Source organism: Streptomyces sp. NPDC028314, from assembly GCF_055565795.1.
In genome coordinates this window covers 57,672-171,311 of the sequence record NZ_JBVHTP010000005.1, presented here as the reverse complement: position 1 = coordinate 171,311, position 113,640 = coordinate 57,672, and the positions used below count along the sequence as shown (strand labels likewise).

Below are 113,640 nucleotides of genomic sequence, written 5' to 3'. Positions count from 1 at the left end.
CGTCGAGGAGGGCCTCGCCGTACTCGGAGGCCGCCTGGACGATGCGGGCGGTCTTCTCGGCGTCCTTGGCCTCGTTCCAGCTGTCGACCGAGCCCTTCACCTGGAAGCCGCCCATGACCAGTCCGACGAGGGCGGGTACGAGGAGGATGGCGTTCAGCTTGGTCGGCACGCGCCAGTTGCGGGGCGCGAACTTACTGGTACTGCCTCCGCTGGCGGGTGGGTCAGCGGGCACGTCGACGGGCGACGCGGCCGCTCGCGGCGGCGGGGTGAAGTTGCCGCGCGCGGGTTCATCCGCGGGGCTCGAGTTGCTTCGCCTCACTCGACCAACAACCTCTCGGCGGTGCTACTAGCTAGTTCGTTGAATTCCAGCACGGTTAACGGCCGTGTTCCAAACAGTTGGAACCAGCCATTCCAAGAACCTTATGTCCCACATAAATCGGACATAAAGAGCGAGCTGCGGCAAATGCGGGGCCAGTTGTGAGCGCAGCGGCACCGGGCGAACGCACCCTGTGTCCAACTGGCTTCAATTCTCTGTCGAAACGTTATGAACGAGAAGGGCGGGCCGTGTCCTATGACACAGCCCGCCCCTCCCTGACGCAATGGATTCCGTGTTACTTGAGCCGCGCCATCAGCGCGTGCTCGACGAGCGTGATGAGCGCGCTCTTGGCGTCCGCGCGGTGGCGGGCGTCGGTGGTGATGATCGGGGCGTCCGGGCCGATCTGCAGGGCCTCGCGGACTTCCTCCGGGGTGTACGGCTGGTGCCCCTCGAAGCCGTTGAGCGCCACGACGAACGGCAGGCCGCTGTTCTCGAAGTAGTCCACGGCCGGGAAGCAGTCCGCGAGACGGCGGGTGTCGACCAGGACGATCGCACCGATCGCGCCGCGCACCAGGTCGTCCCACATGAACCAGAAGCGGTCCTGACCGGGCGTACCGAACAGGTACAGGATCAGGTCCTGGTCGAGCGTGATGCGGCCGAAGTCCATGGCGACCGTGGTGGTCGTCTTGTCCCCGGTGTGGGTCAGGTCGTCGATGCCCGCACTCGCGGACGTCATCACGGCCTCGGTGCGCAGCGGGTTGATCTCGGAGACCGCGCCGACGAACGTGGTCTTGCCCACGCCGAAGCCGCCCGCCACCACGATCTTCGCGGAGGTGGTGGAGCGAGGAGCCGCTCCGCCGTCAGAGCTTGCGAAGTCCACTGAGAACCCTCTCGAGCAGCGTTACATCCGGCGTTCCGCCGGCCTCTCCATTGCCCGGCTGGTGGATGGCCACCATTCCGGCCTCGGCCAGGTCGGCGACGAGGATCCGGGCGACACCGAGCGGCATCGACAGCAGTGCGGAGACCTCCGCGACCGACTTGACCTCACGGCACAGCGTGCAGATGCGCTGGTGCTCCGGCAGCAGGCCGGAGAGGTGCATCGGGTCGGCCGTGGTGCTGACCAGCGCCTCGATGGCGAGCTGGTAGCGCGGACGGGTCCGGCCACCGGTCATCGCGTAAGGACGTACCAGCGGCTGGTCGCCTTCCGAGTACGAATCTCCGTACGCATCGGGATAGGCGGGGGGCGGGGTCATTGTTCCTCCGGGCTGGACAGCAGTGGTCAGCGTGCCGTCTGACAGGGCGGCCGGTGGGGGGAAGTGATGACGGCCTGTCGGGGGTACTGGATTCCGGGGCGCGGGCCCCGGGCTCCCGGCCGGAAGTACCGTCCGGCCGGGAGACTGGCAGTCAGATGAGCAGGCTTCCCTGCAGCTCCGCGCGCAGGTCCGGGGTGAGGACGCTGCCGGCGCGGTCCACGAGGAGGGCCATTTCGTAGCCCACGAGGCCGATGTCGCACTCGGGGTGCGCGAGAACGGCCAGCGAGGATCCGTCGGAGACCGACATGAGGAAGAGGAATCCCCGGTCCATCTCGACCACCGTCTGGTTGACGGCGCCGCCCTCGAAGATGCGGGAGGCGCCGGCGGTCAGCGACGTCAGACCGGAGGCCACGGCCGCCAGCTGATCGGCGCGGTCACGCGGGAAACCTTCCGACATCGCCAGAAGGAGTCCGTCGGCGGAGACCACCACGGTGTGGGACACCCCAGGGGTGTTGTCCACGAAGTTGGTGATCAACCAGTTCAGGTTCTGTGCCGCCTGGCTCATCGAACTCAACTATCGCTCCTGCTGGTAAGTGGGGTCGATGTGGTAACTGCCGGTCGCGGGGCCGGTGGTGCCGGCCTGGCGCCCCTGCTGGATACCGCGTCGGAGGTTGGTGAGACGGCCGCGGACGTCGTCCGGGGCACGCGATACCTGCGGGCCGGGCTGGGCGTCGGCCTGCTGCTGCGCGGTGCCGGCCACGAGGTTCGCTCGCGGTACCCGGCGCGGCAGCCCCGAGGTGGTGATGCCGCCCGCGGCGGGCTGGCGCACACGCTCGGCCTGGCGCATCAGCTCGTCGTTGGGCGAGGAGCGCCAGCTGACGGTCGGCGCGCTGCCGGTCGCCGCGGGCTCCGCCGCCGCCTCCTGGCCGCGCTGCGGCAGCTGGGGCTGCGGGCGCTGCGGGGCCGGGGCCGCCTGCTGGTGCTGCTGAGGCTGCTGGGGTGCGGCCGGTGCCTGGCCGGCGGGCTGCTCGCCCTCCTGGCGGAACCAGTTCGACTCCAGCGTGTCGAAGATCGGGCTGCGGGCCTCGCCGGGGCTCTGGGCCGGCGGCAGCGCCTCCGGCTGGTGGGCCTGCGGCAGGCTCGGGGCCTCGGCGCGCGGGGCCGGCGAGGGCGAGGGCGCGGCCGGGTAGCCGGCACCGGGCTGCGGAGCCTGGTGCTGCCGGCTGTAGCCGCCCACACCGGGGCCGCCGGTCCGCGGCGCCTGGAAGTCCGGGCGGGCGAACTGGCCGGTGGTGGACGCCGGGCCGCCGAGGCCGCCGGTGCCCGCGGGGCCGCGCAGCTCCGGGCGCTCGAACTGCCCGGTGGCGGAGGGGTCCTGGGAGCCGCGCACGTCGGGACGCTCGAACTGGCCGGTGGTGCTGTTGGCGGGGTTGCCGCCGGTGGCCTGCGGGCGCGGGGCGTTGAAGTCCGGCCGGGCGAACTCGGCGGTGGACCCGGGGCCGGACAGCTCGTCGTGGCCGCGCGGGACCTCCTGGCCGCCCTGTGCGGCGCCCCAGCTGGTGGTCTGCGGGATCCCGGCGGGCGAACCCGCACCCGGGAGCTCCGGACGCGGGGCACCACCGCGCGGCGGCAGCTGCGGCCGCTGGCGCTGGGCCGGGGCGGCGGGCTGCTGCTGCGGAGCCTGCTGGGGCTGCGGGGCCTGCGGCTGCGGAGCCTGCTGGGGCTGCGGGGCCTGCGGCTGCTGGCCCTGCGGCTGCTGCGGCCGCTCGAAGCCGTTGCCCTGCGGGAAGGCGGCCGGAGCCGGAGCCGGACGGCCCTGCGGGGCACCGGTCGCGGCGCCGGTCGTGGCACCGGGGGTACGGCCCGGCAGCGGAGCACCGCCGCCGAAGGGGCCCTGACCCTGGCCCTGGCCCTGCGGGGCACCGGAACCCGCCTGCGGACGCGCCGCGGGCCCGCCCTGCTGCGGCCGGCCGCCGAGGCTGCCCTGCTGGTTCTGGCCCTGCGGACCGGGACCCTGCTGGCGCTGCTGCGGAGCCTGCCCGGCGGAACCCTCGCGGCCCGGGAGCGCCGCACGCTGCGCGCCGCCCGCGACCTGGCCCCGCTGATGGCCGGCGCCCACGGGGGGACGCGCGGGGCCACCGGGTACGGAACCCTGCTGCCCGGGACCGCCCTGCGGACCGCCCTGGGCGCCGGAGCCCCCGGGGCCGCCCTGGCCCGGCATCGGAGCCGGCTTCTTGCCGCCCTGGGCGACGTCGACCGGCAGCATGACGAGGGCCGTCGTACCGCCCGAGTCGGACGGACGCAGCTGGATGCGGATGCCGTGTCGCAGGGACAGGCGGCCGACCACGAACAGGCCCATGCGGCGGGAGACCGAGACGTCCACGGTCGGCGGCGACGCGAGCCGCTCGTTGATCGCGGCGAGGTCCTCGGGGGAGAGGCCGATACCGGTGTCGTGGATCTCGACCAGCACGCGGCCGTCGGGCAGCGCGTGACCGGTGACCTTGACCTTGGTCTGCGGGGAGGAGAACGAGGTCGCGTTCTCCAGCAGCTCCGCGAGCAGGTGCACGAGGTCGTTGACGACGCGGCCGGCGACGTCGGTGCCGGGCACCGACGAGAGTTCGATGCGCTCGTACTGCTCCACCTCGGACGCCGCGGCGCGGAGCACGTCGACGAGCGGGACGGGGCGGGTCCACCGGCGGCCCGGCTCCTCGCCCGCGAGGACGAGGAGGTTTTCGCCGTTACGGCGCATACGGGTCGCGAGGTGGTCGAGCTTGAAGAGCGAGGACAGCTGGTCCGGGTCGGCCTCGCGGGACTCCAGCTCGGAGATGAGCGAGAGCTGGCGCTGGATGAGGCCCTGCGAACGGCGCGAGAGGTTGGTGAACATCGCGTTGACGTTGCCTCGCAGGAGGGCCTGCTCGGCGGCGAGGCGGACGGCCTCGCGGTGCACGTCGTCGAAGGCCGCGGCCACCTGGCCGATCTCGTCGCGGGTGTGCAGACCGACCGACTCCACGGACGTGTCCACGTCCTGCGGGTCGGACTCGGAGAGCTGCTTGACGAGCTCGGGCAGTCGGTCCTGGGCCACCCGGGTCGCCGTGTCCTGCAGGCGGCGCAGCGAGCGGATCATGGACCGGGCCATGACGAAGGCGCCGACGAGGGAGACACCGAGGACGAGGAGGATCAGCGCACCGTTGATGATGGCGTCCTGCTGCGCGGAGTTCTTGAGCTCGCGCGCCTTCTGCTCCATGTCCTCGAGCAGCGTCAGCTCGATGACCTTCATCGCCTGGAGCTTGGTGCCGTCCGCGTCGTACCAGTCCATCCAGGAGCGGTACTGCTGCTCCTTGCCGAACTGTCCCTGGGTGGACAGCACACGGCGGGTGTAGTGGTCCGCCTTGCTGATCTCCGGGTTTCCGTCGCCGAGCGAGGCGGTGAGCTCCTCGGACTTGCCCTGGTAGACGAGTTCGAAGGTCTTCTTCGACTGGCTCTCACCGCGGAGCGCGGAGAGCGCGTACAGGCGGTCGTTCTCCTGGAGCGTGCCGGCCTTGTCGCCGCTCTCGGGGAGCGAGGCGGCGATGATCGCGCGCTGGATCGACGCGTACTCCTTGGCGGAGGAGAACGCCGCCAGGGCGCGGGTGCGCTTGATCATCTCGGGGTTCGAGGTGGCCTGGGCCATGTCCTGCGAGAGGGAGAGCAGCGAGACGATCAGCGCGTTGTACTCGGTGACGGTCTGCTGGGCACCGTTCTGGTACGCCTTCTTGCGGATGTCCTCGATGCCGGTGAGCTGGCGCCCGATCTGCAGGATGTTGTTGCGGATCGACTTGAGGGTCTCGTCCTTGTCCTCCGTGCTGTCGACCTTGTCGGTCGCGGCGGCGAAGGCCTTGGCTGCGGAGTCGGTCTGGTCGCGGACGCCCTCGACGAGCGAGTTGGGCCTGCCCGACTTGTCGACCGACAGCGGACCCGCCGACTTGTCCCGCTCCTCCTGGAGCATGGCGGCCAGGTTGGTGGCCTGCCGGGTCATCGTCGTGAGCAGCTGCATGTGGTCGAGCTGCGCGATGTCGTTGAGCGAGTCGTTGATGCGGAAGCCACCGAGCGTGGTGGCGGCGACGACGGGCAGGGTCAGCAGCGACACCAGTCGCGTGCTGATGCGCCAGTTCTGCATGGCGAGACGTGAACCGGGCCCGCTGGGGGCCTTCGGTATCGCCACGTCCTGCCCTGCGGCGGACTCGCTCTTGCCCTTGGCCTTGGCGAGGCCCTTGGGCTTGGCCCGGCCCTTCGCCTTCACCGTGGCGGAGGAGCCGGAGCCCGCCCCGTCGACAGCCGGCCCGCGGTTCTGGGCGTGCTGGGGCGAGGAGCCACGGTCGGTCCCGCCGCGCGGCTCCTGCTCCGCCGCAGCGCTGCCATCCCTCTTGAATCGTCCCTGCACTAGCGTCGCAACCTCTGGACCAGGCGTCCCGCCGGGCGACCGGTGGGACGGTGTCGAGTCGTGGGGCACTGACGGCCCCATGGTGGTCGTCGGTGACCGGCGCGTCTCCCTCTCTGTTGCCGCCGCGCTCGGCGCTGAGTCGCGCCACCTGCGCGCCGGCTGATTCCCGCGGCGGTCCCGCGAATTCCAGCACAGTGGGGGATCTCCAACAAGGTGCGCGTGTCCCCCCGGCGAGGCGGTCACGGTTCGTGACAGGAGGGCTACCCCATGTGGACACGGTATGGGGATGAACCGGACTTACACCGACCAAACACCGTGGCTGGCAAGGTGTCCCAGTCGAGATGATCAGGAGCGGAATGGCGCATTCAGTGGCGCAATGTCCGTTTCTGGGTGCGGAATTGACTGCCCATTATGCCCGGAATGCCAGGTCATGGGTGAGCAAACTCACATAGCCATGGCCATTACTTCCCGGTTCAGCCGGGGATTCAGATGTTTAGCCTTGCCCTTTGCAGGGTTGGCGCCAGGGTTGGCGCATCCGACAACCATCACCCGACGAGCGAGCCGAGGCCCCGAACTCCGATGAAGACGACGATGCTGATCCGCAACATAGCCAACCCCCGCCGCACCACCCTCGCGCACCTGAAGGACGCCGAGGAGCTGCAGGCGCCGCTGGCTCCGGAGCACGCCGTCGAGCTGCCGGCCCAGACCGCGAACCCGCGCCGCACGATCCTGATGGACGCGCCGGTCGCCGCCGCGCAGTAGTCCTCGGCAAAGAAGCGAAGCGTCGCTGCCTGCCGCGTTAGCCTGGAGCCCGCAGACTCCCACCGGCGGAAATACAGAGGGGCAGACGCAGCACGTGCGCATCGCCAGGTTCTCGATCGACGGAAATGTCGCGTTCGGCGCGGTCGAGGGCAGCACCGCCCCCGGCGACGAAGCGACCCTCGTCCTCGACATCATCAAGGGCATCCCGTTCGCGGACTTCGAGCTCTCCGGGACCAAGGTCCCGCTCAGCAAGGTCCGACTGCTGCCGCCCGTGCTCCCGAACAAGGTCGTGGCCATCGGCCGCAACTACGCGGAGCACGCGGCGGAGCTCGGCAACACGATCGTGGACAGTGAGGGCCGGCCCGAGGCCCCGATCACCTTCTTCAAGCCCTCCACCTCGGTGGTCGGCCCCGGGGACCCGATCACGTACCCCTCCTTCTCCCAGGACGTCCACCACGAGGCGGAGCTCGCCGTGGTGATCGGCCGGATGTGCCGCGAGGTCCCCAAGGAGCGCGTCAAGGACGTGATCCTCGGCTACACCTGCGCCAACGACGTCACCGCGCGCGACGTCCAGCGCCGCGAGAAGCAGTGGGCCCGGGCCAAGGGCTTCGACAGCGCCTGCCCCCTCGGCCCCTGGATCGAGACCGACCTGGACCCGGGCGACCTCACCATCCAGTGCACCGTGAACGGCGAACAGCGCCAGCTCGGCCGCACCAGCGACATGGTCCGCTCGATCGAGGACCTGATCGTGCACATCACCGAGGCCATGACGCTGCTCCCGGGCGACGTCATCCTCACGGGGACCCCGGCCGGAGTCGGCCCCCTCAACGTCGGCGACGAGGTCGCCGTCACCATCGAAGGCATCGGCACTCTCACCAACAAGGTGATCAAGCGTGGTTAACGGACCCGTCCGCGTACGTTTCTGTCCCTCTCCGACCGGCAACCCCCACGTGGGCCTGGTCCGGACCGCCCTCTTCAACTGGGCGTTCGCCCGCCACCACGGCGGTACGTTCGTCTTCCGCATCGAGGACACCGACGCGGCCCGCGACTCCGAGGAGTCGTACGACCAGCTGCTCGACTCGCTGCGCTGGCTCGGCTTCACCTGGGACGAGGGTCCCGAGGTGGGCGGCCCGCACGCCCCGTACCGCCAGTCCCAGCGCATGGACATCTACGCGGACGTCGCCAGGAAGCTCAAGGACGGCGGCTACGCGTACGACTGCTACTGCACCACCGAGGAGCTGGACGCGCGCCGCGCCGCGGCCCGCGCCGCCGGCAAGCCCTCCGGCTACGACGGCCACTGCCGCGAGCTGACCACCGTGCAGCTGGAGGCGTACCAGGGCGAGCACCGCTCCTCGATCGTCCGCTTCCGGATGCCCGACGAGCCGATCACCTTCACCGACCTGGTCCGCGGCGAGCTGACCTTCACCCCGGAGAACGTGCCGGACTTCGGCATCCTGCGGGCCAACGGCGCCCCGCTGTACACCCTGGTCAACCCGGTCGACGACGCGCTGATGGAGATCACGCACGTCCTGCGCGGCGAGGACCTGCTGTCCTCCACCCCGCGCCAGATCGCGCTCTACAAGGCGCTCATCGAGCTGGGCGTCGCCAAGGCCGTCCCGGAGTTCGGCCACCTGCCGTACGTCATGGGCGAGGGCAACAAGAAGCTCTCCAAGCGCGACCCCGAGTCCTCGCTCAACCTGTACCGCGAGCGCGGCTTCCTCCCCGAGGGCCTGCTGAACTACCTCTCGCTCCTCGGCTGGTCCTTCTCCAAGGACCAGGACATCTTCTCGATCGAGGAGATGGTGGCGAAGTTCGACATCCCGGACGTCAACGCCAACCCGGCGCGCTTCGACCTCAAGAAGGCCGAGGCGATCAACGCCGACCACATCCGGCTGCTGGACCCGAAGGCCTTCGCGGACGCCTGCACCCCGTGGCTGCGGGCCCCGCACGCCAACTGGGCTCCGGAGGAGTTCGACGCCGCCGCCTGGGAGCGCATCGCGCCGTACGCCCAGACCCGGGTGACCGTCCTGTCGGACATCACGGCCAACGTCGACTTCCTGTTCCGCGCCGAGCCGGTGGAGGACCAGGCGTCCTGGGACAAGGCGATGAAGGGCGAGCCCGCGGCCCTGCTGACGACCGCCCGCGCCAACCTGGAGACCGCCGACTGGAGCGACCCCGAGTCCCTCAAGCAGGCCGTCCTGACCGCCGGCGAGGCCCACGGCCTCAAGCTCGGCAAGGCCCAGGCCCCGGTCCGCGTCGCCGTCACCGGCCGCACGGTCGGCCTGCCGCTCTTCGAGTCGCTGGAGATCCTGGGCAAGGAGAAGTCCCTCGCCCGCATCGACGCGGCCCTGGCGAAGCTCGCCGCGTAACGCGCAAGGCCGCGCAAGCACCACCCGTACGTCCCGCAGGGGGCGGCAGCCGGAATCCGGCCGCCGCCCCCTGCGGCACGTGCCGGTGCCGTAACGTCGAGGCATGCCGATCAGTGCAGTGCTGTGGGACATCGACGACACCCTCTTCGACTACACCGGTGCCGACACGGCCGGACTCGCCGCCCACCTCGCCGACGAGGGCCTTCAGGCGCGCTACGGATCCCCGGCCGAAGCCCTGGCCCTGTGGCGCCGCCTCACGGACCGGCACTGGGCCCGCTTCGCCGCCGGGGAGGTCACCTTCCAGGAGCAGCGCCGCGAGCGGGTACGGGACTTCCTGGAGGCGCCCGGCCTGAGCGGGGCCGAGACCGACGACTGGTTCGGCCGGTACGTCGCCCACTACCAGGCCGCCTGGACGGTGTTCCCCGACGTGGTGCCCGTACTGGACGCCCTCGCCGGCGGCTACCGGCACGGGGTCCTCTCCAACTCCTCCCTGGCCAACCAGGACCCCAAACTGCGCCGGCTCGGGCTGCGCGAGCGCTTCGAGGTGCTGCTCTGTGCCGCCGAGCTGGGTGTCAGCAAGCCGGACGCGGCTGCCTTCCTGCACGCCTGCGAGGCGCTCGGACTGCCGCCGGGCGAGGTGGTGTACGTCGGGGACCAGCCGGAGATCGACGCACGTGGGGCCAGGGACGCCGGCCTCACGGCCGTGTGGCTCGACCGGAGCGGCGCAGGGGGCGCCGGCCCCGAGGGCGTGCACCGGATCGCCGGACTCGCGCAGCTCCCCGCGCTGCTGGCTGCGGATACCCGTTTTGGAGCACGGTCAGGCATCCGGTAATGTTCTTTCTGCGCCGCCCGAGCGGGCCGAAAGGCCGGGACGGAGGCGCTAACCAAACGAAAGTCCCGCAAGGGCTTGTGTTTTGGTGGGCTATAGTGTAATTGGCAACACGAGGGTTTCTGGTTCCCTTATTCTAGGTTCGAGTCCTGGTAGCCCAGCGCAGTGCAGTAGTAACGCAGTGCTTGCCCCCGTTGTGTAGCGGCCTAGCACGCCGCCCTCTCAAGGCGGTAGCGCCGGTTCGAATCCGGTCGGGGGTACAGATCCTTCCCGCGAGATGTCCAGGGTCGCACCCGGACGTGTTGATGCAGGATCGCTAGGGCCCCCGTTGTGTAGCGGCCTAGCACGCCGCCCTCTCAAGGCGGTAGCGCCGGTTCGAATCCGGTCGGGGGTACTGCGTCTAGCTTGGTCTAGACCACTATGGGCTATAGTGTAATTGGCAACACGAGGGTTTCTGGTTCCCTTATTCTAGGTTCGAGTCCTGGTAGCCCAGCGCAACACCAGCTAGCCCCCGTTGTGTAGCGGCCTAGCACGCCGCCCTCTCAAGGCGGTAGCGCCGGTTCGAATCCGGTCGGGGGTACGCATCGAAGAGGCCCTCCGCGATCATCGCGGAGGGCCTCTTCGTCGTTTCCGGGGGGACGCGTAAGTACGGGCCCGGAGGCGCGCGTTAGGACGTGTGCGGCGTCGTGCGCGCCCCCGGAGCCCGGAGGGTGGTGGGAGGTCGGAAAGTCAGCCGGAGCGGCGCAGGGCCTCCGTCAGACGGGCGGCCGCGTCGATGACGGCCTGGGCGTGCATCCGCCCGGGGTGCCGGGTCAGCCGCTCGATCGGCCCGGAGACCGATACGGACGCGACCACCCGGTTCGAGGGCCCGCGCACCGGTGCCGAGACGGAGGCCACGCCGGGCTCCCGCTCGCCGATCGACTGCGCCCAGCCCCGGCGCCGTACGCCCGAGAGCGCCGTCGCCGTGAAACGCGCGCCCTGCAGCCCGCGGTGGAGCCGCTCGGGCTCCTCCCAGGCCATCAGGATCTGCGCGGCCGAACCGGCCTTCATCGGGAGCGTGGAGCCCACCGGGACGGTGTCCCGCAGGCCCGACAGCCGCTCGGCGGCCGCCACGCAGATGCGCATGTCGCCCTGACGCCGGTAGAGCTGCGCGCTCTCGCCCGTCACGTCACGGAGGTGCGTGAGCACCGGTCCGGCCGTGGCCAGCAGGCGGTCCTCGCCGGCCGCGGCGGCAAGCTCTGCCAGCCGCGGACCGAGGATGAACCGGCCCTGCATGTCCCTCGCCACCATCCGGTGGTGTTCCAGTGCCACGGCAAGGCGATGTGCCGTGGGTCGTGCGAGCCCTGTCGCCGCGACCAGCCCGGCGAGGGTGGCCGGACCGGACTCCAGTGCGCTCAATACCAGAGCTGCCTTGTCGAGAACGCCGACGCCGCTAGAGTTGTCCATGAAACGATATTCGCGTCTCACACTGTGAAACGCAAGTTCAATTTTTCCAAGAACCAGCGAGTCTGTATGTGCGGGTCCACGAACCACTGGGTCCGAGCCGCCGTTCCGCGCGTGGGGTAGCGGGCGGTCAGGCGCACCACATCTCTAATAAGCGCCGGCACAACCGGCCGGCCGGAGGGAAAGCGATGGGTAGGACACTCGCGGAGAAGGTCTGGGACGACCACGTCGTCCGGCGCGCCGAGGGCGAGCCCGATCTCCTCTTCATCGATCTTCACCTGCTGCACGAGGTGACCAGCCCGCAGGCCTTCGAGGGCCTGCGCCAGGCCGGCCGCAAGGTCCGACGCCTCGACCTCACCATCGCGACCGAGGACCACAACACCCCCACCATCGACATCGACAAGCCGATCGCGGACCCGGTCTCCCGGGCCCAGCTGGAGACGCTGAGGGCGAACTGCGCCGAGTTCGGCGTACGCCTGCACTCGCTGGGCGACGTCGAGCAGGGCGTCGTCCACGTCGTGGGACCGCAGCTGGGCCTGACCCAGCCGGGCACCACCGTGGTCTGCGGCGACTCGCACACCTCCACGCACGGCGCCTTCGGCGCGCTGGCCTTCGGCATCGGCACCAGCCAGGTCGAGCACGTGCTGGCCACCCAGACGCTGCCGCTGGCCCGCCCCAAGACGATGGCGATCACCGTCACCGGCGAGCTGGCCGAGGGCGTCACCGCGAAGGACCTGATCCTGGCGATCATCGCCAAGATCGGCACCGGCGGCGGCCAGGGCTACATCCTGGAGTACCGCGGCGAGGCCGTCGAGAAACTGTCGATGGAAGCCCGCATGACCATCTGCAACATGTCGATCGAGGCCGGCGCCCGCGCGGGCATGATCGCCCCCGACCGGACCACCTTCGACTACCTCCAGGGGCGTGACCACGCCCCCGCGGGCGAGGACTGGGACGCGGCGGTCGCCTACTGGAAGACGCTGCGCACCGACGACGACGCCGTCTTCGACGCCGAGGTCGTCATCGACGGCGCCACGCTGTCCCCGTTCGTCACCTGGGGCACCAACCCGGGCCAGGGCGCGCCGCTGTCGGCCAACGTCCCCGACCCTGCTTCGTACGAGGACGCTTCGGAGCGCCACGCCGCCGAAAAGGCCCTGGAATACATGGGGTTGACCGCCGGGCAGCCGCTGCGCGACATCAAGGTCGACACCGTCTTCGTAGGTTCCTGCACCAACGGCCGCATCGAGGACCTGCGCGCCGTCGCCGGGATCGTCGAGGGCCGCAAAGTCGCCGACGGCGTACGGATGCTGGTCGTCCCGGGCTCCGTCCGGGTCGCCCTGCAGGCCGTGGAAGAGGGCCTGGACAAGGTCTTCAAGGAGGCCGGCGCCGAATGGCGGCACGCGGGCTGCTCGATGTGTCTGGGCATGAACCCCGACCAACTGGCGCCCGGTGAGCGCTCCGCGTCCACCTCCAACCGCAACTTCGAGGGCCGGCAGGGCAAGGGCGGGCGCACGCACCTGGTCTCCCCGCAGGTGGCCGCCGCCACCGCGGTACTGGGCCATCTGGCCTCGCCCGCCGACCTGTCCGAAGCCCCCGCGACCGCCGGAGTCTGAGAACCATGGAAGCCTTCACCACCCACACCGGCCGGGCCGTCCCGCTGCGCCGCAGCAACGTCGACACCGACCAGATCATCCCCGCCCACTGGCTGAAGAAGATCACCCGCGACGGGTTCGAGGACGGGCTCTTCGAGGCCTGGCGCAAGGACCCGGAGTTCGTCACGAACCGCCCGGAGCGCGCCGGGGCGACCGTCCTGGTCGCCGGCCCCGACTTCGGTACCGGCTCCTCGCGCGAGCACGCCGTCTGGGCGCTGCAGAACTTCGGCTTCAAGACGGTCATCTCCTCCCGCTTCGCCGACATCTTCCGCGGCAACTCGCTGAAGAACGGGCTGCTGACCGTGGTCCTGCCCCAGGAGGCGGTCGAGCGGCTCTGGAAGCTGACCGAGGCCGACCCCACCGCCGAGATCACCGTCGACCTGGTCGACCGGCAGGTCCGAGCGGAGGGCATCGAGGCGGAGTTCGAGCTGGACGACAACGCCCGCTGGCGTCTGCTGGAGGGGCTGGACGACATCTCGCTCACCCTTCAGAACGAAGCGGACATCGCCACGTACGAAAGCACCCGGCCGGGCTTCAAGCCCCGCACGATTCAGGCCTGATTCCTGCCTGATCAGCGCTTATTCGCTCTCGGGTGATCACATAGGCAACACTGTGCCCCCCGCCTTCCGGCGGGGGGCACAGCCGTGTGTTGAGGCCCCGTGAGGCGACAACTCGCCCCAGATGGCACAATCTGTGCATGGAACGCGACAGTCAACTTGAGCTCTACGAACTGCTCGCGGACCGATTGAAAGAAGCACACACAAGGGTGCGCACGCTGCAAGTCCCGGAGGGCGTAAGGATGGCGCTGTCCCGGAAGCTGTTGGTCGTCACGGCCGCGGCGAAGCATGATCTCGCCGATGCGGCAAGGCGCCTGGACAGGTTGATGAAGGACCTCGACGAGGGTCGATTCCCTGAAGGCGACTGATGCGAAGGAACTCCGTAACGGCCTACATCGTTGCGGCACTAGGGTGATTAGCCCGTTTCGTGTTTGATTTGCGGTATATATCCGCCTAACGTGCGAAATAAGCTTGAACACATTCGTTCTGGCGAAGTCTCCGAAGGGGAAGACGTGAACAAGGCGCAGCTCGTAGAAGCGATTGCCGACAAGCTGGGCGGCCGTCAGCAGGCCGCGGACGCTGTCGACGCGGTACTGGACGCGATGGTCCGCGCTGTGGTCGCGGGCGACCGGGTCTCGGTCACGGGCTTCGGCTCGTTCGAGAAGGTCGACCGCCCCGCCCGTTACGCTCGCAACCCGCAGACGGGTGAGCGCGTCCGGGTCAAGAAGACCTCGGTTCCCCGATTCCGTGCGGGCCAGGGCTTCAAGGACCTGGTCAGCGGCACCAAGAAGCTCCCCAAGGGCGACGAGGTGGCCGTGAAGAAGGCCCCCAAGGGCAGCCTTTCCGGCGGCGCTTCCGCCACGGTCAAGAAGGCCGCGGCCAAGAAGGCGACCACCGCCAAGAAGGCCGCCGCGAAGACCGCGGTCGCAAAGAAGGTCACCGCGAAGAAGGTCGCGGCCAAGAAGGCCACGACCGTCAAGAAGGCGGCCGCGAAGACCACGGTCACGAAGAAGGCCGCCTCGGCGGCCAAGAAGACGACCACGGCCAAGAAGGCCACGGCGACGGCCAAGAAGACCACCGCCACCGCCAAGAAGACCGCTCCGGCGGCCAAGAAGGCCACCGCGACGAAGGCGCCCGCCAAGAAGACGACGACGCGCAAGGTCACCGCGAAGAAGACGACCGCCCGCAAGAAGTAGGGCGCGAAGTCACACACGCCGGGCCGGCTTCCCCTGCCGTGGGGAAGCCGGCCCGCGGTGCTCTAGGGGCGAGAAAGGCCAGGTCAGAAGGTCTGCAAGGTGATCAGGGTGATGCGCAGGGCCGGGCCCTCGCCGTCCGTCTCGATCCGGACCCGCTGCCCGGGGCGCAGCAGCCGCAGGCCGCCCGCGTCGAAGGCCGGGGCCTCGAAGGGCACCGGGGTGCCGTCGTCCAGCAGCACGCTGCCGCTGCGGGTCTCGGAGTCGTACGTGTACGCGGTCGCCTGCATACCGGCACTGTATCGGGCCGTGTGCCGCCCCACACCGAGAGCGAGGGCCGTCCTCAGGTCCGCCCCCGTGTCCACGTCCCGGCGCACGCTGTCGACGTCCGACAGGGAGATCTCCACCGCCCCCGAGGCCGAATGGCGGGCCCGCGACGGACCGCCGAACGAGGGTGCCAATTCCACGTCCGGAGCAGCCGAAAGCAAGGTCGTCCCGATTCCCGCCGCATCCGCCAGAAATGCCCGGGGAAAATTCGAGGCGTTATCGAGCACGCGTAGCAATTCCGGCGGCCGCAGGGCGGGCAGGTCCGCGTTCATCGCGGCCACCGCCGACCCCGGCCGCCCCCGGCGTATCGCCCGCTCCCCGTGGGCCAGTGCCGCGTTGAGCCCGGCGGCCGGGGCGTCGGGGACGATCCGCGCCCCCAGCCTCGCCAGTTCCGGACCCGCCACCGGGTCGTCCGTGACGACCACCACATCCGCGACCGCCGCGCAGGCCAGCGCCCCCGCGACGGTGTCCTGCGCGAAGGCCAGCGCGAGCCCCGGACGGGAGGCGCCGACGGCCGCCGCGAGGCGGCTCTTGGCAAGCGCCAGCGGCTTCAGCGGGACCACCAGGCTCCAGACGGCGTTCGTGACGGACCCCTTCCCTCCGGTGCGCTCCCGCACGCGCTCGGGCCATCGTCAGGTCATGGCCAGGTCATTAGTCGGCCCATTGTCGCCTCCGCCGGGGCAGAGGGGAGGTTCGGCGCCTTGAGCGGGGCGTACGGTGTTCTCGACAGAGACCGGACCTGGGGCGACACTTGTCCGGCCGACGAGGTGCCCAAGCCGCGCACCGGTCCTAGAGGAAGGTGTCCGAGTGTCCCGCCGCAGAATCGGCTTCTGGTACCGCCTGGCGGCGGTCATCGCAAAACCGCCGCTGGTAGTGCTCTTCAAGCGGGACTGGCGGGGAATGGAGCACATTCCGGCCGACGGCGGATTTATCACCGCCGTCAATCACAACTCGTATCTGGACCCGCTCTCCTACGCGCACTTCCAGTACAACACCGGCCGGGTGCCCCGATTGCTCGCGAAGGCCGGCCTCTTCAGGGTTCCCTTTGTCGGCATGATCCTCCGCGGTTCCGGGCAGATCCCCGTCTACCGGGAGACCACCAACGCCCTGGACGCATTCCGGGCGGCCGTGGCGGCCATCGAGAGCGGCGAATGCGTGGCCTTTTACCCGGAAGGCACCCTCACCCGCGATCCCGAGATGTGGCCGATGGCCGGCAAGACCGGCGCCGCCCGCGTGGCGCTGGTCACCAAGGTCCCCGTCATTCCGGTGGCCCAGTGGGGCGCGAATCTCGTGATGCCGCCCTACGCGAAGAAGGACAAGGTCCAGCTGTTCCCGCGCAAGACCCTCCAGGTCCTCGCCGGACCGCCCGTGGACCTCTCGGCCTTCTACGACCGCGAGCCCACCCCGGAGGTCCTCAGGGAGGCCACCGAGGTCATCATGGCGGCCATCACCGCGCTGCTGGAGGAACTGCGCGGCGAGAGCGCGCCCGAGCAGCCGTACGACCATCGCAAGGCCAGGGCGCAGCAGCGGCGCAAAGCCGCGGGGGAGGGCAAGAAGTGACACGTCCCGTGAAGGCAGCCGTATACGGAACCGGCTCCTGGGGCACCGCCTTCGGCATGGTGCTCGCCGACGCCGGCTGCGAGGTGACCCTGTGGGGCCGCCGCCAGGAGCTGGTCGACGCCGTCAACACCGGCCGGACCAACCCGGACTACCTGCCCGGCGTCGAACTCCCCGAGAACATCAGGGCCACCACCGACGCGGCCGAGGCCGCCCGGGGCGCCGACTTCGCCGTCCTCGCGGTCCCCTCCCAGACCTTGCGCGGCAACCTGGCCGAATGGGCCCCGCTGCTGCCGGCCGACGCCGTGCTCGTCTCCCTGATGAAGGGCATCGAACTCGGCACCGCCAAGCGGATGAGCGAGGTCATCGAAGAGGTGGCCAAGGTCCCCGCCGAGCGCGTCGCCGTCGTCACCGGCCCCAACCTGGCCCGCGAGATCGCCGCCCGGCAGCCCGCCGCCTCCGTGGTCGCCTGCGTGGACGAGGCCGTGGCCAGGCGCCTCCAGGCCGCCTGCCACACCCCGTACTTCCGCCCGTACACCAACACCGACGTGGTCGGCTGCGAGCTCGGCGGCGCCGTCAAGAACGTCATCGGCCTCGCCGTCGGCATCGCGGACGGCATGGGCCTGGGCGACAACACCAAGGGCTCGCTCATCACCCGGGGCCTGGCCGAAACGACCCGGCTGGGCCTGGCGATGGGCGCCGACCCGCTCACCTTCTCCGGCCTCGCGGGCCTGGGCGACCTGGTCGCCACCTGCTCCTCGCCGCTCTCCCGGAACCACACCTTCGGCACCAACCTGGGCCGCGGGATGACCCTGGAGGAGACCATCGCGGTCACCAAGCAGACCGCTGAAGGGGTCAAGTCCTGCCAGTCGGTGGCAGATCTGGCACGCCGGTACGGAGTGGACATGCCGATCACCGACACCGTGGTCGATATCGTCCACCACGGGAAGCCCACGCTGGTCGCGCTGAAGGAACTCATGGGACGCAGCGCCAAACCGGAACGCCGCTGACTCCGATCCGGACGTCTGAGCGGGTACTCTCGTGGCGATATGAGCAGCGAGAACCTCCCCCAGACCCCTGAGCAGCAGGGCCGCAAGCCCCGCGTGGCCGTCGTGTTCGGCGGCCGCAGCTCGGAACACGCCATCTCGGTCGTCACGGCGGGCGCCGTGCTGCGCTCCATCGACCGGTCCAAGTACGAGGTGCTGCCCATCGGCATCACCACGGACGGCCGATGGGCGCTGACCGCCGACGAGCCCTCCCGGATGGCCATCGCCGACCGGGTGCTCCCGAGCGTCGACGACCTCGCCGAGTCCGAGGACGGCGCCGTCGTGCTCCCGGTCGACCCCGCCAGCCGCGAGGTCGTCTACACCGAGCCGGGCGCCGTTCCCAAGGCCCTGGGCGAGGTCGACGTCGTCTTCCCCGTGCTGCACGGCCCGTACGGCGAGGACGGCACCCTGCAGGGCCTGCTGGAGCTCTCCGGCATCCCGTACGTCGGCTCGGGCGTCCTCGCCTCGGCCGTCGGCCAGGACAAGGACTACATGAAGCGGGTGTTCACGTCCTTCGGGCTGAACGTCGGCCCGTACATCACCGTCCGCCCCCGCGAGTGGAGCGCCGACCGGGACGCCGCCCGCGGCAGGATCCTGGACTTCGCCGCCGAGCACGGCTGGCCGCTGTTCATCAAGCCCGCCCGGGCCGGCTCCTCCATCGGCATCACCAAGGTCGACGACGCCTCCGGCCTGGACGCCGCGGTGCGCGAGGCCCAGAAGCACGACCCGAAGATCATCGTGGAGGCGCTGCTGCGCGGCCGCGAGATCGAGTGCGGCGTGCTGGAGTTCGAGGACGGCCCGCGCGCGAGCGCCCCGGCCGAGATCCCGCCGGTCTCCAGCCACGACTTCTACGACTTCGAGGCGAAGTACATCGACTCCGCCTCCGGGATCGTGCCCGCCCCGCTCACCCCGGAACAGACCGCCGAGGTGCAGCGGCTCGCGATCGAGGCCTTCGACGCCGCGTCCTGCGAGGGCCTGGTGCGCGCCGACTTCTTCCTCACCGAGGACGGCACCTTCGTCATCAACGAGATCAACACGATGCCGGGCTTCACCCCGATCTCGATGTACCCGCGCATGTGGCAGGAGTCGGGCATCGAGTACCCGGAGCTGGTGGACCGCCTGATCCAGGCGGCCCTGCGCCGCTCCACGGGGCTGCGCTAGCCCCGTACGACCTCAGGAACGCACAAGGACCGCCCGCCGGGAACCCGGCGGGCGGTCCTTGTGGGAACCGTAGGAGACCTCCCGCGAGGACTCGTACGGGCACGGTCCCAAGGCCCCTCAGTACGACGAGATGCCCACGGGGACGGTCTTGGCCACGGCCTCGGACAGACCGACCAGCATGCTGGCGTCCGTGGCATGCTCCTTGTCGACCCGGACCTCCGTGTACGCCAGCCGCGTCCCAGTGGTGAACCGGAGACCGCCGTCGGGCTTCTCCACGAGCCAGCCGACACCGTTGACCTCGATGCCGTCCTGCTTCGGCTCAGCCATCTTGGGGGGCTTGGGGATACCGCACCGCAGTACGATCGCCGAGCCGCCCCACGAAGCGGTCAGATCCGACTCCGGAACGGTCTCGGTCCGGGCCAGGCCGGACACCGTGTCCGGGAGCTCCTCGTGCAGGGCCGCACAGAGCCCCGCGACATCGGCGGGCGGCGCGGGCGGCGGATCCACCCGGGCCTGCGAAGCGCCCGCCGTGCAGCCCGCGAGGGCCAGTACGACCGCGAGAGCGGGCAGAACCAGCAGACGGCGGGACCGGCGGTGGAGTGACATCACCGGTCAAGAGTAGACGGGGGCTACAGATGGACCACCGGGCAGGTCAAGGTGCGGGTGATGCCCTCCACCTGCTGGACCTTGGCGACCACCATGCGGCCGAGATCGTCGACGGTGTCGGCCTGGGCGCGCACGATCACGTCGTACGGGCCCGTCACGTCCTCGGCCTGGATCACCCCCGGGATCTGGCCGATGGACTCGGCGACGAACGACGCCTTGCCCACCTCGGTCTGGATAAGGATGTACGCCTGTACCACGGAACCTCCAGGGCGGCCACGAGGATCATTTCCCCTAATCTTCGGGTGGGCCCGGGGAGATCGGGTGGGCCCGGGGAAGAAGGGACGCCACGGTACCGCGTCGCCGAGCGCCGCGGGGAGACCCGCGAGCCCGGCTCCACGCACAGCGGGGCGCACGCAGAGCAGAAGTTGACGTATCTGTTGACGGTACCCAGAGCTGTGACGGCTCGCGACCGCAAGCGGACTGGCCAAGAAGGGGCACAGCGATGAAGGGCACTGTGGGCGAGCTGGGGGAGTTCGGGCTCATTCGGGAGCTCACCTCACGGCTCACCACCACCCCGGCGGTCCGGCTCGGACCCGGCGACGACGCCGCGGTGGTGTCGGCCCCCGACCGGCGGGTCGTGGCGAGCACCGACATCCTGCTGGAGGGCAGGCACTTCCGGCGCGACTGGTCCACGGCCTACGACGTGGGCCGCAAGGCCGCCGCGCAGAACCTCGCCGACATCGCCGCCATGGGCGCGGTGCCGACCGCACTGCTCCTCGGCCTCGTCGTCCCGGCGGAACTGCCGGTCACCTGGCCCACCGAGCTCATGGACGGCATCCGCGACGAATGCCAGGTCGCCGGAGCCGCCGTGGTCGGCGGAGACGTCGTACGGGGCGACACCATCACCGTCGCCATCACCGCCCTCGGCGACCTGCGCAACCACGAGCCCGTGCTGCGCTCCGGCGCGCAGCCCGGCGACGTGGTCGCGGTCACCGGCTGGCTGGGCTGGTCCGCGGCCGGATTCGCCGTCCTCTCGCGGGGCTTCCGCTCCCCGCGGGCCTTCGTCGAGGCGCACCGCCGCCCCGAGCCGCCGTACCACGCGGGCCCCGCGGCCGCCGGACTCGGCGCCACCGCCATGACCGACGTCAGCGACGGCCTGGTCGCGGACCTCGGGCACATCGCGGAGGCCAGCAAGGTACGGATCGACCTGCGCTCGGCGGCCGTCGACATCCCGAGCCAGATGCACGACATCGGCCAGGCCGTCGGCGTGGACCCGCTCCAGTGGGTCCTCACCGGCGGCGAGGACCACGCCATCGTGGCCACCTTCCCGCCCGACGTGAAGCTGCCGGCCCGCTGGAAGGTCATCGGGGAGGTCCAGAACCGCTCCGCCCTGCCCCAGGTGACCGTGGACGGTGCCCCCTGGACCAGCACCGGCGGCTGGGACCACTTCGGCGCCGACCCGGCCGCCGAGGAGCCCACGCGTTGAACCGCCCGCCGCTGTGCCTGACCGTCGCCGGATCCGACTCCGGCGGCGGCGCCGGGATCCAGGCCGACCTCAAGACGATGACGGCGCTCGGCGTGCACGGGATGAGCGTGCTGACCGCTGTGACCGCCCAGAACTCGCTCGGCGTGCACGGGGCCTGGGAGCTGCCCGCCGAGGCCGTCACGGCCCAGTACCGGGCCGTCGTGGATGACATCGGCGTGCACGCCGTGAAGACCGGGATGCTCTCCTCCGCCGTACTCGTGGAGACCGTGGCCGAGCTGCTGGCCGGCACACGGGCCCCGGCGGTCGTCGACCCCGTCGGAGTCTCCAAGCACGGGGACGCGCTGCTCGCCGCCTCGGCGCTGGACGCCGTACGCAAGGAACTCCTGCCGCGGGCCACGGTGGCGACACCGAACCTGGACGAAGTGGCGCAGCTCACCGGCCTGGAGGTGGAGAGCGAGGACGACATGCGGCGGGCCGCCGACGCGATCCTCGGCTACGGCCCCAGGTGGGCGCTCATCAAGGGCGGGCACCTGAAGGCACACGGCGACGAGGCCGTGGACCTGCTGACCGACGGCGCCGACGAGCGCTGGCTGCGGGCCCCCCGGCACGACAACCGGCACACGCACGGAACCGGCTGCACCCTCGCAAGCGCCGTCGCGGCGGGACTGGCGAAGGGCCTGGACGTCCCCGAGGCCGTCACCGCGGCCAAGCAGTACGTCACCGGGGCCATCGCGGCCGGCTTCGCGCTCGGCGGGGGCATCGGACCGGTGGACCACGCCTGGCAGTGGCGGAGCTGAGAACACGACGAGAGAGCTCCCGGCCCCCTCACCAGGGGGACCGGGAGCTCTCTCGTTCGCGTCGACGTCCTGCTGGGACGTCCCGCTCAGGCGCCGCGTCCGGGCAGTCCCGCCCGGGCAAGGCAAAAGGCCGGTCCACGAGGTGGACCGGCCTTCTTGGCAACCGGAAAGGGCTGCGCTACGACGTGAGGCGTCAGCGCGAGACCTTGCCGGCCTTGATGCACGAGGTGCAGGCGTTGAGGCGCTTCGGCGTCCCATTGACCACGGCACGGACGCGCTGGATGTTCGGGTTCCAGCGACGCGAGGTGCGGCGGTGCGAGTGGGAGATGTTGTTGCCGAAGCTCGGCCCCTTGGCGCAAACGTCGCAGTTGGCAGCCACAGGTCACTCCAAAGACTTCAGATGCACTTACAGTGAAAACCGGCGCACCGGAATCAGGGATCTGAAGTGGTTTGCCGGGGGAATGGCCCGACTTTCATCGGGCAACCGGAGCAGCATACAACGACTGCGTCCGTCCAAGAAAACTACCACGGCCCCCGCCGACCCCGCCCCGCGGTCCCCGGACAGCAGCCGTCCTTCGTTACCCTGCGGTGAACCCTGGCCCGCACGAGGAGGAACGCCCGGTGCCGCACGAGCCGCAGCCGCAGCCCGCCGACGAGCTCGACGCCGAAGCGGTGCGCACCTGGAGCTCGCTGGCCCTGAGCGCCCTGGGCCGGGCCCGCGAGGACATCGACGCGATCAACGTCTACCCGGTCGCCGACGCCGACACCGGCACCAACCTCTACCTGACCGCCGAATCCGCCGACCGAGAGCTGGAATCCGCCTTCGCCGCGAGCTCCGGGAACGTGACCGACGGCACGGACCGGCCCGCCCTCTCGCTGTCCGAGGCCGTACGGGCCTACGCGCACGGCGCCCTCATAGGCGCCCGGGGCAACTCCGGGACGATCCTCGCCCAGCTGCTGCGCGGAGTGGCCGACGTGCTCGGCGCCGAACCCGAGGGGCGCGGCCCCGGCCGTCTGCTGGCGCAGGCCCTGGCCCGGGCCGCCGAGGAGGCCTACGAGGCCGTCGCGCACCCGGTGGAGGGGACCATGCTCACCGTGGCCACCGCGGCGGCGCGCGGCGGCCGGGCCGCCGGGGACGCCGCCGGAACCGCCGCGGACGTGGCCCGCGCCGCCTACGACGGGGCCCGCGCCGCCCTCGCCGAGACCCCCGGGCAGCTCGCCGCGCTCGGCCGCGCCGGAGTGGTCGACGCCGGGGGCTGCGGGCTGGTCGCCGTACTCGGGGCCCTGTGGCAGGCGCTGTCCGGCCAGACCCCCGCCCCCGAGCCGGTGCGCGGCCGGGCCGTGCCCGTACCGCAGCCGCCGGAGCCCTGCACGGAGGAGCGGGGCGGGCCCGCGTACGAGGTGATCTACCTGCTGGAGGCCGGCGAGGCCGCCGTCGGGGAGCTGCGCACGCGGCTCGACGGGCTCGGTGACTCCCTCGTGGTGGTCGGCGGCGACGGGCTCTGGAACGTCCACGTCCACGTCGACGACCCCGGCGCCGCGGTCGAGGCCGGGGTCGTGGCGGGGAGGCCCTACCGGATCCGGATCACCCACTTCGGCGACGAACGGCGCCGCGCCCGCGCCCCGCGCGTCCAGCGGGCGGTGGTCGCCGTGGTCCCGGGCGAGGGGCTGGCCGGGCTGTGCGGGGAGGCCGGCGCCACCACCGTGCTGGCCCGGCCGGGTGCGGCTCCGGCCGCGGCCGAGCTGGTCGACGCCATCCGCCGGGCCCACGCCCGCGAGGTGGTGCTGCTGCCCGGCGGCGCCGAGTGGCGGGCGGCGGCGGGCTCCGCCGCCGAACAGGCCCGCGCCGACGGCGTACGGGTGGCCGTGATCCCCACCCGGTCCGCCGTCCAGGGCCTGGCCGCACTCGCCGTGCACGACCCGGACGGCAGCTTCGACGAGGACGTGGTCGCCATGACCGCGGCGGCCGGCGCCACCCGCTACGGGGAGCTCGCCGTCGCCGAACGCCAGTCCTTCACCTCCGCCGGCATCTGCCAGGCCGGGGACGTGCTCGGGCTCATCGACGGCGACGTGGCCGTGATCGGCCCCGGCCTGCCCGAGACCGCCGAAGCCGTCCTGGACCGGATGCTCGGCTCCGGCGGCGAACTCGTCACCCTGGTCCTGGGCCCGGACGTACCGGACGCCCTCGCCGCGCGCCTGGAGGCGTACGTCCAGCAGGGGCACCTGGCCGTCGACACCGTCACCTACCGGGGCGGGCGCTACTCGGCGCCCCTGCTCATCGGGGTCGAATAGGGGTCGAAGGGCGGGCTTGTCAGCGGCATGGTGTGCAATGGAACACGTGCCCGCGCTCGACGAAGACCTCAAGAAGACGCTCGGCCCCGCCACCGCCAAGGTGCTGGCCGAGCAGCTCGGCCTGCACACGGCCCTGGACCTGCTCCACCACTACCCCCGGCGGTACGCGGAGCGCGGTGAGCTGACCCCGCTGGCCGAGCTGGCCGACCAGATCGACGAGCACGTGACGGTCGTCGCCCAGGTGGCCGACGCCCGGATCCTGACCTTCAACGGCGGCCGCGGCAAACGCCTGGAGGTCACCATCACCGACGGCAGCGGCCGCCTCCAGCTCGTCTTCTTCGGCGCGGGCGTCCACAAGCCGCACAAGGACCTGCTGCCCGGCACCCGCGCCATGTTCGCCGGCAAGGTCGGCATGTTCAACCGCAAGCTCCAGCTCTCCCACCCCGCCTACGAGCCGCTCGGCGCCGACGCCTCCGACCGGGACGCGGCCACCGCCTTCGCCAACCAGCTCATCCCGATCTACCCGGCCTGCGCCAAGCTGGAGTCCTGGAAGATCGCCAAGTGCGTGGACGCCGTACTGCCCGGCGTCCAGGACGTCGTGGAGCCGCTGCCCGCCGCGCTGCGCGAGGGCCGCGCCCTGGTCCCCCTCACCGAAGCCCTGCTGAAGATCCACCGGCCCGCGACCAAGGCCGACATCGAGGACGCCCGCCAGCGCCTCAAGTGGGACGAGGCCTTCGTCCTCCAGGTCGCCCTGGCCCGCCGCCGGCACGCCGACTCCCAGCTCCCCGCCGTCCCGCGCCGCCCCGCCCCGGGCGGACTGCTCGACTCCTTCGACGCGAAGCTGCCCTTCACCCTCACCGAGGGCCAGCAGACCGTCTCGAAGGAGATCTTCGACGACCTCGCCACCGACCACCCCATGCACCGCCTCCTCCAGGGCGAGGTCGGAAGCGGGAAGACGATGGTCGCCCTGCGGGCGATGCTCGCCGTCGTGGACTGCGGCGGGCAGGCCGCGATGCTCGCGCCCACCGAGGTGCTCGCCCAGCAGCACCACCGCTCCATCACCGAGATGATGGGCGAGCTGGCCGAGGGCGGCATGCTCGGCGGCAGCGACCAGGGCACCAAGGTGGTGCTGCTGACCGGCTCCATGGGGATGCCCGCGCGGCGCCGGGCGCTGCTCGACCTGGTCACGGGCGAGGCCGGGATCGTCATCGGCACCCACGCCCTGATCGAGGACAAGGTGCAGTTCCAGGACCTCGGCCTGGTCGTGGTCGACGAGCAGCACCGCTTCGGCGTGGAACAGCGCGACGCCCTGCGCTCCAAGGGCAAACAGCCCCCGCACCTGCTGGTGATGACCGCCACCCCCATCCCGCGCACCGTGGCCATGACCGTCTTCGGCGACCTGGAGACCTCCGTCCTCGACCAGTTGCCCGCCGGCCGCTCCCCGATCGCCACCCACGTCGTGCCCGCCAAGGACAAACCGCACTTCCTCACCCGGGCCTGGGAGCGGGTCCGCGAGGAGGTCGAGAACGGCCACCAGGCGTATGTGGTCTGCCCGCGGATCGGCGACGGCGAGGACGAGCCGAAGAAGAAGAAGGCCGCCGAGGAGGACGGGGACAAGCGGCCTCCGCTCGCCGTCCTGGAGATCGCCGAACAGCTCGCCCGCGGCCCGCTCGCCGGGCTCGCCGTCGAGGTGCTCCACGGGCGGATGGACCCCGCCGACAAGGACGACGTCATGCGCCGCTTCGCCGCGGGCGAGGTCAAGGTCCTGGTCGCCACGACCGTCATCGAGGTCGGGGTGAACGTCCCCAACTCCACGGTCATGGTGATCATGGACGCGGACCGGTTCGGGGTCTCCCAGCTCCACCAGCTGCGCGGCCGCGTCGGCCGGGGCTCGGCGCCCGGACTGTGCCTGCTGGTCAGCGAGATGCACGAGGCGAGCCCCGCCCGGGCCCGGCTCGCCGCCGTCGCCGCCACCCTCGACGGGTTCGAGCTCTCCCGGATCGACCTGGAACAGCGGCGCGAGGGCGACGTACTGGGCCAGGCCCAGTCCGGCGTCCGCTCCTCGCTGCGGATGCTCGCCGTCATCGAGGACGAGGAGGTCATCGCCCAGGCCCGGGAGGAGGCCACCCGCGTGGTCGCGGAGGATCCCGAGCTGGCGCACCTGCCCGGCCTGCGGACCGCCCTCGACGCCCTGCTGGACACCGAGCGCGAGCAGTACCTGGAGAAGGGCTGAGCGGTACGACCTATCGTTGAACCCCTGAACGTTTCTCCGCCACGTCTCTCCGCCCTCCCCACCGAAGGACCCCAGATGACCCGCGTGATCGCCGGCAGCGCCGGCGGGCGACGGCTGACCGTGCCGCCCGGCACCGGCACCCGCCCGACCTCGGACCGGATGCGCGAAGGGCTCTTCTCCACCTGGGAGTCCCTGCACGGCGTGGAGGGCGCCCGCGTGCTCGACCTCTACGCCGGCTCCGGCGCGGTCGGCCTGGAGGCCCTCTCCCGCGGCGCCGACCGGGCCCTGCTGGTCGAGCCCGACGCGAAGGCCGCCAAGGCCATCCGGGACAACATCAAATCGGTGGGCCTGCCCGGCGCCGAATTCCGGGCGGGCAAGGCCGAGCAGATCGTGGCGGTACCGGCGCAGGGGGAGCCGTACGACATCGTCTTCCTGGACCCGCCGTACGCCGTGGAGCACGAGGAGCTGTGCGAGATCCTCCTCACACTCCGGTCCAATGGCTGGCTCACGGACGATGCACTGGCCACCGTGGAACGCAGCACCAGGAGCGGCGCCTTCCCGTGGCCCGAGGGGTTCGAGCCGCTCCGGTCGCGGAAGTACGGCGAAGGCACCCTTTGGTACGGTCGCGCCGCCAACGCCAGCGAAGAATCATGAAGCCCGCACCGGGGAGCGAGGGAGTTCAGTTGCGCCGCGCCGTCTGTCCGGGGTCGTTCGACCCCATCACCAACGGACACCTCGACATCATCGGCCGGGCCTCCCGGCTCTACGACGTGGTCCACGTCGCCGTGATGATCAACCAGTCCAAGCAGGGACTGTTCACCGTCGAGGAGCGGATCGAGCTGATCCGCGAGGCGACGGCCGACTACGGGAACGTCGAGGTCGAGTCCTTCCACGGACTGCTCGTCGACTTCTGCAAGCAGCGGGACATCCCGGCCATCGTCAAGGGCCTGCGCGCCGTCAGCGACTTCGACTACGAGCTTCAGATGGCCCAGATGAACATGGGTCTCTCGGGCGTCGAAACGCTGTTCGTGCCGACCAACCCCACCTACAGCTTCCTGTCCTCCTCCCTGGTCAAGGAGGTCGCGGCATGGGGCGGCGACGTCGCCCACCTGCTGCCGGCGCACGTGCACACGGCACTCATGGAGCGGCTCCGCGACCGCTGACCGCCTGACGGGGCGTCAGTCCGTGCCGGACGTCCACCCGGTGGCCTTACAGTCGTCCCGTCCGACTCGGGAACCGCCCGAGGCCGAGAGAGTGCGAGCCCCCATGGACGTGCAGAAGAAGCTCGACGAGATCGTCGCGGCCGTCGGCAGCGCCCGGTCCATGCCCATGTCGGCCTCCTGCGTGATCAACCGCGCGGAGCTGCTGGAGAGCCTCGAAGCGGTGCGCCAAGCCCTGCCCGGCTCCCTCGCGCAGGCGCAGGAGCTCATCGGCGGGCGGGAGCAGGTGGTCGAGGAGGCGCGCCGGGAGGCGGACCGGATCATCGAGTCGGCGCACGCCCAGCGCGGTTCGCTGATCTCCGACACCGAGGTCGCCCGGCGCTCGCAGGCCGAGGCGGACCGGATCCTGGCGGACGCCCGCCGGGAGGCCGAGGAGATCCGGGCCGAGGCGGACGACTACGTCGACAGCAAGCTCGCGAACTTCGAGGTCGTGCTGAGCAAGACCATCGGCTCGGTGGACCGGGGCCGCGAGAAGCTGCTGGGGCGCGGCCCGGGCCCGGACGGCCAGGGCTACGGGTTCCCCGAGGAGGACGACGCCCCCGAGCGCAGCCACGATCCGCAGACCCAGCGCGAGCAGGCCGACGCGTACGTGGACAGCAAGCTCGCCACCTTCGAAGCGGTGCTCTCCAAGACCCTGGAGGCCGTCGGCCGCGGCCGCCAGAAGCTGCTCGGCCGGGTGCCCACGGACGACCTCGGCGCGCACATGGCCGCCCAGGACGCGGCGGGCTCCCAGCAGTCCCGCTCGGCGAGCGACGCGGACTTCCTGGCGGGCCTGGCCGAGCCGTCGGCCCCGGTGATCCCGGCGCAGGCCCAGGCGCCCCAGGAGCCCGCGTACGACGGCTACGGCTACCAGCAGCCCCAGCAGGACGCATACTCCGCCTCCGCGTACCAGGACCCGTACGGCTACCAGCAGCAGGTCCAGCAGCCGGACCCCTACTCCGGGGCGGCCTACCCCGCGCCCTACGCCGACGCGCAGCAGCCCGACCCGTACGCGGCCTACCAGCAGCCGCACGCGCAGCAGCAGGCCCAGCAGCCGGCGCTCGACGAGACCAGCTTCTTCGACACGAGCATGATCAACCTGGACCAGCTGCGGCAGTACGAGCAGGGGCGCTAGCCGCCGACGGCCCGGATTGGGCGCTGGGCGCGGCTGCGGGTATCCTGGCTGTTCGGTCGCGCGTATGCACCGCGATCCATGCTGCCCTCAAGTGGCAGAAACTTTGATCTTCAGCGATCTGTGAAAGCAGGAACGGCCCTGAATACCCGCCTCGACCACCGCAACCCCCTCGTGTTCGACACGCACGAGCTGGGTCGGCGTCCTGGTGCCATGCAGCGGCTGTCCCGTGAGATCGCGACACCGGCGGACTTCGGTCTCGTCGGCGTCATCGGGGTACCGGAAGGCGCCCCGCTGAAGCTCACCCTCCGCCTGGAGTCGGTCATGGAAGGGGTGCTTGTCACAGGCACCGCCCGTGCATCGGCCGTGGGGGAGTGCGTAAGGTGTCTGGAGTCCGTGGAGCGCGAGCTCAAGGCGGACTTCCAGGAGATGTTCTCGTACCCTGACGCCGACGACCGGACCCGCTCGAAGGCGGAGCCGGCCGACGACGCCGAGGACGACGAGGACACGCTCTTCCTCGAGGACGGCTTGTTCGACCTCGAACCCGTGCTGCGTGACGTGGTAGTGCTCGCACTGCCCATGCAGCCGGTGTGCCGGGAGGACTGTCTCGGACTGTGCCCCGATTGCGGGCTCAGCCTGAACGACGACCCGGACCACCACCACGACGCCGTCGACATCCGTTGGGCGGCACTGCAGGGACTCGTCGTGACCGATCAGGACGACGAGAAGGACAACATGAGCGGCACTGCCTCTGACGGAGTTCAGGGCGCCGCCGAGAAGCAGGAGAAGTAGCCGTGGCTGTTCCGAAGCGGAAGATGTCGCGCAGCAACACGCGCCACCGCCGGTCGCAGTGGAAGGCTGCGGTCCCCAACCTGGTTTCGTGCGAGCGCTGCCAGGAGCCGAAGCTCCAGCACATTGCGTGCCCGAGCTGCGGCACCTACAACAAGCGCCAGGTCCTCGAGGTCTGAGCGGCTGGTGAGAGGCGCAATGTCTGAGCTGTCCAACGCTGAGAAGCAGGCAGACAGTAACAACGCGGCCTCGTCCCACGTGCTTCTGGAAGGGCGGCTCGGGTATCAACTCGAGACCGCCCTTCTGGTGCGTGCACTGACCCACCGCTCGTACGCGTACGAGAACGGCGGTCTGCCCACCAACGAACGGCTGGAGTTCCTCGGGGACTCCGTGCTGGGCCTGGTGGTCACGGACACGCTGTACACGACCCACCCCGATCTGCCGGAAGGCCAGCTGGCCAAACTGCGGGCCGCGGTGGTCAACTCACGCGCACTGGCGGAGGTCGGGCGCGGCCTCGAACTCGGCTCCTTCATCCGGCTCGGCCGGGGCGAAGAGGGCACGGGCGGCCGGGACAAGGCGTCCATCCTCGCCGACACCCTTGAAGCGGTGATCGGCGCGGTCTACCTCGATCAGGGCCTCGACGCGGCCTCGGAGCTGGTCCACCGGCTCTTCGACCCGCTCATCGAGAAGTCCTCCAACCTCGGGGCCGGCCTGGACTGGAAGACCAGTCTCCAGGAGCTCACGGCGGCCGAAGGCCTTGGTGTACCGGAATACCTGGTCACCGAGACCGGACCGGACCACGAGAAGACCTTCACTGCTGCCGCCCGCGTCGGTGGTGTCTCGTACGGCACCGGCACCGGCCGCAGCAAGAAGGAAGCGGAACAGCAGGCGGCGGAGTCCGCGTGGCGCGGGATCCGTGCCGCGGCGGACGAGCGGATCGCGGCGCAAGCCGCTGCCGCAGCCGCTCCGGCAGAAGTCACGGCTCCGGCCGTGACCGAGGACGGCGGGGCGCCGACGCCCGCCGAACCGGCGCCGAACGCCTGACCCTTCCTTCGGGACGTTTCCCGCCCCGCACCCTCCCCGGAGGGTGCGGGGCGGTCCTGTTCCAGGGCGCCCCGGGGGCGGCCGGTAGGCTCGCCGGGAGCGTCCAGACCCGTACCCCTCCCGGAGGAACACCGTGCCCGAGCTGCCCGAAGTCGAAGTGGTGCGGCGCGGCTTGGAGCGCTGGGTGGCCGGCCGGACCGTCGAGGCCGTCGAGGTCCTGCACCCCCGCGCCGTACGCCGGCACCCGGGCGGCGGGGCCGACTTCGCGGACCGGCTCACCGGCGAGACCATCGGGGTGCCGCAGCGGCGCGGGAAGTACCTGTGGCTGCCGCTGGCCGGGCGGGACCTGTCCGTGCTCGGGCACCTCGGGATGAGCGGGCAGCTGCTGGTGCAGCCGGCCGGCGCCCCCGACGAGAAGCACCTGCGGATCCGGGTGCGCTTCGCGGACGAGGCCGGGACCGAGCTGCGCTTCGTGGACCAGCGGACCTTCGGCGGGCTCTCGCTGCACGAGAACACCCCCGACGGGCTGCCCGACGTCATCGCGCACATCGCCCGCGACCCGCTCGACCCGCTCTTCGACGAGACGGTGTACCACCTCGCCCTGCGCGCCCGGCGGACCACAGTCAAGCGGGCGCTGCTGGACCAGTCGCTGATCAGCGGGGTCGGCAACATCTACGCCGACGAGGCCCTGTGGCGCGCGAAGCTGCACTACGAGCGCCCCACCAGCACACTCACGCGCCCCCGGAGCGCGGAACTCCTCGGCCATGTCCGGGACGTCATGAACGCCGCCCTCGCCGTGGGCGGGACCAGTTTCGACAGCCTGTACGTCAACGTGAACGGGGAATCCGGCTACTTCGACCGGTCGCTCGACGCGTACGGGCGCGAGGACGAGCCCTGCCGGCGCTGCGGCACCCCGATGCGCCGCCGGCCGTGGATGAACCGGTCGAGCTACTTCTGCCCGCGCTGTCAGCGGCCGCCGCGCGTGCCGTCGTAGGACTCCCGGGCGGTCAGCACCTGCTGCATGCTGCCCTCCAGGAAGTGGATCAGTGAGAGGAGCCGGTCGGCCACCTCGTGGCCCAGGGGGGTCAGCTCGTAGTCGACGCGGGGCGGGTTCGTGGGCTGCGCCTCGCGGTGGACTATGCCGTCGCGCTCCAGCGCGTGCAGGGTCTGGGACAGCATCTTCTCGCTGACGCCCTCGACCCGGCGGCGCAGTGCGTTGAAGCGGCACGGGCCGTCGCGCAGGGCGCCGACGGTGAGGCTGCCCCAGCGGCCGGTGACGTGCTCCAGGGTTTCCCGGGACGGGCAGGCGCGAGCGAAGACATCGAACGGTAGTTCCGATGCGGACGCTTCGGTGCGAACAGGGGTCTCCATACCGAAGAGCGTACCCCCGGGTAGCGCTAACTGTCTGCTTGCGCTTTCTAAAAGTTAGTGGTTCTCTTTCCTCGTCGCCGCCGTCACGCGGCGACGCGGCTCAGCTCGCACATCCTTGAGGGAGATCCACCATGTCCGGAATCACGCCCGCCCCCGTCGTCTCGGTCGCCTACCACTCCGGGTACGGCCACACCGCCGTCGTCGCCGAGGCCGTCCGCGCGGGTGCCGCCGAGGCCGGAGCGACCGTCCACCTCATCAAGGTCGACGAGATCGACGACGCGCAGTGGGAGCTGCTGGACGCGTCCGACGCGATCGTCTTCGGATCCCCGACCTACATGGGCACCGCCTCCGGCGCCTTCCACGTCTTCGCCGAGGCGACCTCGAAGCGCTGGTTCGGCAACGTCTGGCAGGACAAGGTCGCCGCGGGCTTCACGAACTCCGGCTCCAAGAGCGGCGACAAGCAGCACACGCTCCAGTACTTCCAGACCCTGGCCGCGCAGCACGCCATGAACTGGGTCAACCTCGGCCTGAAGCCCGGCTGGAACTCCAGCACCGGTTCCGAGTACGACCTGAACCGCCTCGGCTTCTTCTCCGGCGCGGCCGCCCAGACCAACGCCGACCAGGGCGCGGAGGCGGTCCACAAGTCCGACATCGCCACCGCCGAGCACCTCGGCCGCCGCGTCGCGGAGCACACCCGCGTGGTCCTGGCGGGACGCGCCGCCCTGGCGGCCGTCTAGGTCTAGAAGCCGAAGTCCTGGGTCCACCAGGGGCCGCCGGCGGCGAAGTGGGCGCCGACTCCCAGGGTGCGGAACTCGCAGTTGAGGATGTTCGCCTTGTGGCCCGGGCTGTTCATCCAGGCCTTCATCACGGCCTGGGCGTCACCCTGGCCGCGGGCGATGTTCTCGCCGCCGAGGCCGGAGATGCCGGCCTTGTCGGCCCGCTGCCACGGGGTGTTCCCGTCGGGGTCGGTGTGGTCGAAGAAGCCCCGTACGGCCATGTCCTTGCTGAACGCCCCGGCCAGCGCGGCCAGCGGCGGGTTCGCCCGGACCGGGACGCAGCCCGCCTGGGCGCGCTCCTGGTTCACCAGGGCGAGGACGGCCGCCTCCTCGGCGGAGTGGCCGTCCGAGGGCGCGGGGACGGAGGGCTTCGGAACCGGGAGCGGTGCCTTCGTCGGCTTCGGGGCGGGGGCGGGGGTCTTCTCCGGCTCCGGCTCCTTGGTGGAGGGCGCGGGAGAGGGGGTCTGGGACGGCGTGGGGGAAGCCGAAGGCGAGGGCGATGCCGAGGGGGACGGCGAAGCCGAGGTGGGCGCGGGGCTGTCGGCGCCCGGGCCGGGGGTGGCGGGCGCGCGGCCCGGCAGGCCGGCGAGGCCGCCCTGCGGCCGGGTTCCGCCCGCGGCCTCGTCGGCCTTGGCCTCCGTCTTGGAGGCGGACTGCGTGCCCACGTACGGGAAGGAGTCGCCGACCGGCACGACACCGGTCGTGACGGCCGCCGCCGTACCCAGGACCAGGGCCACCGGGATTCCGGCCAGGCCGATGCGCACGGCGGTACGGCGCTTGCCGACGCCGCGGCGCGGCGAAGCGTGGAGTCTGTGGCGTCCCATCCGCTGTCGTGCCTTCCTTGTGTGATCAGATATTTGCTCACTCAAACGAGTGAGCTCATTGGAGCGGGACTGTACGCCATGGGGCCAGGGGGGCGATGTGCCCCGAATCCGACTGCCCGGTTAGCGTTCACGCATGAACGAAGATGTCCGCCTGACGGCGTGGGTGCGCGGCCGTGTACAGGGAGTGGGCTTCCGCTGGTTCACCAGGGCCAATGCACTGGAGATCGGCGGCGTGGTCGGCTTCGCGCTCAACCTGGACGACGGCCGAGTACAGGTGGTGGCCGAAGGTCAACGTGAGAATTGCCACCGGCTGCTGGACTGGCTGTGCTCCGCCGACACGCCCGGGCGGGTGGACGGGGTGACAGAGATCTGGGGCACACCGCGCGGTGGCTACGACGGTTTCGCGATCCGGTGACCGATCGACTGATCATGCACTCATCAGATCTCTGGATGGTCCGCACCTGGTCGGATCTGCGCATTCACCGCTGACGCGTTGCCGACGGTCGCCATCCGTGGAAGGCTCGGAGGCGAGGAAGATCTCCACCTCCCCCGCGGGGACCGGGATGCCCGCCGATACGGGGCGTGATCGTGTTGACCGTCAAACTTTTTGGTGAGACGCTGGAAGCCCCGCGCACCTGAGCTGTTTGGCAGTGTTGGCAGTAGTAAGCGCAGTGACTGTCAGTCGCTGCCGGACATCCGCGGGTGCGATTCCCTCACGACCCACACCGCTCTCGGTCGGTCACTCAGTGTGGAGGACCATCCATCATGGCAAAGGCGCTTCTCGGTTACGTCGGCGGTTCCGACCCGCGACTCCTCGCCGAGATGCGACGGCTTCAGCAGCGCGTCCAGGACCTCGAGTCCGAGCTCGGACGAATCCAGTCCGAGAACGACGCACTGAACGCGGCCGCCGCTCAGCACGGAGACTCGCTGCTGGACAGCATCGACCTCGACGTACCCCAGGCGGAGCCTGCGCTCACCTGATCCGCGCTCTCTCGTCGCTCGATTCCAGCCCCGCATGATCTGCAAGGGACGCTCCGGCGTCCCTTCTTTCTTTCACCCGCTCTTTCCTTCACCCCGCCCTCACCGTCTTCCTCCACGCGTACGCGCGGCCTTCCTCGCGGGCTGTCACCCGCCGGCGGCCGGCCCGAGGACATTGGGCCAGGTGGGGGGGCTGATTCCTTTGACGTCTGATCTGCCCTGCACCTTCATGGGTGAAACCGAACGTGAAAGGTAGAGTCCGGCGGCGTGCACCTCAAGTCCCTGACCCTGCGTGGCTTCAAATCATTTGCTTCCGCCACCACCCTGCGCTTCGAGCCGGGGATCACCTGTGTCGTCGGCCCGAACGGCTCCGGCAAGTCCAATGTGGTGGACGCGCTGTCCTGGGTCATGGGCGAACAGGGGGCCAAGTCCCTGCGCGGCGGGAAGATGGAAGACGTCATCTTCGCGGGCACGACGGGCCGCCCGCCCCTGGGCCGCGCCGAGGTCTCCCTGACCATCGACAACTCCGACGGCGCGCTGCCGATCGAGTACGCCGAGGTCACCATCACGCGGATCATGTTCCGCGGGGGCAGCAGCGAGTACCAGATCAACGGTGACACCTGCCGCCTGCTCGACATCCAGGAGCTGCTCTCCGACTCCGGCATCGGCCGCGAGATGCACGTCATCGTCGGACAGGGCCAGCTGGACTCCGTACTGCACGCCGATCCGATGGGCCGCCGCGCCTTCATCGAAGAGGCGGCGGGCGTACTGAAGCACCGCAAACGGAAAGAGAAGGCGCTGCGGAAGCTGGACGCGATGCAGGCCAACCTCGCGCGCGTGCAGGACCTGAACGACGAGCTGCGCCGGCAGCTCAAGCCGCTCGGCCGGCAGGCGGCGGTGGCCCGGCGGGCGGCCGTCATCCAGGCGGACCTGCGCGACGCCCGGCTGCGGCTGCTCGCCGACGACCTCGTCACCCTGAAGGGGGCGCTGGACGCGGAGATCGCCGACGAGGCGGCCCTGAAGGAGCGCAAGGAGACGGCGGAACGGGAGCTCGCGGGAGCGCTGCGGCGCGAGGCCGAGCTGGAGGAAGCGGTGCGGGAACTCGCGCCCCGGCTGCAACGGGCCCAGCAGACCTGGTACGAGCTCTCGCAGTCGGCCGAACGGGTCCGGGGAACCGTTTCCCTGGCGCAGGCCCGGGTCAAGAGCGCGACGGCGGCGCCCGAGGAGGAGCGGCGCGGCCGCGACCCGGAGGAGATGGAGCGCGAGGCGGCCCGGATCCGCGAGCAGGAGGCGGAACTGACGGCTGCTCTGGAGGCGGCCTCGCGGGCACTGGAGGACACGGTCGAGCACCGGGCGGAGCTGGAGCGCTCGCTGGCCGAGGAGGAGCGGCGGCTGCGGGACGCCGCGCGGGCCATCGCCGACCGGCGCGAGGGGCTGGCCCGGCTGACCGGACGGCTGGGCGCCGCCCGCTCCCGGGCGGGCGCGGCGCAGGCGGAGATCGAACGGCTGGAGTCCGCGCGGGAGGGGGCGCAGGCCCGCGCGGCGGCGGCGCAGGCGGAGTACGAGGCGCTGGCCGAGGAGGTCGGAGGGCTCGACGACCCGTCGGTGGAGGGGGAGTACGAGGCCGCGCGGGCCCGGCTGACGGAGGCGGAGGCTGCCCTGTCCGCGGCCCGGGACGCGCTGAGCTCGGCGGAGCGGTCGCGGGCGGCGGTATCGGCGCGGCGGGACGCGCTGGCGCTGGGGCTGCGGCGCAAGGACGGTACGGGGGCGCTGCTCGCGGCCCGGGACCGGCTGAGCGGGCTGCTGGGGCCGGCGGCCGAACGGGTGTCGGTGGCGGCGGGGTTCGAGGTCGCGGTGGCCGCGGCGCTGGGGGCTGCCGCCGACGCGGTGGCCGTGGCGTCGGCGGCGTCGGCGGCCGAGGCGATCCGGCACCTGCGGGACGCGGACGCGGGACGGGCCACGCTGCTGATCGCCCCGCCCACCGCCGTGCTGCCGGGGCAGTCCCCGGGCCCCCAGGCCGGGCCCCACGGCCCGATCCCGGCACCCGCAACGCCCCCGGCCGACGCGCCCCTCGGGCTGGTACCCCAGGCCGCCCCCGCAACGCCGACCCCCTTCCCGCACCCGGCCCCTGCCGCGGACTCCGGCTCGGCTCGGGACTCCGGCCCGAGCGGGGAATCCGGCGTTTTCCGGGACTCCGCCCCGAGCGGGGACTTTGCCCCGGCCCGGGACTCCGGCTCGACCCGGGACTCCGTCCCGGAGCCCGTAGTCGTCGGTGGGGACCCCCGGCCCGGGGGTGGCGCGTGGCGGGGGCCGGCCGGTCCGCCGGCCGGGGAGGGGGCCGGAGCCGGTCGGGCGGGGGTGGCCGCCGGGCGGTTGGTCGAGGGCGATCCCGCCGTGGTGCGGGCCCTGGCGTGGGTGCTGCGGGAGTACGTCGTCGTCGGGACCCTGGACGAGGCCGAGGAGCTCGTCGCCGAGCGGGCCGACCTGATCGTGGTGACCGCCGAGGGGGACGTCCTCGGGGCGCACCTCGCGCACGGCGGTTCCGCCGGGGCGCCCAGCCTCATCGAGGTGCAGGCCGCCGTCGACGAGGCCGCGGCCGAGCTGGCGCGGCTGGAGGCGGAGTGCGCCGAGCTGGCCGCGGCCAAGGAGAGCGCCCAGAGCGGCCGGCAGGAGGCGGCGGCCCTCGTCGAGGAGCTGGCCGACCGCCGCCGCGCGGGGGAGCAGGCCCGGGCCGGAGTCGCACAGCAGCTCGGCCGGCTCGCCGGGCAGGCGAAGGGCGCCGCGGGCGAAGCCGAGCGCAGTGCCGCGGCCGAGGCCAGGGCTCAGGACGCGCTGGAACAGGCGCGCATCGACGTCGAGGAGTGCGCGCAGCGGCTCGCCGTCGCGGAGGAGCTGCCCGTGGAGGAGGAGCCCGACACCTCGGCGCGCGACCGCCTCGCCGCCGACGGGGCCAACGCCCGGCAGACGGAGATGGAGGCCCGGCTTCAGCTCAGGACCCACGAGGAGCGGGTCAAGGGGCTGGCCGGCCGGGCGGACTCGCTCGATCGAGGTGCCAGGGCGGAGCGGGAGGCCCGGGCCCGGGCCGAGCGGCGCAGGCGGCGGCTGGCCCACGAGGCCGAGGTGGGCCGGGCCGTGGCGGACGGGGCCCGGCAGCTGCTCGCCCACCTCGAGGTGTCGATCGGCCGGGCCGAGCTGGAGCGGAGCTCCGCCGAGTACGCCAAGGGCCTGCGCGAACGGGAGCTCGGCGAGGCCCGCGGCCGGGGCCGGGACCTCAAGGGGGAGCTCGACAAGCTGACGGACTCCGTGCACCGGGGCGAGGTGCTCGGCGCCGAGAAGCGGCTGCGGATCGAGCAGGTGGAGAGCCGCGCCCTGGAGGAGTTCGGCATGGAGGCCGCCGGACTGGTGGCCGAGTACGGGCCCGACCAGCCGGTCCCGCCGTCGCTGCCCGCCGGCGCCGAGGGCGGTGACACCGACGGCGCGGCCCCGGACCCGCAGGACCCGGCGGACCCGCGGACCAGGCCGGTGCCGTACGTCCGCGCCGAGCAGGAGAAGCGGCTCAGGGCGGCCGAACGGGCCTACCAGCAGCTCGGCAAGGTCAACCCGCTGGCGCTGGAGGAGTTCGCCGCCCTGGAGGAGCGGCACCAGTTCCTCAGCGAGCAGCTGGACGACCTGCGCAAGACGCGGGCCGATCTGCTCCAGGTCGTCAAGGAGGTCGACCAGCGCGTCGAGCAGGTCTTCACCGAGGCGTACCGGGACACCGCCCGGGAGTTCGAGGGGGTCTTCTCCCGGCTGTTCCCCGGCGGCGAGGGCCGGCTGATCCTCACCGACCCGGACAACATGCTGACCACCGGCGTGGACGTGGAGGCCCGGCCCCCGGGCAAGAAGGTCAAGCGGCTGTCGCTGCTCTCGGGCGGCGAGCGCTCGCTGACCGCGGTGGCGCTGCTGGTGTCCATCTTCAAGGCCAGGCCCAGTCCGTTCTACGTGATGGACGAGGTCGAGGCGGCGCTGGACGACACCAACCTGCAGCGCCTGATCCGGATCATGGAGGAGCTCCAGGAGAGCTCGCAGCTGATCGTGATCACCCATCAGAAGCGCACGATGGAGGTCGCCGATGCCCTGTACGGCGTCTCCATGCAGGGTGATGGAGTCTCCAAGGTGATCAGTCAGAGGCTCCGCTAGGGGTAGATCTCGTTCAAGAATTGAACACATCGCCCTCGCTGACCCGTTCCCTGCCTGATTCATGCGCCGGAAACGCGTTCTTCACATCCTATTGACTTCATGAAGTGAAGTCATAAGCTCTCCTCTGTCGCCAAGCACGTTCAGGTGGTGGCGCACTGTTTGATGTGCGCCACTGGAGGAACACGATCAGGCGACGACATCGAGTACCAACACCCCCCACGCTGCCCGCCGTCGGCGCCGGGCCCAGGAGCGCACCTTGACCAGCACAGCGAACGCACCCGCGGCAGGCGGTGGAAGCGCGTCCCAGCCCGACCACCTCGGGCACGTCATCTTCATCACCGCGGCGGCCGCCATGGGCGGTTTCCTCTTCGGCTACGACAGCTCCGTCATCAACGGCGCCGTCGAGGCCATCCGTGACCGCTTCGACGTCAGCTCCGGAACCCTCGCCCAGGTGATCGCCGCCGCGCTGATCGGCTGCGCCTTCGGCGCGGCCACCGCCGGCCGCATCGCCGACCGGATCGGCCGCATCCGCTGCATGCAGATCGCCTCCGTCCTCTTCACCGCCAGCGCGATCGGCTCGGCGCTTCCCTTCGCCCTCTGGGACCTCGCCATGTGGCGCGTGGTCGGCGGCTTCGGCATCGGCATGGCCTCGGTGATCGGCCCCGCCTACATCGCTGAGGTCTCCCCGGCCGCCTACCGCGGCCGGCTCGCCTCCTTCCAGCAGGCCGCGATCGTCATCGGCATCGCCGTCTCGCAGCTGGTCAACTGGGGCATCCTCAACCTGGCCGACGGCGACCAGCGCGGGGAGATCGGCGGGCTGGAAGCCTGGCAGTGGATGCTCGGCGTGATGGTCGTCCCGGCCGTGCTCTACGGCCTGCTGTCCTTCGCCATCCCCGAGTCCCCGCGCTTCCTCGTCTCGGTCGGCCGCACGGAGAAGGCCAAGACGGTGCTGCGCGAGGTCGAGGGCAAGGGCATCGACGCCGACGCCCGCGTCCGCGAGATCGACAACGCCATCCACTCGGAGGTGAAGTCCACCTTCAAGGACCTCCTGGGCAGCCGCTTCGGCTTCCTGCCGATCGTCTGGACCGGCATCGGCCTCTCGCTCTTCCAGCAGCTCGTCGGCATCAACGTGATCTTCTACTACAGCTCCTCGCTGTGGCAGTCGGTCGGCATCGACCCGAGCTCCTCGTTCCTGTACTCCTTCGAGACCTCCGTCGTGAACATCGTCGGTACGGTCATCGCGATGCTGCTGGTCGACCGCATCGGCCGCAAGCCGCTGGCCCTCATCGGCTCCACCGGCATGGCGATCTCGCTGGGACTCGCGGCCTGGGCCTTCTCCTACAAGGACACCAGCGGCGGCGACATCGCCCTGCCGCACACCCAGGGCCTCGTCGCCCTCATCGCGGCCAACTGCTTCGTCCTCTTCTTCGCCCTGTCCTGGGGCGTGGTGGTCTGGGTGCTGCTCGGCGAGATGTTCCCGGGCCGCATCCGCGCCGCGGCCCTCGGCGTGGCCGCGGCCGCCCAGTGGATCGCGAACTGGGTCATCACGGTGTCGTTCCCAAGCCTTTCGGACTGGAACCTGTCCGGCGCCTACGTCATCTACGCGGTCTTCGCCGTGCTCTCGATCCCCTTCATCCTCAAGTGGGTGCCGGAGACCAAGGGCAAGGCGTTGGAGGAGATGGGGTAACCATCCCCCGCCATCACCCCTCTCCTCCGCGGGTGCTGCCCCGGCTCAGCTCTTGAGCCGGGGCAGCACCTGTTCGCACAGCAGCTGGAGGCTGCGCCAGCCCTCGTCGACCGGCATCCCGCCGCACAGCGGGTGCAGCACCAGGTTGCCCGCCTCGCCGGCGCCCCGGGCGTAGTCGACGGCCTCGTCCGGGGTGAGGATCCGGTACACGCCCTCCGCGCGCAGCTCCGCCACCGAGTGCGCGGCCGACCGTACGGCGCTGCGGATGTCCTTGGACTGCCAGGAGGCGTACATCCCGGCCTCGTGCAGGAAGCGCTCGCCGTACTCGGCCCAGGCCCGGTCCGGGTCCTCGGCGATGTGCAGCAGCGGGGTCTCGGCGGCGGGCATCATGCAGAAGCCCTCGGTGCCGTACTCCGCGAGCTTCGCCTGGTAGTACGCCTCCAGCTCCGGCAGGTGGGCGCTCGGGAAGAACGGCAGCCCCAGCCGGGCCGCGCGGCGGGCCGCCGCCTGTGAGCTGCCGCCGACCAGCAGCAGCGGGTGCGGCTGCGTGAACGGCCGCGGGGTGACCCGTACCGTCCGGCCGCGGTAGGCGAAGGGCTCGCCGGTCCAGGCCCGCAGCAGGGTTTCCAGCAGCTCGTCCTGGAGCGTGCCGCGCCGGCCCCACTCCACGCCGTGCTGCTCGTATTCCTCGGGCCGGTAGCCGATGCCGGCGACGGTGACGAGCCGGCCTCCGCTGAGCAGGTCCAGTACGGCGATGTCCTCGGCCACCTTCAGCGGGTCGTAGAGCGGGCCGATGATCGCCGAGACGGTGACGGCGATCCGGCGGGTGGCGCCGAAGACCGCGCCCGCGAAGGCGAAGGGCGAGGGCAGCCAGTTGTTGCCGGTGCCGTGGTGCTCCTCGGTCTGGATGGTGTCGATGCCGCGGTCGTCCGCGTACCTGGCCATCTCCAGCGCGGCCTTGTACCGGGCGGAGAGGCTCTCGGGGGTGCCGTTCGGGTCGACGAGATTGAACCGGGCCACGGTGATGGGCATGAAGAAGTCCCCCTTCGCCGGATGTGGGTGGGCGGGCGAAGGGGGACGTTAGCTGACGCGGCGTCAGTTGCCCAGGGATCCGGTGAGGACGCCTTCCTCGGCCGGGGCCGGGGCGGGCTGCGCAGGAGCGCTGCGGGGGAGGACGGCGTAGAGCACGCCGGAGGTGACGATGCCCGCCACCCAGCCCAGGCCGTTCTGGCCGATCCAGGTCGAGGCGAGGGGGCCGCTGAACCAGTCCACCTTGGTGAACAGCAGGCCCACCACCAGGGCCAGGCCCCAGGCCGTCATCGCCTGCCAGGCGTAGCCGCCGCGGTACCAGTAGGCACTGCTCGCAGTGGTGTCCAGCAGCGCGGCGCCGTCGTAGGTCCGGCGGCGCAGCATGTCCACGCCGAAGACGCCGATCCAGGCGGAGAAGGCCACGGCCAGCAGCGTCAGGAAGGAGATGAACGAACCGAAGAAGCTGGTCGCGACCACCATCAGCAGGAAGCCGAAGACCAGGCTGATGACCGCGTTGACGCTGACCGCCCAGGCGCGCGGGACCTTGATGCCGAGGGTCTGCGCCGTGAAGCCCGCGGAGTACATCGACATCGAGTTGATCAGCAGCATGCCGACCAGCGCGATGAGCAGGTACGGCACCGCGATCCAGGTCGGCAGCAGCTCGCCGATGAAGGAGACGGGGTCCTGCGCGGAGGCCAGGTCGGGGGTCCCGACGGCCATCACGGCGCCCATCAGGACCATCGGCAGCACGACGACGCCGGCGCCGCCGATCGTCGCGCCGACCAGCCCCTTGGAGGAGGCGGTCCGGGGCAGGTAGCGGGTGAAGTCCGGGCCGGACGGAACCCAGCTGATGCCGCCGGCCGCGATCGTGCCGATGCCCGCGACCATCATCGCGGTGGAGCCGGCGGGCTTGCCGAAGACGGCCGACCAGTCGGTGTCGAACACCAGGTAGCCGAGGACGAGCACGCTGAAGGCGCCGAAGAGGTACGTCGACCACTTCGAGCAGACCCGCAGCGCGTTGATGCCGAGCCCGGAGACCACGAAGGTGCAGCCCACGAAGAACAGCAGGGTGATGACGATCAGCGGGGTGTTGCTCTTGATCCCGAAGAGCAGGTCGAGCACCGTCAGCACGGCGTAGGCGCCGCTGACGGCGTTGATGGTCTCCCAGCCCCAGCGGGCCACCCAGATCAGCGAGCCGGGGAAGAGGTTGCCGCGCTGGCCGAAGACGGCCCGCGAGAGCGCCATGCCGGGCGCTCCGCCGCGCTTGCCGGCGATCGAGATCAGCCCGACGATCCCGTACGAGACGACGGGCGCGGCGAGTGCGACGACGAGCACCTGCCAGATGTTGAGCTTGTTGAAGATCACCAGACCGGCGCCCATGGTCAGCAGCAGCACGCTGATGTTGGCGGCGACCCAGGTCGGTATGAGTTCGCGGACGCGGCCGCCGCGCTCGCTGTCGGGAACGGGTTCCAGGCCGCGGGTCTCGACCGCGGTCTCACTGGCCGTCTCTGGCGCAGCGGCAGTGGGCTCGGCAGGCATGCACTACTCCGTGAGGGTCTGAGGGGAGTTGTACATCATCGTAGTTTCGCCCCGAAAAGCACAAATAGAGGACTAAGACCCGGTGGGAGGCCCCGAAAAGGAGGGCGCGCCGAACGGCCCGCGGCCCGGGCCGGTACGCCGGACGGCGTCGGCCCCGGCGCGATCAACGAAGGAGAGCGGGGGAGGCCAAGCCATACTGGGTGGGTTATGGAAATCCTCATTCTCGCTGTAGTCATCGCCCTGGTCGCGGTCGGCGCGATCAGCGGGCTCGTGGTCAGCAGCCGCAAGAAGAAGCAGCTGCCGCCCACGGCGCCGTCGAGCACGCCGACCATCACTGCCCCGCCCGCCGAACCGCAGGTGGGGGAGGACGCCGCCCCGACGGCGCAAGAGCCGCGCCGCACGATCGAGGAGGTCGCGCTCCCCGAGGCCGAGGCGGCCACCGAGTCACCGGTCGCCATCGAGGACCCGGTGGTCGCGGCACCCGAGATCGAGGTGCCCGAGCCCACCGCCGGCCGCCTGGTCCGGCTGCGCGCACGGCTCGCCCGTTCGCAGAACACGCTCGGCAAGGGGCTGCTCACGCTGCTCTCCCGCGAGCACCTCGACGAGGACACCTGGGAGGAGATCGAAGAGACCCTCCTCATCGCCGACGTCGGCGTGGCCCCCACCCAGGAACTGGTGGAGCGCCTGCGCGAGCGGGTCAAGGTGCTCGGCACCCGCACCCCCGCCGATCTGCGCGCCCTGCTGAAGGAGGAGCTGGTCGCCCTGGTCGGCACCGACTTCGACCGCGCCGTGAAGACCGAGAGCGGCCTGGACACCCCGGCCGTCGTGATGGTCGTCGGCGTGAACGGCACCGGCAAGACCACCACCACCGGCAAGCTGGCCCGCGTGCTCGTCGCCGACGGCCGCAGCGTGGTGCTCGGCGCGGCCGACACCTTCCGCGCGGCCGCCGCCGACCAGCTCCAGACCTGGGGCGAACGGGTCGGTGCGCGCACCGTGCGCGGCCCCGAGGGCGGCGACCCGGCGTCGATCGCCTACGACGCCGTCAAGGAGGGCATCGCCGAGGGCGCGGACGTCGTGCTCATCGACACCGCCGGCCGGCTGCACACCAAGACCGGCCTCATGGACGAGCTCGGCAAGGTCAAGCGCGTCGTGGAGAAGCACGGCCCCCTGGACGAGGTCCTGCTGGTCCTGGACGCCACCACCGGCCAGAACGGCCTGACCCAGGCGCGCGTCTTCGCCGAGGTCGTGGACATCACCGGCATCGTGCTGACCAAGCTGGACGGCACCGCCAAGGGCGGCATCGTCGTCGCCGTCCAGCGCGAGCTGGGCGTCCCGGTCAAGCTCGTCGGACTCGGAGAGGGCCCCGACGACCTGGCCCCCTTCGAGCCGGAGGCGTTCGTTGACGCCCTGATCGGCGACTGAGGCACCCCCGCCGCCGGCGCCCGCGCCGTACGCAGAGCAGTGCCCCCGCATCCGGCCGGACGCGGGGGCACTGCTCTGCGTACGGCCGTCAGCGGCGGAAGCGGTGGCAGAGGTACGCCAGCGTCCCCAGCAGCAGCCGGGCCTGCGGCGGCGGGCCGCCCGCGGAATCGAGGGCGGGCGGGCGCAGCCAGCCGGCCGGCCCGAGGCCCGCGCGGTCCGAGGGCGGGGCGGTCAGGAAGGCGCCGTGGCCCAGGGCGCGCAGGTCGAGATCGGCGTCGTCCCAGCCCATCCGGTACAGCAGCTGCGGCAGCTCGGCGGCGGCCCCCGGGGCCACGAAGAACTGGGCTCGGCCGTCCGGGGTGACCGTGACCGGGCCCAGCGGCAGGCCCATCCGCTCCAGCCGGACCAGCGCCCGCCGCCCGGCCTCCTCGGAGACCTCGATGACGTCGAAGGTCCGGCCGACCGGGAGCATGATCGCCGCGCCCGGGTACTCGCCCCAGATCTCGCTGACCTCGTCCAGGGTGGCCCCCGCGGGGACGGTGGGCGCGAAGTCCAGCGGATGCGCCCCGGGCGCTCCGCAGTTCGTATGACCGCAGGAGCAGTCCCGGGCGGGTGCCGCGGCGCGGGCACCGGGGACCGCGTCCCAGCCCCACAGTCCGGTGTACTCCGCCACCGTCGTGCACTCCGAGGTCCGGCCGCGGCGCCGAGCGCCGGAACGGAACTCCTTGGTGCTGCGGCTGCCGCCGATCGTGAAGCCCATGCCCATGCCCCCTCCAACGGGTCGGACGCGCCGGTGGTTACGACGTCGGCGAGACCTCCTGCCGGACGGGTGGGATGCGGCTCCTCGTAAGGGCTGCCCGGCGCACTCCTCGCCACGCGCGCCCCCTGCGCACTCCCGTCCAACCATTCCGTTTCGCCTTCGTGTCAAGTGAATCGCGCCTGGCCGATGGCGAGTTCATTCGAAGGGGTGGCGAATGGTGGCGTTTCTGGAATCGACCTCGCCGCAGGGGTGATCGTAGGATTACTTTCGGTGCACGAACGGGGAAATCAGGCCCGTCCGTGGGTATGCCGGAGGCAATGCGTGAAGGACCTGTGAAGGTCCGTGGCTGCGCCTGCCGCGCCAGCCAGGGTTTCGTGTTGAAGAGGCTGAACGGATGGGGGCGTTCCTGTGAGCGGCAACGGCGCAAGCGGAACGAGCGAGTCGTCGTCGGAGGCTGCCGACCGCAATGAACAGCTGACCTCCTGGTTCGTCCGCAGCGGCTGGTCCAAGGGCGAACTCGCCCGCCAGGTCAACCGCCGTGCCCGCCAGATGGGCGCCCACCACATCAGCACCGACACCTCGCGCGTGCGGCGCTGGCTCGACGGCGAACAGCCCCGCGAACCCGTCCCGCGCATCCTCTCCGAGCTGTTCTCCGAACGCTTCGGCGCCGTCGTCGCCATCGAACAGCTCGGCCTGCGCACCGCGCACCAGACCCCCTCCGTCTCCGGCGTGGACCTGCCCTGGGCCGGCCCGCAGACCGTCGAGCTGCTCAGCGAGTTCTCCCGCAGCGACCTGATGCTGGCCCGCCGGGGCTTCCTCGGGACCTCGCTCGCCCTCTCCGCCGGCCCCGCCCTCATCGAGCCCATGCAGCGCTGGCTCGTCCCGGTCCCGGCCGCCGACCCCGGATCGCGCACCGGGGGCGGGCCGGCGGGCCCCACGGACGGGCGCAGGCCGCCGAGGCTGTCCGAACCGGAACTCGGCCTGCTCGAAGCCACCACCGTGATGTTCCGCCAGTGGGACGCCCAGTGCGGCGGCGGACTGCGCCGCAAGGCCGTCGTGGGACAGCTCCACGAAGTCACCGACCTGCTCCAGGAGAACCACCCGGCCCCGGTCATGAAGCGACTCTTCAAGGTCGCCGCCGAACTGGCCGAACTCGCCGGCTGGATGAGCTACGACATCGGGCTGCACCCCACCGCCCAGAAGTACTTCGTCCTCGCCCTGCACGCCGCCAAGGAGGGCGGGGACAAGCCGCTCGGCTCGTACATCCTCTCCAGCATGAGCCGCCAGATGATCCACCTCGGCCGCCCCGAGGACGCGCTGGAACTCATCCACCTCGCGCAGTACGGCAGCCGCGACTGCGCGGGCCCCCGCACCCAGGCCATGCTGTATGCGATGGAGGCCCGCGCCTACGCCAACATGGGCCAGCCCAGCCGCTGCAAGCGGGCCGTGCGGATGGCCGAGGACACCTTCTCCGACGTCGGCTTCGGCGGCGAGCCCGAGCCCGACTGGATCCGCTTCTTCTCCGAGGCCGAGCTGAACGGCGAGAACTCCCACTCGTACCGCGATCTGGCCTACGTCGCCGGACGCAGCCCCACCTACGCCTCCCTCGCCGAACCGGTCATGGAGCGGGCCGTCGCGCTGTTCGCGAAGGACGAGGAGCACCAGCGCTCGTACGCCCTGAACCTCATCGGCATGGCCACCGTGCACCTGCTCCAGCGCGAGCCCGAGCAGGCCACCGTCCTCGTCGACCGAGCCCTCGACGTGGCGCGAAAAGTACGGTCCGAACGGGTGAACACCCGGCTCCGCAAGACCGTCGACACCGCCGCCCGTGAGTACGGCGACGTCGCCGACGTGGTCCGGCTCACCGACCACCTCGCCTCCCGGCTCCCCGAAGCCGCGGAGGCCGTCTGACGGCCCTGGCGGCCGTCCCCGAGGCCCCGGCCGCGGCGCAGACCCCGTGAAGCCCGATCAGGCTCCCCCAGCCAGGTCTCCCGGGTCACCGCCGCGGCCGGCCTGTTCATCGTGCTGTAACAGCCCGGACGCCTTCGTCATCGGCGCGAAACACCCAGCGGCGCCGCCGGAAACCGGCCTGAGCGAATCTCAGGGTCAATAACCGGCCAGCCCCCTTAACGCCGCTCAGGTTTTCACGATCGCCCGCACGCGAACGTACCGACGACGAGGAGACGCCGATGGCATCAGCCATCACGACCCTCGCTGCAGACGCCCCGACGCTGTCTGCCGCGAACACCGGGTTCATGCTCATCTGCTCCGCCCTGGTCATGCTGATGACCCCGGGACTCGCCTTCTTCTACGGAGGCATGGTCCGCGTCAAGAGCAGCCTCAACATGCTGATGATGAGCTTCATCAGCCTCGGGATCGTCACGATCCTCTGGGTCCTCTTCGGATTCAGCCTCGCCTTCGGAACCGACGTCGGCTCGCTCATCGGCTGGTCCTCCGACTACGTCGGCCTCAGCGGCATCGGGATCACCGAGCTGTGGGACGGCTACACCATCCCGGTGTACGTCTTCGCCGTCTTCCAGCTGATGTTCGCCGTGATCACCCCGGCCCTGATCAGCGGCGCCCTCGCGGACCGCGTCAAGTTCAGCGCCTGGGCCCTGTTCACCGCCCTGTGGGTCAGCCTCGTCTACTTCCCCGTCGCCCACTGGGTGTGGGGCGCGGGCGGCTGGCTCTTCGAGCTCGGCGTGATCGACTTCGCGGGCGGCACCGCCGTCCACATCAACGCCGGCGCCGCCGCCCTCGGCGTGATCCTGGTCATCGGCAAGCGCGTCGGCTTCAAGAAGGACCCGATGCGCCCGCACAGCCTCCCGCTCGTGATGCTCGGCGCCGGTCTGCTCTGGTTCGGCTGGTTCGGCTTCAACGCGGGCTCCTGGCTCGGCAACGACGACGGCGTCGGCGCCGTCATGTTCGTCAACACCCAGGTCGCCACCGCCGCCGCCATGCTCGCCTGGCTCGGCTACGAAAAGCTGCGCCACGGCTCCTTCACCACCCTCGGCGCCGCCTCCGGCGCGGTCGCCGGCCTCGTCGCCATCACCCCCTCCGGGGGCGCCGTCTCCCCGCTCGGCGCGATCGCCGTCGGCGCCATCGCCGGCGTGCTGTGCGCCATGGCCGTGGGCCTGAAGTACAAGTTCGGCTTCGACGACTCCCTGGACGTCGTCGGCGTCCACCTGGTCGGCGGTGTCGCCGGCTCCCTCCTCGTCGGCCTCTTCGCCACCGGCGGAGTCCAGTCCGACGTGGCCGGCCTCTTCTACGGCGGCGGCCTGGAACAGCTCGGCAAGCAGGCCATCGGAGTCTTCTCCGTCCTCGCCTACTCTCTGGTCGCATCCGCCGTACTCGCCTTCCTGCTCGACAAGACGATCGGGATGCGGGTCAGCGAGGACGAGGAGGTCTCCGGCATCGACCTGGTCGAGCACGCCGAGACCGCCTACGACTTCAGCGGGGCCGGCGGCGGCGCCGCCCGGAGCACCGCCGTCACCGCCCCCACCGCCGCCGCGACCAAGAAGGTTGACGCATGAAGCTGATCACCGCGATCGTCAAGCCGCACCGGCTGGACGAGATCAAGGAAGCCCTCCAGAGGTTCGGGGTCCAGGGCCTCACCGTCTCCGAGGCCAGCGGCTACGGCCGCCAGCGCGGCCACACCGAGGTCTACCGCGGCGCCGAGTACACCGTGGACCTCGTACCGAAGATCCGCATCGAGGTGGTCGTCGAGGACGACGCGGCCGACGACGTGATGAACGTGCTCGTCACCGCCGCCCACACCGGCAAGATCGGTGACGGCAAGGTGTGGAGCGTCCCCGTGGACTCGATCATCCGGGTCCGCACCGGCGAGCGCGGCGCTGACGCGCTCTAGGCGACGGGAGACCCTGGGTGACGAGTGTGGAGAACACGACGACGGATCCGGCCGATCCGGCCGACTCGGGACCCAGCGGTTACGCCGCGGCCCGGCTGCGCCTCCTCCAGGAGGAGGCGCGGTCCGGGCCTTCCCGGCGTTCCGCCCTGGCCGGGCTGACCGACGACTGGCTCAACGCCCTGTTCACCCGCGCCGTACGGGAGACGGGCGTCCGGGGTGCGGCCCTGGTCGCCGTCGGCGGCTACGGGCGGGGCGAGCTCTCCCCGCGCAGCGACCTCGACCTGCTGCTGCTCCACGACGGCAAGGCCGAGCCCAGGGCGCTGAGCGCGCTGGCCGACCGCCTCTGGTACCCCGTGTGGGACCTGGGCCTGGCCCTGGACCACTCCGTACGGACCCCGGGCGAGGCCCGCAAGACCGCCGCCGAGGACCTCAAGGTGCACCTCGGACTGCTCGACGCCCGGCCCGTCGCCGGGGACGCCGGGCTGCTCGCCGGGCTGCGCACCTCCGTGCTGGCCGACTGGCGCAACCAGGCCGTCAAACGGCTCCCGCAGCTGCACGCCCTGTGCCGCGAGCGGGCCGAGCGGGCCGGGGAGCTCCGCTTCCTGCTGGAACCCGACCTCAAGGAGGCCCGCGGCGGCCTGCGCGACGCCACCGCGCTGCGGGCCGTCGCCGCGTCCTGGCTGGCCGACGCCCCGCGCGAGGGACTCGCCGAAGCCAGACGGCGGCTGCTGGACGCCCGGGACGCCCTGCACCTGGTCACGGGCCGCGCCACCGACCGGCTCGCGCTCCAGGAGCAGGACCAGGTCGCCGAGCGGCTGGGGCTGCTCGACGCCGACGCCCTGCTGCGGGAGGTGTACGAGGCCGCGCGGGTGGTCGCGTACGCCGGGGACGTCACCTGGCGGGAGGTCGGGCGGGTGTTGCGGGCCCGCGCCGCCCGGCCGAGACTGCGCGGGCTGCTGGGGAACCGGGGCGCGGCGGAGGCCGCCCGGACCCCGCTGGCCGAAGGCGTGGTGGAGTCCGACGGCGAGGCCGTACTGGCCCTGGCCGCGCGACCCGACCGGGACCCGGTGCTGGCGCTGCGGCTCGGAGCGGCCGCCGCGCAGGCCGGACTGCCCGTGTCCCCGCACTCCGTACGCCGGCTCGCGGCGCAGGCGAAGCCGCTGCCGGTGCCGTGGCCCGCCGAGGCGCGCGAGCAGCTCCTGACGCTCCTGGGGGCGGGGGAGCCCACCGTCGGCGTGTGGGAGGCCCTGGAGGCCGAGGGGCTGATCACGCGGCTGCTGCCCGACTGGGAGCGGGTGCGGTGTCGGCCGCAGCGCAACCCCGTCCACACCTGGACGGTGGACCGCCACCTGGTCGAGACGGCCGTACGGGCCTCCGAGCTGACCCGCCGGGTGGGCCGCCCCGACCTGCTGCTCATGGCGGCCCTGCTGCACGACATCGGCAAGGGCTGGCCCGGCGACCACTCGGTGGCCGGCGAGACCATCGCCCGCGACGTGGCCGTCCGGGTGGGCTTCGACGCGGAGGACACCGCCGTGCTGGGCGTCCTCGTACGGCACCACCTGCTGCTCGTCGACACCGCGACGCGGCGCGACCTGGACGACCCCGCCACCGTCCGGTCCGTCGCGCAGGCGGTCGGCTCGACGGGAACGCTCGAACTGCTGCACGCGCTGACCGAGGCCGACGCGCTCGCCACCGGCCCGGCGGCCTGGAGCGTCTGGCGCGGCTCCCTCGTGGCGGACCTCGTGGCCCGGGTGGCGGCCGTCCTGCGGGGCGCGCCGCCCGAGGCCACGGAACCGGAGATCCCGAGCACCGAACAGGAACGCCTCGCCGTGGAGGCGCTGCGCACCGGGGAGCCGGTGCTGGCGCTGCACGCCAGCCAGGAGGAGGACGCCGTCGGGGTCGAACTCGTCGTCGCCGTCCCCGACCAGCCCGGGGTGCTCCCGGCGGCGGCCGGTGTGCTGGCCCTGCACCGGCTGACGGTGCGGGCGGCCGACCTGCGCTCCCTGGAGCTCCCGGACCGGCTGGGGGAGGCGCTGGTGCTGCGCTGGCGGGTCGCCGCCGAGTACGGGGCCATCCCGGAGCCGGCGCGGCTGCGGACCGACCTGATCCGGGCGCTGGACGGCTCGCTGGACGTCCCCGCGAAGCTGGCCGACCGCGAGGCGGCGTACCCGCGACGGCGCGGGGTGGTCCCGCCGCCGCCCCGGGTGACCGTGGTCCCGGACGTGTCCTCGCTGGCCACCGTCCTGGAGGTACGGGCGCCGGACGCGGTCGGACTGCTGCACCGGATCGGGCGGGCGCTGGAGACCTGCGGGGTCCGGGTCCGCAGCGCGCACGTCTCCACGCTCGGCGCGAACGCCGTGGACTCCCTGTACGTGGTCGACGTGGACGGCAAGCCGCTGCCGCCCGCCCCGGCCTCGGCCCTGGCCGCCGCCGTGGAGGCCGCCCTGCGCTGAGGGCTCCCCGCCGCCCCCGTCCGGGACCGGCCGCGGCCCCCCGCGGCCGGGCCGTGCCGTCCGAGGCCGGCCCCGCGGCCGCCCCGTCCCCGGCCCGGGTCCCGGCCCCCGTGGCCGCCCCCGCGCCCGGCCCGGTCCCGGTGCCCCCGCGATCGGTGCGGGGCCGCCGGGCCCGGTCCCGGCCCCCGTGGCCGCCCCCGCGCCCGGCCCGGTCCCGGTGCCCCCGCGATCGGTGCGGGGCCGCCGGGCCCACCACGGGGAAAGGGCCGATACCCTGGGGGGCGACCACACGCCCCCGACCCGAGGAATCGCGACCACCGTGTTCGATACGCTTTCCGACCGCCTCAGCGCGACCTTCAAGTCCCTCCGGGGCAAAGGCCGCCTCTCCGAGCAGGACATCGACGCTGCGGCGCGGGAAATCCGTATCGCCCTCCTCGAGGCCGACGTCGCCCTCCCCGTCGTCCGTTCCTTCATCGCGAACGTCAAGGAGCGCGCCCGCGGCGAAGAGGTCTCCAAGGCCCTGAACCCGGGCCAGCAGGTCCTCAAGATCGTCAACGACGAGCTGGTCTCCATCCTCGGCGGCGAGACCCGGCGGCTGCGCTTCGCCAAGACCGCGCCGACCGTGATCATGCTCGCGGGCCTCCAGGGTGCCGGTAAGACCACCCTCGCCGGAAAGCTCGGCCTCTGGCTCAAGGGGCAGGGCCACGCCCCGCTCCTCGTCGCGTGCGACCTCCAGCGCCCCAACGCCGTCAACCAGCTCTCCGTGGTCGCCGAGCGCGCCGGTGTCGCCGTCTACGCGCCCCAGCCCGGCAACGGCGTCGGCGACCCGGTCCAGGTCGCCAAGGACTCGATCGAGTACGCCCGTACCAAGCAGTACGACGTGGTCGTGGTCGACACCGCCGGCCGCCTCGGCATCGACCAGGAGCTGATGCAGCAGGCCGCGGACATCCGCGACGCCGTCAGCCCCGACGAGATCCTCTTCGTCGTCGACGCCATGATCGGCCAGGACGCGGTCAACACCGCCGAGGCCTTCCGCGACGGGGTCGGCTTCGACGGCGTGGTGCTGTCCAAGCTCGACGGCGACGCGCGAGGCGGCGCCGCGCTGTCCATCGCGCACGTCACCGGCAAGCAGATCATGTTCGCCTCGAACGGCGAGAAGCTCGACGAGTTCGACGCCTTCCACCCGGACCGCATGGCGGGCCGGATCCTCGACATGGGTGACATGCTCACCCTCATCGAGCAGGCCGAGAAGACCTTCTCGCAGGCCGAGGCCGAGAAGATGGCGGCCAAGCTCGCCAAGGGTCCCAAGGAGTTCACGCTCGACGACTTCCTGGCCCAGATGGAGCAGGTCCGCAAGATGGGCTCCATCTCCAAGCTCCTCGGCATGCTGCCGGGCATGGGCCAGATCAAGGACCAGATCAACAACATCGACGAGCGCGACGTCGACCGCATGGCCGCGATCATCAAGTCGATGACCCCGGCCGAGCGCCAGGACCCGACGATCATCAACGGCTCGCGTCGCGCCCGTATCGCCAAGGGCTCCGGTGCCGAGGTCAGCGCCGTCAAGGGCCTCGTCGAGCGCTTCTTCGACGCCCGCAAGATGATGTCCCGCATGGCCCAGGGCGGCGGGATGCCCGGCATGCCCGGCATCCCCGGGATGGGCGGCGGCCCCGGCCGGCAGAAGAAGCAGGTCAAGCAGGCCAAGGGCAAGCGCAAGAGCGGCAACCCGATGAAGCGCAAGGAAGAGGAGGCCGCGGCAGCGGCCCGGCGCGAGCAGGGTCCGCAGGCGGATCCCGCGGCCGCCGGCAACCCGTTCGGCCTGCCGGCCGGCGGTGGAGCGCCCGGCCAGGACTTCGACCTCCCGGACGAGTTCAAGAAGTTCATGAAGTAGTGCTGCGCTAGCGCCGTACCCATGCGGACAGGGCCCCGGCCGGGGATACGGCCGGGGCCCCTTCCGCATGCCTACGGCACGGGACCGCCGGGGCGCGATGATCAGATATGTCGCTTATGGTCGGCCGGGAGGACGGCATAAGGAGGCCCCGTGCCCAGCCCCACCCCCGTACCGCCGCGCGAGCGGGCCGACACGCCCTGGCGCTCGGAGGGCGCCCCGCCCGCCCAGCCGCCCAGGAAGCGGATGCCCGGCGGCTGGCGGGGGCTGATCCTCGCCGCACTGATCGTCTTCCTGATCACCAACCTCGTGCTGTCGTTCTTCAACGAGGGCGACGAGCCGACGATCTCGTACACGGAGTTCACCAAGCAGGTCGCCGACGGCAACGTCTCGAAGATCTACTCCAAGGGCGACGCCATCCAGGGCGAGCTGAAGAGCGGGCAACCCCTGCCCGACGGGGACAAGGGCGACTACAAGAAGTTCGTCACCCAGCGGCCCGCCTTCGCCGACGACCAGCTGTGGGCCAGCCTCACCAAGCAGAACGTCAACGTCACCGCCTCCCCGGTCGTCGTACAGCGCAGCTTCCTCGCCAACCTGCTGCTCTCGCTGGCGCCGATGCTGCTGCTGGTCCTCCTCTGGGTGTTCGTCGCCCGCCGCATGGGCGCGGCCATGGGCCGCGGTCTGGGCGGAATCGGCCGCAAGGAACCCCCCAAGCCCGTCGAGCTGGAGGGGCGCAAGCGCACCACCTTCGAGGACGTGGCCGGAATCGACGAGGTCAAGGGCGAGCTCAGCGACGTCGTGGACTTCCTCAAGAACCCGCAGCAGTACCGGAGGCTGGGCGCCCGGATGCCCGGCGGCGTCCTGCTGGCCGGGCCGCCCGGCACCGGCAAGACCCTCCTGGCCCGGGCGGTGGCGGGCGAGGCCGGGGTGCCCTTCTTCTCCGCCTCCGCCTCCGAGTTCATCGAGATGATCGTCGGCGTGGGCGCCTCGCGGGTACGCGAACTCTTCGCCGAGGCGCGCAAGGTGGCCCCGGCGATCGTCTTCATCGACGAGATCGACACCATCGGCCGGGCGCGGGGCGGCGGCGCGGCCATGGGCGGCCACGACGAACGGGAGCAGACCCTCAACCAGATCCTCACCGAGATGGACGGCTTCTCCGGCTCGGAGGGCGTGGTCGTCCTGGCCGCCACCAACCGGCCCGACGTCCTGGACCCGGCCCTCACCCGGCCCGGCCGCTTCGACCGCACGGTCTCGGTCTCCCCGCCGGACCGGCCCGGCCGCGAGGCCATCCTGCGGATCCACACCCGGGACATCCCCCTGGCCCCCGACGCGGACCTGGACCGGGTGGCCCGTGCCACCCCGGGCATGACGGGCGCCGACCTCGCCAACCTGGCCAACGAGGCCGCCCTCCTCGCCGTGAAGCGCCGGCAGGAGCAGGTCACGCAGGCCGACTTCATGGACGCCCTGGAGAAGGTCCAGCTGGGCGCGGCGCGCTCGCTGGTCATGCCGGAGGAGGAGCGCCGCCGTACGGCCTACCACGAGAGCGGCCACGCCCTGCTGGGCATGCTCCAGCCGGGCGCCGACCCGGTCCGGAAGATCACGATCGTCCCGCGCGGCCGCGCGCTCGGCGTCACCCTCTCGACCCCGGACGCCGACCGCTACGCCTACACCGAGGACTACCTGCGCGGCCGCATCATCGGCGCACTCGGCGGGATGGCGGCCGAGCGCGTCGTGTACGACGTGGTGACCACGGGTGCGGAGAACGACCTGGAGCAGGTCACCAACCTCGCGCGGGGCATGGTCGGCCGCTGGGGCATGAGCGAGCGGATCGGCCGCCTCACGGCCATCCCCGCGGACGCGCAGAGCCCGTACGGCCTCCTCGCGGCCCCCGCCACCCTCGACGCGGTGGACCACGAGATGCGGCGGATCGTGGACGAGTGCTACGAGCAGGCCTGCCGGCTGCTCCGCGAGAACCGGGACAAGCTGGACGCCCTCGCCGAGGCCCTGCTGGCGAACGAGACCCTCGACGAGCCCGCCGCCTACGCCGCGGCGGGGGTCGCGCGCCTCCACAAGGAGCCGGGGGCGGCGGCCGGCTGATCAGACCGTACGGGCGATCACGTACCGGAAGATGTTCGGCAGCCAGACCGCTCCGTCACCCCGCTCGAACGGGTGAAGTGCCTCGGCCAGCTCCTTCTCCACCTGAGCCGTGTCCGGGTACTCGTACAGCCCGGTCGACAGCAGCCCGCGCACCGCGCTGTCCACGTCCGCGTACCCGAACGGGCAGAACACCCGCCCCGACCCGTCCGGCACCAACCCGGCCGCCGCCGCCATCGCGTCCAGGTCCCGCGGCGCGGGGCCGCCGCCCAGCACCGCCGGCACCGTGCACCGCTCCGCCGGCCCCCAGTCGGCCAGCACCACCGCACCGCCCCGCCGGACCGCCGGGAGGGCGGCCGCCAGGGCCCCGGCGCGGGGCGAGAGGGCCAGCAGCACGTCGTACGGGCGCGCCGCCGGCGCCGGGGGAGCGGCGACCACCTCCAGCAGCCGCTCGCGGGCCAGCGCCCGCCGGGCCGGATCCGCCTCCACACCCGTGGCCAGGGCTCCCCGCCCCGCGGCCAGCAGCAGGGCCAGCCCGGCCCCGCAGTCGAGGCCCAGCAGCCGGTCGCCCGGCCCGACCTCCAGCCGTTCGTAAACCGCTTCGTAGAGCGGTACCAGCATCCGTTCCTGGATCTCCGCCCAGTCCCGGGCGACGAGCGTCGCCGTCGGCGTCGGTGTCATCGAAAGAGCGCTCCTGATTCCATGTCGCCCCCTTGCCCCCGTTGCCAGGGAACTCCCCATTGGCCCCCGCGTCCAGAGGAGCGCGCCACCCGATTCACGCTCCATGCGCGCGGCGCCGTACCATTCGCGCCATGGCAAAGGCACCCGTTCTCACCCCCCAGGCGGAGGATTTCCCCCGCTGGTACCAGGATCTGATCAACAAGGCCGAGCTGGCCGACAACGGTCCGGTACGCGGCACCATGGTCATCCGGCCGTACGGCTACGGCCTGTGGGAGCGGATGCAGCAGGAGATGGACGCGCGCATCAAGGACGCGGGCGCCCAGAACGCCTACTTCCCGCTGTTCATCCCGCAGTCCTACCTGACCAGGGAAGCGGAGCACGTCGAGGGCTTCGCCCCCGAGCTCGCGGTGGTCACGCACGGCGGCGGCAAGGAGCTGGACGAGCCGGTCGTCGTCCGGCCCACCTCCGAGACGATCATCAACGACTACTTCTCCAAGTGGGTCCAGAGCTACCGGGACCTGCCCCTGCTGATCAACCAGTGGGCCAACGTGGTCCGCTGGGAGATGCGCCCCCGCGTGTTCCTCCGTACGAGCGAGTTCCTCTGGCAGGAGGGCCACACCGCCCACGCCACCTACGAGGACGCCCGCGACTACGCGGCCCGCATCCACACGGACGTCTACGGCGACTTCATGACGAACGTGCTCGGCATCGACGTCGTGCTCGGCCGCAAGACCGCCAAGGAGCGCTTCGCCGGCGCCATCAACACCCTCACCCTCGAGGGCATGATGGGCGACGGAAAGGCCCTCCAGCTGGGCACGAGCCACGAGCTCGGCACCAACTTCGCCAAGGCCTTCAACACCCAGTACCTGTCGAAGGAAGGCAAGCAGGAGCTGGTCTGGCAGACCTCGTGGGGCGTTTCGACCCGCATGGTCGGCGGCCTGATCATGTCCCACGGCGATGACAACGGACTCCGGGTCCCGCCGCGCCTGGCGCACATCCAGGTCGTCGTCATGGCGATCAAGGGCGACGAGGCCGTGGCCAAGGTCCGCGAGCTGGGCGACCAGCTCAAGGCCGCGGGCATCCGGGCGTACGTCGACGACCGCGTCGACACCCCCTTCGGCCGCCGCGCCGTGGACTGGGAGCTCAAGGGCGTACCGGTGCGCATCGAGATCGGCCCGCGCGACCTGGAGAACGGCACCGCGATGCTCGCCCGCCGCATCCCGGGCGGCAAGGAGCCGGTCCGCATCACCGAGCTGCTCGACCTGCTGCCCAAGGTGCTGGACGAGGACCAGGCGCAGCTGCTGCGCGAGTCCCGCGAGCGCCGCGAGGCCCGTACGTCCGACGTCGCGACCATCGAGGAGGCCGCCGAGGCCGCCGTCGCCGGTGGCTGGGCGCGGATCCCGTGGGCCGACCTCGGTCCCGAGGGCGAGGCCAAGCTGGCCGAGCAGGCCGTCTCCGTACGCTGCCTGGTCGCCGCGGACGGGTCGGTTCCGACGGCGGACGACGCCCCCGGTACCCTCGCCATCGTCGCGCGCTCGTACTGATCGGCTCCGCCGGTCCCCGGCACGCCCCCGGCGTGCGGCTTCGGCCGCGCGCCGGGGGCGTCGCCCGTCGTTGGTCCTCGTTACGTACCGACTCCTCCTGGGATATGCGCACCCGTCCTCGTCAGGACGCATGAGACTGAACTGACTGGTACGTGCAAAAAATTTGGAATGGCCCGGAATCGGAACACCGGGGCACCCCGGCTCGTTGTCACGACGTGAGCACGACACCACCTGTTCTCGCCGCAGAGCTGGCGCAGGCGTGGGCCGATATTCAGCGGTACCACCCCGAGCTGCCTGACCTTGCCGCGCCCGAGTCCCTGATCGGAGAGTCCTCGTCCGCCTGTGGCGCCGAGCTCTCCTTCGAGCGACTGCTGCACGAGGCAGTCCACGGCATCGCAGCCGCCCGTGGAGTCCGCGACACCTCGCGGGCCGGCCGCTACCACAACCGCAGATTCCTCGCGATCGCCGAGGAGATGGGGCTGGACCATTCCGAGGAACCGCATGCCAGCAGCGGCTTCTCCCTGGTCTCGCTCAACCCCGAGGCGAAGAAGCGCTACCGGCCCACCATCGAGCGGCTCCAACGCGCCCTCAAGGCGCACACGGCCGCCACGGCCGCCGACACCAAGCGCAGCTTCCGCGGCCCGGCCGCCCGGCACGGCTCGTCCGGCGGCGGTGTGCGGGTCAAGGCGGTCTGCGACTGCGGGCGCAACGTGCGGGTGGTCCCGTCCGTACTGGCCCAGGCGCCGATCGTCTGCGGCGGCTGTATGAAGCCGTTCCGCATCCCCGAGGTCGCCGTCTCGGCCGCCGCCTCCTGAGGACGCCGCCGGGTTCCCGCCAGGGCCCGGCGCGGCCGCCGCACGGCGGGGCGGCCCGGTGGCGCGCGTCGGCGTGCCGCTGATCACCGCACCCCGGGCGGAAGGGCCGCGGGCATGTGGCACAATGGCTAGCTGTACTCGACAGTCGCATAGGACCCCTCTCTCCTCCGGCTGACGCGTCCATCGGGCACCCGAGTACCGCAACCCCACGTGGCATCTCATGTGCCCAACCACGTCAAGTTCAGGAGACACCACTCCAGTGGCAGTCAAGATCAAGCTCAAGCGCCTCGGCAAGATTCGCCAGCCGCACTACCGCATCGTCGTCGCCGACGCCCGCACCCGCCGTGACGGTCGCGCGATCGAAGAGATCGGTATCTACCACCCGACGTACAACCCGTCGCGCATCGAGGTCAACGCCGAGCGTGCGCAGTACTGGCTGTCCGTCGGCGCCCAGCCCACCGAGGCTGTGCTCGCCATCCTGAAGCTGACCGGTGACTGGCAGGCGCACAAGGGCCTGCCGGCCCCCGCGCCGCTGCTCCAGCCCGCGACGAAGGAGAGCAAGCGTCGCTCCTTCGACGAGTTCGCCAAGGCCCTCGAGGGCATCGGCGAGGGCAAGGGCGAGGCCATCACGCAGAAGAAGAAGGCCGACAAGAAGGCGGACGAGGCTGAGGCCACCGCCGAGTCGACCGAGGCCTGAGCATGCTCGAGGAGGCTCTTGAGCACCTCGTGAAGGGCATTGTGGACAACCCCGACGATGTGCAGGTCGCCTCGCGCAACCTGCGCCGCGGACAGGTGCTCGAGGTCCGGGTCCACCCGGACGACCTCGGAAAGGTGATCGGCCGCAACGGCCGCACCGCACGTGCTCTGCGTACCGTCGTGGGCGCCATCGGCGGCCGGGGGATCCGCGTCGACCTCGTCGACGTGGACCAGGTCCGCTGAGACCCGGTAGCTAGAAGCGTGAATCACCGGCACGGGCCGGGGAGGGCATACGTGCCCGCCCCGGCCCGTCGTCGTCTGAACAGGAGAGACACACAGTGCAGCTGGTAGTCGCGCGGATCGGCCGCGCCCACGGGATCAAGGGTGAGGTCACCGTCGAGGTGCGGACCGACGAGCCGGAGCTGCGGCTCGGACCCGGCGCCGTGCTCCACACCGAACCGGCGTCGGCGGGTCCGCTGACCATCGAGACGGGCCGGGTGCACAGCGGGAAGCTGCTGCTGCGCTTCGCCGGCGTCAAGGACCGCACGGGCGCCGAGGCGCTGCGGAACATCCTGCTCATCGCGGACGTGGACCCGGCGGAGATGCCGGCGGAGCCCGACGAGTTCTACGACCACCAGCTGATGGACCTGGACGTGGTCCTCGCCGACGGCACCGAGGTCGGCCGGATCACCGAGATCTCCCACCTGCCCTCGCAGGACCTCTTCATCGTCGAGCGGCCGGACGGCACCGAGGTGATGATCCCCTTCGTCGAGGAGATCGTGGCCGAGATCGACCTGGAGGAGCAGCGCTGTGTCATCACCCCGCCGCCCGGGCTGATCGACGACCGCGCGGAGATCGTCTCCTCCCGCGACGACGGCGACGCCGAGGACGCCGAGGGCACCGCTTCCGGAGCGGACTCCTGATGCGTCTCGACGTCGTCACGATCTTCCCCGAGTACCTGGAGCCGCTGAACGTCTCCCTCGTCGGCAAGGCGCGGGCCCGCGGGCAGCTCGACGTACACGTCCACGACCTGCGGGAGTGGACCTACGACCGGCACAACACGGTCGACGACACCCCGTACGGCGGCGGCCCCGGCATGGTCATGAAGACCGAGCCGTGGGGCGAGGCCCTGGACGCGGCACTGGCCGACGGCTACGAGGCCGGCGCGCACGGCCCCGTCATGGTCGTCCCCACGCCCAGCGGCCGGCCCTTCACCCAGGAACTCGCCGTCGAGCTCTCCGAGCGGCCCTGGCTGATCTTCACCCCGGCCCGGTACGAGGGCATCGACCGCCGCGTCATGGACGAGTACGCGACGCGGATCCCGGTCTACGAGGTCTCCATCGGCGACTACGTGCTGGCCGGCGGCGAGGCGGCCGTGCTGGTCGTCACCGAGGCCGTGGCCCGGCTGCTGCCCGGGGTGCTCGGCAACGCGGAATCGCACCGCGACGACTCCTTCGCGCCCGGCGAGATGGCCAACCTGCTGGAAGGGCCCGTCTACACCAAGCCCCCTCAGTGGCGCGGCCGGGGCATCCCGGACGTGCTGCTCAGCGGTCACCACGGGAAGATCGCCCGGTGGCGCCGCGACGAGGCCTTCCGCCGGACCGCGCGCAACCGGCCCGACCTGATCGAGCGCTGCGAGGCCTCCGCCTTCGACAAGAAGGACCGGGAGACGCTCAGCATCCTCGGCTGGAAGCCCTCGGGCGACGGCCGATTTTGGCGCAGGCCCCAGACCGTGGAAGAATAGGCGGCTGCTGTGTGCTCGCGTACGCCCCTGCCACAGGGGGACCGTCGTACGCCGGGTGGCGCGGCTCCCGAATTCTCTCCGGAAACCCGCACCGGCGGCCTGTGGCGTCGTGCGAAGAAAGCAGACGAAGAACATGTCTCACCTGCTCGATGGCGTCAACGCCGCCTCGATCCGCTCCGACGTCCCGGCCTTCCGCCCGGGTGACACGATCAACGTGCACGTCCGCGTCATCGAGGGCAACCGCTCCCGCATCCAGCAGTTCAAGGGTGTTGTCATCCGTCGCCAGGGCGCCGGCGTCTCCGAGACCTTCACCGTTCGCAAGGTCTCCTTCAGCGTCGGTGTCGAGCGCACCTTCCCGGTGAACTCCCCGATCTTCGAGAAGATCGAGGTCGTCACCCGCGGTGACGTGCGTCGCGCCAAGCTGTACTTCCTCCGTGAGCTCCGCGGCAAGGCCGCGAAGATCAAGGAGAAGCGCGACCGCTGATCTCCTCTCCGGGTCCCGGGGGCGGCCGGATAGGCTCGCACCCGATGGACACCGAAGCAGAGCTCACACGACGCGGCCACTCCTCTCCCGAACAGGGGGAGGAGGGGCCGCGTTCTGCGTTCTCGTGGCGGCGGGCCGGGCTGCTCGGCCTGATCTGCGCGGTCTTCCTGCTGCTGCTCAGCAATTTCGTCGTCCAGCCCTTCCTGATCCCGAGCCGGTCGATGGAGCCGACGCTGCGGGTCGGGGACCGGGTGCTGGTGAACAAGCTGGCGTACCGCTTCGGCGACCAGCCCAAGCGCGGGGACCTCGTCGTCTTCGACGGCACGGGGTCCTTCGTACGGGAACGGGCGGACGCCGACCCCGTGGGCGACGCCGTCCGCGGCGCGGCGTCCGCGCTCGGCATCGGGGAGCCCTCCGAGACCGATTTCGTGAAGCGGGTCGTGGGCGTGGGCGGCGACGACGTGGTCTGCTGCGACGCGGGCGGCCGGATCCAGGTCAACGGCGTCGCGCTCGACGAGCCGTACCTCTTCCCGGGGGACGCCGCCTCGAAGGTGCCCTTCCGTAGCGTGGTTCCTCTTGGGACCCTGTTTGTCATGGGTGATCATCGTTCCCAGTCCCGGGACTCCCGGGACCACCTGGGCGAGCCGGGCGGGGGGATGGTGCCGGTGGAGAAGGTGATCGGGCGGGCCGACTGGATCGGCTGGCCGGTCTCGCGCTGGGGTGCGGCCGGTGCCGCGGGCGGCGGTCATGGGTAGCCGGGGGCGCCCGAGAGGCGGACGGGATCCCGAGCCGGAGCCGGATCCCGAGCCGATACCGGTATCGGTGCTGGAGGGCGGCCGGGCCGAGCGGCGCCGGCTGGCGCGGCGGGTCAGGCGGCGCAGACGTACCCGGCGGGCGGGTGAGGTGCCGCTGCTGGTGGTGGTGGCCCTGTGCATCGCCCTGCTCCTCAAGACCTTCCTGGTGCAGGCGTTCTTCATCCCGTCGGGCTCGATGGAGCAGACCATCCGGATCGGCGACCGGGTGCTCGTGGACAAGCTGACCCCGTGGTTCGGCTCCAAGGTCGAGCGGGGCGACATCGTCGTCTTCAAGGACCCCGGAGGCTGGCTCAAGGGCGAGGCCGCCCGGCCGGCCCAGGACCCGGTCGTCATCAAGCAGATCAAGCAGACCCTGACCTTCATCGGGCTGCTCCCCTCGGCCGACGAGCAGGACCTGATCAAGCGGGTCATCGGCGTCGGCGGGGACACCGTCACATGCTGCGACGGGCGGGGGCGGATCACCGTCAACGGGGCCCCGCTCGATGAGCCGTACGTGAACCCGGGCAACGCCCCGTCGGAGATCCGCTTCGAGGTGCGGGTGCCGCAGGGCCGGCTCTTCGTGATGGGCGACCACCGGGCGAATTCGGCCGATTCCCGCTACCACCTCGACGAGGCCTTCCAGGGCACGATCGACGAGGAAGGGGTGGTCGGGGAAGCCGTGGTGATCGCCTGGCCCTACGGGCACTGGAGCAAGTTCGAGCAGCCCGCCACCTTCCGTACGGTGCCGGATCAGGCAAGACGCGGGCGGCGCAGGCCTCGTGGGCGCCGTGGGGGCACACCGTTCGCATAGTGTGTCCTCGGTCTCCCGCGCCTTAGGGAACTCCCGCTCGTTAGGGGAGGGGAGGGCCCGTTCCTGATCCGGCGCGGGCGGCGATTTTCCGATTGAGGGAGTGGATGTGGGGGATGTGGCGGTAGGCGCACGATCCGGACGCGATGAGGGCGAGGAGCGGCCGGACGACGCCGTAGAGCGCGAGACCGAGGACGACGGTGCGAAGGCACGCCCGCAGCGTTCGTTCTGGAAGGAGCTGCCGCTCCTCATCGGTATCGCCCTGCTGCTTGCCCTGCTGATCAAGACCTTCCTGGTGCAGGCGTTCTCGATCCCGTCCGAATCGATGCAGAACACCCTGCAGCGCGGCGACCGGGTCCTGGTGGACAAGCTGACTCCGTGGTTCGGCTCGGAGCCCGAGCGCGGTGAGGTCGTGGTCTTCCACGACCCGGCGAACTGGCTGTCCGGCGAGGCCACCCCGGAGCCGAACTTCGTGCAGCAGGTCCTCAGCAAGATCGGCCTGATGCCGTCGGCCGACGAGAAGGACCTGATCAAGCGCACCATCGCCGTCGGCGGGGACACGGTCGAGTGCAAGAAGGGGGGACCGGTCGTCGTCAACGGCAAGGAGCTGGACGAGCCGTACATCTATCCGGGCAACACCCCGTGCGACGACTTCCCCTTCGGCCCCCTCACCGTTCCCAAGGGCAAGATCTGGGTGATGGGCGACCACCGGCAGAACTCCCAGGACTCCCGCTACCACCAGCAGGACTCCACCCAGGGCTTCGTGCCGGTCGACAAGGTCGTCGGGCGGGCCGTCGTGGTGGCGTGGCCGGTCACCCGCTGGTCCACCCTGCCCGTACCGGACACCTTCGACCAGCCGGGCATCGGCGACCAGGCCAAGGCGACCGCCGTCGGCCTCGGGGCCTCCGGCCTGGCGCCGGTCGGCCTCGGCCCGGCCGCGCTGGGGCTCACGGGCGCGGTTCCGCTGGTCATGTGGCGTCGGCGGAGGCTGACCAAGGGGCGTACCGCCGGGTAGGGTGCCGCCCAGGTCACCGATCTCCGAAGTGTGGGGGCGCTGTAATGGGCGGAACGCAGGACAAGAGCGGTGGCAGCGATGGCCGCGGCGGAATCGGCAACGTGTTGTCGGGGCTCGCCGTGGCCATCGGCTTTGTGCTGTTCCTTGGCGGCTTCGTCTGGGGAGCCGTGGTGTACCAGCCGTACACGGTGCCGACCGACTCGATGATGCCGAGCGTGCAGCCCGGGGACCGGGTGCTCGCGCAGCGGATCGACGGCGGCGAGGTGCGGCGCGGCGACGTCGTCATCTTCACCGATTCCCTGTGGAGCGACTCGCCCATGGTCAAGCGGGTCGTCGGGATCGGCGGCGACACCGTGAAGTGCTGCGGCCAGGGCGGCCGGCTCACCGTGAACGGCAAGGAGCTGGACGAGCCCTACCTCGACGACGCGAAGCCGGCGGGGCTGCCCGAGGGGATGGAGCCGCCGGGCGCGACGGCCTCCGGCACCCCGTTCGAGGTGACGGTCCCCGAGGGCAACCTCTTCCTGCTGGGCGACCGGCGCGCGGGCTCGCTGGACTCCCGGGCGCACCTCCAGGAGGCCGGACAGGGGACGGTGCCCCGCTCGGCGGTGAGCGCCCGGGTGGACGCGCGGGCGTGGCCCTCGATGACGATGCTGGAGCGGCCGCGGACCTACGAGGCCCTGCCCGGCGGGACCTCGCAGCCCGGCCCGCTGAAGATCCAGGTGGTCGCGATCGTGGTCGGAGCCGCCCTGGTGGTGCTGGGTGCGGCGTACGGGCCCCTCGCACGGGTCCTGGGGCGCGGGCGGCGGCGGGAGCACTCCGGTGCCCGCTGAGCCGTCCGCGCGGCCCCGCAAGGTGTCGCGGGTGATCCTGCTGGACCCCGCGGACCGGATCCTGCTGCTGCACGGCTTCGAACCGGACGACCCCTCGGACGACTGGTGGTTCACCCCGGGCGGCGGGCTGGAGGGGTCCGAGACCCGCGAGGAGGCCGCGCTGCGCGAACTCGCCGAGGAGACCGGCATCACCGAGGTGGAGCTGGGACCGGTGCTGTGGCAGCGGCACTGCGCCTTCCCGTTCGACGGGCGCCGCTGGGAACAGGACGAGTGGTACTTCCTGGCCCGGACCTCCCAGACGGCGACCCGGATGTGCGGGCTCACCGAGCTGGAGCGCCGCAGCGTGACCGGGGCCAGGTGGTGGACCTCCGAGGAACTTCTCGCGGCACATGAGACGGTGTATCCGACCAGACTCGCCGAGCTGCTCCGTAGGCTGCTCGACGACGGTCCCCCGGGTGCGCCGGTGGTCCTGGCCCCGGAAATCGTTTAGGGGCACACGGGCCTGGCGCACAATAGGGGGACGCACGGCTGAAGGGGAACATGCCATGAGCGCGGAGGACCTCGAGAAGTACGAGACCGAGATGGAGCTGAAGCTCTATCGGGAGTACCGCGACGTCGTCGGGCTGTTCAAGTACGTGATCGAGACGGAACGCCGTTTCTACCTCACCAACGACTACGAGATGCAGGTGCACTCGGTCCAGGGGGAGGTCTTCTTCGAGGTCTCGATGGCCGACGCCTGGGTCTGGGACATGTACCGCCCGGCCCGCTTCGTGAAGCAGGTGCGGGTGCTGACCTTCAAGGACGTGAACATCGAGGAGCTCAACAAGAGCGACCTCGAACTCCCGGGCAGCTGATCCGGCCCTCCCGCCTTCCGGCGCCCGCGCTCCGGCGCCCGTATTCCTTTCCGCCGCCTCTTCCGGTTCCCCGTCCCCCGCAGGGGTGACGGGGATATCCACAACGCCCCGGTTGTCCACCAAGATCCACTCGGTGGGCGGGGACGCGGGATCTTCGGTACCGGAGGTGGTGCCGGATGGACGCGAAGGGCGTGGCACGGCGGGAATCGGCGCGGCAGGCGTCGGCAGGGCGGGCGTCGGCAGGGCGGGCGTCGGCAGGGCAGGCGTCGGCAGGGCAGGCGTCGGGCCGGCAAGGACCGTCAGGACAGGGGTCGGCGCGGCAAGGAACGTCAGGGCAGGGATCGGCGCGGCAGGCGCTGGGGCGGTACGGCGAGGAGCTGGCCGCGCGGCGGCTGGCCGAGGCCGGGATGACCGTGATCGCGCGGAACTGGCGATGCCGCAGCGGGGAGATCGACATCGTCGCGCGGGACGGGGACGCCCTCGTCGTGTGCGAGGTCAAGACGCGCCGGGCGGGTGAGTTCGAGCATCCGATGGCCGCCGTCCGGCCCGGCAAGGCCGAGCGGCTGCGCCGGCTGGCCGGCCGCTGGCTGGCCGACCACGGCGGACCACCGCCCGGCGGGGTGCGGATCGACCTGGTCGGAGTCCTGCTGCCGCGGCGCGGTGCGCCCGTGGTGGAGCACGTCAGGGGGGTGGCCTGATGGGATTCGCCCGGGCCTGCTCGGTGGCCCTGGTGGGCGTCGAGGGCGTGGTGGTCGAGGTCCAGGCCGACCTGGAGCCCGGCGTCGCCGCCTTCACCCTCGTGGGGCTTCCCGACAAGACGCTGGTCGAGAGCCGGGACCGGGTGCGGGCCGCCGTGGTCAACTCCGGCGCCCAGTGGCCGCAGAAGAAGCTCACGGTCGGACTCAGCCCGGCCTCCGTGCCCAAATCCGGCGCCGGGTTCGACCTGGCCGTGGCCGCCGCCGTACTGGGAGCCGCCGAGGTGGTCGATCCGGGCGTGATCGCCGATCTCGTCCTCATCGGGGAACTCGGGCTCGACGGCCGGGTGCGACCGGTCCGGGGGATCCTGCCGGCCGTGCTCGCCGCCGCCGAGGCCGGATACCGGCAGGTGGTGGTGCCGCAGCAGTGCGCCGCCGAGGCGATGCTCGTCCCGGACGTCTCGGTGCTCGGCGTGCGCAGCCTGCGACAGCTGATCGCGGTGCTCACCGACGGGGTGGTTCCGGAGGAGGAACCGGACCGGGCCGGGCGCCCCGATCCGATGCTGGCCGGGCTGGTCGTGCCGGGCGCCGGGCTCGGCACCGGCATCTCCCGCGGCGGGGCCGCCGGGGACGGCCCGGACCACCCCGACCTCGCGGACGTCGCCGGGCAGTACGCGGCCCGCCGCGCCCTGGAGGTGGCCGCCTCCGGGGGACACCACCTCTTCCTCAGCGGGCCCCCGGGCGCCGGCAAGACGATGCTCGCGGAGCGGCTGCCCTGGATCCTGCCCCCGCTCACCCGACAGGACTCCCTGGAGGTGACGGCCGTCCACTCGGTCGCGGGAATCCTGCCGCCCGGCGAACCCCTCGTCGCCCGCCCTCCGTACTGCGCCCCGCACCACTCCGCGACCATGCAGTCGCTGGTCGGCGGCGGGGCCGGGGTGCCCAGGCCCGGGGCGGTCTCCCTGGCCCACCGGGGGGTGCTCTTCCTGGACGAGGCCGCCGAGTTCGGCGCCAAGGCGCTCGACGCGCTGCGGCAGCCCCTCGAAGCGGGCCACGTGGTCATCGCCAGGGCCGCCGGGGTGGTACGGCTGCCGGCCAGGTTCCTGATGGTGCTCGCGGCCAACCCGTGCCCGTGCGGCCGGCACACCATGCAGGGGGCCGGCTGCGAATGCCCCTCCTCGGTGGTCCGGCGCTACCAGGCCAGGCTCTCCGGGCCCTTGCTGGACCGGGTGGACCTGCGGGTCGAGGTCGTGCCCGTCAGCCGCTCCGAGCTGCTCGGCCAGGGCGGTCTCGGCGGCCCGGGCAATCGGGGCGAGTCCAGCGAGGCGGTCGCCCACCGGGTGCGGGAAGCCCGGGACCGAGCGGCGGCCCGGCTCTCCGGGACCCCGTGGCGGCTCAACTCCGAGGTGCCCGGCCATGAGCTCCGCACCCGCTGGCAGGCGGGCCCCGGCGCACTGGCCCAGGCGGAGCGGGACCTGGAGCGCGGACTGCTGACCGCCCGCGGGCTGGACCGGGTGCTCCGCGTCGCCTGGACCGTCGCGGACCTGCGCGGGCGGGACCGCCCCGAGGCGCTGGACGTGGCCGTCGCGCTGGAACTGCGCACCGGGATCGCCCGCGGGGCGACGCTGGCCTCGGGAGCCGGGCCGTGACCGGGGACGCCCCCGCCACCGGGGACACCGCGGAGCCCGGGGACGCGCAGGAGCCCGGGGGCGCCGCCGAGCCGGGGGGCGCCGCCGAGCCCGGGGCGCAGACGCTGGCGCGGGTCGCCCTGACCCGGGTGCTGGAGCCCGGCGACGAGCAGGGCGGGCGCTGGCTGCGGGAGTGGGGCGCGGTCGGGCTGATGCGGCAGCTGACCGCCCCCGAGCCGGACCCGGGGGCACTGGCCGGGGTGGGTCCCGAGCGGCTCGCCGGATACCGCAGACGGGCCGCCCTGGCCGACCCCCGGCGGGACCTGGAGAGCGCCGCCCGGTCCGGGGTCCGGTTCGTCTGCCCGGGGTCGGCGCAGTGGCCGACGCAGCTCGACGACCTCGGCGACGCCCGGCCCGTGGGGCTCTGGCTCCGGGGCAGACCGGATCTGCGGACCTGGGCCCTGCGCTCCGTCGCGGTGGTCGGGGCCCGGGCCTGCACCCCGTACGGGGTGCACATGGCGCAGACCCTCGCCGCCGGGCTCGCGGAGCGCGGCTGGGTCGTCGTCTCGGGGGCGGCGTACGGGATCGACGGCGCCGCCCACCGAGGGGCCCTCGCCTCGGGCGGGGCCACGGCCGCGGTGCTGGCCTGCGGGGTCGACGTGGCCTACCCCCGGGGCCACGCCGGCCTCCTCGGGCGGATCGCCGGCCAGGGCCTGGTGCTGGGCGAGCTGCCGCCCGGCAGCCACCCCACCCCGAGCCGGTTCGTGCTCCGCAACCGGGTCATCGCCGCCCTCACCCGGGGCACCGTCGTCGTCGAGGCGGCCCACCGCAGCGGCTCCCTGGTCACGGCCCGGCGCGCCCAGCAGCTCGGCCGGCTCACCATGGGCGTCCCCGGGCCCGCCACCAGCGGACTCTCGGCCGGGGTCCATGAACTGCTGCGGGGCGAAGCGGTGCTCGTCTCGGACGCCGCGGAGGTGATCGAGCTGGTCGGCGGCATGGGAGAGCTGGCCCCCGAGCGGCGCGGCCCCGTCCTCGCCCGGGACCTGCTGGACCCGGCGACCGCGCGGGTGCTGGACGCACTCCCGGCGGGCAGGCCCGTCCAGCCGCAGGAGCTGGCCGTCGCCGCGGGCGCCGACACCGATGAAGTCATCGGCAGACTGTACGAACTTCACTCTCTGGGGTTCGTCGAACGGCAGGGCGAGGTCTGGCAGTTGACCATGCGGAAGCCGAGAGGGGGCACACAAACCGGCATCACCCGGCGAGGCGGTCATTGACCTGGGGAGTTCCGGTGAAAGAGTGAAGCCGATGAGAGACGCGGTCCTCCCGGCGGCAGCAGCCGGGACCGTGCGCGAGGCGCCGGTCCCGGGCCGCCCCTGCGAGTCGGTACGCCCATGCGGCCCCGCGCGATCCCGTACTCTTCGCGCACCGCGACACTTCCGTCACGCTACGCTCCCAACGAATCCGGCTCCGGCAAAGGCGAAGCATGCCCCAGCACACCTCAGGGTCTGACCGCGCTGCGGTGCCCCCCGCTGCCCGCGGCAGCGTGCGGCCGACCGCGCCCTCGTCCCTGGAGGTGCTGTGGCGCTCGTACAAGGACTCGGGTGACGAACGGCTGCGGGAGCAGCTGATCCTGCACTACTCGCCCCTGGTCAAGTACGTGGCCGGCCGCGTCAGCGTCGGCCTCCCGCCCAACGTGGAGCAGGCCGACTTCGTCTCCTCCGGAGTGTTCGGCCTGATCGACGCCATCGAGAAGTTCGACATCGAACGGTCCATCAAGTTCGAGACGTACGCCATCACCCGCATCCGCGGCGCGATGATCGACGAACTGCGCGCGCTGGACTGGATCCCGCGCTCCGTCCGGCAGAAGGCGCGGGCCGTCGAGCGGGCCTACGCCACGCTGGAGGCCCAGCTGCGCCGCACCCCGACCGAACACGAGGTCGCGGGCGAGATGGGTATCGGCGTGGAGGAACTCCACACGGTCTTCAGCCAGTTGTCGCTGGCCAACGTGGTGGCCCTGGAGGAGCTGCTGCACGCCGGCGGGGAGGGCGGCGACAGGCTCTCCCTGATGGACACCCTGGAGGACCACGCCGCCGACAACCCGGTGGAGGTGGCCGAGGACCGCGAGCTGCGCCGGCTGCTGGCCCGGGCCATCAACACCCTGCCGGAGCGCGAGAAGACCGTGGTGACCCTCTACTACTACGAGGGCCTCACCCTCGCCGAGATCGGCAACGTCCTCGGCGTCACCGAGAGCCGCGTCAGCCAGATCCACACCAAGTCGGTGCTCCAGCTCCGGGCGAAGCTGGCGGATGTGGGGCGCTGACGGGGGTGGTCCTTGCGGGACCTCCGTACAGTGGTCGTGTGCCCAGGATTCGAGCGGCCTCCGTGGCCGAGCACCGGTCGATGCAGCGCGGCGCCCTGTTGGACGCCGCGCGTTCCCTGCTGTCCGAAGGCGGTACGGAGGCGCTGACCTTCCCCGCCCTGGCGGAGCGGACCGGCCTCGCCCGGTCCTCCGTCTACGAGTACTTCCGGTCGCGCGCGGCCGTCGTCGAAGAGCTGTGCGCGGTGGACTTCCCCGTCTGGGCCGCCGAGATCGAGGCGGCGATGGAGGCCGCCGAGTCCCCGGAGGCCAAGATCGAGGCGTACGTGCGGAGCCAGCTGGTCCTGGTGGGGGACCGGCGGCACCGCGCGGTGGTCGCCATCTCCGCCAGCGAGCTGGACGCCGGCGCGCGGGAGAAAATCCGCGCCGCCCACGGGGGGCTGGTCGCGATGATCGTCGAGGCGCTGGGCGCGCTGGGGCAGGCCGAGCCCCGTCTCGCGGCGATGCTGCTGCAGGGCGTGGTGGACGCCGCCGTCCGGCGGATCGAGCTGGGCGCCGCCGAGGATCCCGCCGTGATCACGGAGGCGGCGGTGGCCATGGCCCTGCGGGGCGTGCGGGGCTGAGCCCCGCGGGCGCCGCCGCGCCGGCCTGCGGCGGGGCCGGGACGGGCAGCAGCCTCGGGACCGGGCGCGGGAGCAGGGTCAACGGGTTGAGGTAGGTGTCGCCCGCCAGGAGGCCCCAGTGGAGGCAGGGGCCCGGACAGTGGGCGCCCTCGGTGAGGACCGCGACCACCTGACCCGCCACGACCTCCTCGCCCTCGGCGACCAGCGGCCGCACCGGCTCGTAGGTCGTGCGCAGGCCGCCCGGCAGGGTGAGCGAGAGGACGCCGCGCCCGGCCACCTGGCCGGCGTGGTGCACCCTTCCCGGTCCCACGGCCCGGAGCTCCGCACCCACCGGCGCGGACAGGTCCACCCCCCGGTGCCCCGCCGCGTACGGGGTCGGGGGCGGGTCCCACCAGCGCGCCACCACGAGCGGGGGCGGCAGCGGCCGCACTCCCGCGGTGGGGATCTGGGAGAGCGCCAGCAGCATCGTGAGCAGCAGTGTTGTCATACGGGCCAGCCTGGCGCGCGACCGCGGAGCGGGGAGCCGGCCTGTGGACAACCCGGGCGGTGTGGACAAGCGCGTCACCCGGCATACCGCCGGGTCCCGTACACTTCTTGTGGCGATCCGGGTCACCGGGTCGACTTCGCACGCCCCAGCACCGGCCGGTCAGGCCACGTGAAAGCGTCTCTCGGTCCCCTCCTGGGGGCAGGGCGCGGCGGGGCGTCAGGAACCAAACCGAGAAAACAAGGAGATGGCCATGGCCGTCGTAACGATGCGGGAGCTGCTGGAAAGCGGCGTCCACTTCGGTCACCAGACCCGTCGCTGGAACCCGAAGATGAAGCGCTTCATCTTCACCGAGCGCAACGGCATCTACATCATCGACCTGCTCCAGTCGCTGTCGTACATCGACCGCGCCTACGAGTTCGTGAAGGAGACCGTCGCGCACGGTGGCTCCATCATGTTCGTCGGTACCAAGAAGCAGGCCCAGGAGGCCATCGCCGAGCAGGCGACGCGCGTTGGTATGCCGTACGTCAACCAGCGGTGGCTGGGTGGCATGCTCACCAACTTCTCCACCGTCTACAAGCGCCTTCAGCGTCTGAAGGAGCTTGAGGCGATCGACTTCGAGGACGTCGCCGCCTCGGGTCTCACCAAGAAGGAGCTCCTGGTCCTCTCCCGCGAGAAGATCAAGCTGGAGAAGACCCTCGGTGGTATCCGCGAGATGTCGAAGGTTCCCAGCGCCGTCTGGATCGTCGACACCAAGAAGGAGCACATCGCCGTCGGTGAGGCGCGCAAGCTCCACATCCCGGTCGTCGCGATCCTCGACACCAACTGCGACCCCGACGAGGTCGACTACAAGATCCCGGGCAACGACGACGCGATCCGCTCCGTCACCCTGCTCACCCGCGTGATCGCCGACGCCGTCGCCGAGGGCCTCATCGCCCGCTCCGGCGCTGCGACCGGCGACTCGAAGCCGGGCGAGAAGGCCGCTGCCGAGCCGCTCGCCGAGTGGGAGCGCGACCTGCTCGAGGGCGAGAAGAAGGCCGACGACGCCGAGGCCGCTCCGGCCGAGGCCGCTGCCGAGGCCCCCGCCGCCGAGGCCGTCGAGACCCCGGCCGTCGAGACCCCGGCCGCCGAGGCCGAGGCCCCGGCCGCCGACGCCGAGCAGGCCTGACCCACTGAGAGCGCCCGGCGTTCATACGCCGGGCACTCGCAGCACGGACGATGACGGCGGGGGCGCCGCGCCACAAGCGCGGCACCTCCGCCGTTCACCCGTAGATCTACGACTTCGAGAGAGAATCACAGACTCATGGCGAACTACACCGCCGCTGACGTCAAGAAGCTCCGCGAGCTCACCGGCGCCGGCATGCTGGACTGCAAGAACGCGCTCGTGGAGGCCGACGGCGACGTCGAGAAGGCCAACGAGCTCCTTCGCGTCAAGGGCCTGAAGGGCGTCGCCAAGCGCGAGGGCCGTTCTGCCGAGAACGGCGCGGTCACCTCCCTGATCGCCGCCGACAACACCTCCGGCGTGCTGCTGGAGCTCAAGTGCGAGACCGACTTCGTCGCCAAGAGCGAGAAGTTCCTGGCCGTCGCCGACGAGCTCGCCCAGCACGTGGCCGCCACCTCCCCGGCGGACATCGCGGCGCTGCTCGCTTCCGAGATCAAGCCGGGCCAGACGGTCCAGGCCTTCGTCGACGAGGCCAACGCCAACCTCGGTGAGAAGATCGTTCTGGACCGCTTCGCGCAGTACCAGGGTGCCTTCGTCTCCGCGTACATGCACCGCACCATGCCCGACCTGCCCCCGCAGATCGGTGTTCTGGTCGAGCTGGACAAGGCCGACGCCGACCTGGCCAAGGGCATCGCCCAGCACATCGCCGCGTTCGCGCCGAAGTACCTCTCCAAGGAGGACGTCCCGGCCGAGGTCGTCGAGACCGAGCGTCGCGTCGCCGAGGAGACCACCCGCGCGGAGGGCAAGCCCGAGGCCGCCCTGCCGAAGATCGTCGAGGGTCGCATCAACGGCTTCTTCAAGGACGCCACCCTGCTCGGCCAGCCGTACGCGCTGGACAACAAGAAGTCCGTCCAGAAGGTTCTGGACGAGGCCGGTGTCACCCTGGTGCGCTTCAGCCGCATCAAGGTCGGCATCTGAGTCCGTCCGTACGCGACGGACACCGGACCCCGGTAGGGTCTGAAGCAGTCGTCCGTGCTTGCGCAGGACGACCGCAGATCTGACGAGGAGGCCATTGCCGCAGAGGGAACCGCGAGGACCCACCGGCAATGGCCTTCTTCGTATGTGCACGAGGAGATCTCCATGAATCAGGGCGTGGACCCCCACACCGCTTCCGACGACAAGAGCGACCACGAGAAGAAGGGCCGGCGCTTCATGCTGAAGCTGTCCGGTGAGGCCTTCTCCGGCGGCGGCGGGCTGGGCGTCGACCCTGACGTCGTGCACGCCATCGCCCGTGAGATCGCGGCCGTGGTCCGTGACGGCGCGGAGATCGCGATCGTCATCGGCGGCGGCAACTTCTTCCGCGGCGCCGAGCTGCAGCAGCGCGGCATGGACCGGGCCCGGTCCGACTACATGGGCATGCTCGGTACCGTCATGAACTGCCTCGCCCTCCAGGACTTCCTGGAGAAGGAAGGCATCGACAGCCGCGTCCAGACCGCCATCACCATGGGCCAGGTGGCGGAGCCGTACATCCCGCTGCGTGCCGTACGGCACCTGGAGAAGGGCCGCGTCGTCATCTTCGGCGCCGGCATGGGCATGCCCTACTTCTCCACCGACACCACGGCGGCCCAGCGCGCCCTCGAGATCGACGCCGAAGCCCTGCTCATGGGCAAGAACGGTGTCGACGGGGTCTACGACTCCGACCCGAAGGCCAACCCGGACGCGGTGAAGTTCGACGCGCTGGAGTACAGCGAGGTGCTGTCCCGGGACCTGAAGGTCGCCGACGCCACGGCCATCACGCTCTGCCGCGACAACAAGCTGCCGATCCTGGTCTTCGAGCTGCTCGCCGAGGGCAATATCGCCCGCGCCGTCAAGGGTGAGAAGATCGGCACGCTCGTGAGCGACCAGGGCACCCGGGCCTGAGCCCTCCGCCGCCGGTCCGCGCACGGTCCGGACCGGCGGCCCCGCCCGCCTGAACCATCCATATCTGACATGCAGGAGCACGTGGTGATCGAAGAAATCCTCCTCGAGGCCGAGGAGAAGATGGAGAAGGCCGTCGTCGTCGCCAAGGAAGACTTCGCCGCGATTCGCACGGGACGTGCGCACCCGGCGATGTTCAACAAGATCGTGGCGGACTACTACGGTGCCATCACGCCCATCAACCAGCTCGCCTCGTTCGCGGTGCCCGAGCCGCGCATGGCCGTCGTGACCCCGTTCGACGCGTCCGCGCTCCGCAACATCGAGCAGGCCATCCGCGACTCCGACCTGGGCGTCAACCCCAGCAACGACGGCCGCATCATCCGGGTGACGTTCCCCGAGCTGACGCAGGAGCGCCGCAAGGAGTACGTCAAGGTCGCGCGCACCAAGGCCGAGGACTCCAAGGTCTCCATCCGCGCCGTCCGCCGCAAGGCGAAGGACGCCCTCGACAAGCTCGTCAAGGACAAGGAAGCCGGCGAGGACGAGGTGCGTCGCGCCGAGAAGGAGCTGGACGACACCACCGCGAAGTACGTCGCGCAGGTGGACGAGCTGCTCAAGCACAAGGAAGCCGAGCTCCTCGAAGTCTGATGAACGACACTTCCTGGCAGCCGGAGCCGGTTCCGGCGGGTCCCGCATACGATGCGCAGGCGGGCCCGCAGACTCGGCCCATGCCCATCGTGCCCGATGCCGCCGGCCGTGACTTCGACGACCGGGAAGCACGCGATCGGGGGGCCGCCGCTGACGGCGGCCCCCTCTTCCGCGACGAGACGCCGCCGCAGGAGCCCATGCCCAGCCCCCCGCCTCCGCCTTCGCAGGCACCGCAGGACGCCTCGCCGCCGCCGAAGAAGCGCGCCGGGCGGGACCTGCGTGCCGCCATAGGGGTCGGCGTCGGCCTCGGCGCGGTGATCTTCGCCTCCCTCTTCATCGTCAAGGCGGTCTTCGTCGGCGTCATCGTCGTCGCGGTCGTCGTGGGCCTGTGGGAGCTCACCTCCCGGCTCCAGGAGAAGAAGGGCATCAAGGCCCCGCTCGTCCCGCTCGCGGTCGGCGGCGCGGCCATGGTGATCGCCGGGTACGTGCGCGGGGCCGAGGGCGCCTGGGTCGCGATGGCCCTGACGGCCCTCGCGGTCCTGGTCTGGCGGATGACCGAACCGCCCGAGGACTACCTCAAGGACGTCACGGCGGGTGTTTTCGCGGCGTTCTACGTGCCCTTCCTGGCCACGTTCGTCGCGATGCTGCTCACCGCCGACGACGGGCCGCAGCGGGTGGTGACCTTCCTGGTGCTGACCGTGGTCAGCGACACCGGGGCCTACGCGGTGGGCTGGCGCTTCGGCAAGACGAAGCTCGCGCCGCGCATCAGCCCCGGGAAGACCCGTGAGGGGCTCCTCGGCGCGGTGGCCTTCGCGATGGCGGCCGGCGCGCTGTGCATGGAGTTCCTGATCGGCGGGGGCGCCTGGTGGCAGGGCCTGGTGCTGGGCCTGGCCGTCGCGGTCAGCGCCACGCTGGGTGACCTCGGCGAGTCGATGATCAAGCGGGACCTGGGCATCAAGGACATGGGGACGCTGCTGCCGGGACACGGCGGCATCATGGACCGGCTCGACTCCCTGCTGCCGACGGCCCCCGTGGTGTGGCTGCTGCTGGCCGCTTTCGTCGGCACCGGCTGAAGGGCGCCCGCCGGGGCTGCCGGCCCGCGGGCGGTTCACCGGCGGAACCCGGCCGAGCCGGTGCGACGTACGTCCGAAGGCCTCGGGTGGGTCCAGGCGGTTACTCTTGAAAGGCGCGCTGCTTCTGCGGCGCGCCTTTCGTCTTACAAGGAGTACCTGCCATGGCCCGCCCTGTTCCGGGAGAGCTCACTTTCGTCGCCCCTCGCGGAGCGAAGAAGCCGCCCCGGCACCTCGCCGACATGACCCCGGCCGAGCGCCGCGAGGCGGTCGCCGCGATCGGTGAGAAGCCGTTCAGGGCCAAGCAGCTCTCGCAGCACTACTTCGCCCGGTACGCGCACGACCCGGCGGAGTGGACCGACATCCCCGCCGGCTCGCGCGAGAAGCTCCAGCAGGAGCTGCTGCCGGAGCTGATGAACGTCGTCCGGCACATCTCGTGCGACGACGACACCACCCGCAAGACCCTGTGGAAGCTGCACGACGGCACGCTCGTCGAGTCCGTGCTGATGCGCTACCCCGACCGGGTCACCATGTGCATCTCCTCGCAGGCGGGCTGCGGGATGAACTGTCCGTTCTGCGCCACCGGCCAGGCGGGGCTGGACCGCAACCTGTCCACCGCCGAGATCGTGCACCAGATCGTGGACGGCATGCGCGCGCTGCGCGACGGCGAGGTCCCCGGCGGCCCGGCCCGGCTCTCCAACATCGTCTTCATGGGCATGGGCGAGCCGCTGGCCAACTACAACCGCGTCGTCGGTGCCATCCGCCGGCTGACCGACCCGGAGCCCGACGGCCTCGGCCTGTCCCAGCGCGGTATCACCGTCTCCACCGTCGGCCTGGTTCCGGCGATGCTGCGGTTCGCCGACGAGGGCTTCAAGTGCCGTCTCGCCGTCTCGCTGCACGCGCCGGACGACGAGCTGCGCGACACCCTGGTGCCGGTGAACACCCGCTGGAACGTCCGCGAGGTGCTCGGCGCGGCCTGGGAGTACGCGGAGAAGTCCGGCCGCCGGATCTCCATCGAGTACGCCCTGATCCGCGACATCAACGACCAGGCCTGGCGTGGTGACCTGCTCGGCAAGCTCCTCAAGGGCAAGCGTGTGCACGTCAACCTGATCCCGCTGAACCCGACCCCGGGCTCGAAGTGGACCGCCTCGCGGCCCGAGGACGAGAAGGCCTTCGTCGAGGCGATCGCCCGCCACGGCGTCCCGGTGACCGTACGGGACACCCGGGGCCAGGAGATCGACGGCGCGTGCGGCCAGCTGGCCGCCTCGGAGCGCTGAATCCGGTCCCAGCCGATCACATTCGGCCACGGGGTACCCTGTGGCCGAACCAAATTTCATATTCCGACAGGGGAGCGCCACAGCGCTGAGAGTGCGGTCCGTCACCGCAGACCCTCTGAACCTCGCCCCGGTCATTCGGGGTAGGAAGTTCGGTCACCACTCAAGCTGTTGCGCCCTGCCCGGCGGCCGCTCGCAATGAGCGCCGGGCAGGGCCGCGTCTTCTCCTGGTCATCCCAGGAGGAATCACCAGTGAGCACCACCAAGAAGTACGCGGGCATCGCGCTCGCGGCCGCCCTCGGCGTCACGACACTGAGCGCCTGCGGCGGCGGCGACGCGAAGGACAAGGCCGCGGGCGCCAGTGACGCCCCGAAGTCCAAGACCGTCACCCTCGTCTCCCACGACTCCTTCAACGTGACCGAGGCGGTCCTCAAGGAGTTCGAGCAGCAGAGCGGCTACACGGTCAAGGTGCTGAAGTCCGGGGACGCGGGCGCCGCCCTCAACCAGGAGATCCTCACCAAGGGCTCCCCGCGCGGCGACGTCTTCTTCGGCGTGGACAACACGCTCCTGTCGCGCGCCCTCGACAACGGCATCTTCACCCCGTACGAGGCCAAGGGCCTGGCCGGGGTGAAGCCCGAGTTCGTGCTGGACAAGGAGCACCGGGTCACCCCCGTCGACTCCGGTGACATCTGCGTCAACTACGACAAGCAGTACTTCGCCGACAAGAAGATCGCCCCGCCGCAGACGCTGGACGACCTGGTCAAGCCGGAGTACAAGAACCTCCTGGTCACCGAGAACGCCGCGACCTCCTCGCCCGGCCTCGGCTTCCTCCTCGCCTCCGTCGGCAAGTACGGGGAGGACGGCTGGAAGGACTACTGGAGCAAGCTCAAGGCCAACGGCGTCGAGGTCGTCGACGGCTGGGAGCAGGCCTACAACGAGCGCTTCTCCGGCTCCGCGGGCGGCAAGAAGGCCAAGGGCGACCGCCCGCTGGTCGTCTCCTACGCCTCCAGCCCGCCGGTCGAGGTCCTGTACGGCGAGCCCCAGCCGGCCGAGGCCCCCACGGGCGTCGCCACCGGTACCTGCTTCCGCCAGATCGAGTTCGCGGGCCTGCTGAAGGGCGCCAAGAACGAGGAGGGCGGCAAGGCACTCGTCGACTTCCTGATCAGCAAGAAGTTCCAGGAGGACATGCCGCTCCAGATGTTCGTGAACCCCGTCGTCAAGGACGCGGCGCTGCCCGAGGTGTTCACGAAGCACGGTGTGGTGGTCGAGAAGCCCGAGAACGTCGCGCCGGAGACCATCGCCAAGAACCGTGAGCAGTGGGTCAAGGCATGGTCCTCGCTCGTCGTGAAGTAGCACGCGACACCCCGGGGGAGGGCGTGCGGGCCATGGTCGTCAGGCTGGGCCTGATGGCCGTCCCGCTCGCCTTCTTCGGGCTGTTCTTCGCCTATCCCGTCGCCGCGATCGTCGGGCGCGGGCTCAAGACCGACGCCGGCTGGCAGTTCGGCCGGATCGGCGAGGTGCTGGCCCGGCCCGACATCGCCGGCGTGCTGTGGTTCACGACGTGGCAGGCGCTCGCGTCCACGGCGCTCACGCTGCTGATCGCGCTCCCCGGCGCGTACGTCTTCGCGCGCTTCGAGTTCCCCGGCAAGCAGCTGCTGCGGGCGGTGGTCACGGTCCCGTTCGTGCTGCCGACCGTGGTGGTCGGCACCGCCTTCCTGGCACTCGTCGGGCGGAACGGACTGCTGGACGAGCTGTGGGGCGTCCGCCTCGACACCACCGTGTGGGCGATCCTGCTGGCGCACGTCTTCTTCAACTACGCCGTCGTCGTACGGACGGTCGGCGGGCTCTGGGCACAGCTCGACCCGCGGCAGGAGGAGGCGGCCCGGGTGCTGGGCGCCGGGCGGTTCGCGGCCTGGCGGCGGGTGACGCTGCCCGCGCTCGGGCCGGCGGTGGCCGCCGCCTCGCTGATGGTGTTCCTGTTCACGTTCACCTCCTTCGGCGTCGTGCAGATCCTGGGCGGGCCCTCGTACTCCACCCTGGAGGTGGAGGTCTACCGGCAGACCGCGCAGCTCCTCGACCTGCCGACGGCCGCGGTGCTGACCATGGTGCAGTTCGCCGCCGTCGGGCTGATCCTGGCCGTGCACGCCCGGACCGTGCGCAGGCGGGAGACCGCGCTGCGGCTCGTGGACCCCGCGCGGACCGCGCACCGGCCGCGCGGCTGGGCGCAGCGCGGCCTGCTGGGCGGGGTGCTGCTGACCGTGGCGCTGCTGATCGTGCTGCCGCTGGGCGTGCTGGTGGAACGGTCCTTCGACGCGCCCGGCGGGTACGGCTTCGACTTCTACCGGGCCCTGCAGGACGCCGGCTCGGGCGGCGGAACGTTCCTGGTGCCGCCGCTGGAGGCCATCTGGAACTCCCTGCAGTACGCGCTGGCGGCCACTGCCATCGCCCTGTTCATCGGGGGGCTCGCCGCCGCCGCGCTGACCCGGCGCGGGGGGCACTTCGTACGGGGCTTCGACGCGCTGCTGATGCTGCCGCTGGGGGTGTCCGCCGTGACGGTGGGCTTCGGGTTCCTGATCACCCTGGACGAGCCGCCGCTGGACCTGCGGACCTCGTGGATCCTGGTGCCGCTGGCGCAGGCGCTGGTCGGCGTGCCGTTCGTCGTACGGACCATGCTGCCGGTGCTGCGCGCGGTCGACGGCCGGCTGCGGGAGGCGGCCGCCGTCCTCGGGGCGTCCCCGCTGCGGGCCTGGCGCGAGGTGGACCTGCCGCTGGTGCGGCGGGCGCTGCTGATCGCGGCCGGTTTCGCCTTCGCCGTCTCGCTCGGGGAGTTCGGCGCGACCGTCTTCATCGCGCGGCCGGACCGTCCCACGCTGCCGGTCGCCGTGGCGCGGCTGCTGGGGCGGGCCGGTGAGCTGAACTACGGGCAGGCGATGGCCCTGAGCACGATTTTGATGCTGGTGTGCGCGGTGTCCCTGCTGGTGCTGGAGCGGCTGCGACCCGACAAGACCTCGGGAGAGTTCTGATGACGCTGCTCCGTCTGGACGGGGTGTCGGTCCGCTTCGGCGAGCGGGCCGTCGTGGACGCCGTGGACCTGGCGGTCGCCGAGCACGAGATCGTGTGCGTGCTCGGGCCGAGCGGGAGCGGGAAGTCCACGCTGCTGCGGGTCGTCGCCGGGCTCCAGCCGGTCTCGGCCGGGCGGGTGCTGCTGGGCGGCGCGGACCAGGCCGGGGTGCCGGTGCACCGCCGGGGGGTGGGCCTGATGTTCCAGGACCACCAGCTCTTCCCGCACCGGGACGTCGGCGGCAACGTCGCCTTCGGGCTGCGGATGCGCGGCTCTTCGCGGGAGTCGTACGAGGGCCAGGTCGCGGAGCTGCTGGAGCTGGTCGGGCTCCCCGGGGCCCAGGGCAGGGCGGTGGCCTCGCTGTCCGGCGGTGAGCAGCAGCGGGTGGCCCTGGCCCGGGCGCTGGCGCCCTCGCCCCGGCTGCTGATGCTGGACGAGCCGCTGGGGCAGCTGGACCGGGGGCTGCGCGAGCGGCTGGTGGTCGAGCTCCAGGGGCTGTTCTCCCGGCTGGGCACCACCGTGCTGGCCGTCACCCACGACCAGGGCGAGGCCTTCGCGCTGGCCGACCGGGTCGTGGTGATGCGGGACGGGCGGATCGCGCAGGCCGGGACCCCGCTGGAGGTCTGGCAGCGGCCGGCCTCGGAGTTCGTGGCCCGCTTCCTCGGCTTCGAGAACGTGGTCCGGGCGAGCGTTTCGGGCGGCGCCGCGGCGACCCCCTGGGGCAAGGTGCCGGTTCCGCCCGGCTCGCCGGAGGGGGAGCGGCAGCTGCTGGTCCGGCCCGCCGGGGTGGTGCTGGTGGCCGAGGGGCTGCGCTGCGTCGTGGAGGCCCGGACCTTCCGGGGCACGCACGTGGCGCTGCTGCTGCGGCCGGAGTCGGGGCCGGTGCTGGAGGCCGAGTGCGGGCTGACGGGGGCGCCGGCCGTGGGGGACCGGATCGCGGTGTCGTTCACCCCGTCCGAGGTGGTCGTCCTGCCGGACGGGGCGTAGCCGCCGGCCGCGCCCGGGACGCGGGCGCGGCCCGACGGCGTCAGCGGGCGCGGCCTGGCGGCCTCAGTGGGCGTTGCCCGCCGGGACCGGCTCCGGGGTTTGCGACGGGGCCTCGGCCGCGTCGTGGTTGCCGTACCAGGCCACCGCCACGGCGCCCGCGACGGCCAGGACGAAGCCGAGGACCGCCAGCCAGGCCAGGCCCGGGCGGGAGGCGTCGCCCAGCCACAGGACGCCGATCGCGCCCGGCAGCACCGTCTCGCCCACCACCAGCGCGGCCGTGGCCCCGTTCACGGAGCCGATCTGCAGGGCCACCGTGTGCAGGTACATGCCGCCGAAGCCCGCCACCAGGATCGCGTAGAGGGCCGGGTCGGACAGCAGGTCCGGGAGGGAGAGCGGGTCGACCCCGTTCAGGATCCGGACCCCGACGCCCAGGGCGCCGAAGGCCAGGCCCGACAGCAGGCCCGCCAGGATCGCGGCCCGCGCGCCGAGGAACCGTACGGCCACCGTGCCGCCCACGATGATCAGCAGGGTGACCCCGAGCAGCCACCAGTGGGTGGCCATGGGCGCGTGGTGGCCCCCCTCGTGTCCCGCGGCCGTCGCCAGCAGCACCAGCGCGGCGCAGACGACCCCGATGGACGTCCATTCCTTGCGCGTCAGGCGGATGCCCAGCATCTTCACGCTGAGCACGGCGGTGATCACCAGGTTGGCGCTGATCACCGTCTGGGAGAGGAACAGCGGAAGGAGCCGGGCCGCGAGCGCGCCCAGGCCGAAGCCCACGAAGTCCAGGATCGTGCCGACGATGAACTCCCAGGTCATCGCCGCCTTCGCGGTCGAGGACAGGTTCGGTCCGCCGTGGGCGGTCACCCCGGCCGCGGCCGGGGTCGTGCGGGCCGCCCGGCGCGAGCCGACGGCTTGCAGGACTGATCCCGTGCCGTAGCAGATGGACGCCGCGATGGCGGTCAGCAGGCCTATGAGCACAGAGGGCTCCGTTCACGTCTGGCAGGTTTTGCGGTACCTCTTCCAGACGTCTGAATCGGCCGGGAAGTTGCCTCGCCGGTTCAGCGCATTGCGGCGAGTGCCGCCGGGACCTCTTCCACCGAGTCGACCAGGGCGATCCGGGACTCCATCGCACGGCCGCGCGCCAGTGCCTGGAGCAGCGGCCAGGCCGGCAGGTGCTCGGTCCAGTGGGCGCGGTCGACCAGGACCATCGGGGTCGGCTCGCCGCGCGACCCGTAGTAGTTCGGCGTTGCGTTGTCGAAGATCTCCTGCGCCGTGCCCGCCGCACCCGGCAGGAACACCACGCCCGCGTTGCACCGGGCCAGCAGCCCGTCCTCGCGGGTGGCGTTCGCGAAGTACTTGGCGATGTGCCCGGCGAAGGGGTTCGGCGGCTCGTGCCCGTAGAACCAGGTCGGGATCCCCACCGAGTCGCCGCCCGCGGGCCAGCGCTCGCGCACGGTGAAGGCCGCCCGCGCCCAGTCGGAGACCGAGGGGGTGAAGGAGGGGGCCTTGGCCAGCAGCTCCAGCGCCTCGGCGAGGGCCTCGTCGGGAGCCGGGGCCAGGTAGGCGCCGAGGTTGGCCGCCTCCATCGCGCCCGGGCCGCCGCCGGTGGCCACGGTCAGCCCGGACCGGGCCAGGGTCCGGCCCAGCTCCGCCGCGCCGCCGTAGGCCGCGCCGCCGCGGACCATCGCGTGGCCGCCCATCACCCCGACCACCCGGGCACCGGCGAGGTGCTCGTCGAGGGCGTCGGAGACGGCGTCGTCGTGGATGGAGCGCAGCATCGAGGCGTAGATGTCGCCGTCGGCCTTGGTCTCCTGGAACCAGGCGTACGCCTGGGCGTCAGGGGTGCTCTCGTAGCCCTCGAGCAGGCCGGTGAACAGCTCCTCGGCCGTGTACAGCAGCCCCCGGTACGGGTTGAACGGCAGGTCCGGCACCGGCGGGAAGACCAGGGCGCCGTCCGCGCGGACCTTCATCGAGGCGTCGGGCTCCATCGCGCAGCCCAGGAACACGGCGGCGGAGGTGTCGGCGGACAGCAGCGCGAAGGTCCGCTCCAGCAGGTTGACCGACTGGATCCGGTAGCCGCTGAGGGAACCCCGGGCGGCGACCTGGTCGAATTCGGCGAGCGTCTCGATCTCGATGTCTGCGTTGACCATTCGGCCCACACTAAGGGCTGCTCGCGTCAGCGGGTCAATGCCAGCGACGTCAGTTGTGCCACACCCCAGCTGAGCGGGACGCACACGGCCACCAGCGCGCAGGCCCGCAAAGTGGCCGCCGTACGCAGCACCGCCCCCGGAGTTCCAAGGCCGGCCAGGGTCTCCCGGGAGGCGGAGCGGGCCTGCCGGGACTCCACCGCGGATGTGAGCAGAGTCGCAGCCGCGCACCCCGCCACGAGGGCGGCGGCCGGAGCGGTCAGCGGGCCGAGCGGAGGGGGGAAGCCGCCCTGTTCGCGCAGGGCCACGGCGGTGAGCGCGGCGGCCCCGACGGCGCACAGCACGCCGAGGGGACGGCCCAGCCGGGGCGCCTCCTCCTGGAGGGCCCGCCCGGCCAGCAGTCGCAGGGCGCCCGGGCGGACGGCCTGCACCAGCGTCCCGCAGGCGAAGGCCAGCCCCGGCCCGGCGAGGGCGAGCCCCACGGCGATCACGGCCCAGCCGGCCGGCACCGCGGCGCCGTCCCGCCCGGCGTAGGCCTCGACGGCCAGCCCGGAGGCGGCGAGGGCGACGCCCCAGGGCACTCCGGTCTGCGGGGACAGCCCGGAGTGCGGCGGTCGGGGGCGCAGGGCGAGGGCGGTCGCCGCCGAGGCGGACAGGGGGACCAGGGCCAGCAGGGTGAGGGCGGCCGCCACCGGCAGCGGCTGTTCGGCGTGCAGCAGCTCGGCGCCGGCTCCGTCGAAGGGCAGCCCGGTGAGGTCGCCCCGCAGGTGCAGGAAGGCGGCCAGGGCGAGGGCGCTGCCGAGGGTGCAGGAGACGGCGGTGGAGATCGCCGCGACCAGGGTGAGCCGTACGGGCCCCAGACCGGCCGCGTCCATCCCCTCGCGGGGCCGGGTCGCCGGGTCGGTCTTCGCCACGGCGACGGCGAACTGGACGGCGGCGGCGAGCGGGACCAGCGCCCACAGCAGCTGCGGGAACGATCCGGCGGGCCGGGCCATGGCCCCCGCGAGGACGTACAGCAGCAGGAAACCGGCTCCGGCGGAGGCGACGGCGACCAGCAGCCGGCGGAGCTGGACCAGCGGCCGGGAGCCGCGGACTAGGCGGAGAGCGAGCACGCGTCCTGGTCCTCCGTGGTGAGGGGCGACGCGGGGCCCGCGGGGGCCGGACGGCCGTCGAGCAGCGCGATCCGGCGGTCGGCGACGGCCGCGGTCTCCTCGTCGTGGGTGGCAAGGAGCACGGTGATCTCGTGCGAGCGGGCCGCCGTGGTCAGGGTGCGCAGCAGCAGCGCGCGCTCGGTGCGGTGCAGCGGGGCCGTCGGCTCGTCGGCGAAGATCACCGCGGGTTCGTTGACCAGCGCCCGGGCCAGGGCGACGCGCTGGGACTCGGCGCGGCTCAGGGCTCCGGGGCGCTTGCGGGCGAAGGCGCCGATGTCGAGGCGGTCCAGCCATTCGCAGGCGGCGTGCCGGGCGGCGCGGTGCGGGACGCCGGAGATCAGCAGCGGCAGGGCGGCGTTCTCCCACACCTTGAGCTCGGGCAGCAGCTGCGGCTCGGGGCCGATCCAGCCGAAGCGGTCGCGGCGCAGCCGTTCGCGGGCCAGCGCGCCCAGGGTGTGCACGGGGACGCCGTTGAAGCAGACCTCGCCCTGTTCCGGCACCAGCTGTCCGGCCATGCAGCGCAGGAGGGTGGTCTTGCCGCTGCCGCGCGGGCCCGTCAGTGCCAGGATCTCGCCCTGGCGGACGCCGGCGGAGACGCCGATGAGGCCGGGTGAACCGCTGTGGGAGTAGTGCAGGGACCGTGCCCAGAGCACATCATTGTCTGCCGGAGCCACCATGGCGTACACCTCCGTCCGGGGGAACGAAGCGGAGCCCGTTCGGTCACTGGCGCCGCAATGAGATGTAAAGAGATGAACGTCCCGGACGGTGACAGCACACGGCCCGGACCCCCGCGTTCTCACTCGAACGGGTGATCCGGGCCGTGTGGTTCGGACTATTTACAGCTTGGTCCACGCCTCGGTGAGCACCGAGCGCAGGATGCCTTCGATCTCGTCGAAGGTGCCCTGGTCCGCGGTCAGCGGCGGGGCCAGCTGGATGACCGGGTCGCCACGGTCGTCGGCGCGGCAGTACAGGCCGTTCTCGAAGAGCGCCTTGGAGAGGAAGCCGTAGAGCACGCGCTCGGTCTCCTCGTCCGTGAAGGACTCCTTGGTGACCTTGTCCTTGACGAGCTCGATGCCGTAGAAGTAGCCGTTGCCGCGGACGTCGCCGACGATCGGCAGGTCGTGCAGCTTCTGCAGCGTCTTGAGGAAGGCGCCCTCGTTGTCCAGCACGTGCTGGTTGAGGCCTTCCTTGTCGAAGATGTCGAGGTTCGCCAGCGCGACCGCCGAGGAGACCGGGTGGCCGCCGAAGGTGTAGCCGTGCAGGAAGGTGTTGTCACCCTTGTAGAACGGCTCCGCGAGGCGGTCCGAGATGATGCAGGCACCGATCGGGGAGTAGCCCGAGGTCATGCCCTTGGCGCAGGTGATCATGTCCGGCACGTAGTCGAACTTGTCACAGGCGAACATCGTGCCGAGGCGGCCGAAGGCGCAGATCGTCTCGTCGGAGACGAGCAGCACGTCGTACTCGTCGCAGATCTCGCGGACCCGCTGGAAGTACCCGGGCGGCGGCGGGAAGCAGCCGCCGGCGTTCTGCACCGGCTCCAGGAAGACGGCGGCGACGGTGTCGGCGCCCTCGAACAGGATCTCCTGCTCGATCTGGTCGGCGCACCAGCGGCCGAAGGCCTCGGGGTCGTCGCCGTAGATCGGGGCGCGGTAGATGTTGGTGTTCGGCACCTTGTGCGCGCCGGGGACCAGCGGCTCGAAGGGGGCCTTCAGGGCCGGCAGGCCGGTGATGGACAGGGCGCCCTGCGGGGTGCCGTGGTAGGCCACCGCGCGGGAGATGACCTTGTACTTGGTGTGCTTGCCCTGGAGCTTGAAGTACTGCTTGGCGAGCTTCCAGGCGGTCTCGACGGCCTCGCCGCCACCGGTGGTGAAGAAGACCTTGTTCAGGTCGCCGGGGGCGTAGTGGGCGAGGCGCTCGGCGAGCTCGACGGCCTTGGGGTGCGCGTACGACCAGATGGGGAAGAACGCGAGTTCCTGCGCCTGCTTGTAGGCGACCTCGGCCAGTTCCTTGCGGCCGTGACCGGCGTTGACCACGAACAGTCCGGCGAGACCGTCCAGGTAGCGCTTGCCCTTGTCGTCGAAGATGTAGGTGCCCTCACCCCGCACGATGGTGGGGACGGGGGAGTTCTCGTACGACGACATGCGGGTGAAGTGCATCCACAGGTGGTCGTACGCGGTCTTGGAGAGGTCCTGGCTCACGGGCTATCGAGTTCCCCACATGTAGGTCTGCTTCTTCAGCTTCAGGTAAACGAAGCTTTCGGTTGATCGCACGCCGGGGAGCGCGCGGATCTTCTTGTTGATCGTCTCCAGCAGGTGGTCGTCGTCCTCGCAGACGATCTCCACCATCAGGTCGAACGAGCCCGCGGTCATGACCACGTACTCGCACTCGGCCATTGAGGTCAGTGCGTCGGCCACCGGGTCGAGGTCTCCCTCGACGTTGATGCCGACCATGGCCTGGCGCCGAAGACCCACGGTGAGCGGGTCGGTGACGGCGACGATCTGCATGACGCCCTGGTCGAGCAGCTTCTGTACGCGCTGGCGCACTGCTGCCTCGGACAGGCCGACGGCCTTGCCGATAGCTGCGTAGGGACGGCGTCCGTCCTCCTGCAGTTGCTCGATGATCGCCAGGGACACAGCATCGACCGAAGGGGACGGTTGTCTGTTCCTGGAATCTGCGCTTCGACTGGCCACGTCCTCACTGTGCACGAGGAGTCGTCTGTTCCGCAAGCCGTAACCGATGTATTTCGTTGTCCAGCGTCTCCGATTGCACGGATTTCGTAGTTGGTGGTGTCCGGCTCTGTCGAAAGCGTCGTCGGAGGCGTTAGGCTTGGGGAATCGTCTCAATCGTTGGACATGTGATCAGGAGAGTGGCTGTAGTGACCACCGAACTGCGTCGTCTGCGCAACTACATCGGCGGGGAGTTCAAGGACGCCGCCGACGGGCGGACCACCGAGGTGGTCAACCCCGCCACCGGCGAGGCGTACGCCACCGCACCCCTGTCCGGCCAGGCCGACGTGGACGCGGCCATGGCCGCCGCCGCGGCCGCCTTCCCGGGGTGGCGGGACACGACCCCCGCGGAGCGCCAGAAGGCCCTGCTGAAGATCGCGGACGCCTTCGAGGCGCGCGCGGACGAGCTCGTCGCCGCCGAGTCGGAGAACACCGGCAAGCCGCTGGGCCTCACGGCCAGCGAGGAGCTGCCGCCGATGGTGGACCAGATCCGCTTCTTCGCGGGTGCCGCCCGTCTGCTCGAAGGCCGCTCGGCCGGCGAGTACATGGAGGGGATGACCTCGATCATCCGCCGCGAGCCGGTCGGCGTCTGCGCCCAGGTCGCGCCGTGGAACTACCCGATGATGATGGCCGTGTGGAAGTTCGCCCCGGCCATCGCCGCGGGCAACACCGTGGTGCTCAAGCCCTCGGACACCACCCCGGCCTCCACCGTGCTGATGGCCGAGATCATCGACTCGGTCCTGCCCAAGGGCGTCTTCAACGTCATCTGCGGTGACCGCGAGACCGGCAAGGCCATGGTCGAGCACTCCACCCCGGCGATGGCCTCCATCACCGGCTCGGTGCGCGCCGGCATGCAGGTCGCCGAGAGCGCCTCCAAGGACGTCAAGCGCGTTCACCTGGAGCTGGGCGGCAAGGCCCCGGTCGTGGTCTTCCAGGACGCCGACATCGCCAAGGCCGTCGAGGACATCGCGGTCGCGGGCTACTTCAACGCCGGCCAGGACTGCACCGCCGCCACCCGCGTGCTGGTGCACGAGTCGATCCACGACGAGTTCGTGTCCGCGCTCGCCAAGGCCGCCTCGGACACCAAGACCGGCCAGCCGGACGACGAGGACGTGCTGTACGGCCCGCTGAACAACCCGAACCAGCTCAAGCAGGTCGCGGGCTTCATCGACCGCCTCCCGGCCCACGCCAAGGTCGAGGCGGGCGGCCACCAGGTCGGCGAGAAGGGCTACTTCTACGCGCCGACCGTGGTCTCCGGCCTGAAGCAGGACGACGAGATCATCCAGAACGAGGTCTTCGGCCCCGTCATCACCGTGCAGTCCTTCACGGACGAGGCCCAGGCCCTGGAGTACGCGAACGGCGTCGAGTTCGCCCTCGCCTCCTCCGTGTGGACCAAGGACCACGGCCGCGCGATGCGCATGTCCAAGAACCTCGACTTCGGCTGCGTGTGGATCAACACCCACATCCCGCTCGTCGCCGAGATGCCCCACGGCGGCTTCAAGAAGTCCGGCTACGGCAAGGACCTCTCCGCCTACGGCTTCGAGGACTACACCCGCATCAAGCACGTGATGACCTCGCTCGACGGCTGACCCGTCGCCGCGGCGGCCGCACTGATCAGCGCAGAGCGCTGAAGGGGTGGGCAGTAGACACGTTGTCTATTGCCCGCCCCTTCGCGTTGCCCGAGGCTTTGGCCATGCCTGAACTCGCCTTCTCCCGGCGTGCGGCGCTGCGCGGCTTCGGTGCCGCGGGCCTGCTGACCGCCCTCACCGGCTGCGGTGTGCCCGCCGCCTACGTTCCCGAGGACCGGCGGGAGGGTCCCGACCGATCCGGCCGGGACCAGAGCCTCGCCTTCTCGAACTGGCCGCTCTACATCGACACCGACGAGGAGGACGAGGAGAGCAGGCCGACGCTGGACGCCTTCTCGGAGAAGACCGGCATAGAGGTCCGGTACACCGAGGAGATCAACGACAACGACGAGTTCTTCGGCAAGGTCAGCCCGGCCCTGATGAACCGCCAGGAGACGGGCCACGACCTCGTCGTGGTCAGCGACTGGATGGCCGCCCGCTTCGTCCACCTCGGCTGGGCCCAGAAGATGGACCGCTCGTCGCAGTCCAACGTGGCCAAGTACCTGGACCCGCAGCTGCGTTCCCCCGCCTTCGACGCGGGCCGGCTGCACACCGTGCCCTGGCAGTCGGGGATCACCGGCATCGCCTACAACCGCAAGGCCCTGGGCCGGGAGATCAAGTCGGTCAAGGACCTCTGGCAGCCCGACCTGGCCGGCAAGGTGACGCTCTTCTCCGGCCTCGACGAGTCCTTCGCCCTGCTGATGCAGGGCGACGGGGTGGACGTGACCCGGTGGACGGAGTCCGACTTCCACCGGATGTGCGACCAGGTCGAGGCGATGGTGAAGAAGCGGCACATCCGCCGCTTCACCGGCAACGACTACACCTCCGACCTGAGCAAGGGCGATGTGCTCGCCTGCCAGGCCTACTCCGGCGACGTCATCCAGCTCCAGGCGGACAACCCCGACATCGAGTTCGTGGTCCCCGAGGAGGGGGCCGAGCTCTGGGCCGAAAGCCTGCTCATCCCCAACCTGGCCCGGCACAAGGCCAACGCCGAGGCTCTCGTCGACTACTACTACGACCCGGCGGTGGCCGCGCAGCTGGCAGCCTCCGTCAACTACGTCTGCCCGGTGCCCGCCGCCCGCGAGGTGCTGGCCGCGTCCACCGACAAGGAGACCGCCGAGCTCGCCGAGAACCCGCTGATCTTCCCCGACGAGGAGATGCGCAAGCGTCTCGTCGTGGCCCGTGACATCTCCTCGGCAGAGCGCCGCTCCCTCGCCAAGCGCTGGAACGCCCTCGTCGGACTCTGAGCGGGCAGGCCCTGGCGGCCCCGCTCCGGTCCCGGCTATTCGGCCAGGGCCGCCGCGACTATCGCGCCGGTCACCCGGTTCGGCTCATCGCTCTTGGCATCCTTGGAGTTCACCGAGAAGACCACGATCCGGGACCCGTCCTTGACCCCTCCGATCCCGGTGCTGTATCCGGGCCGGGCCCCGCTCTTGCCGTAGACGACCGTGCCGTCCTCCAGGACCATCCGCTGCATCCCCGCCGTCCGCGAAGCCGGCTTGGTGGTCCCGAACTCCCACACCTCCGGCACGGTGAACATCTCCTCCAGCTGCGCCCTGGGCACGATCCGCCCGGCGAACAGCGCCTGCGTGAAACGCTCCAGGTCCGCCGCGGAGGAGATGAGGTCGCCCGCGGCCCAGCGGTCGGACTGGTTCCACACGGTCACATCGCGCAGCCCGCTCCCGCCGTCCGCCGGCGGCACCTTCTGGTAGCCGATGTTGTGCGGGCCGGGGAGACGCGTCCGATGCCGGCCGGGGAGGGAGGTCTGGTGCAGCCCGAGCGGGCGCAGGATCCGCCGGCCCACCGCGTTCTCGTACGTGGTCCCGGTCACCTTCTCGATCAGGACGCCCAGCAGCGTGTAGTTGATGTTCTGGTAGTGCTGGAACGCGCCGGGATCGCTCTCCGGGCCCTTCGCCAGGGCATTGGCGATCCGCGTACGCGGGTCGACCACATCGAAGCGGTGCTCCCACTGGTCCTCGAAGGCGTCGCCCGGACCGTCCGCCGACCGGATGCCGCTCGTGTAGTTCAGCAGCTGGCGCACCGTCACCGGCTTGAAGGTCTCCGGGAAGGTGCCCGGCAGGTACTGCTGGACCGGCTTGTCGAGGTCCACCTTGCGCTCGGCCGCCAGCTGGAGCACCACCGCCGCCGTGAAGGTCTTGGTCACCGAGCCGGCCCGGAAACGGCCGTCCGCGACGGCCGCGGCCCCCGTGCCGATGTCCGCGACGCCCGAGCTGCCCCGCCAGCTGCCGCTCGGACCGCTCACCCGGACCACCGCGGCGGTGGCGTAGGCGTGATCGGGGCCCAGCCCGGCGATCGACCGCTCCAGCGCGGCCGCGTTCGGCGGGGTGGAGACCTGCGGCGCAGCATTCCCCGCCGGGGCCCAGGCCGCTGCGGCTGCCGGCGGCGGCGGAGCGGCATGGGCCACGGCCGGGCCGGCCGCGACGCCCAGCACCAGGGCGGTGGCGATCAGTGTGCGAGTCGTTGCGTTCACGGTGGGGTCCCCCTCGTCGGATCTCGGCGCGACTGCCGCCCCGATGACCTCAATGCTGCTGGTCGCAGGGGTAGTTACGGATCACCAGTGAGAGGGGTCTTCAGCGGTACGACAACTCACCGGCGCGGGGGAGCCGACACCCCCGGCCTCACTCCCCAGAGGGAGGAACCGCGGAGCCACCGACCGCCCCGGCGGCGATCAGGCCCGTCTCGTACGCGCAGATCACCGCCTGGATCCGGTCCCGCAGCCCCAGCTTCGCCAGCACGTTCCCCACATGGGACTTCACCGTGTGCTCGCTCACCGTCAGCGCCACCGCGATCTCGGCGTTCGACAGCCCCCGCCCCAGATGCAGCAGGGTCTCCCGCTCCCGGGCCGTCAGCGCCTCCAGCCGCCGCGCCGACAGCGCCGCCGCCGCGGCCCGGCCGGCCGCCGGCCGGGCCGTGGCCGCCGTGTACTCCTCGATCAGCCGCCGGGCCACCGAAGGCGCCAGCAGGGACTCGCCCGCCGCGACCACCCGTACGGCATGCACCAGGTCGTCCCGCCGCACGTCCTTCAGCAGGAACCCGCTCGCCCCCGCGTGCAGCGCCTCGTACACGTACTCGTCCGAGTCGAAGGTCGTCAGCATCACCGTCCGGCACGCGCTCCGCGCCGAGATCGTCCGGCACGCCTCGATCCCGTCCAGCACCGGCATCCGGATGTCCAGCAGCGCCACGTCCGGCCGCAGCTCGCGCACCGCCGCCACCGCCGCGGCCCCGTCCCCGACCTCGGCCACCACCTCGATGTCCTCCTGCACGTCCAGGATCATCGCGAAGCCGCTGCGCACCAGCTCCTGGTCGTCGGCCACCACCACACGGATCGTCAATTCCCCACCTCCGACGCCGACGTTACAAGGACCACCCGCACGCGGAACCCGCGGCCATCCGGCCCCGGACCCGTCTCGGCGGACCCGCCGTGGGCCGCGGCCCGCTCCCGGATCCCGATCAGCCCGTGCCCGCCGGGACGCCCGCCCGCCTTCCCGCCGGGCCCCCGCCCGTCGTCCGTGACCGTCACCCCGAGGTCCCGTACCCCGTACTCCAGACGTACGGTCACGGCCGAAGCCCCGGCGTGCTTCACCACGTTCGTCAGGGCCTCCTGCACCACCCGGTGCACCGTCGCCCCCACCGCCGCCGGGAGCGCCCGCACCGCGCCCGAGTGCTCGCAGGAGACCGCGAGACCACTGGAGCGGACCCGCTCCAGCAGCCCCGGCAGCTCCTCCATCCCCGGCTGGGGCCGGCGCGGCGCGGCCTCGTCCGTCCGCAGGACGCCCAGCATCGTCCGCAGCTGCGCCATCGCGTCCCGCCCCGTCTCCGCGATGGCGTCGAAGGCGGCCTCCGCCCGCTCGGGAGCCCGGCGTACCGCCACCGGACCGGCCTCCGCCTGAACGATCATGATGCTGACCGCGTGCGAGAGGATGTCGTGCATCTCCCGCGCGATCCGGGCCCGTTCCCGCGCGGCCGCCTGCTCCGCCTCGATCCGGTTCGCCCGCTCCAGCTGGGCCGCCCGCTCCTCGACGGCCCGGGTGTACGCCTGCCGGGTGAGCTGGAGCCGCCCCAGCGCGTAGGCCGCGACCGAGACGAAGAGGGTGAAGAGCAGCTCGCGCACGGTCCCGGTGTTCCACCCCACCGTCACGAAGACCGCCACGACCGTGAGCAGGGCGACGGCCAGCCGGACCCGCGCGGTGCACAGCAGCGCCACCGTGTAGTAGGCGAGGAGACCCGCGTACGGAAGCGGCTGGCCGGGCCCGTCCAGCGTGAGCCTGTACACGCCGCCCGCGGCCAGGATCGCGACCAGCACCGTCACCGGGGCCCGCCGCCGCCAGATCAGCGGCAGCACGCCGAGCGTGGTCAGCGCGTACGCGGGCCAGTCGGCGGGCGGCAGCCGCGGATCCCGGGGCACCACGAACGGCATGGTGACGGCCAGTTGCACCAGCAGCGTCAGCCACAGGTCCTGCCACCGCGGGTCGGCCCGCCGGATCCGCTCCCCCCAGGTGCGTATCACCGCCCGAGGTCGGCCCGTACGGCGGTCAGCGCGTCCACCCGGTTCGTGGTGACGGAGTCCACCCCCGCCGCGATCAGCGCGCGCATCGACCGCTTCGTGTCGGCCGTCCAGGCCGACACCAGCAGGCCGTCCCGGTGCAGGGCGTCCGTCAGCTCCCGGCTGACCAGCCCGAAGCGGTAGTTGAGCCAGGCCGGAGCCACCGCGTCGATCAGCACCCTGCGCGGCGGCGAGAGGGTGGTCCAGGTCAGCGCGATCTCCGCGCCCGGATCGGCGGCGCGCACCGCCAGCATCGAGTTCGGCCCCGCGCAGTAGTACGTACGGTCGCGCGCCCCGCACTCGCGGACCTGGTCCACGACCGTCCGCACGGACTCCGTCGTGGCACCCGGCAGGTCCACCATCACCCGGCCCGCGCCCGCCGCCGCCAACGCCTCGCGCAGGGTCGGAACCCCGCCCCCCGTCAGCTCCGCGAGCTGTGGGGCCGTGACGGCGTCGAGCCGCACGTCATGGCCCCACAGCCGCTGGAGCGTCTCGTCGTGGAGGAGCACCGGGACCCCGTCGCGGGTCAGCCGTACGTCGATCTCCACGGCGTCCGCCCCGCGGGCGAAGGCGGAGCGGATCGAGTCGAGGGTGTTCTCACGGACACGGTAGGGATCGCCGCGGTGGCCGACGGCAGTCAGGGTGCGCATGCCCCCCATTCTGCGCAGGCGTCAGGAGGCCAGCCATTGCGAGGTGTACGTGTCGATCTCCGCGTTGAGCTTCGCCTTGCCCGCCGGGTCCAGGAACGAGGCCTCGACGGCGTTCTTCGCCAGCTGCGCCAGGCCGCGCTCGTCGAGCCCGAGGAGCCGGGCGGCCACCGCGTACTCGTTGTTCAGGTCCGAGCCGAACATCGGCGGGTCGTCGCTGTTGATGGTGACGAGCACACCGGCGTCCATCATCTCCTTGACGGGGTGCAGGTCGATGTCCGTCACCGCGCGGGTGGCGATGTTCGAGGTCGGGCAGACCTCCAGCGCGATCCGGTTCTCGGCGAGGTACGCCAGCAGGGCCGGGTCCCGGGTGGCGCTCGTGCCGTGGCCGATGCGCTCGGCGCCCAGCTCGTTGATGGCGTCCCAGATCGTCTCCGGGCCGGTGGTCTCGCCGGCGTGCGGGACGCTGTGCAGGCCGGCGGCCCGGGCCTGGTCGAAGTACGGCTTGAACTGCGGGCGGGGGACGCCGATCTCCGGACCGCCGAGGCCGAAGGAGACCAGGCCCTCCGGGCGCAGGTCGACGGCGAGGCGGGCGGTCTCGGCGGCGGCTTCGAGGCCGGCCTCGCCGGGGATGTCGAAGCACCAGCGCAGGATCACGCCGAGCTCGGTCTCGGCGGACTTGCGGGCGTCCTCGATGGCCTCCATGAAGGCCTTCTCCTCGATGCCGCGGCGGGTCGAGGAGTACGGGGTGATCGTCAGCTCGGCGTACCGGATGTTCTGCCGGGCCATGTCGCGCGCGACCTCGAAGGTCAGCGTCCGTACGTCGTCGGGGGTGCGGACCAGGTCGACGACCGACAGGTAGACCTCGATGAAGTGGGCGAAGTCCGTGAAGGTGAAGTAGTCCGCGAGCGCCTCGGGGTCCGTGGGGACCTTCGAGTCGGGGTGGCGGGACGCGAGTTCGGCCACGATGCGCGGGGAGGCCGAGCCGACGTGGTGGACGTGGAGTTCGGCCTTGGGCAGCCCCGCGATGAAGGGGTGCAGGTCGGGCATGGGTGCCTCCGGGAGGACGCGGGTGCGGGCAGGTCGGCTTCATCGTAGGCAGGCCCGGGGACTGTCGGCGGCAGCGCATAGCATGGCCGTACGAGAGGGGGGCGCCGTATGACCGACCAGAGCCCTGAGCCGACCGACCCGTGGGCACCGCCCGAGAGGCCCGCGGTGGAGCTGGGCAAGGAGCGGGGTGCGTCCTCGGCGCCGGGGGCGCCGTCCGTGCACGACCAGCCGACGGTGGTGGACATGCCGGGCGCGGGGATCCCGTCCGCGGCCCCGGTCCAGCCGGTCGCCCCGGCGGCGCCCGCCCAGCCCTTCGCACAGCCGCCCGGCCAGCCCCCCGCCTACGGGTACCCGGCGCAGCCGGCCCCCGGAGCGTACGCCTACCCCGGGCCCCAGCCGCCGGTCCAGCCCGGGTACCCGGGCCAGCCGGGCTACCCGGCGTATCCCGGCTACCCCGGTTATCCGGGATACCCCGGCTATCCCGGATACCCCCAGCCGAGCAACGGCTTCGGCATCACCGCGCTGGTCCTCGGACTCATCTCCGTGGTCGCGTGCGCGACCATTGTCGGCCCCCTCGCGCTGGGCATCGCGGCGGTCGTCTTCGGCTCGCTCGGCAAGGGCAAGGCCAACCGGGGCGAGGCCACCAACGGCGGGATGGCGCTGGCCGGCATCATCCTCGGCGCGGTGGGCATCCTGCTCGGCGCCGGCATGCTGCTGCTCCTCATATTCGGACCCGACTCCGACTACGACTCCGACTCGGACTACGACAGCCCGTCCTCCAACTCCCGGGTCCACGAGCGGATATGAGCCGCCCCGGGCCCGTGGCGCAGGCTACGGGACCCAGGGCCAGTCCGCGTCCCGGCCGCCCTCGATCAGGCCGACCATGCGGAAGGCCGCGTCCGTGAGCCCGCCGAAGGTGTGCCGGTCGGCGGATCCGGAGGGCGCGTGCCCCATCCGGTACCCGGCGAGGTTCCAGGTGTAGACCGGGACGCCGTCCGGGACGAGGGCCGTCGGATCGCCGCCGTAGCGGTGCTCGGCCTGCTCGTCGGTGACGATCAGCACCCGGTCGTGCCCCTCGTAGTGCTGTCGCACGGCCTCGCGGGTGAGGGTGCCGCCGAGGTTCCCGAACCGCTCCAGCACCTTCAGCACGGACTCCCCGCGCTCGTACGGGACGACCTCGCTGGACGTGCCGAACTGCACCAGGTCGGCCCGTTCGGCCCGCAGGGCCAGGGCCGCGGCGAAGACGGCCGCCGCGTCGGCCCGGTTGAGGTGGGAGCGGTCCGACAGCGGGGACCACATGGACCCGGACCGGTCGACCAGGATCAGCGTCCGGCCGGGCAGCGCCGGTACGTTGGCCAGCGAGTGCCCGAGGGCCCGTTCCAGCGGGTACGCCCAGCGCAGCGAGGGCGCGTGCTGATAGGCCGCGAGGTAGCGGAAGGGGAACTGCCGGGACCGGGCGACGGACTCCGGGTCGGAGAGCTCGGCCGCCACCCACGCGGCCACCGCGTCGGAGACCCCGGCCCGGTCGAAGTTGCGCAGGTTCCGCAGCAGCGCCATCGGCCCCATGGACGGGATGACCGCCTCCCAGGCCGCCGCGTCCATCGGCCCCTGGAGCCAGCCCGCCAGCGCCTCCCAGGTCATACCGGCCGCCGCGAGCCGCTCGGCCCCGTCCGGGGCGCAGACCACGGCCCGGCGCTCCTCGACCGGCAGTGCCAGCAGGTCCCGGTGCGCGGCCAGGACCCGGCTCCCGGCCGGGACCTCGGCGGTCTTCGGGTTGTGGCGCCGGTCGAGGGCGTAGCGGAAGAGCGCGGCCTGCCAGGGCTTGGCCGGGTCCGGGGAGGCGTGCACGAGGTTGAGCACGTCGCCGAAGCGGTAGTTCCTGTTAGCCGTGTCGTACTTCAGCAGCGTCGTGGGGGAGTAGAGGCGGCGCACCGCGTCCGCGATCCCGCGCTTGACGGGCTTGGGCACGTTCCGCCCGTACGTCGCCGTCCAGTACCCGAGCAGTTCGCCGGGCTCGTCCGCGCGCAGCAGTACGGAGTCCACGACCTCCCGGTTGGACGGCCCCTCCTGGGCGGCCGAAGCCGCAGTTGCTCCGGCGTCGAGCCGTGCCCTGACGTACTCGGCCGCGCCGACCAGCGAGGCGGTGCGCATGCCGCCGTCGCGGCGCAGCCACGCCAGCAGGCCCGCGGTCCACGCCGGGTCCTCGACCGCGAGCTCGCGCACGAGCGAGGCGAAGCGCTCGTCGCGGGAGGGGCCGCTCTCGTAGAAGGTCTGCTGGGTCACGAAGTTGGCCACGGCCAGCAGGAAGAGCTCGGAGCGAGCGTCGCGGGCGTAGCCGCCGCGGCCCTGGTGGCCGAGGTCGCTGCGTCCGGTGGACCGGACGGGCGAGCTGGGCCCCGAGGGCGGCGTCCTGCCGGGCAGGCGCAGGTTGAAGCGGGCCATGTGGGTCCCCCCGAGTTCAGCGGCCAGGGGGGAGGCGCGGCGTGCGGGATGCCCGAGGTCGAAGTCGGCGACGGACTTTTTTCCGGGCGAGCTGCCGAACCGCTCCACCAGCCGAGGCCGGGCAGGATTCGAACCTGCGACCTCCCGGCTGCGAGAAGTAACCGTCGCCTGCGCACCGGGCATCCCACACGCGGGCCTCCCGAGATCGAAGTGGCGGCGGCATGGTTTCCATCTGTAAGAAGTAGCCGCGGCCCGCGCACCGGGAGGTGCGTGACGTACGTGTCCAGAGAACAAGGGCGGCGAAACCGCGATGCTCTACCACTGAGCTACACCGGCCCGAAGCCGGTGACGGGAGTCGAACCCGCGGCCGTCGAAGGAGGTCTCGCCGTCGCACCTGGACGAGCGTCACAGTAGGCCGCCCGATCCGCACCCCGCCAGGCATTAACGGGCCGCCGGCGCCCCGGCCGGTCACCGGTCGCGCCGATCCGACCAGGCCCGACCCCCGACCCCCGACCAGGCGAGACCCGACCCAACCCGACCCGGCCCGCGGCCGTCCGGTGTGCGGCCCCGGTCAGACCTCGGCGGCCATCAGGAGGGTCGGCACCATGACCGTGCCCCCGGTACCGCCCCCGGCGCCGTCGGCGTCCCCGGCCTCCTCGGCCGGGGTCCCGCGCGAGAGCGGGACCCAGATCAGCCCCACCATCCGGGGACAGTCGCACACCAGGTCCGCGTCCACCCCCAGCCGGGGCTCCCCGGGCGCCACATCCACCCGGAAGCAGGTGGTCCAGCCCGAGGGGTACGGGGATTCGTACGCGTACCGCACGTCCAGGGCGCGCAGACCGACCTCCTCGGCGACCTCGCGCCGGACCGCTTCCTCGGGAGCCTCCCCGGGCTCCAGCCCGCCGCCGGGCAGGGTCCAGTACTCCGGCCCGTCGTGCCGGCCGCTGGGACCCCGGCCGCGCTCGCGGACCATGAGCACGCAGCCGTCCCGGATGATCACCGCGGCGACCCTGCGCCGCTCCGGTATGCCGCCGGGCGTCATACGCCTTCCGTCCGCAGCCGCTCGCGCGCCTCCATCAGGGCGAAGCCGAGCAGATTCAGCCCCCGCCACCGGGCCGGGTCCAGGGCGCGGTCGTCGTCGGGCGCGAGCCCGACGCCCCAGATCCGGTCCATCGGGCTGGCCTCGACCAGCACCCGCTTCCCGGTGCCCAACAGGTATCCGCGCAGCGCCGGATCTGAGCCGAACTTGTGCACGCTGCCCTCGACGACCAGCGCGAACCGCTCCCGCTCCCATATCGCGTTGTCGAAGCCCCGCACCAGCCGGCCGGCCTTCTTCGCCTCTGCCGGGCTCTTCGCCTCCAGCGCCGCGCGCTCCGCCTGCGGGTCGCCGAAGAGCCGGGCCTTGCCCGCCATCATCCAGTGCTCGGCGGTGGCGTACCGGACATCACCCACAGTGAAAGCGGACGGCCACCACTGACTCAGACAGCTCGGGCCGAGGGTCCCGTCCGGCCTCGGCCGGTGCCCCCAGAACGGCAGGAACTTCAGCCGTTCACCACGGCTGACCTGCTCGATCAACTCGTCGATCATCTCCATGCACGCGAGTCTGACAGTCGCCACTGACACTTCGTACGGGATTTTCGGCGTGCCTCGACACATGGTCGACCGATTCCGTCGCGTAATCAAAAGGCAACAACGGAATCACTTGGCCGAGGGCATCGCCTCTGTCAGGATCGGCACTCAATTCGGGCTGTAGTCCGAACTGTAGCTACGGAGAGCGTGAGAGCGTTATGGGCAACCGCTTCCAGGTCAAGGACCGCTTCGCGGACGGCGCGCAGTACATCGACGGCAGGCTCAGGTCCGGCACCTCCGGGACGTCACACACCGTGATCGACCCGGCGACCGGCGACGAGGTCCTCACCTACGAACTCGCGAGCACCGCGGACGTGGACGCGGCCGTCGCCGCCGCCAAGCGGGCCTTCCCCGCCTGGTCCGCCGCCACCCCCGGGGAGCGCTCCGACGCGCTGCACCGGCTGGCCGCCGTCCTGGCCGAGCAGGCCGACGACTTCGCGTACGCGGAGTCCCTCCAGTGCGGAAAGCCGCTCAAGCTGTCCACGGAGTTCGACGTACCGGGGACCATCGACAACACCGCCTTCTTCGCGGGCGCCGCGCGCCACCTCCAGGGGCAGGCCGCCGCCGAGTACTCCGGCGACCACACCTCCTACGTCCGCCGCGAGGCCATCGGGGTCGTCGGCTCCATCGCGCCCTGGAACTATCCGCTCCAGATGGCCGCCTGGAAGATCCTCCCGGCCATCGCCGCGGGCAACACCATCGTCCTCAAGCCGGCCGAGCTCACCCCGCTGACCTCGCTGATGTTCGCCCAGGCCGCCAAGGACGCGGGCCTGCCCGACGGGGTGATCAACATCGTCACCGGCGCCGGCCGGGAAGCCGGCGAGCACCTGGTCGGACACCCGGACGTGGTCATGACCTCCTTCACCGGCTCCACCGCCGTCGGCAAGCGGGTCGCCGAGATCGCCACCGCCACCGTGAAGCGGCTCCACCTGGAGCTCGGCGGCAAGGCCCCCTTCCTCGTCTTCGACGACGCCGACCTGGAGGCCGCCGCGCACGGCGCGGTCGCCGCCTCCCTCATCAACACCGGGCAGGACTGCACCGCCGCCACCCGCGCGTACGTCCAGCGCCCCCTGCACGACGCCTTCGTCGCCCGGGTCGCCGAGCTGATGGAGACCGTCCGCCTCGGCGACCCCTTCGCCTCCGGCACCGACCTCGGCCCGCTGGTCTCGCACGCCCAGCGCGACCGGGTCGCCGGATTCGTCGAGCGCGCCCGCTCGTACGCCACCGTCGTCACCGGCGGCGAGATCCCCTCCGGCGACCTGGCGGACGGGGCCTACTACCGGCCGACGCTGATCTCGGGCGCCGCGCAGGACAGCGAGGTCGTGCAGTCCGAGATCTTCGGGCCGGTGCTGGTCGTGCTGCCCTTCGACAGCGACGACGAGGGCATCGCGCTGGCCAACGACACCCCGTACGGACTGGCGGCCTCCGCCTGGAGCCGCGACGTCTACCGGGCGAACCGGGCCACCCGCGAGCTCAAGGCGGGCTGCGTCTGGGTCAACGACCACATCCCGATCATCAGCGAGATGCCCCACGGGGGCTACAAGGCGAGCGGCTTCGGAAAGGACATGAGCGCCTACTCCTTCGAGGAGTACACGCAGGTCAAGCACGTGATGTACGACAACACCGCGGTCGCCGCGAAGGACTGGCACCGCACGATCTTCGGGGACAGATAGCCAAGCTGCCGCCGGACCAGCGGCCACGCACCCATCCCGAAAGGGCACAGCCCATGGAGCAGTTCGAGCCCGACCGCCTCTCCGCGGCGCAACTCAACGCGATGCGGCGCAGCCTCGCCAGCGGGCGCGGCGCCCTCACCCGCCGTTCGCTGCTGCGCGCCTCCGGATTCGGAGCGCTCACCCTCGGCGGCCTCTCGGCCCTGACGGCCTGCGGCATCCCGCCCGCCCGACGCGAGGACGGCACGGCGGTGGCCTCCGACGACCACTCTGACCAGGAGAAGGAGATCAACTTCTCCAACTGGACCGAGTACATGGACACCAGCGACGACGAGAAGACCCGTCCCACCCTGGAGGAGTTCGAGAAGCGGACCGGGATCAAGGTCAAGTACACCGAGGACATCAACGACAACGTCGAGTTCTTCGGCAAGATCCGCCCGCAGCTCGCGGCCGGCCAGGACACCGGCCGCGACCTGATCGTCGTCACCGACTGGCTCGCCGCCCGCATCATCCGGCTCGGCTGGGCCCAGAAGCTGGACCCCGCCCACCTCCCGCACGCCTACGCCAACCTCTCCCCGCAGTTCCGCAGCCCCGACTGGGACCCGGGCCGCTCGTACAGCTATCCCTGGACCGGCATCTCCACCGTCATCGCCTACAACTCCAAGGCCACCGGCGGCCGACAGGTCGACTCCGTCACCCAGCTGCTCGACGACCCCACCCTCAAGGGCCGGGTGGGCTTCCTCACCGAGATGCGCGACAGCGTCGGGATGACCCTCCTCGACCAGGGCAAGGACCCGGCGAACTTCACCACCGCCGACTTCGACGCGGCGATCGGCCGGCTCCAGAAGGGCGTGGACAAGAACCAGATCCGCCGCTTCACCGGCAACGACTACACCGCGGACCTCGACAAGGGCGACCTCGCCGCCTGCCTCGCCTGGGCGGGCGACGTCATCCAGCTCCAGGCCGGCAATCCGGACATCAAGTACGCGATCCCCGCCGCCGGGTACATCACCTCCAGCGACAACCTGCTGGTGCCCGCCAAGGCCCGGCACAAGGCCAACGCCGAGAAGCTCATCGACTACTACTACGAACTTCCCGTCGCGGCCCAGCTGGCCGCGTACATCAGCTACGTCTGCCCCGTCGAGGGCGTCAAGGACGAGCTCGCGAAGATCGATCCCGAACTCGCGGAGAACACGCTGATCGTCCCGGACAAGGCGATGACCGCCAAGTCCCACGCCTTCCGCTCCCTCAGCTCCGAGGAAGAGACGGCGTACGAAGAGAAGTTCGCCAAGCTCATCGGCGCCTGACGGGCCCGCCCCGCACCCCGTCGGTCCCCCTGCCGGCACCCGCACCCCCGCACCCTCCGCACCCCCCCGCACCCTGCCGTCGACACCACCACCGAAGGCCGCGACCCATGACTGACAAGACCGCGGGCGGCGACGTCCGCCTCGCCGGGATCAGCAAGCACTACGGCTCCTTCACCGCCGTGCACCCGCTCGATCTCACCATCCCCCAGGGCTCCTTCTTCGCCCTCCTCGGCGCCTCGGGCTGCGGGAAGACCACCACCCTGCGCATGATCGCCGGCCTGGAGGAGCCCTCCACCGGCACGGTCAGCCTCGGCGACCGCGAGGTCACCGACCTGCCGCCCTACAAGCGCCCGGTCAACACCGTCTTCCAGAGCTACGCCCTCTTCCCGCACCTCGACGTCTCCGAGAACATCGCCTTCGGCCTGCGCCGGCGCGGCATCAAGTCCGTCAAGAAGCAGGTCGACGACATGCTGGAGCTGGTCCAGCTCGGCCAGTTCGCCGCACGCAAACCGCACCAGCTCTCCGGCGGCCAGCAGCAGCGCGTCGCCGTCGCCCGCGCGCTCATCAACCACCCCCAGGTGCTGCTCCTCGACGAGCCGCTGGGCGCCCTCGACCTCAAGCTGCGCCGCCAGATGCAGCTGGAGCTCAAGCGGATCCAGACCGAGGTCGGCATCACCTTCGTGCACGTCACGCACGACCAGGAGGAGGCCATGACCATGGCCGACACGGTCGCGGTGATGAACGGCGGCCGCGTCGAGCAGCTGGGCGCCCCCGCCGAGCTGTACGAGAACCCGCGCACCACCTTCGTGGCGAACTTCCTCGGCACCTCCAACCTCATCGAGGCCGAGGTGCTGGAGGCCGGCTCCGCGGACATCACCGTCTCCAGCGCCGGCACCAAGCTCCGCCTTCCCGCCCCGCGATGTTCGACCACACCCCGCGCCGGCGGAAAGCTGCTGGTCGGGGTGCGCCCGGAAAAGATCTCCCTGGTCCACGCGGACGAGGAGCACACCATCGCGGCCGGCCGGAACAAGGTCACCGGCAAGATCGCGGACTCCTCCTTCATCGGGGTGTCCACCCAGTACGTCATCGACAGCCAGGTCTGCCCCGAGCTGGAGGTGTACGTACAGAACATCGAGCGGGACGCCCGCCTGGTCCCCGGCGCCGATGTCGTCCTGCACTGGAACCCGGAGCACACCTTCGGCCTGGACGCGGCCCAGTCCATGCTTGCAGGGACGATGGGCGACGCGGGCATCGAGACGGTCGAGGAGGGCGCATGACCGCCCCGGCCGCACTGCCCGAGGCCGTCGTCGACGACGGGCCCCCGGTCCACAAGCCGTCCCTGAAGAAGCGCCTGATCCCGTACTGGCTGCTGCTCCCCGGCATCCTGTGGCTGCTGGTGTTCTTCGTCCTGCCGATGGTCTACCAGGCCTCGACCTCGGTGCAGACCGGCTCCCTCGAAGAGGGCTTCAAGGTCACCTGGCACTTCCAGACGTACTGGGACGCCTTCACCGAGTACCTCCCGCAGTTCCTGCGCTCCCTGCTGTACGCCGGCACCGCGACCGCGCTGTGCCTGCTGCTGGGATACCCGCTGGCGTACCTGATCGCCTTCAGGGCGGGCCGCTGGCGCAACCTGCTGCTGGTGCTGGTCATCGCCCCGTTCTTCACCAGCTTCCTGATCCGCACGCTGGCCTGGAAGACGATCCTGGCCGACAGCGGCCCCGTGGTCGGCGTCCTCAACAAGATCGGCTTCCTGGACGTCACCAGCTGGCTCGGCATGACCGAGGGGGACCGGGTGCTGGCCACGCCGCTCGCGGTCGTCTGCGGTCTGACGTACAACTTCCTCCCCTTCATGATCCTGCCGCTCTACACCTCCCTGGAGCGCATCGACACCCGCCTCCACGAGGCGGCCGGGGACCTGTACGCCCGGCCCGCCACGGTCTTCCGGAAGGTGACCTTCCCGCTCTCGATGCCGGGTGTGGTCTCCGGAACCCTGCTCACCTTCATCCCGGCCAGCGGCGACTACGTCAACGCCGAACTGCTCGGCTCCACGGACACCAGGATGATCGGCAACGTCATCCAGTCGCAGTACCTGCGGATCCTGGACTACCCGACGGCGGCCGCGCTGTCGTTCATCCTCATGGCCATCGTGCTGATCATGGTCACCATCTACATCCGCCGAGCGGGGACGGAGGACCTGGTCTGATGCGCACAACCTCCACGTGGCTCCGCCGCAACCTCGTCGTGATCGCGGGTCTCGGCACGCTCGCCTACCTGATCCTGCCGAACCTCGTCGTCACCGTCTTCTCCTTCAACAACCCCGCCGGGCGCTTCAACTACGCCTGGCAGGAGTTCTCCCTGGACGCCTGGAAGGACCCCTGCGGGGTCGCCGACCTGTGCGGCTCCCTCGGGCTGTCCCTCCAGATCGCCCTGTGGGCCACCATCGCCGCCACCGCCCTCGGCACCGCCATAGCCTTCGCGCTCGTGCGCTACCGCTTCCGGGCGCGCGGCGCGGTCAACTCGCTGATCTTCCTGCCGATGGCCATGCCCGAGATCGTGATGGCCGCCTCGCTGCTCGCGCTCTTCCTCAACATGGGCATCCAGCTCGGCTTCTGGACGATCCTGATCGCCCACGTCATGTTCTGCCTGAGCTTCGTCGTCGCGGCCGTCAAGGCCCGCATCCTGTCCATGGACCCGCGGCTGGAGGAGGCCGCCCGCGACCTCTACGCGGGCCCGGTGCAGACCTTCCTGCGGGTCACCCTGCCGATCGCGGCCCCCGGTATCGCGGCGGGAGCGCTGCTCTCCTTCGCGCTCTCGTTCGACGACTTCATCATCACCAACTTCAACTCGGGCAACACCGTCACCTTCCCCATGTTCGTGTGGGGCTCCGCCCAGCGCGGGACGCCCGTGCAGATCAACGTCATCGGTACGGCGATGTTCGTCATCGCGGTGCTGGTGGTGCTGGCCGGCCAGATGGTCGGCAACCGCCGCAAGAAAGCACAGCCCAAGTAACTCTGTAGGGAGTTGGAAGCCATGGCCCCAGTCGCCATGCGAAGCGTTGCGCAATCCCTTTCCGAAGCACGGTCGGTCTCGTACTGGCTGGACGACCCCGGCAAGCCCGCCGCACAGCCGGCGCTGACCTCCGACGAGGCCTGCGACCTGCTGGTCATCGGCGGCGGGTACAGCGGCCTGTGGACCGCGCTGATCGCCAAGGAACGCGATCCCGCGCGGGACGTCGTCCTGATCGAGTCCAAGGAGGCGGGCTGGGCCGCCTCCGGCCGCAACGGCGGCTTCTGCGCCGCCTCCCTCACCCACGGCCTCGCCAACGGCATGGCCCGCTGGCCCGGCGAGCTCGCGAAGCTGGAGGAGCTGGGCGCCCGCAACCTCGACGAGATCGAGGCGGCGGTCGCCCGCTACGGCATCGACTGCGACTTCGAGCGCACCGGCGAGATCGACGTCGCCACCGAGCCCCACCAGGTCGAGGAACTGCGCGAACTGTACGAGGAGGCCGAGAAGCTGGGCCTGGCGGGCGGCTCACGCTGGCTGGACCGCGAGGAGCTGCGCGCCGAGGTGGACTCGCCGACGTTCCTCGCGGGCCTGTGGGACACCGACGGGGTCGCGATGCTCAACCCCGCCAAGCTGGCCTGGGGCCTCAAGCGGGCCTGCCTGGAGCTGGGCGTACGGATCTACGAGAACACCCGCGGGCTCTCCCTGGCCCCCTCGGGCGCCGGCATGGCCGTCCGCACCCCGTACGGCCGGATCTTCGCGCGCCGGGTGGCCCTGGGGACGAACATCTTCCCCTCCCTGGTCAAGCGGATCCGTCCGTTCACGGTCCCGGTGTACGACTACGCCCTGATGACCGAGCCGCTCACCGCCGACCAGCTGAAGGCCATCGGCTGGCAGAACCGCCAGGGCCTGGGCGACAGCGCGAACCAGTTCCACTACTTCCGCATCACCCCCGAGAACCGGATCCTGTGGGGCGGCTACGACGCCGTCTACCCCTACCGCGGCAAGCTGGACTCGGAGTACGACCACCGCCCCGAGACCTACCTCAAGCTCGCGCAGCACTTCTTCACCGCGTTCCCGCAGCTGGAGGGCGTGAAGTTCAGCCACGCGTGGGGCGGCGCCATCGACACCTGCTCCCGCTTCTCCGCCTTCTTCGGCACGGCGCACGGCGGCAAGGTCGCCTACGCGGCGGGCTACACGGGGCTCGGGGTGGGCGCGACCCGCTTCGGCGCCGACGTGATGCTGGACCTGCTGGACGGGGCGCGCACCGAGCGCACCGAGCTGGAGATGGTGAAGTCCAAGCCGATGCCGTTCCCGCCCGAGCCGTTCGCCTGGACCGGGATCACGCTCACCAAGTGGTCGCTGGCCCGCGCGGACGCCCGCGGTGGCCGGCGGAACCTGTGGCTCAGGACGCTGGACCGGTTCGGCCTGGGCTTCGACAGCTGACGCGGGCCGCCTGCCGGGCCGTGCCGGGCCGGTCCGGCCCTCCCGGCCCTGCTGGTCATCAGATCGGTTCGTCGGATGATCGAGGCCCGCACGCCCGGCGCACTCGGCCGGCCTCCGTGTGAGCCGCTTCACTACCACGGAGTAACGAAACCCGCGTCATAGTCGCCCCGCCTCCCGCTCTCTCCCGGTGAGAACCCTTCACCGAACGACAGCGAACGGAGGCCGGGGCGATGACCAACCCGGGGGACAAAACGGCAGTTGACTGGCTGGTGTCGGTGGCGCCGGACCCCGACGCCTGCCGGTGGGAGTGGGAGCGCAATCCCCTCGGGGTCGCCCTCCTCCCCGCCGGCCGGTGCTGGGACGTGCTGATCCTCCCCGGCGCGCTCGGCCAGGGCACCCTCGACGTGCTGACCCTCCTCATCGACCGGCCCGGCCCGGTGCTCGCCGACTTCGGCGACTCCCGGCTGGGCTTCTTCGTACCCGCGGGCACGGCCTCCCGCTGGCTCGGCACCGGCGTACGGGGGGCTGGGCGCGGGACCTGGATCGTGGTCCCGTACCCGGGCCGGACGACCGGCGGGGTGCGCTGGGTGGTGCTCCCGGACGGCCGCGGAACGCTCACCGACCCGGCGGTGCTGGAGCTCGCCATGCACGAGGCGGCCGCGCGGGTGGTGTCGGACGGGGGCCGGAAGTCTTGACAAGGGCATTGGTCTGGACCATCTTGGGCGCCGCTGCTCCTTCACCAGCGGCCTGGCTCCATCCCCCCATGCACCGGAGGCAGTTGTGCGCGCACCCCGCAGGGCCGGATCCGCAACCCTGTCCATGCTCACGGCCGCCGCCCTCGCGGTGGCCGCTCTCCTCGCCGCGGGCCCGCCGGCCGCCGCGGCCGACACCGATCTGGCACGCAACGGCGGCTTCGAAGCCGGCCTCGACGGCTGGAGCTGCTCCGCCGGCAGCGGAGCCGTCGTCACCAGCCCCGTCCACGGCGGCGGTTCGGCGCTCAGGGCCACCCCGGCCGGCCAGGACAACGCGCGCTGCGCCCAGAGCGTCACCGTCAAGCCGGACTCCACCTACACGCTCAGCGCCTGGGTGCAGGGGGCGTACGTCTACCTCGGCGCGGCCGGGACCGGCACCACCGACGTGTCCGCCTGGACGCAGACCCCCGGCGCCTGGAAGCAGCTGAGCACGACCTTCCGTACGGGCGCCGCCACCACCTCGGTGACGGTGTACACGCACGGCTGGTACGGCCAGCCGGCCCACCTCACGGACGACCTGACCCTCATCGGCCCGGACCCCGGTCAGAGCCAGCCCCAGCCCCCGGCCGCCCCCACCGGCCTCACGGCGTCCGCCGCCTCGTCGAGCGCGGTGAACCTGTCCTGGGCGGCCACCCAGGGCGCCACCTCGTACCGGGTCCACCGCGAGGGCGCCGCCCCGCTCACCGTCACCGGTCCTTCGGCCACGGTCACCGGCCTTGCCGCCGCCACCGCCTACACCTTCCAGGTCAGCGCGGTGAACGCGGCGGGCGAGTCCCCGAAGAGCGTCCCGGTCACGGCGACCACCGCCGGCGGCGGGAACCCGGGCAACCCCGGACTGCCCGCCCACGCCCTGGTCGGCTACCTGCACGCCAGCTTCGCCAACGGCTCCGGCTACGTGCGGATGGCCGACGTGCCCGCCTCGTGGGACGTCATCAACCTCGCCTTCGGCGAACCGACCTCCGTCACCTCGGGCGACATCCGCTTCTCGCTGTGCCCCGCGAGCGAATGCCCGAACGTGGAATCGGCCGCCGAGTTCAAGGCCGCGATCAAGGCCAAACAGGCCGCGGGCAAGAAGGTCCTGATCTCGATCGGCGGCCAGAACGGCCAGGTCCAGCTGGGCACCACGGCCGCCCGCGACACCTTCGTCTCCTCCGTCAGCAAGATCATCGACGAGTACGGGCTCAACGGACTCGACATCGACTTCGAGGGCCACTCCCTCTCCCTGGCCGCCGGCGACACCGACTTCCGCGCCCCCACCACCGCGGTGATCGTCAACCTCATCTCGGCCGTCAAGACCCTCAAGGCCAAGTACGGGCCGGACTTCGTCCTGACCATGGCCCCCGAGACCTTCTTCGTCCAGCTCGGCCACCAGTACTACGGCTCCGGCCCCTGGGGCGGCCAGGACCCGCGCGCGGGCGCCTACCTCCCGGTCATCCACGCCCTGCGCGACGACCTGACCCTGCTCCACGTCCAGGACTACAACTCCGGGCCGATCATGGGCCTCGACCACCAGTACCACTCGATGGGCGGCGCCGACTTCCACCTCGCCATGACCGACATGCTGCTCACCGGCTTCCCCGTCGCGGGCGACACCGCCCGCGTCTTCCCCGCCCTGCGCCCCGACCAGGTGGCCATCGGCCTCCCGGCCACGACCAACGCGGGCAACGGCCACACCTCCCCGGCCGAGGTCACCAAGGCCCTCGACTGCCTGACGAAGGGGACCGGCTGCGGCAGCTACCAGACCCACGGCACCTGGCCCGCCCTGCGCGGCCTGATGACCTGGTCGATCAACTGGGACCGCTTCGGCGGCTGGGAGTTCAGCCGGAACTTCGACACCTACTTCGGCGGCTAGCCGGTCCCGCTCGGAACGTGCCCCACCCGCGCCGCGCGTTCAGCGCCGCGCGCTCTTCCTCCACCCGGTGCCCCTCGCCCCGTACCGCGCGGTCCGGTGGACGGCGAGCAGGAGGGGCAGGCACAGGAGGCAGCTCGCCAGGACGTCCAGCGGCCAGTGGAAGCCGCGCAGGATCAGGCCCGCGGCCGTGGCGGCCGTCAGGGTCAGGGCGAGGGGCAGCGGCCAGCGGCCGCGGGTGTACGGACGGATCAGCAGTGCCGCGCCGACGTACGCGACGGCCGAGGTGGCGGTGTGCCCCGAGGGGTAGTAGCCGGCGGCCCAGGGCTCCAGGGGGCCCGGGCGGGCGGTCCACTCCTTCAGCGGCACGATCAGGGCCGGGACCAGCGCCATGGCCAGCCCCGCCGCCAGGGCGCCGGCGCGGTTGCCGCGCCGGACGGCGTACGCCATCGCCAGGGCCAGGACGGGTACGGCGACCGGGATGTTGCCGAGGTCGGAGAGGCGTTCGGTGACCGCGTCGGGGACCGTGCGCACCAGTGTGCGGCTCAGGCTCTCGTCCGGCCCGAGCAGCGGGCCCGAGACGAGGACCTGCCAGGTCGTCAGGGCGAGTCCCAGCAGGGAGAGCAGGAGGAGGGGGAGAGTGGCCGGCCGTCCCGGAACAGGGGGGATGGTTCCGGGACGGCCGCCCGGATCGGGTTGCCGCACGCCCCGGGGGGTTTGGGGCGAACGGCCGTCCGATCGGTGAGGAGTGTGCGCGAACGCATGCCCAGTACGGCGCTGGGGAAGCCCGGTACTGGTGTCGCCCTCGGTTGCCCGGGAGCGGGGTGTCTCACTCATCTGCAGAAACCGTACGGCAGCGAAAGGGGGACCGACAGCGGGAACGCGCTCCCGCCATCGGCCCCCCACACGTTCTTCACAGTGCCCGACCGTTACCAGCGGTATGGACGGGCTGCTGCGTTCGTGCGTTCTAGACGCTCGATCAGATGCCCGCGAAAGCGGCCTCGATGATGTCCAGACCCTCGTTCAGCAGGTCCTCGCCGATGACGATCGGCGGGAGGAAGCGGAGCACGTTGCCGTACGTACCGCAGGTGAGGACCAGCAGGCCCTCGGCGTGGCACGCCTTGGCGAGCGCGCCGGCCGCCTCCGGGAACGGGGTCTTGGAGACCGGGTCCTTGACGAGCTCGATCGCGATCATGGCGCCGCGGCCGCGGATGTCACCGATGATCTCGTACTTCTCCTGCATGGCCGTCAGACGGGCCTTCATGAGGGACTCGATCTTCTTCGCCGCGGCGTTGAGGTCGAGCTCCTTCATGGTCTCGATGGAGCCGAGCGCACCGGCGCACGCCACCGGGTTGCCGCCGTAGGTGCCGCCCAGGCCGCCCGCGTGGGCGGAGTCCATGATCTCGGCGCGGCCGGTCACGGCGGCGAGCGGCAGACCGCCCGCGATGCCCTTGGCGGTGGTGATCAGGTCCGGGACGATGCCCTCGTCCTCGCACGCGAACCACTGGCCGGTACGGCAGAAGCCGGACTGGATCTCGTCGGCGACGAAGACGATGCCGTTGTCGTTGGCGAACTTCACGATCGCCGGCAGGAAGCCCTTGGCCGGCTCGATGAAGCCGCCCTCGCCGAGGACCGGCTCGATGATGATCGCGGCGACGTTCTCGGCGCCGATCTGCTTGGTGATCTGGTCGATCGCCTGGGCGGCGGCCTCGGGGCCGCAGTTCTCGGCACCGGTGGGCCAGCGGTAGCCGTAGGCGACCGGGACGCGGTAGACCTCGGGGGCGAACGGACCGAAGCCCTGCTTGTACGGCATGTTCTTCGAGGTCAGCGCCATGGTGAGGTTCGTACGGCCGTGGTAGCCGTGGTCGAAGACGACGACGGCCTGGCGCTTGGTGTACGAACGGGCGATCTTGACGGCGTTCTCGACGGCCTCGGCGCCGGAGTTGAACAGCGCGGACTTCTTGGCGTGGTCGCCCGGGGTCAGCTCGGCCAGGGCCTCGCAGACCTCGACGTAGCCCTCGTACGGCGTGACCATGAAACAGGTGTGCGTGAAGTCGGCGAGCTGCGCGGAGGCGCGGCGCACGACGGCCTCGGCGGAGGCGCCGACCGAGGTCACGGCGATGCCGGAACCGAAGTCGATCAGGCGGTTGCCGTCGACGTCCTCGATGATGCCGCCGCCCGCGCGGGCCGTGAAGACGGGGAGCACGGAGCCCACGCCGCCGGCCACCGTCTCGAGGCGGCGGGCCTGCAGCTCCTGCGACTTGGGGCCGGGGATCGCGGTGACGATGCGGCGCTCCTGCGGGACAGCGGTCATAGGGGGCTCCTGGGGGGTGTTTTCGGACGCACTTGTGTCTTTGTCCGCAGGCTAGGCCCGGGGGAGGGGGTACGGCATGCTCCGTTAGGGAGTGGTACCCGCGTGTCCTTGTCCGGGACGGCCATAGGAAGGACGGGGGACGTGTCTTGTGGATCATGGCGCGGTAGGGGTCGCGGGGGCGTCGGCGGCCACTAGATTGGGCGCGCAGCGCAGCGCAGCGAACGGGCAGGGGGCAAGGGGTTCATGGACACCGACGGTGCGTACGAGGGACAGCGGGTCCGCGCGGACCACGTACCGAGGCCGGCCGGCCCGCCGCCGGTCCCCTCGGCGCCACCCCTTCCCGGCTTCGCCCCACCGCCGCCCCCGATGCCCGCGCACGCGCCCGGCGCCGGTTCGGGTGCGGGTGCCGCCCTGCCGGACTGGCTGCGCACGCCCCGCCCCAAGGCGGAGCCGGGCATCTGGCGCTTCGGGTTCCGGCCGCGGCAGGGGGGCGAGACGGAGCCCGCTGCGGACAGGTCGCTGCTGAGCGGCGCCGTCATCTCCTTCCTGGCGTGCGTGCTGCTCTGGTCCCTTCTGACCAACGGCTACATCCCGTACGCGACGGTTCCGCTCAAGCTCTTCACGCCGCAGGACTGGTGGCAGCTGGGGGGCGAGGCGAAGGACGGCCGGGGCGTTGCCGCTACGCAGGCCTACCTGCTCCTGCTGACCGGCGCCCTGGTGGTCTGGTTCAGTCGGCTCGGAGCGTGGGGTCTTGCCTTCGACCGGCTTGTCGCGGTCCGCGGGGCCCGGGCCCGGGCGGCGGGCGCAGCGGTCGGGGGGCTCTTCGTGGTCATGCTGATCTGGACGAAGACCCTCACCCTCGACGCGCTGGCCTTCGAGCATCTGCCGTACGGCGAGCTGGGACCGCAGTGGAGCCTGATCGTCGAGCTGTTGCTGCATGTCGTGATCTACGGTTCCGTCCTCGTGTACTTCGCCCGGCTGGGCCTTCGGCCACGACCCCTCGCGCGCACCGACAAGGATCCGTCGCTCCCTGCCGCCCCGCAGGTCGCCGCGGTGGCCCCCGGCTCGCCCGACGACCCCGTCGCGTGGAACGAGCTGCGCGCCGCCGGGCTCGGCGAGGCGGCCGATCGGCTCGGCGGGGAGATCGGGGCCGGGCGGATGAACGACGTGGACTACGCGCGGATCCGGCGCGCCTGGGAGTCCGTCAAGGTCGACCCCTCCCGCGCGCGGGCCTTCGCCGACGCCGTCCGGGACAAGGGCGCCGGTGCCTGCGTGCATCCCTCCGGGGCGCGGGACCTGCCCGTGCGCGCCGCGCGGCACGACCTGCTGGTCCGCCAGGTGCTCCTCGGCACGGTGGAGGACGGGGAGCGCAACCCCTGGGCCCGCCGCGGCACCGCCCTCGCGCTGGACCCGCAGGTGCTCGGGACCTCCCTGCTGGCCGTCGGGCCCTCGGGCGCCGGCAAGACCCGGCACCTCGTCCGCCCCGTCGTCGAGGCCCTGGCCCTGCAGGCGCTGGCCGGGCAGGCCGCCGTCATCGCCGTCGGGTCGGCCGGAGCCCAGCTGGGCCCGGACTCGGCCTACGACATCGTGGTCCGGGTCGGCGATCCGGAGTCCGTCCACGACCTCGACCTCTACGGCGGCACCGCCGACCCCGACGAGGCCGCCACGCTGCTCGCCGAGGCCTTCGTCGGGGACGTCCCCGGGGTCGACGTACGGCGCGCCGCCACCGCCCTCGCCCAGCTGCTCGGGCCGTTCCACGCCGCGCACGGCCGCTTCCCCGCCGTGCCCGAGCTGCGCGAGCTCCTCGACCAGGTCGGCGGGGCGCTCGACGGGCTGCGCCGGGAGCTGGAGGCCGCCGG

Annotated in this window: 105 protein-coding genes, 5 tRNA genes and 1 pseudogene (2 of these 111 running past the window's edge); 78 read left to right on the top strand and 33 right to left on the bottom strand. The window is 71.6% G+C overall.

The annotated features are described in order from the left end of the window. The 5 genes from ACZ4TG_RS14265 to ACZ4TG_RS14245 all read right to left on the bottom strand — a co-directional run. Positions 1-319, bottom strand: partial view of a sensor histidine kinase gene (locus ACZ4TG_RS14265; RefSeq protein ID WP_468162259.1) — the start only. Its footprint begins 2,891 nt before the window's first position; 319 of the gene's 3,210 nt are visible here — the first part of the coding sequence; the start codon lies at positions 317-319; the stop codon falls past the left edge of the window. Positions 320-611: 292 nt separating this feature from the next. Next, positions 612-1,196, bottom strand: a complete 585-nt coding sequence (locus ACZ4TG_RS14260; RefSeq protein WP_266573764.1) for a GTP-binding protein — start codon at positions 1,194-1,196, stop codon at positions 612-614. Beyond that, complete coding sequence (locus tag ACZ4TG_RS14255; RefSeq protein ID WP_007266775.1) at positions 1,177-1,569, bottom strand: DUF742 domain-containing protein; 393 nt, start codon at positions 1,567-1,569, stop codon at positions 1,177-1,179. Before ACZ4TG_RS14255 ends, ACZ4TG_RS14260 begins: the two co-directional genes overlap by 20 nt. Before the next feature lie 151 nt (positions 1,570-1,720). After that, on the bottom strand, positions 1,721-2,134 hold the full coding sequence (locus ACZ4TG_RS14250; protein ID WP_008739864.1) for a roadblock/LC7 domain-containing protein: 414 nt from the start codon (positions 2,132-2,134) through the stop codon (positions 1,721-1,723). A 9-nt stretch (positions 2,135-2,143) separates the two neighbouring features. Further along, the gene (locus tag ACZ4TG_RS14245) at positions 2,144-5,989 is read right to left on the bottom strand and encodes a sensor histidine kinase (protein ID WP_468162257.1); all 3,846 of its coding nucleotides are present in this window, start codon (positions 5,987-5,989) and stop codon (positions 2,144-2,146) included. A gap of 579 nt (positions 5,990-6,568) precedes the next feature. Here ACZ4TG_RS14245 and ACZ4TG_RS14240 point away from each other — a divergent pair. From ACZ4TG_RS14240 to ACZ4TG_RS14200, 9 genes are all read left to right on the top strand, one after another. Next, on the top strand, positions 6,569-6,751 hold the full coding sequence (locus tag ACZ4TG_RS14240) for a hypothetical protein (protein ID WP_468162255.1): 183 nt from the start codon (positions 6,569-6,571) through the stop codon (positions 6,749-6,751). 94 nt (positions 6,752-6,845) lie between these two features. Then, positions 6,846-7,652 carry a fumarylacetoacetate hydrolase family protein gene (locus ACZ4TG_RS14235; RefSeq protein WP_468162253.1) on the top strand — a complete coding sequence of 269 codons (807 nt, stop codon included), beginning with the start codon at positions 6,846-6,848 and terminating at the stop codon, positions 7,650-7,652. After that, on the top strand, positions 7,645-9,120 hold the full coding sequence (gene gltX, locus ACZ4TG_RS14230) for a glutamate--tRNA ligase (RefSeq protein ID WP_468162251.1): 1,476 nt from the start codon (positions 7,645-7,647) through the stop codon (positions 9,118-9,120). Before ACZ4TG_RS14235 ends, gltX begins: the two co-directional genes overlap by 8 nt. Positions 9,121-9,223: 103 nt before the next feature. Beyond that, positions 9,224-9,952 (top strand): HAD family hydrolase, encoded by a 729-nt coding sequence (locus ACZ4TG_RS14225; RefSeq protein ID WP_468162249.1) that lies wholly within the window; start codon positions 9,224-9,226, stop codon positions 9,950-9,952. 86 nt (positions 9,953-10,038) lie between these two features. Continuing rightward, positions 10,039-10,110, top strand: a tRNA-Gln gene (locus tag ACZ4TG_RS14220). 26 nt (positions 10,111-10,136) lie between these two features. Beyond that, positions 10,137-10,209, top strand: a tRNA-Glu gene (locus tag ACZ4TG_RS14215). A 61-nt stretch (positions 10,210-10,270) separates the two neighbouring features. Next, positions 10,271-10,343 (top strand) — tRNA-Glu (locus tag ACZ4TG_RS14210). 27 nt (positions 10,344-10,370) lie between these two features. Continuing rightward, positions 10,371-10,442 (top strand) — tRNA-Gln (locus tag ACZ4TG_RS14205). A gap of 14 nt (positions 10,443-10,456) precedes the next feature. Continuing rightward, positions 10,457-10,529: transfer RNA gene (locus tag ACZ4TG_RS14200), tRNA-Glu, on the top strand. Between the two features lie 149 nt (positions 10,530-10,678). Here ACZ4TG_RS14200 and ndgR read toward each other — a convergent pair. Continuing rightward, positions 10,679-11,395, bottom strand: a complete 717-nt coding sequence (gene ndgR / locus ACZ4TG_RS14195; protein WP_007266782.1) for an IclR family transcriptional regulator NdgR — start codon at positions 11,393-11,395, stop codon at positions 10,679-10,681. Positions 11,396-11,580: 185 nt separating this feature from the next. Here ndgR and leuC point away from each other — a divergent pair, with 185 nt between their 5' ends. The 4 genes from leuC to ACZ4TG_RS14175 all read left to right on the top strand — a co-directional run bounded on the left by leuC (position 11,581) and on the right by ACZ4TG_RS14175 (position 14,797). Beyond that, positions 11,581-13,005, top strand: a complete 1,425-nt coding sequence (gene leuC / locus ACZ4TG_RS14190; protein ID WP_468162248.1) for a 3-isopropylmalate dehydratase large subunit — start codon at positions 11,581-11,583, stop codon at positions 13,003-13,005. Between the two features lie 5 nt (positions 13,006-13,010). Beyond that, on the top strand, positions 13,011-13,604 hold the full coding sequence (gene leuD / locus ACZ4TG_RS14185) for a 3-isopropylmalate dehydratase small subunit (RefSeq protein ID WP_468162247.1): 594 nt from the start codon (positions 13,011-13,013) through the stop codon (positions 13,602-13,604). Positions 13,605-13,741: 137 nt separating this feature from the next. Then, entirely contained in the window at positions 13,742-13,969 is a 228-nt protein-coding gene (locus ACZ4TG_RS14180; RefSeq protein ID WP_468162246.1) for an SCO5555 family protein, read from the top strand. Between the two features lie 144 nt (positions 13,970-14,113). Next, complete coding sequence (locus ACZ4TG_RS14175) at positions 14,114-14,797, top strand: HU family DNA-binding protein (RefSeq protein WP_468162245.1); 684 nt, start codon at positions 14,114-14,116, stop codon at positions 14,795-14,797. A gap of 287 nt (positions 14,798-15,084) precedes the next feature. On the opposite strand, the pseudogene cofC reads toward ACZ4TG_RS14175, so the two are convergent. Then, positions 15,085-15,738 (bottom strand): annotated as a pseudogene (cofC, locus tag ACZ4TG_RS14170) (2-phospho-L-lactate guanylyltransferase); the annotation flags it as partial. A 190-nt stretch (positions 15,739-15,928) separates the two neighbouring features. On the opposite strand from cofC, the gene ACZ4TG_RS14165 reads away from it, so the two are divergent. From ACZ4TG_RS14165 to ACZ4TG_RS14155, 3 genes are read left to right on the top strand one after another with little or no spacing between them, the layout of a single operon-like run. Beyond that, positions 15,929-16,681, top strand: a complete 753-nt coding sequence (locus ACZ4TG_RS14165) for a lysophospholipid acyltransferase family protein (protein WP_468162244.1) — start codon at positions 15,929-15,931, stop codon at positions 16,679-16,681. Next, on the top strand, positions 16,678-17,688 hold the full coding sequence (locus ACZ4TG_RS14160) for an NAD(P)H-dependent glycerol-3-phosphate dehydrogenase (protein WP_468162242.1): 1,011 nt from the start codon (positions 16,678-16,680) through the stop codon (positions 17,686-17,688). Before ACZ4TG_RS14165 ends, ACZ4TG_RS14160 begins: the two co-directional genes overlap by 4 nt. 39 nt (positions 17,689-17,727) lie before the next feature. Beyond that, complete coding sequence (locus tag ACZ4TG_RS14155; RefSeq protein ID WP_468162241.1) at positions 17,728-18,885, top strand: D-alanine--D-alanine ligase family protein; 1,158 nt, start codon at positions 17,728-17,730, stop codon at positions 18,883-18,885. 117 nt (positions 18,886-19,002) lie between these two features. Here the strand turns inward: ACZ4TG_RS14155 and ACZ4TG_RS14150 are convergent, their stop codons facing one another. Next, on the bottom strand, positions 19,003-19,491 hold the full coding sequence (locus ACZ4TG_RS14150; protein ID WP_468162706.1) for a DUF3515 domain-containing protein: 489 nt from the start codon (positions 19,489-19,491) through the stop codon (positions 19,003-19,005). 23 nt (positions 19,492-19,514) lie between these two features. Beyond that, positions 19,515-19,748, bottom strand: a complete 234-nt coding sequence (locus ACZ4TG_RS14145) for an Lrp/AsnC family transcriptional regulator (RefSeq protein ID WP_030011290.1) — start codon at positions 19,746-19,748, stop codon at positions 19,515-19,517. A gap of 245 nt (positions 19,749-19,993) precedes the next feature. Between ACZ4TG_RS14145 and ACZ4TG_RS14140 the strand changes: the two genes are divergently transcribed. Further along, the gene (locus tag ACZ4TG_RS14140; RefSeq protein WP_468162240.1) at positions 19,994-20,977 is read left to right on the top strand and encodes a thiamine-phosphate kinase; all 984 of its coding nucleotides are present in this window, start codon (positions 19,994-19,996) and stop codon (positions 20,975-20,977) included. Further along, positions 20,974-21,774, top strand: a complete 801-nt coding sequence (gene thiD, locus ACZ4TG_RS14135) for a bifunctional hydroxymethylpyrimidine kinase/phosphomethylpyrimidine kinase (RefSeq protein WP_468162238.1) — start codon at positions 20,974-20,976, stop codon at positions 21,772-21,774. Before ACZ4TG_RS14140 ends, thiD begins: the two co-directional genes overlap by 4 nt. 193 nt (positions 21,775-21,967) lie before the next feature. Here thiD and rpmB read toward each other — a convergent pair whose 3' ends face one another. Beyond that, positions 21,968-22,153, bottom strand: a complete 186-nt coding sequence (gene rpmB / locus ACZ4TG_RS14130) for a 50S ribosomal protein L28 (protein WP_007266795.1) — start codon at positions 22,151-22,153, stop codon at positions 21,968-21,970. 209 nt (positions 22,154-22,362) lie between these two features. Between rpmB and ACZ4TG_RS14125 the strand changes: the two genes are divergently transcribed. The 9 genes from ACZ4TG_RS14125 (at position 22,363) to mutM (ending at position 31,457) form a co-directional block, all read left to right on the top strand. After that, positions 22,363-24,066, top strand: a complete 1,704-nt coding sequence (locus ACZ4TG_RS14125) for a DAK2 domain-containing protein (protein WP_468162237.1) — start codon at positions 22,363-22,365, stop codon at positions 24,064-24,066. Between the two features lie 37 nt (positions 24,067-24,103). Further along, positions 24,104-26,299: an ATP-dependent DNA helicase RecG gene (recG, locus tag ACZ4TG_RS14120; protein ID WP_468162236.1), complete on the top strand. Its 2,196-nt coding sequence runs from the start codon at positions 24,104-24,106 to the stop codon at positions 26,297-26,299. Between the two features lie 75 nt (positions 26,300-26,374). Continuing rightward, positions 26,375-26,953: a 16S rRNA (guanine(966)-N(2))-methyltransferase RsmD gene (gene rsmD, locus ACZ4TG_RS14115; protein ID WP_468162235.1), complete on the top strand. Its 579-nt coding sequence runs from the start codon at positions 26,375-26,377 to the stop codon at positions 26,951-26,953. 29 nt (positions 26,954-26,982) lie between these two features. After that, positions 26,983-27,462: a pantetheine-phosphate adenylyltransferase gene (coaD, locus tag ACZ4TG_RS14110; protein ID WP_468162704.1), complete on the top strand. Its 480-nt coding sequence runs from the start codon at positions 26,983-26,985 to the stop codon at positions 27,460-27,462. A 103-nt stretch (positions 27,463-27,565) separates the two neighbouring features. After that, entirely contained in the window at positions 27,566-28,633 is a 1,068-nt protein-coding gene (locus ACZ4TG_RS14105) for a DivIVA domain-containing protein (protein ID WP_468162234.1), read from the top strand. A 78-nt stretch (positions 28,634-28,711) separates the two neighbouring features. Further along, a complete protein-coding gene (locus ACZ4TG_RS14100; RefSeq protein WP_468162233.1) occupies positions 28,712-29,422 on the top strand; it encodes a YceD family protein in 711 nt (236 codons plus the stop codon). Between the two features lie 2 nt (positions 29,423-29,424). After that, positions 29,425-29,598, top strand: a complete 174-nt coding sequence (rpmF, locus tag ACZ4TG_RS14095) for a 50S ribosomal protein L32 (RefSeq protein ID WP_053675094.1) — start codon at positions 29,425-29,427, stop codon at positions 29,596-29,598. Positions 29,599-29,617: 19 nt separating this feature from the next. Then, positions 29,618-30,463, top strand: a complete 846-nt coding sequence (gene rnc, locus ACZ4TG_RS14090; protein WP_468162232.1) for a ribonuclease III — start codon at positions 29,618-29,620, stop codon at positions 30,461-30,463. A gap of 133 nt (positions 30,464-30,596) precedes the next feature. Next, entirely contained in the window at positions 30,597-31,457 is an 861-nt protein-coding gene (gene mutM / locus ACZ4TG_RS14085; RefSeq protein WP_468162231.1) for a bifunctional DNA-formamidopyrimidine glycosylase/DNA-(apurinic or apyrimidinic site) lyase, read from the top strand. Here the strand turns inward: mutM and ACZ4TG_RS14080 are convergent. After that, a complete protein-coding gene (locus ACZ4TG_RS14080) occupies positions 31,430-31,834 on the bottom strand; it encodes a winged helix-turn-helix transcriptional regulator (protein ID WP_468162230.1) in 405 nt (134 codons plus the stop codon). The genes mutM and ACZ4TG_RS14080 overlap by 28 nt on opposite strands. A gap of 131 nt (positions 31,835-31,965) precedes the next feature. Here ACZ4TG_RS14080 and ACZ4TG_RS14075 point away from each other — a divergent pair, with 131 nt between their 5' ends. Then, positions 31,966-32,571, top strand: coding sequence for a flavodoxin family protein (locus ACZ4TG_RS14075; RefSeq protein WP_468162229.1), 606 nt, complete (start codon positions 31,966-31,968; stop codon positions 32,569-32,571). A 2-nt stretch (positions 32,572-32,573) separates the two neighbouring features. Here the strand turns inward: ACZ4TG_RS14075 and ACZ4TG_RS14070 are convergent, their stop codons facing one another. Next, positions 32,574-33,434, bottom strand: coding sequence for a CAP domain-containing protein (locus tag ACZ4TG_RS14070; protein WP_468162228.1), 861 nt, complete (start codon positions 33,432-33,434; stop codon positions 32,574-32,576). A gap of 133 nt (positions 33,435-33,567) precedes the next feature. Between ACZ4TG_RS14070 and ACZ4TG_RS14065 the strand changes: the two genes are divergently transcribed. The 4 genes from ACZ4TG_RS14065 (at position 33,568) to ACZ4TG_RS14050 (ending at position 40,278) form a co-directional block, all read left to right on the top strand. Further along, the gene (locus ACZ4TG_RS14065) at positions 33,568-33,849 is read left to right on the top strand and encodes an acylphosphatase (protein ID WP_468162227.1); all 282 of its coding nucleotides are present in this window, start codon (positions 33,568-33,570) and stop codon (positions 33,847-33,849) included. A gap of 350 nt (positions 33,850-34,199) precedes the next feature. After that, the gene (locus ACZ4TG_RS14060; RefSeq protein ID WP_030227372.1) at positions 34,200-34,415 is read left to right on the top strand and encodes a hypothetical protein; all 216 of its coding nucleotides are present in this window, start codon (positions 34,200-34,202) and stop codon (positions 34,413-34,415) included. A 264-nt stretch (positions 34,416-34,679) separates the two neighbouring features. Continuing rightward, positions 34,680-38,591, top strand: a complete 3,912-nt coding sequence (locus tag ACZ4TG_RS14055; protein WP_468162226.1) for an AAA family ATPase — start codon at positions 34,680-34,682, stop codon at positions 38,589-38,591. 256 nt (positions 38,592-38,847) lie between these two features. Then, positions 38,848-40,278, top strand: coding sequence for a sugar porter family MFS transporter (locus ACZ4TG_RS14050; protein ID WP_468162225.1), 1,431 nt, complete (start codon positions 38,848-38,850; stop codon positions 40,276-40,278). 45 nt (positions 40,279-40,323) lie between these two features. Here ACZ4TG_RS14050 and ACZ4TG_RS14045 read toward each other — a convergent pair whose 3' ends face one another. Both ACZ4TG_RS14045 and ACZ4TG_RS14040 read right to left on the bottom strand, forming a co-directional pair. Continuing rightward, complete coding sequence (locus ACZ4TG_RS14045; RefSeq protein ID WP_468162224.1) at positions 40,324-41,310, bottom strand: LLM class flavin-dependent oxidoreductase; 987 nt, start codon at positions 41,308-41,310, stop codon at positions 40,324-40,326. A gap of 63 nt (positions 41,311-41,373) precedes the next feature. Further along, positions 41,374-42,846, bottom strand: coding sequence for a cytosine permease (locus ACZ4TG_RS14040; protein WP_468162223.1), 1,473 nt, complete (start codon positions 42,844-42,846; stop codon positions 41,374-41,376). 207 nt (positions 42,847-43,053) lie between these two features. Here ACZ4TG_RS14040 and ftsY point away from each other — a divergent pair, with 207 nt between their 5' ends. Further along, positions 43,054-44,268, top strand: a complete 1,215-nt coding sequence (gene ftsY, locus ACZ4TG_RS14035) for a signal recognition particle-docking protein FtsY (RefSeq protein WP_468162222.1) — start codon at positions 43,054-43,056, stop codon at positions 44,266-44,268. Positions 44,269-44,356: 88 nt separating this feature from the next. Here ftsY and ACZ4TG_RS14030 read toward each other — a convergent pair whose 3' ends face one another. After that, on the bottom strand, positions 44,357-45,028 hold the full coding sequence (locus ACZ4TG_RS14030) for a bifunctional DNA primase/polymerase (protein WP_468162221.1): 672 nt from the start codon (positions 45,026-45,028) through the stop codon (positions 44,357-44,359). A gap of 408 nt (positions 45,029-45,436) precedes the next feature. Between ACZ4TG_RS14030 and nsdA the strand changes: the two genes are divergently transcribed. The 6 genes from nsdA (at position 45,437) to ftsH (ending at position 55,334) form a co-directional block, all read left to right on the top strand. Continuing rightward, a complete protein-coding gene (gene nsdA / locus ACZ4TG_RS14025) occupies positions 45,437-46,939 on the top strand; it encodes a transcriptional repressor NsdA (protein ID WP_468162220.1) in 1,503 nt (500 codons plus the stop codon). Positions 46,940-47,217: 278 nt separating this feature from the next. Then, entirely contained in the window at positions 47,218-48,561 is a 1,344-nt protein-coding gene (locus ACZ4TG_RS14020) for an ammonium transporter (RefSeq protein WP_468162219.1), read from the top strand. Continuing rightward, complete coding sequence (locus ACZ4TG_RS14015) at positions 48,558-48,896, top strand: P-II family nitrogen regulator (RefSeq protein WP_053675124.1); 339 nt, start codon at positions 48,558-48,560, stop codon at positions 48,894-48,896. Before ACZ4TG_RS14020 ends, ACZ4TG_RS14015 begins: the two co-directional genes overlap by 4 nt. 17 nt (positions 48,897-48,913) lie before the next feature. Beyond that, positions 48,914-51,349 (top strand): [protein-PII] uridylyltransferase, encoded by a 2,436-nt coding sequence (locus ACZ4TG_RS14010; protein WP_468162218.1) that lies wholly within the window; start codon positions 48,914-48,916, stop codon positions 51,347-51,349. A 319-nt stretch (positions 51,350-51,668) separates the two neighbouring features. Then, complete coding sequence (ffh, locus tag ACZ4TG_RS14005) at positions 51,669-53,240, top strand: signal recognition particle protein (RefSeq protein ID WP_468162217.1); 1,572 nt, start codon at positions 51,669-51,671, stop codon at positions 53,238-53,240. A gap of 150 nt (positions 53,241-53,390) precedes the next feature. Further along, positions 53,391-55,334, top strand: coding sequence for an ATP-dependent zinc metalloprotease FtsH (gene ftsH, locus ACZ4TG_RS14000; protein ID WP_468162216.1), 1,944 nt, complete (start codon positions 53,391-53,393; stop codon positions 55,332-55,334). Here ftsH and ACZ4TG_RS13995 read toward each other — a convergent pair whose 3' ends face one another. Then, positions 55,335-56,012 (bottom strand): methyltransferase type 11, encoded by a 678-nt coding sequence (locus ACZ4TG_RS13995; protein WP_468162215.1) that lies wholly within the window; start codon positions 56,010-56,012, stop codon positions 55,335-55,337. It abuts the gene before it with no gap. A 131-nt stretch (positions 56,013-56,143) separates the two neighbouring features. Between ACZ4TG_RS13995 and proS the strand changes: the two genes are divergently transcribed. The 18 genes from proS to ACZ4TG_RS13905 all read left to right on the top strand — a co-directional run bounded on the left by proS (position 56,144) and on the right by ACZ4TG_RS13905 (position 70,859). Further along, positions 56,144-57,556, top strand: a complete 1,413-nt coding sequence (proS, locus tag ACZ4TG_RS13990) for a proline--tRNA ligase (RefSeq protein WP_468162214.1) — start codon at positions 56,144-56,146, stop codon at positions 57,554-57,556. Between the two features lie 215 nt (positions 57,557-57,771). Further along, the gene (locus tag ACZ4TG_RS13985) at positions 57,772-58,371 is read left to right on the top strand and encodes a hypothetical protein (RefSeq protein WP_468162213.1); all 600 of its coding nucleotides are present in this window, start codon (positions 57,772-57,774) and stop codon (positions 58,369-58,371) included. A gap of 259 nt (positions 58,372-58,630) precedes the next feature. Beyond that, positions 58,631-59,068, top strand: a complete 438-nt coding sequence (rpsP, locus tag ACZ4TG_RS13980; protein ID WP_468162212.1) for a 30S ribosomal protein S16 — start codon at positions 58,631-58,633, stop codon at positions 59,066-59,068. Between the two features lie 2 nt (positions 59,069-59,070). Then, a complete protein-coding gene (locus tag ACZ4TG_RS13975) occupies positions 59,071-59,310 on the top strand; it encodes an RNA-binding protein (protein ID WP_007266827.1) in 240 nt (79 codons plus the stop codon). A 95-nt stretch (positions 59,311-59,405) separates the two neighbouring features. Then, the gene (rimM, locus tag ACZ4TG_RS13970) at positions 59,406-59,990 is read left to right on the top strand and encodes a ribosome maturation factor RimM (RefSeq protein WP_468162211.1); all 585 of its coding nucleotides are present in this window, start codon (positions 59,406-59,408) and stop codon (positions 59,988-59,990) included. Continuing rightward, positions 59,990-60,811, top strand: coding sequence for a tRNA (guanosine(37)-N1)-methyltransferase TrmD (gene trmD / locus ACZ4TG_RS13965; protein WP_468162210.1), 822 nt, complete (start codon positions 59,990-59,992; stop codon positions 60,809-60,811). Before rimM ends, trmD begins: the two co-directional genes overlap by 1 nt. A gap of 133 nt (positions 60,812-60,944) precedes the next feature. After that, positions 60,945-61,295, top strand: a complete 351-nt coding sequence (gene rplS, locus ACZ4TG_RS13960; protein WP_053675143.1) for a 50S ribosomal protein L19 — start codon at positions 60,945-60,947, stop codon at positions 61,293-61,295. A 44-nt stretch (positions 61,296-61,339) separates the two neighbouring features. Then, a complete protein-coding gene (gene lepB / locus ACZ4TG_RS13955; protein ID WP_468162209.1) occupies positions 61,340-62,050 on the top strand; it encodes a signal peptidase I in 711 nt (236 codons plus the stop codon). Between the two features lie 67 nt (positions 62,051-62,117). Beyond that, complete coding sequence (gene lepB, locus ACZ4TG_RS13950; protein WP_468162208.1) at positions 62,118-62,900, top strand: signal peptidase I; 783 nt, start codon at positions 62,118-62,120, stop codon at positions 62,898-62,900. A 115-nt stretch (positions 62,901-63,015) separates the two neighbouring features. Next, positions 63,016-63,912: a signal peptidase I gene (lepB, locus tag ACZ4TG_RS13945; protein ID WP_468162702.1), complete on the top strand. Its 897-nt coding sequence runs from the start codon at positions 63,016-63,018 to the stop codon at positions 63,910-63,912. 44 nt (positions 63,913-63,956) lie between these two features. Then, positions 63,957-64,742: a signal peptidase I gene (gene lepB, locus ACZ4TG_RS13940; RefSeq protein ID WP_468162207.1), complete on the top strand. Its 786-nt coding sequence runs from the start codon at positions 63,957-63,959 to the stop codon at positions 64,740-64,742. After that, positions 64,732-65,232, top strand: a complete 501-nt coding sequence (locus ACZ4TG_RS13935; protein WP_468162206.1) for an NUDIX hydrolase — start codon at positions 64,732-64,734, stop codon at positions 65,230-65,232. The genes lepB (ACZ4TG_RS13940) and ACZ4TG_RS13935 overlap by 11 nt, the downstream gene beginning before the upstream one ends. Positions 65,233-65,287: 55 nt before the next feature. Further along, positions 65,288-65,596, top strand: a complete 309-nt coding sequence (locus tag ACZ4TG_RS13930) for a DUF2469 domain-containing protein (protein ID WP_005311352.1) — start codon at positions 65,288-65,290, stop codon at positions 65,594-65,596. A gap of 356 nt (positions 65,597-65,952) precedes the next feature. Then, the gene (locus ACZ4TG_RS13925; RefSeq protein WP_468162700.1) at positions 65,953-66,294 is read left to right on the top strand and encodes a YraN family protein; all 342 of its coding nucleotides are present in this window, start codon (positions 65,953-65,955) and stop codon (positions 66,292-66,294) included. Beyond that, a complete protein-coding gene (locus ACZ4TG_RS13920; protein WP_468162205.1) occupies positions 66,294-67,940 on the top strand; it encodes a YifB family Mg chelatase-like AAA ATPase in 1,647 nt (548 codons plus the stop codon). The genes ACZ4TG_RS13925 and ACZ4TG_RS13920 overlap by 1 nt, the downstream gene beginning before the upstream one ends. Next, complete coding sequence (gene dprA, locus ACZ4TG_RS13915) at positions 67,937-69,193, top strand: DNA-processing protein DprA (RefSeq protein WP_468162204.1); 1,257 nt, start codon at positions 67,937-67,939, stop codon at positions 69,191-69,193. The genes ACZ4TG_RS13920 and dprA overlap by 4 nt, the downstream gene beginning before the upstream one ends. Before the next feature lie 209 nt (positions 69,194-69,402). After that, complete coding sequence (gene whiG, locus ACZ4TG_RS13910; protein WP_468162203.1) at positions 69,403-70,239, top strand: RNA polymerase sigma factor WhiG; 837 nt, start codon at positions 69,403-69,405, stop codon at positions 70,237-70,239. Between the two features lie 62 nt (positions 70,240-70,301). Next, positions 70,302-70,859, top strand: coding sequence for a TetR/AcrR family transcriptional regulator (locus tag ACZ4TG_RS13905; RefSeq protein WP_468162698.1), 558 nt, complete (start codon positions 70,302-70,304; stop codon positions 70,857-70,859). Here the strand turns inward: ACZ4TG_RS13905 and ACZ4TG_RS13900 are convergent. After that, positions 70,813-71,346, bottom strand: a complete 534-nt coding sequence (locus ACZ4TG_RS13900; protein ID WP_468162202.1) for a M23 family metallopeptidase — start codon at positions 71,344-71,346, stop codon at positions 70,813-70,815. The genes ACZ4TG_RS13905 and ACZ4TG_RS13900 overlap by 47 nt on opposite strands. A gap of 250 nt (positions 71,347-71,596) precedes the next feature. Here ACZ4TG_RS13900 and rpsB point away from each other — a divergent pair, with 250 nt between their 5' ends. The 9 genes from rpsB (at position 71,597) to ACZ4TG_RS13855 (ending at position 81,459) form a co-directional block, all read left to right on the top strand. Continuing rightward, a complete protein-coding gene (rpsB, locus tag ACZ4TG_RS13895) occupies positions 71,597-72,511 on the top strand; it encodes a 30S ribosomal protein S2 (RefSeq protein WP_468162201.1) in 915 nt (304 codons plus the stop codon). A 135-nt stretch (positions 72,512-72,646) separates the two neighbouring features. Continuing rightward, positions 72,647-73,483: a translation elongation factor Ts gene (tsf, locus tag ACZ4TG_RS13890; RefSeq protein WP_468162200.1), complete on the top strand. Its 837-nt coding sequence runs from the start codon at positions 72,647-72,649 to the stop codon at positions 73,481-73,483. Between the two features lie 162 nt (positions 73,484-73,645). Further along, a complete protein-coding gene (gene pyrH / locus ACZ4TG_RS13885) occupies positions 73,646-74,425 on the top strand; it encodes a UMP kinase (protein WP_468162199.1) in 780 nt (259 codons plus the stop codon). A gap of 84 nt (positions 74,426-74,509) precedes the next feature. Next, on the top strand, positions 74,510-75,067 hold the full coding sequence (frr, locus tag ACZ4TG_RS13880) for a ribosome recycling factor (RefSeq protein WP_468162198.1): 558 nt from the start codon (positions 74,510-74,512) through the stop codon (positions 75,065-75,067). Further along, positions 75,067-76,140 (top strand): phosphatidate cytidylyltransferase, encoded by a 1,074-nt coding sequence (locus ACZ4TG_RS13875; RefSeq protein WP_468162197.1) that lies wholly within the window; start codon positions 75,067-75,069, stop codon positions 76,138-76,140. The genes frr and ACZ4TG_RS13875 overlap by 1 nt, the downstream gene beginning before the upstream one ends. Positions 76,141-76,301: 161 nt before the next feature. Continuing rightward, the gene (gene rlmN / locus ACZ4TG_RS13870; protein ID WP_468162196.1) at positions 76,302-77,414 is read left to right on the top strand and encodes a dual-specificity RNA methyltransferase RlmN; all 1,113 of its coding nucleotides are present in this window, start codon (positions 76,302-76,304) and stop codon (positions 77,412-77,414) included. Between the two features lie 249 nt (positions 77,415-77,663). Further along, positions 77,664-78,764 carry a thiamine ABC transporter substrate-binding protein gene (locus tag ACZ4TG_RS13865; RefSeq protein WP_468162195.1) on the top strand — a complete coding sequence of 367 codons (1,101 nt, stop codon included), beginning with the start codon at positions 77,664-77,666 and terminating at the stop codon, positions 78,762-78,764. A gap of 53 nt (positions 78,765-78,817) precedes the next feature. Beyond that, positions 78,818-80,434 (top strand): ABC transporter permease, encoded by a 1,617-nt coding sequence (locus ACZ4TG_RS13860; RefSeq protein WP_468162696.1) that lies wholly within the window; start codon positions 78,818-78,820, stop codon positions 80,432-80,434. Beyond that, on the top strand, positions 80,434-81,459 hold the full coding sequence (locus ACZ4TG_RS13855; protein ID WP_468162194.1) for an ABC transporter ATP-binding protein: 1,026 nt from the start codon (positions 80,434-80,436) through the stop codon (positions 81,457-81,459). The genes ACZ4TG_RS13860 and ACZ4TG_RS13855 overlap by 1 nt, the downstream gene beginning before the upstream one ends. Before the next feature lie 63 nt (positions 81,460-81,522). Here ACZ4TG_RS13855 and ACZ4TG_RS13850 read toward each other — a convergent pair whose 3' ends face one another. The 6 genes from ACZ4TG_RS13850 to ACZ4TG_RS13825 all read right to left on the bottom strand — a co-directional run bounded on the left by ACZ4TG_RS13850 (position 81,523) and on the right by ACZ4TG_RS13825 (position 87,462). Beyond that, complete coding sequence (locus ACZ4TG_RS13850) at positions 81,523-82,437, bottom strand: DMT family protein (protein ID WP_468162193.1); 915 nt, start codon at positions 82,435-82,437, stop codon at positions 81,523-81,525. 80 nt (positions 82,438-82,517) lie between these two features. Then, the gene (locus ACZ4TG_RS13845) at positions 82,518-83,609 is read right to left on the bottom strand and encodes an LOG family protein (protein ID WP_468162192.1); all 1,092 of its coding nucleotides are present in this window, start codon (positions 83,607-83,609) and stop codon (positions 82,518-82,520) included. A 26-nt stretch (positions 83,610-83,635) separates the two neighbouring features. After that, positions 83,636-84,718: a hypothetical protein gene (locus ACZ4TG_RS13840; protein WP_468162191.1), complete on the bottom strand. Its 1,083-nt coding sequence runs from the start codon at positions 84,716-84,718 to the stop codon at positions 83,636-83,638. Next, entirely contained in the window at positions 84,700-85,443 is a 744-nt protein-coding gene (locus ACZ4TG_RS13835) for an ABC transporter ATP-binding protein (protein ID WP_468162190.1), read from the bottom strand. The genes ACZ4TG_RS13840 and ACZ4TG_RS13835 overlap by 19 nt, the downstream gene beginning before the upstream one ends. Positions 85,444-85,593: 150 nt before the next feature. Further along, the gene (locus tag ACZ4TG_RS13830) at positions 85,594-86,955 is read right to left on the bottom strand and encodes an aspartate aminotransferase family protein (protein ID WP_468162189.1); all 1,362 of its coding nucleotides are present in this window, start codon (positions 86,953-86,955) and stop codon (positions 85,594-85,596) included. A 3-nt stretch (positions 86,956-86,958) separates the two neighbouring features. Further along, on the bottom strand, positions 86,959-87,462 hold the full coding sequence (locus ACZ4TG_RS13825) for an Lrp/AsnC family transcriptional regulator (protein WP_468162188.1): 504 nt from the start codon (positions 87,460-87,462) through the stop codon (positions 86,959-86,961). Positions 87,463-87,632: 170 nt separating this feature from the next. Here ACZ4TG_RS13825 and ACZ4TG_RS13820 point away from each other — a divergent pair, with 170 nt between their 5' ends. Together ACZ4TG_RS13820 and ACZ4TG_RS13815 are read left to right on the top strand one after the other, a co-directional pair. Beyond that, the gene (locus ACZ4TG_RS13820; protein ID WP_468162187.1) at positions 87,633-89,072 is read left to right on the top strand and encodes a gamma-aminobutyraldehyde dehydrogenase; all 1,440 of its coding nucleotides are present in this window, start codon (positions 87,633-87,635) and stop codon (positions 89,070-89,072) included. A 104-nt stretch (positions 89,073-89,176) separates the two neighbouring features. Further along, positions 89,177-90,355: an ABC transporter substrate-binding protein gene (locus tag ACZ4TG_RS13815; RefSeq protein WP_468162186.1), complete on the top strand. Its 1,179-nt coding sequence runs from the start codon at positions 89,177-89,179 to the stop codon at positions 90,353-90,355. Between the two features lie 35 nt (positions 90,356-90,390). Here the strand turns inward: ACZ4TG_RS13815 and ACZ4TG_RS13810 are convergent, their stop codons facing one another. From ACZ4TG_RS13810 to ACZ4TG_RS13790, 5 genes are all read right to left on the bottom strand, one after another. Further along, entirely contained in the window at positions 90,391-91,599 is a 1,209-nt protein-coding gene (locus ACZ4TG_RS13810; protein WP_468162185.1) for a serine hydrolase domain-containing protein, read from the bottom strand. Positions 91,600-91,747: 148 nt separating this feature from the next. Continuing rightward, complete coding sequence (locus ACZ4TG_RS13805; protein WP_468162184.1) at positions 91,748-92,461, bottom strand: response regulator transcription factor; 714 nt, start codon at positions 92,459-92,461, stop codon at positions 91,748-91,750. Beyond that, positions 92,458-93,636 carry a sensor histidine kinase gene (locus ACZ4TG_RS13800; protein ID WP_468162183.1) on the bottom strand — a complete coding sequence of 393 codons (1,179 nt, stop codon included), beginning with the start codon at positions 93,634-93,636 and terminating at the stop codon, positions 92,458-92,460. The genes ACZ4TG_RS13805 and ACZ4TG_RS13800 overlap by 4 nt, the downstream gene beginning before the upstream one ends. Beyond that, complete coding sequence (locus tag ACZ4TG_RS13795; protein ID WP_468162182.1) at positions 93,633-94,322, bottom strand: glycerophosphodiester phosphodiesterase; 690 nt, start codon at positions 94,320-94,322, stop codon at positions 93,633-93,635. Before ACZ4TG_RS13795 ends, ACZ4TG_RS13800 begins: the two co-directional genes overlap by 4 nt. 21 nt (positions 94,323-94,343) lie before the next feature. After that, positions 94,344-95,369 carry an adenosine deaminase gene (locus ACZ4TG_RS13790; RefSeq protein WP_468162181.1) on the bottom strand — a complete coding sequence of 342 codons (1,026 nt, stop codon included), beginning with the start codon at positions 95,367-95,369 and terminating at the stop codon, positions 94,344-94,346. Positions 95,370-95,477: 108 nt separating this feature from the next. Here ACZ4TG_RS13790 and ACZ4TG_RS13785 point away from each other — a divergent pair, with 108 nt between their 5' ends. Then, the gene (locus tag ACZ4TG_RS13785) at positions 95,478-96,176 is read left to right on the top strand and encodes a DUF4190 domain-containing protein (RefSeq protein WP_468162180.1); all 699 of its coding nucleotides are present in this window, start codon (positions 95,478-95,480) and stop codon (positions 96,174-96,176) included. A 24-nt stretch (positions 96,177-96,200) separates the two neighbouring features. Here the strand turns inward: ACZ4TG_RS13785 and ACZ4TG_RS13780 are convergent, their stop codons facing one another. The 3 genes from ACZ4TG_RS13780 to ACZ4TG_RS13770 all read right to left on the bottom strand — a co-directional run bounded on the left by ACZ4TG_RS13780 (position 96,201) and on the right by ACZ4TG_RS13770 (position 99,404). Next, on the bottom strand, positions 96,201-97,811 hold the full coding sequence (locus tag ACZ4TG_RS13780) for a TROVE domain-containing protein (protein ID WP_468162179.1): 1,611 nt from the start codon (positions 97,809-97,811) through the stop codon (positions 96,201-96,203). Between the two features lie 571 nt (positions 97,812-98,382). After that, a complete protein-coding gene (locus ACZ4TG_RS13775) occupies positions 98,383-98,853 on the bottom strand; it encodes an NUDIX hydrolase (protein ID WP_468162178.1) in 471 nt (156 codons plus the stop codon). Next, a complete protein-coding gene (locus ACZ4TG_RS13770; RefSeq protein ID WP_468162177.1) occupies positions 98,850-99,404 on the bottom strand; it encodes an NADAR family protein in 555 nt (184 codons plus the stop codon). The genes ACZ4TG_RS13775 and ACZ4TG_RS13770 overlap by 4 nt, the downstream gene beginning before the upstream one ends. Positions 99,405-99,598: 194 nt before the next feature. On the opposite strand from ACZ4TG_RS13770, the gene ACZ4TG_RS13765 reads away from it, so the two are divergent. The 8 genes from ACZ4TG_RS13765 (at position 99,599) to ACZ4TG_RS13730 (ending at position 109,470) form a co-directional block, all read left to right on the top strand. Then, the gene (locus ACZ4TG_RS13765; protein WP_468162176.1) at positions 99,599-101,113 is read left to right on the top strand and encodes a gamma-aminobutyraldehyde dehydrogenase; all 1,515 of its coding nucleotides are present in this window, start codon (positions 99,599-99,601) and stop codon (positions 101,111-101,113) included. A 53-nt stretch (positions 101,114-101,166) separates the two neighbouring features. Continuing rightward, positions 101,167-102,417 carry a polyamine ABC transporter substrate-binding protein gene (locus ACZ4TG_RS13760; RefSeq protein ID WP_468162175.1) on the top strand — a complete coding sequence of 417 codons (1,251 nt, stop codon included), beginning with the start codon at positions 101,167-101,169 and terminating at the stop codon, positions 102,415-102,417. A 107-nt stretch (positions 102,418-102,524) separates the two neighbouring features. After that, positions 102,525-103,694, top strand: coding sequence for an ABC transporter ATP-binding protein (locus tag ACZ4TG_RS13755; protein WP_468162174.1), 1,170 nt, complete (start codon positions 102,525-102,527; stop codon positions 103,692-103,694). Beyond that, entirely contained in the window at positions 103,691-104,620 is a 930-nt protein-coding gene (locus tag ACZ4TG_RS13750) for an ABC transporter permease (protein ID WP_468162173.1), read from the top strand. Before ACZ4TG_RS13755 ends, ACZ4TG_RS13750 begins: the two co-directional genes overlap by 4 nt. Then, positions 104,620-105,426: an ABC transporter permease gene (locus tag ACZ4TG_RS13745; protein ID WP_468162172.1), complete on the top strand. Its 807-nt coding sequence runs from the start codon at positions 104,620-104,622 to the stop codon at positions 105,424-105,426. The genes ACZ4TG_RS13750 and ACZ4TG_RS13745 overlap by 1 nt, the downstream gene beginning before the upstream one ends. A gap of 21 nt (positions 105,427-105,447) precedes the next feature. Beyond that, positions 105,448-106,866, top strand: a complete 1,419-nt coding sequence (locus ACZ4TG_RS13740; protein WP_468162171.1) for an NAD(P)/FAD-dependent oxidoreductase — start codon at positions 105,448-105,450, stop codon at positions 106,864-106,866. A gap of 230 nt (positions 106,867-107,096) precedes the next feature. After that, positions 107,097-107,561: a hypothetical protein gene (locus ACZ4TG_RS13735; RefSeq protein ID WP_468162170.1), complete on the top strand. Its 465-nt coding sequence runs from the start codon at positions 107,097-107,099 to the stop codon at positions 107,559-107,561. Positions 107,562-107,685: 124 nt separating this feature from the next. After that, on the top strand, positions 107,686-109,470 hold the full coding sequence (locus ACZ4TG_RS13730) for a chitinase (protein ID WP_468162694.1): 1,785 nt from the start codon (positions 107,686-107,688) through the stop codon (positions 109,468-109,470). Between the two features lie 39 nt (positions 109,471-109,509). Here ACZ4TG_RS13730 and ACZ4TG_RS13725 read toward each other — a convergent pair whose 3' ends face one another. Both ACZ4TG_RS13725 and gabT read right to left on the bottom strand, forming a co-directional pair. Beyond that, positions 109,510-110,172 (bottom strand): phosphatase PAP2 family protein, encoded by a 663-nt coding sequence (locus ACZ4TG_RS13725; protein ID WP_468162169.1) that lies wholly within the window; start codon positions 110,170-110,172, stop codon positions 109,510-109,512. A gap of 274 nt (positions 110,173-110,446) precedes the next feature. Continuing rightward, a complete protein-coding gene (gene gabT / locus ACZ4TG_RS13720; RefSeq protein ID WP_468162168.1) occupies positions 110,447-111,781 on the bottom strand; it encodes a 4-aminobutyrate--2-oxoglutarate transaminase in 1,335 nt (444 codons plus the stop codon). 243 nt (positions 111,782-112,024) lie between these two features. Between gabT and ACZ4TG_RS13715 the strand changes: the two genes are divergently transcribed. Then, positions 112,025-113,640, top strand: the 5' portion of a protein-coding gene (locus ACZ4TG_RS13715; RefSeq protein ID WP_468162167.1) for an ATP/GTP-binding protein. The gene runs 784 nt beyond the window's last position; 1,616 of the gene's 2,400 nt are visible here — the first part of the coding sequence; the start codon lies at positions 112,025-112,027; its stop codon lies beyond the right edge, outside the window.

Coding starts and splice junctions, on each gene's coding strand:
- ACZ4TG_RS13760 (WP_468162175.1), top strand. CDS start 101,167: ATGGAGCAGTTCGAGCCCGACCGCCTCTCCGCGGCGCAACTCAACGCG.
- recG (WP_468162236.1), top strand. CDS start 24,104: ATGGAACACGTGCCCGCGCTCGACGAAGACCTCAAGAAGACGCTCGGC.
- ACZ4TG_RS14100 (WP_468162233.1), top strand. CDS start 28,712: ATGCTGCCCTCAAGTGGCAGAAACTTTGATCTTCAGCGATCTGTGAAA.
- gabT (WP_468162168.1), bottom strand. CDS start 111,781: ATGACCGCTGTCCCGCAGGAGCGCCGCATCGTCACCGCGATCCCCGGC.
- ACZ4TG_RS13995 (WP_468162215.1), bottom strand. CDS start 56,012: ATGACACCGACGCCGACGGCGACGCTCGTCGCCCGGGACTGGGCGGAG.
- ACZ4TG_RS13775 (WP_468162178.1), bottom strand. CDS start 98,853: ATGACGCCCGGCGGCATACCGGAGCGGCGCAGGGTCGCCGCGGTGATC.
- proS (WP_468162214.1), top strand. CDS start 56,144: ATGGCAAAGGCACCCGTTCTCACCCCCCAGGCGGAGGATTTCCCCCGC.
- ACZ4TG_RS13855 (WP_468162194.1), top strand. CDS start 80,434: ATGACGCTGCTCCGTCTGGACGGGGTGTCGGTCCGCTTCGGCGAGCGG.
- ACZ4TG_RS14040 (WP_468162223.1), bottom strand. CDS start 42,846: ATGCCTGCCGAGCCCACTGCCGCTGCGCCAGAGACGGCCAGTGAGACC.
- ACZ4TG_RS13780 (WP_468162179.1), bottom strand. CDS start 97,811: ATGGCCCGCTTCAACCTGCGCCTGCCCGGCAGGACGCCGCCCTCGGGG.
- ftsY (WP_468162222.1), top strand. CDS start 43,054: ATGGAAATCCTCATTCTCGCTGTAGTCATCGCCCTGGTCGCGGTCGGC.
- ACZ4TG_RS14155 (WP_468162241.1), top strand. CDS start 17,728: ATGAGCAGCGAGAACCTCCCCCAGACCCCTGAGCAGCAGGGCCGCAAG.
- lepB (WP_468162209.1), top strand. CDS start 61,340: ATGGACACCGAAGCAGAGCTCACACGACGCGGCCACTCCTCTCCCGAA.
- ACZ4TG_RS14070 (WP_468162228.1), bottom strand. CDS start 33,434: ATGGGACGCCACAGACTCCACGCTTCGCCGCGCCGCGGCGTCGGCAAG.
- leuD (WP_468162247.1), top strand. CDS start 13,011: ATGGAAGCCTTCACCACCCACACCGGCCGGGCCGTCCCGCTGCGCCGC.
- ACZ4TG_RS13765 (WP_468162176.1), top strand. CDS start 99,599: ATGGGCAACCGCTTCCAGGTCAAGGACCGCTTCGCGGACGGCGCGCAG.
- ACZ4TG_RS14060 (WP_030227372.1), top strand. CDS start 34,200: ATGGCAAAGGCGCTTCTCGGTTACGTCGGCGGTTCCGACCCGCGACTC.
- ACZ4TG_RS14225 (WP_468162249.1), top strand. CDS start 9,224: ATGCCGATCAGTGCAGTGCTGTGGGACATCGACGACACCCTCTTCGAC.
- ACZ4TG_RS13845 (WP_468162192.1), bottom strand. CDS start 83,609: ATGGTCAACGCAGACATCGAGATCGAGACGCTCGCCGAATTCGACCAG.
- rlmN (WP_468162196.1), top strand. CDS start 76,302: ATGGCCCGCCCTGTTCCGGGAGAGCTCACTTTCGTCGCCCCTCGCGGA.
- trmD (WP_468162210.1), top strand. CDS start 59,990: ATGCGTCTCGACGTCGTCACGATCTTCCCCGAGTACCTGGAGCCGCTG.
- ACZ4TG_RS13740 (WP_468162171.1), top strand. CDS start 105,448: ATGGCCCCAGTCGCCATGCGAAGCGTTGCGCAATCCCTTTCCGAAGCA.
- ACZ4TG_RS13770 (WP_468162177.1), bottom strand. CDS start 99,404: ATGGAGATGATCGACGAGTTGATCGAGCAGGTCAGCCGTGGTGAACGG.
- ACZ4TG_RS14105 (WP_468162234.1), top strand. CDS start 27,566: ATGGACGTGCAGAAGAAGCTCGACGAGATCGTCGCGGCCGTCGGCAGC.
- tsf (WP_468162200.1), top strand. CDS start 72,647: ATGGCGAACTACACCGCCGCTGACGTCAAGAAGCTCCGCGAGCTCACC.
- ACZ4TG_RS14150 (WP_468162706.1), bottom strand. CDS start 19,491: ATGTCACTCCACCGCCGGTCCCGCCGTCTGCTGGTTCTGCCCGCTCTC.
- rnc (WP_468162232.1), top strand. CDS start 29,618: ATGTCTGAGCTGTCCAACGCTGAGAAGCAGGCAGACAGTAACAACGCG.
- rsmD (WP_468162235.1), top strand. CDS start 26,375: ATGACCCGCGTGATCGCCGGCAGCGCCGGCGGGCGACGGCTGACCGTG.
- ACZ4TG_RS14240 (WP_468162255.1), top strand. CDS start 6,569: ATGAAGACGACGATGCTGATCCGCAACATAGCCAACCCCCGCCGCACC.
- ndgR (WP_007266782.1), bottom strand. CDS start 11,395: ATGGACAACTCTAGCGGCGTCGGCGTTCTCGACAAGGCAGCTCTGGTA.
- ACZ4TG_RS14045 (WP_468162224.1), bottom strand. CDS start 41,310: ATGCCCATCACCGTGGCCCGGTTCAATCTCGTCGACCCGAACGGCACC.
- rplS (WP_053675143.1), top strand. CDS start 60,945: ATGTCTCACCTGCTCGATGGCGTCAACGCCGCCTCGATCCGCTCCGAC.
- pyrH (WP_468162199.1), top strand. CDS start 73,646: ATGAATCAGGGCGTGGACCCCCACACCGCTTCCGACGACAAGAGCGAC.
- ACZ4TG_RS13900 (WP_468162202.1), bottom strand. CDS start 71,346: ATGACAACACTGCTGCTCACGATGCTGCTGGCGCTCTCCCAGATCCCC.
- lepB (WP_468162207.1), top strand. CDS start 63,957: ATGGGCGGAACGCAGGACAAGAGCGGTGGCAGCGATGGCCGCGGCGGA.
- rpsB (WP_468162201.1), top strand. CDS start 71,597: ATGGCCGTCGTAACGATGCGGGAGCTGCTGGAAAGCGGCGTCCACTTC.
- ACZ4TG_RS14075 (WP_468162229.1), top strand. CDS start 31,966: ATGTCCGGAATCACGCCCGCCCCCGTCGTCTCGGTCGCCTACCACTCC.
- ACZ4TG_RS13975 (WP_007266827.1), top strand. CDS start 59,071: ATGCTCGAGGAGGCTCTTGAGCACCTCGTGAAGGGCATTGTGGACAAC.
- ACZ4TG_RS13920 (WP_468162205.1), top strand. CDS start 66,294: ATGGGATTCGCCCGGGCCTGCTCGGTGGCCCTGGTGGGCGTCGAGGGC.
- ACZ4TG_RS13730 (WP_468162694.1), top strand. CDS start 107,686: ATGCTCACGGCCGCCGCCCTCGCGGTGGCCGCTCTCCTCGCCGCGGGC.
- ACZ4TG_RS13795 (WP_468162182.1), bottom strand. CDS start 94,322: ATGCGCACCCTGACTGCCGTCGGCCACCGCGGCGATCCCTACCGTGTC.
- ACZ4TG_RS13735 (WP_468162170.1), top strand. CDS start 107,097: ATGACCAACCCGGGGGACAAAACGGCAGTTGACTGGCTGGTGTCGGTG.
- ACZ4TG_RS13755 (WP_468162174.1), top strand. CDS start 102,525: ATGACTGACAAGACCGCGGGCGGCGACGTCCGCCTCGCCGGGATCAGC.
- ACZ4TG_RS14140 (WP_468162240.1), top strand. CDS start 19,994: ATGAAGGGCACTGTGGGCGAGCTGGGGGAGTTCGGGCTCATTCGGGAG.
- ACZ4TG_RS14250 (WP_008739864.1), bottom strand. CDS start 2,134: ATGAGCCAGGCGGCACAGAACCTGAACTGGTTGATCACCAACTTCGTG.
- leuC (WP_468162248.1), top strand. CDS start 11,581: ATGGGTAGGACACTCGCGGAGAAGGTCTGGGACGACCACGTCGTCCGG.
- whiG (WP_468162203.1), top strand. CDS start 69,403: ATGCCCCAGCACACCTCAGGGTCTGACCGCGCTGCGGTGCCCCCCGCT.
- ACZ4TG_RS13745 (WP_468162172.1), top strand. CDS start 104,620: ATGCGCACAACCTCCACGTGGCTCCGCCGCAACCTCGTCGTGATCGCG.
- ACZ4TG_RS14020 (WP_468162219.1), top strand. CDS start 47,218: ATGGCATCAGCCATCACGACCCTCGCTGCAGACGCCCCGACGCTGTCT.
- ACZ4TG_RS14030 (WP_468162221.1), bottom strand. CDS start 45,028: ATGGGCTTCACGATCGGCGGCAGCCGCAGCACCAAGGAGTTCCGTTCC.
- ACZ4TG_RS14255 (WP_007266775.1), bottom strand. CDS start 1,569: ATGACCCCGCCCCCCGCCTATCCCGATGCGTACGGAGATTCGTACTCG.
- ACZ4TG_RS13875 (WP_468162197.1), top strand. CDS start 75,067: ATGAACGACACTTCCTGGCAGCCGGAGCCGGTTCCGGCGGGTCCCGCA.
- ACZ4TG_RS14015 (WP_053675124.1), top strand. CDS start 48,558: ATGAAGCTGATCACCGCGATCGTCAAGCCGCACCGGCTGGACGAGATC.
- ACZ4TG_RS13930 (WP_005311352.1), top strand. CDS start 65,288: ATGAGCGCGGAGGACCTCGAGAAGTACGAGACCGAGATGGAGCTGAAG.
- ACZ4TG_RS14065 (WP_468162227.1), top strand. CDS start 33,568: ATGAACGAAGATGTCCGCCTGACGGCGTGGGTGCGCGGCCGTGTACAG.
- ACZ4TG_RS13815 (WP_468162186.1), top strand. CDS start 89,177: ATGCCTGAACTCGCCTTCTCCCGGCGTGCGGCGCTGCGCGGCTTCGGT.
- ACZ4TG_RS13750 (WP_468162173.1), top strand. CDS start 103,691: ATGACCGCCCCGGCCGCACTGCCCGAGGCCGTCGTCGACGACGGGCCC.
- ACZ4TG_RS13860 (WP_468162696.1), top strand. CDS start 78,818: ATGGCCGTCCCGCTCGCCTTCTTCGGGCTGTTCTTCGCCTATCCCGTC.
- ACZ4TG_RS14180 (WP_468162246.1), top strand. CDS start 13,742: ATGGAACGCGACAGTCAACTTGAGCTCTACGAACTGCTCGCGGACCGA.
- ACZ4TG_RS13785 (WP_468162180.1), top strand. CDS start 95,478: ATGACCGACCAGAGCCCTGAGCCGACCGACCCGTGGGCACCGCCCGAG.
- ACZ4TG_RS14080 (WP_468162230.1), bottom strand. CDS start 31,834: ATGGAGACCCCTGTTCGCACCGAAGCGTCCGCATCGGAACTACCGTTC.
- ACZ4TG_RS13790 (WP_468162181.1), bottom strand. CDS start 95,369: ATGCCCGACCTGCACCCCTTCATCGCGGGGCTGCCCAAGGCCGAACTC.